The 113,738-nt window shown below is 63.4% G+C and carries 105 protein-coding genes and 1 tRNA gene (2 of these 106 cut by a window edge); 68 read left to right on the top strand and 38 right to left on the bottom strand.

The genetic code is table 11. The features are described 5' to 3' along the window. The 7 genes from M2281_RS04070 to M2281_RS04040 all read left to right on the top strand — a co-directional run. A protein-coding gene (locus M2281_RS04070; protein ID WP_280819817.1) for a bifunctional acetate--CoA ligase family protein/GNAT family N-acetyltransferase crosses the window boundary here: on the top strand, positions 1-1,925 show its 3' portion. The gene continues 754 nt to the left of window position 1, outside the view; the window shows 1,925 of its 2,679 coding nt (coding positions 755-2,679); the start codon falls outside the window, past its left edge; its stop codon occupies positions 1,923-1,925. A 275-nt stretch (positions 1,926-2,200) separates the two neighbouring features. Then, positions 2,201-3,394: a cell wall hydrolase gene (locus M2281_RS04065; RefSeq protein ID WP_280819816.1), complete on the top strand. Its 1,194-nt coding sequence runs from the start codon at positions 2,201-2,203 to the stop codon at positions 3,392-3,394. 242 nt (positions 3,395-3,636) lie between these two features. Beyond that, the gene (locus M2281_RS04060) at positions 3,637-4,044 is read left to right on the top strand and encodes an AtpZ/AtpI family protein (RefSeq protein WP_280819815.1); all 408 of its coding nucleotides are present in this window, start codon (positions 3,637-3,639) and stop codon (positions 4,042-4,044) included. Positions 4,045-4,086: 42 nt separating this feature from the next. Next, positions 4,087-4,836 (top strand): F0F1 ATP synthase subunit A, encoded by a 750-nt coding sequence (locus M2281_RS04055; protein ID WP_280819814.1) that lies wholly within the window; start codon positions 4,087-4,089, stop codon positions 4,834-4,836. Between the two features lie 73 nt (positions 4,837-4,909). Next, a complete protein-coding gene (locus M2281_RS04050) occupies positions 4,910-5,134 on the top strand; it encodes a F0F1 ATP synthase subunit C (protein ID WP_106723915.1) in 225 nt (74 codons plus the stop codon). 69 nt (positions 5,135-5,203) lie between these two features. Then, positions 5,204-5,773 (top strand): F0F1 ATP synthase subunit B, encoded by a 570-nt coding sequence (locus tag M2281_RS04045; protein WP_280819813.1) that lies wholly within the window; start codon positions 5,204-5,206, stop codon positions 5,771-5,773. A 9-nt stretch (positions 5,774-5,782) separates the two neighbouring features. Then, positions 5,783-6,262 carry a F0F1 ATP synthase subunit B gene (locus M2281_RS04040; protein ID WP_280819812.1) on the top strand — a complete coding sequence of 160 codons (480 nt, stop codon included), beginning with the start codon at positions 5,783-5,785 and terminating at the stop codon, positions 6,260-6,262. 196 nt (positions 6,263-6,458) lie between these two features. Here the strand turns inward: M2281_RS04040 and M2281_RS04035 are convergent, their stop codons facing one another. Both M2281_RS04035 and M2281_RS04030 read right to left on the bottom strand, forming a co-directional pair. Then, entirely contained in the window at positions 6,459-7,148 is a 690-nt protein-coding gene (locus M2281_RS04035; RefSeq protein ID WP_280819811.1) for a ribonuclease HII, read from the bottom strand. 152 nt (positions 7,149-7,300) lie between these two features. Then, positions 7,301-8,452, bottom strand: a complete 1,152-nt coding sequence (locus M2281_RS04030; RefSeq protein ID WP_280819810.1) for a PA0069 family radical SAM protein — start codon at positions 8,450-8,452, stop codon at positions 7,301-7,303. A gap of 593 nt (positions 8,453-9,045) precedes the next feature. Here M2281_RS04030 and M2281_RS04025 point away from each other — a divergent pair. Then, positions 9,046-9,552 (top strand): glycosyl transferase family 2, encoded by a 507-nt coding sequence (locus tag M2281_RS04025; RefSeq protein WP_280819809.1) that lies wholly within the window; start codon positions 9,046-9,048, stop codon positions 9,550-9,552. Between the two features lie 207 nt (positions 9,553-9,759). Here M2281_RS04025 and moaB read toward each other — a convergent pair whose 3' ends face one another. From moaB to M2281_RS03990, 7 genes are all read right to left on the bottom strand, one after another. Further along, the gene (gene moaB, locus M2281_RS04020; protein ID WP_280819808.1) at positions 9,760-10,308 is read right to left on the bottom strand and encodes a molybdenum cofactor biosynthesis protein B; all 549 of its coding nucleotides are present in this window, start codon (positions 10,306-10,308) and stop codon (positions 9,760-9,762) included. A 168-nt stretch (positions 10,309-10,476) separates the two neighbouring features. Continuing rightward, positions 10,477-11,328: a 4-(cytidine 5'-diphospho)-2-C-methyl-D-erythritol kinase gene (locus M2281_RS04015; protein ID WP_280819807.1), complete on the bottom strand. Its 852-nt coding sequence runs from the start codon at positions 11,326-11,328 to the stop codon at positions 10,477-10,479. A gap of 10 nt (positions 11,329-11,338) precedes the next feature. Then, entirely contained in the window at positions 11,339-11,524 is a 186-nt protein-coding gene (locus M2281_RS04010; RefSeq protein ID WP_280819806.1) for a hypothetical protein, read from the bottom strand. A gap of 87 nt (positions 11,525-11,611) precedes the next feature. After that, entirely contained in the window at positions 11,612-12,475 is an 864-nt protein-coding gene (locus M2281_RS04005; protein WP_280819805.1) for a S49 family peptidase, read from the bottom strand. A gap of 72 nt (positions 12,476-12,547) precedes the next feature. Then, positions 12,548-13,333 (bottom strand): tRNA1(Val) (adenine(37)-N6)-methyltransferase, encoded by a 786-nt coding sequence (locus tag M2281_RS04000; RefSeq protein WP_280819804.1) that lies wholly within the window; start codon positions 13,331-13,333, stop codon positions 12,548-12,550. Further along, positions 13,330-13,560 carry a DUF2007 domain-containing protein gene (locus tag M2281_RS03995; protein WP_280819803.1) on the bottom strand — a complete coding sequence of 77 codons (231 nt, stop codon included), beginning with the start codon at positions 13,558-13,560 and terminating at the stop codon, positions 13,330-13,332. The genes M2281_RS04000 and M2281_RS03995 overlap by 4 nt, the downstream gene beginning before the upstream one ends. A 64-nt stretch (positions 13,561-13,624) precedes the next feature. After that, positions 13,625-15,274 carry an alpha/beta hydrolase gene (locus M2281_RS03990; RefSeq protein WP_280819802.1) on the bottom strand — a complete coding sequence of 550 codons (1,650 nt, stop codon included), beginning with the start codon at positions 15,272-15,274 and terminating at the stop codon, positions 13,625-13,627. Between the two features lie 264 nt (positions 15,275-15,538). Here M2281_RS03990 and M2281_RS03985 point away from each other — a divergent pair, with 264 nt between their 5' ends. The 4 genes from M2281_RS03985 (at position 15,539) to glyS (ending at position 22,184) form a co-directional block, all read left to right on the top strand. Then, positions 15,539-16,555, top strand: coding sequence for a polyprenyl synthetase family protein (locus tag M2281_RS03985; RefSeq protein WP_280821105.1), 1,017 nt, complete (start codon positions 15,539-15,541; stop codon positions 16,553-16,555). Positions 16,556-16,700: 145 nt separating this feature from the next. Then, positions 16,701-18,704 (top strand): tetratricopeptide repeat protein, encoded by a 2,004-nt coding sequence (locus tag M2281_RS03980; protein WP_280819801.1) that lies wholly within the window; start codon positions 16,701-16,703, stop codon positions 18,702-18,704. Positions 18,705-18,926: 222 nt separating this feature from the next. Beyond that, a complete protein-coding gene (locus M2281_RS03975) occupies positions 18,927-19,856 on the top strand; it encodes a glycine--tRNA ligase subunit alpha (protein ID WP_425537702.1) in 930 nt (309 codons plus the stop codon). Next, entirely contained in the window at positions 19,857-22,184 is a 2,328-nt protein-coding gene (gene glyS / locus M2281_RS03970) for a glycine--tRNA ligase subunit beta (RefSeq protein WP_280819799.1), read from the top strand. Between the two features lie 80 nt (positions 22,185-22,264). Here the strand turns inward: glyS and M2281_RS03965 are convergent, their stop codons facing one another. Further along, positions 22,265-22,531, bottom strand: coding sequence for a hypothetical protein (locus M2281_RS03965; RefSeq protein ID WP_280819798.1), 267 nt, complete (start codon positions 22,529-22,531; stop codon positions 22,265-22,267). 195 nt (positions 22,532-22,726) lie between these two features. Between M2281_RS03965 and M2281_RS03960 the strand changes: the two genes are divergently transcribed. From M2281_RS03960 to M2281_RS03950, 3 genes are all read left to right on the top strand, one after another. Beyond that, positions 22,727-23,656 carry an L-threonylcarbamoyladenylate synthase gene (locus tag M2281_RS03960; RefSeq protein ID WP_425537701.1) on the top strand — a complete coding sequence of 310 codons (930 nt, stop codon included), beginning with the start codon at positions 22,727-22,729 and terminating at the stop codon, positions 23,654-23,656. A gap of 23 nt (positions 23,657-23,679) precedes the next feature. After that, positions 23,680-25,110: an FAD-binding oxidoreductase gene (locus tag M2281_RS03955; protein ID WP_280819796.1), complete on the top strand. Its 1,431-nt coding sequence runs from the start codon at positions 23,680-23,682 to the stop codon at positions 25,108-25,110. A 212-nt stretch (positions 25,111-25,322) separates the two neighbouring features. Further along, positions 25,323-25,889, top strand: coding sequence for a DUF6101 family protein (locus tag M2281_RS03950; RefSeq protein ID WP_280819795.1), 567 nt, complete (start codon positions 25,323-25,325; stop codon positions 25,887-25,889). 317 nt (positions 25,890-26,206) lie between these two features. Here M2281_RS03950 and ubiA read toward each other — a convergent pair whose 3' ends face one another. Next, on the bottom strand, positions 26,207-27,190 hold the full coding sequence (ubiA, locus tag M2281_RS03945; protein ID WP_280819794.1) for a 4-hydroxybenzoate octaprenyltransferase: 984 nt from the start codon (positions 27,188-27,190) through the stop codon (positions 26,207-26,209). Between the two features lie 132 nt (positions 27,191-27,322). Between ubiA and purD the strand changes: the two genes are divergently transcribed. Beyond that, positions 27,323-28,597, top strand: a complete 1,275-nt coding sequence (gene purD / locus M2281_RS03940) for a phosphoribosylamine--glycine ligase (protein ID WP_280819793.1) — start codon at positions 27,323-27,325, stop codon at positions 28,595-28,597. Then, positions 28,594-29,001: an arsenate reductase (glutaredoxin) gene (arsC, locus tag M2281_RS03935; protein ID WP_280819792.1), complete on the top strand. Its 408-nt coding sequence runs from the start codon at positions 28,594-28,596 to the stop codon at positions 28,999-29,001. Before purD ends, arsC begins: the two co-directional genes overlap by 4 nt. Here the strand turns inward: arsC and M2281_RS03930 are convergent, their stop codons facing one another. Beyond that, positions 29,002-30,150: a glycoside hydrolase family 25 protein gene (locus M2281_RS03930; protein ID WP_280819791.1), complete on the bottom strand. Its 1,149-nt coding sequence runs from the start codon at positions 30,148-30,150 to the stop codon at positions 29,002-29,004. It lies immediately after the preceding gene. A gap of 305 nt (positions 30,151-30,455) precedes the next feature. Here M2281_RS03930 and M2281_RS03925 point away from each other — a divergent pair, with 305 nt between their 5' ends. Both M2281_RS03925 and M2281_RS03920 read left to right on the top strand, forming a co-directional pair. Beyond that, positions 30,456-32,231, top strand: coding sequence for an acyl-CoA dehydrogenase family protein (locus tag M2281_RS03925; RefSeq protein ID WP_280819790.1), 1,776 nt, complete (start codon positions 30,456-30,458; stop codon positions 32,229-32,231). A 26-nt stretch (positions 32,232-32,257) separates the two neighbouring features. Further along, positions 32,258-33,019, top strand: a complete 762-nt coding sequence (locus tag M2281_RS03920) for a crotonase/enoyl-CoA hydratase family protein (RefSeq protein ID WP_425537663.1) — start codon at positions 32,258-32,260, stop codon at positions 33,017-33,019. A 61-nt stretch (positions 33,020-33,080) separates the two neighbouring features. On the opposite strand, the gene M2281_RS03915 is transcribed toward M2281_RS03920, so the two are convergent. Together M2281_RS03915 and pdxH are read right to left on the bottom strand one after the other, a co-directional pair. Continuing rightward, positions 33,081-33,572: a BA14K family protein gene (locus M2281_RS03915; RefSeq protein WP_280819789.1), complete on the bottom strand. Its 492-nt coding sequence runs from the start codon at positions 33,570-33,572 to the stop codon at positions 33,081-33,083. A gap of 115 nt (positions 33,573-33,687) precedes the next feature. Then, entirely contained in the window at positions 33,688-34,305 is a 618-nt protein-coding gene (gene pdxH / locus M2281_RS03910) for a pyridoxamine 5'-phosphate oxidase (protein WP_280819788.1), read from the bottom strand. A gap of 116 nt (positions 34,306-34,421) precedes the next feature. Here pdxH and M2281_RS03905 point away from each other — a divergent pair, with 116 nt between their 5' ends. The 4 genes from M2281_RS03905 to M2281_RS03890 all read left to right on the top strand — a co-directional run bounded on the left by M2281_RS03905 (position 34,422) and on the right by M2281_RS03890 (position 37,477). Next, positions 34,422-34,823 (top strand): RT0821/Lpp0805 family surface protein, encoded by a 402-nt coding sequence (locus tag M2281_RS03905; RefSeq protein WP_280819787.1) that lies wholly within the window; start codon positions 34,422-34,424, stop codon positions 34,821-34,823. Between the two features lie 140 nt (positions 34,824-34,963). Beyond that, entirely contained in the window at positions 34,964-35,896 is a 933-nt protein-coding gene (locus tag M2281_RS03900; protein ID WP_280819786.1) for a DnaJ C-terminal domain-containing protein, read from the top strand. Positions 35,897-36,021: 125 nt separating this feature from the next. Continuing rightward, on the top strand, positions 36,022-36,846 hold the full coding sequence (gene fabI, locus M2281_RS03895) for an enoyl-ACP reductase FabI (protein ID WP_280819785.1): 825 nt from the start codon (positions 36,022-36,024) through the stop codon (positions 36,844-36,846). 43 nt (positions 36,847-36,889) lie between these two features. Further along, positions 36,890-37,477 carry a histidine phosphatase family protein gene (locus M2281_RS03890; RefSeq protein WP_280819784.1) on the top strand — a complete coding sequence of 196 codons (588 nt, stop codon included), beginning with the start codon at positions 36,890-36,892 and terminating at the stop codon, positions 37,475-37,477. Positions 37,478-37,546: 69 nt separating this feature from the next. Here the strand turns inward: M2281_RS03890 and M2281_RS03885 are convergent, their stop codons facing one another. Further along, positions 37,547-37,795 (bottom strand): DUF1344 domain-containing protein, encoded by a 249-nt coding sequence (locus M2281_RS03885; protein WP_106723883.1) that lies wholly within the window; start codon positions 37,793-37,795, stop codon positions 37,547-37,549. 301 nt (positions 37,796-38,096) lie between these two features. Here M2281_RS03885 and aroC point away from each other — a divergent pair, with 301 nt between their 5' ends. From aroC to M2281_RS03835, 10 genes are all read left to right on the top strand, one after another. After that, complete coding sequence (gene aroC, locus M2281_RS03880) at positions 38,097-39,197, top strand: chorismate synthase (RefSeq protein WP_280819783.1); 1,101 nt, start codon at positions 38,097-38,099, stop codon at positions 39,195-39,197. Positions 39,198-39,227: 30 nt separating this feature from the next. Continuing rightward, a complete protein-coding gene (gene ribB, locus M2281_RS03875) occupies positions 39,228-40,325 on the top strand; it encodes a 3,4-dihydroxy-2-butanone-4-phosphate synthase (RefSeq protein ID WP_280819782.1) in 1,098 nt (365 codons plus the stop codon). A gap of 87 nt (positions 40,326-40,412) precedes the next feature. After that, on the top strand, positions 40,413-41,396 hold the full coding sequence (locus M2281_RS03870) for a hypothetical protein (RefSeq protein WP_280819781.1): 984 nt from the start codon (positions 40,413-40,415) through the stop codon (positions 41,394-41,396). A gap of 190 nt (positions 41,397-41,586) precedes the next feature. Further along, a complete protein-coding gene (locus M2281_RS03865; RefSeq protein ID WP_280819780.1) occupies positions 41,587-42,513 on the top strand; it encodes a histone deacetylase family protein in 927 nt (308 codons plus the stop codon). A gap of 3 nt (positions 42,514-42,516) precedes the next feature. After that, a complete protein-coding gene (locus tag M2281_RS03860; RefSeq protein ID WP_280819779.1) occupies positions 42,517-42,768 on the top strand; it encodes an exodeoxyribonuclease VII small subunit in 252 nt (83 codons plus the stop codon). Positions 42,769-42,874: 106 nt separating this feature from the next. Continuing rightward, complete coding sequence (locus tag M2281_RS03855; protein ID WP_280819778.1) at positions 42,875-43,795, top strand: pirin family protein; 921 nt, start codon at positions 42,875-42,877, stop codon at positions 43,793-43,795. A 113-nt stretch (positions 43,796-43,908) separates the two neighbouring features. Then, entirely contained in the window at positions 43,909-45,822 is a 1,914-nt protein-coding gene (dxs, locus tag M2281_RS03850; RefSeq protein ID WP_280819777.1) for a 1-deoxy-D-xylulose-5-phosphate synthase, read from the top strand. A 106-nt stretch (positions 45,823-45,928) separates the two neighbouring features. Further along, on the top strand, positions 45,929-46,225 hold the full coding sequence (locus tag M2281_RS03845) for a hypothetical protein (RefSeq protein WP_280819776.1): 297 nt from the start codon (positions 45,929-45,931) through the stop codon (positions 46,223-46,225). A 150-nt stretch (positions 46,226-46,375) separates the two neighbouring features. Beyond that, a complete protein-coding gene (locus M2281_RS03840; RefSeq protein ID WP_280819775.1) occupies positions 46,376-47,137 on the top strand; it encodes a TlyA family RNA methyltransferase in 762 nt (253 codons plus the stop codon). Then, positions 47,134-48,375 carry a class I SAM-dependent RNA methyltransferase gene (locus M2281_RS03835; protein WP_280819774.1) on the top strand — a complete coding sequence of 414 codons (1,242 nt, stop codon included), beginning with the start codon at positions 47,134-47,136 and terminating at the stop codon, positions 48,373-48,375. Before M2281_RS03840 ends, M2281_RS03835 begins: the two co-directional genes overlap by 4 nt. A 12-nt stretch (positions 48,376-48,387) precedes the next feature. On the opposite strand, the gene M2281_RS03830 is transcribed toward M2281_RS03835, so the two are convergent. The 3 genes from M2281_RS03830 to M2281_RS03820 form a co-directional block, all read right to left on the bottom strand. Then, positions 48,388-49,128, bottom strand: a complete 741-nt coding sequence (locus M2281_RS03830) for an NAD-dependent deacylase (protein ID WP_280819773.1) — start codon at positions 49,126-49,128, stop codon at positions 48,388-48,390. 2 nt (positions 49,129-49,130) lie between these two features. After that, positions 49,131-50,543: a metalloprotease TldD gene (gene tldD, locus M2281_RS03825; protein ID WP_280819772.1), complete on the bottom strand. Its 1,413-nt coding sequence runs from the start codon at positions 50,541-50,543 to the stop codon at positions 49,131-49,133. Positions 50,544-50,687: 144 nt separating this feature from the next. Then, positions 50,688-51,263, bottom strand: coding sequence for an invasion associated locus B family protein (locus M2281_RS03820; protein WP_280819770.1), 576 nt, complete (start codon positions 51,261-51,263; stop codon positions 50,688-50,690). A 380-nt stretch (positions 51,264-51,643) separates the two neighbouring features. On the opposite strand from M2281_RS03820, the gene coxB reads away from it, so the two are divergent. The 11 genes from coxB (at position 51,644) to rnhA (ending at position 60,747) form a co-directional block, all read left to right on the top strand. Next, entirely contained in the window at positions 51,644-52,510 is an 867-nt protein-coding gene (gene coxB / locus M2281_RS03815) for a cytochrome c oxidase subunit II (protein ID WP_280819769.1), read from the top strand. Positions 52,511-52,547: 37 nt separating this feature from the next. Then, positions 52,548-54,197 (top strand): cytochrome c oxidase subunit I, encoded by a 1,650-nt coding sequence (ctaD, locus tag M2281_RS03810; RefSeq protein ID WP_280819768.1) that lies wholly within the window; start codon positions 52,548-52,550, stop codon positions 54,195-54,197. A gap of 74 nt (positions 54,198-54,271) precedes the next feature. Beyond that, positions 54,272-55,216: a heme o synthase gene (locus M2281_RS03805; RefSeq protein WP_280819767.1), complete on the top strand. Its 945-nt coding sequence runs from the start codon at positions 54,272-54,274 to the stop codon at positions 55,214-55,216. 2 nt (positions 55,217-55,218) lie between these two features. After that, entirely contained in the window at positions 55,219-55,377 is a 159-nt protein-coding gene (locus tag M2281_RS03800) for a hypothetical protein (protein WP_280821181.1), read from the top strand. Between the two features lie 25 nt (positions 55,378-55,402). Beyond that, the gene (locus M2281_RS03795) at positions 55,403-56,017 is read left to right on the top strand and encodes a cytochrome c oxidase assembly protein (protein WP_425537662.1); all 615 of its coding nucleotides are present in this window, start codon (positions 55,403-55,405) and stop codon (positions 56,015-56,017) included. 1 nt (position 56,018) lies between these two features. Continuing rightward, positions 56,019-56,909, top strand: a complete 891-nt coding sequence (locus tag M2281_RS03790) for a cytochrome c oxidase subunit 3 (RefSeq protein WP_280819765.1) — start codon at positions 56,019-56,021, stop codon at positions 56,907-56,909. A gap of 95 nt (positions 56,910-57,004) precedes the next feature. Next, positions 57,005-57,403 (top strand): DUF983 domain-containing protein, encoded by a 399-nt coding sequence (locus tag M2281_RS03785; RefSeq protein WP_280819764.1) that lies wholly within the window; start codon positions 57,005-57,007, stop codon positions 57,401-57,403. Beyond that, a complete protein-coding gene (locus M2281_RS03780) occupies positions 57,400-58,158 on the top strand; it encodes an SURF1 family protein (RefSeq protein WP_280819763.1) in 759 nt (252 codons plus the stop codon). Before M2281_RS03785 ends, M2281_RS03780 begins: the two co-directional genes overlap by 4 nt. 176 nt (positions 58,159-58,334) lie before the next feature. Beyond that, the gene (gene ispH / locus M2281_RS03775) at positions 58,335-59,345 is read left to right on the top strand and encodes a 4-hydroxy-3-methylbut-2-enyl diphosphate reductase (RefSeq protein WP_280819762.1); all 1,011 of its coding nucleotides are present in this window, start codon (positions 58,335-58,337) and stop codon (positions 59,343-59,345) included. Beyond that, positions 59,345-60,307, top strand: coding sequence for a homoserine kinase (locus M2281_RS03770; protein WP_280819761.1), 963 nt, complete (start codon positions 59,345-59,347; stop codon positions 60,305-60,307). Before ispH ends, M2281_RS03770 begins: the two co-directional genes overlap by 1 nt. Continuing rightward, positions 60,304-60,747, top strand: coding sequence for a ribonuclease HI (gene rnhA / locus M2281_RS03765; RefSeq protein WP_280819760.1), 444 nt, complete (start codon positions 60,304-60,306; stop codon positions 60,745-60,747). Before M2281_RS03770 ends, rnhA begins: the two co-directional genes overlap by 4 nt. Positions 60,748-60,825: 78 nt before the next feature. Here rnhA and M2281_RS03760 read toward each other — a convergent pair whose 3' ends face one another. Continuing rightward, on the bottom strand, positions 60,826-61,311 hold the full coding sequence (locus M2281_RS03760; protein WP_280819759.1) for a peroxiredoxin: 486 nt from the start codon (positions 61,309-61,311) through the stop codon (positions 60,826-60,828). A gap of 101 nt (positions 61,312-61,412) precedes the next feature. After that, on the bottom strand, positions 61,413-62,213 hold the full coding sequence (locus M2281_RS03755; RefSeq protein ID WP_280819758.1) for a protein-disulfide reductase DsbD domain-containing protein: 801 nt from the start codon (positions 62,211-62,213) through the stop codon (positions 61,413-61,415). A gap of 147 nt (positions 62,214-62,360) precedes the next feature. On the opposite strand from M2281_RS03755, the gene M2281_RS03750 reads away from it, so the two are divergent. Beyond that, positions 62,361-62,969, top strand: coding sequence for a YqgE/AlgH family protein (locus M2281_RS03750; protein ID WP_280819757.1), 609 nt, complete (start codon positions 62,361-62,363; stop codon positions 62,967-62,969). 94 nt (positions 62,970-63,063) lie between these two features. On the opposite strand, the gene M2281_RS03745 is transcribed toward M2281_RS03750, so the two are convergent. Genes M2281_RS03745 through thrC form a run of 4 tightly spaced genes read right to left on the bottom strand, consistent with a single transcriptional unit; the run spans position 63,064 to position 69,264 of the window. After that, on the bottom strand, positions 63,064-65,952 hold the full coding sequence (locus M2281_RS03745) for an EAL domain-containing protein (protein WP_280819755.1): 2,889 nt from the start codon (positions 65,950-65,952) through the stop codon (positions 63,064-63,066). A gap of 2 nt (positions 65,953-65,954) precedes the next feature. After that, positions 65,955-66,551, bottom strand: coding sequence for a GNAT family N-acetyltransferase (locus M2281_RS03740; RefSeq protein WP_280819753.1), 597 nt, complete (start codon positions 66,549-66,551; stop codon positions 65,955-65,957). Positions 66,552-66,562: 11 nt separating this feature from the next. Then, entirely contained in the window at positions 66,563-67,855 is a 1,293-nt protein-coding gene (locus M2281_RS03735; RefSeq protein ID WP_280819752.1) for a M16 family metallopeptidase, read from the bottom strand. 14 nt (positions 67,856-67,869) lie between these two features. Continuing rightward, entirely contained in the window at positions 67,870-69,264 is a 1,395-nt protein-coding gene (gene thrC / locus M2281_RS03730; protein ID WP_280821103.1) for a threonine synthase, read from the bottom strand. 129 nt (positions 69,265-69,393) lie between these two features. Here thrC and M2281_RS03725 point away from each other — a divergent pair, with 129 nt between their 5' ends. Continuing rightward, positions 69,394-69,966: a hypothetical protein gene (locus M2281_RS03725; protein WP_280819751.1), complete on the top strand. Its 573-nt coding sequence runs from the start codon at positions 69,394-69,396 to the stop codon at positions 69,964-69,966. A 67-nt stretch (positions 69,967-70,033) separates the two neighbouring features. Here the strand turns inward: M2281_RS03725 and M2281_RS03720 are convergent, their stop codons facing one another. Continuing rightward, on the bottom strand, positions 70,034-70,723 hold the full coding sequence (locus tag M2281_RS03720; protein ID WP_280819750.1) for an HAD family hydrolase: 690 nt from the start codon (positions 70,721-70,723) through the stop codon (positions 70,034-70,036). Between the two features lie 195 nt (positions 70,724-70,918). On the opposite strand from M2281_RS03720, the gene M2281_RS03715 reads away from it, so the two are divergent. After that, entirely contained in the window at positions 70,919-72,052 is a 1,134-nt protein-coding gene (locus M2281_RS03715) for a site-specific DNA-methyltransferase (RefSeq protein WP_280819749.1), read from the top strand. 47 nt (positions 72,053-72,099) lie between these two features. Here the strand turns inward: M2281_RS03715 and M2281_RS03710 are convergent, their stop codons facing one another. Together M2281_RS03710 and mutY are read right to left on the bottom strand one after the other, a co-directional pair. After that, on the bottom strand, positions 72,100-72,711 hold the full coding sequence (locus M2281_RS03710; RefSeq protein ID WP_280819748.1) for an HAD family hydrolase: 612 nt from the start codon (positions 72,709-72,711) through the stop codon (positions 72,100-72,102). Then, positions 72,708-73,841, bottom strand: coding sequence for an A/G-specific adenine glycosylase (gene mutY, locus M2281_RS03705; protein WP_280819746.1), 1,134 nt, complete (start codon positions 73,839-73,841; stop codon positions 72,708-72,710). The genes M2281_RS03710 and mutY overlap by 4 nt, the downstream gene beginning before the upstream one ends. Positions 73,842-73,899: 58 nt before the next feature. Here mutY and M2281_RS03700 point away from each other — a divergent pair, with 58 nt between their 5' ends. The 3 genes from M2281_RS03700 (at position 73,900) to smc (ending at position 78,742) form a co-directional block, all read left to right on the top strand. Beyond that, positions 73,900-74,406, top strand: a complete 507-nt coding sequence (locus M2281_RS03700; protein ID WP_280819745.1) for a DUF721 domain-containing protein — start codon at positions 73,900-73,902, stop codon at positions 74,404-74,406. 136 nt (positions 74,407-74,542) lie between these two features. Beyond that, positions 74,543-75,223 carry a DsbA family protein gene (locus tag M2281_RS03695; protein ID WP_280821102.1) on the top strand — a complete coding sequence of 227 codons (681 nt, stop codon included), beginning with the start codon at positions 74,543-74,545 and terminating at the stop codon, positions 75,221-75,223. Between the two features lie 60 nt (positions 75,224-75,283). Continuing rightward, the gene (smc, locus tag M2281_RS03690) at positions 75,284-78,742 is read left to right on the top strand and encodes a chromosome segregation protein SMC (protein WP_280819744.1); all 3,459 of its coding nucleotides are present in this window, start codon (positions 75,284-75,286) and stop codon (positions 78,740-78,742) included. A gap of 83 nt (positions 78,743-78,825) precedes the next feature. On the opposite strand, the gene M2281_RS03685 is transcribed toward smc, so the two are convergent. After that, on the bottom strand, positions 78,826-79,818 hold the full coding sequence (locus tag M2281_RS03685) for a SphA family protein (RefSeq protein WP_280819743.1): 993 nt from the start codon (positions 79,816-79,818) through the stop codon (positions 78,826-78,828). A gap of 474 nt (positions 79,819-80,292) precedes the next feature. On the opposite strand from M2281_RS03685, the gene M2281_RS03680 reads away from it, so the two are divergent. Continuing rightward, positions 80,293-81,987, top strand: coding sequence for an arylsulfatase (locus M2281_RS03680; protein ID WP_280819742.1), 1,695 nt, complete (start codon positions 80,293-80,295; stop codon positions 81,985-81,987). Between the two features lie 77 nt (positions 81,988-82,064). Next, positions 82,065-83,036 (top strand): formylglycine-generating enzyme family protein, encoded by a 972-nt coding sequence (locus tag M2281_RS03675; protein WP_280819740.1) that lies wholly within the window; start codon positions 82,065-82,067, stop codon positions 83,034-83,036. 22 nt (positions 83,037-83,058) lie between these two features. Here M2281_RS03675 and M2281_RS03670 read toward each other — a convergent pair whose 3' ends face one another. Both M2281_RS03670 and M2281_RS03665 read right to left on the bottom strand, forming a co-directional pair. Next, positions 83,059-84,510: a DUF1254 domain-containing protein gene (locus M2281_RS03670; protein WP_280819739.1), complete on the bottom strand. Its 1,452-nt coding sequence runs from the start codon at positions 84,508-84,510 to the stop codon at positions 83,059-83,061. A gap of 377 nt (positions 84,511-84,887) precedes the next feature. After that, positions 84,888-86,348, bottom strand: a complete 1,461-nt coding sequence (locus tag M2281_RS03665) for a DUF1254 domain-containing protein (protein ID WP_280819738.1) — start codon at positions 86,346-86,348, stop codon at positions 84,888-84,890. Positions 86,349-86,613: 265 nt separating this feature from the next. Here M2281_RS03665 and M2281_RS03660 point away from each other — a divergent pair, with 265 nt between their 5' ends. From M2281_RS03660 to M2281_RS03625, 8 genes are all read left to right on the top strand, one after another. Then, on the top strand, positions 86,614-88,230 hold the full coding sequence (locus M2281_RS03660; protein WP_425537661.1) for an arylsulfatase: 1,617 nt from the start codon (positions 86,614-86,616) through the stop codon (positions 88,228-88,230). Positions 88,231-88,336: 106 nt separating this feature from the next. Then, entirely contained in the window at positions 88,337-90,868 is a 2,532-nt protein-coding gene (locus M2281_RS03655) for a fused MFS/spermidine synthase (RefSeq protein ID WP_280819737.1), read from the top strand. Then, positions 90,865-91,845: an AAA family ATPase gene (locus M2281_RS03650; protein ID WP_280819736.1), complete on the top strand. Its 981-nt coding sequence runs from the start codon at positions 90,865-90,867 to the stop codon at positions 91,843-91,845. The genes M2281_RS03655 and M2281_RS03650 overlap by 4 nt, the downstream gene beginning before the upstream one ends. 10 nt (positions 91,846-91,855) lie before the next feature. Beyond that, the gene (locus M2281_RS03645) at positions 91,856-92,857 is read left to right on the top strand and encodes a DUF58 domain-containing protein (protein WP_280819735.1); all 1,002 of its coding nucleotides are present in this window, start codon (positions 91,856-91,858) and stop codon (positions 92,855-92,857) included. Between the two features lie 2 nt (positions 92,858-92,859). After that, positions 92,860-93,381 (top strand): DUF4381 domain-containing protein, encoded by a 522-nt coding sequence (locus M2281_RS03640; protein WP_280819733.1) that lies wholly within the window; start codon positions 92,860-92,862, stop codon positions 93,379-93,381. Next, positions 93,368-94,369: a vWA domain-containing protein gene (locus tag M2281_RS03635; RefSeq protein ID WP_280819732.1), complete on the top strand. Its 1,002-nt coding sequence runs from the start codon at positions 93,368-93,370 to the stop codon at positions 94,367-94,369. The genes M2281_RS03640 and M2281_RS03635 overlap by 14 nt, the downstream gene beginning before the upstream one ends. Beyond that, entirely contained in the window at positions 94,366-95,925 is a 1,560-nt protein-coding gene (locus M2281_RS03630; protein WP_280819731.1) for a vWA domain-containing protein, read from the top strand. The genes M2281_RS03635 and M2281_RS03630 overlap by 4 nt, the downstream gene beginning before the upstream one ends. 68 nt (positions 95,926-95,993) lie before the next feature. Then, on the top strand, positions 95,994-97,259 hold the full coding sequence (locus M2281_RS03625; protein WP_280819730.1) for a hypothetical protein: 1,266 nt from the start codon (positions 95,994-95,996) through the stop codon (positions 97,257-97,259). Positions 97,260-97,287: 28 nt separating this feature from the next. Here M2281_RS03625 and M2281_RS03620 read toward each other — a convergent pair. Together M2281_RS03620 and M2281_RS03615 are read right to left on the bottom strand one after the other, a co-directional pair. After that, positions 97,288-97,362, bottom strand: a tRNA-Gln gene (locus M2281_RS03620). 137 nt (positions 97,363-97,499) lie between these two features. Next, positions 97,500-97,844 carry a VOC family protein gene (locus tag M2281_RS03615; RefSeq protein WP_280819729.1) on the bottom strand — a complete coding sequence of 115 codons (345 nt, stop codon included), beginning with the start codon at positions 97,842-97,844 and terminating at the stop codon, positions 97,500-97,502. Positions 97,845-98,045: 201 nt separating this feature from the next. Here M2281_RS03615 and ppdK point away from each other — a divergent pair, with 201 nt between their 5' ends. Together ppdK and M2281_RS03605 are read left to right on the top strand one after the other, a co-directional pair. Further along, positions 98,046-100,721 carry a pyruvate, phosphate dikinase gene (gene ppdK, locus M2281_RS03610; protein ID WP_280819728.1) on the top strand — a complete coding sequence of 892 codons (2,676 nt, stop codon included), beginning with the start codon at positions 98,046-98,048 and terminating at the stop codon, positions 100,719-100,721. Between the two features lie 84 nt (positions 100,722-100,805). Then, positions 100,806-101,552 carry a polysaccharide deacetylase family protein gene (locus tag M2281_RS03605; RefSeq protein WP_280819727.1) on the top strand — a complete coding sequence of 249 codons (747 nt, stop codon included), beginning with the start codon at positions 100,806-100,808 and terminating at the stop codon, positions 101,550-101,552. A gap of 12 nt (positions 101,553-101,564) precedes the next feature. Here M2281_RS03605 and M2281_RS03600 read toward each other — a convergent pair whose 3' ends face one another. Together M2281_RS03600 and M2281_RS03595 are read right to left on the bottom strand one after the other, a co-directional pair. After that, a complete protein-coding gene (locus tag M2281_RS03600) occupies positions 101,565-101,987 on the bottom strand; it encodes a DUF427 domain-containing protein (protein ID WP_280819726.1) in 423 nt (140 codons plus the stop codon). A 134-nt stretch (positions 101,988-102,121) separates the two neighbouring features. Beyond that, positions 102,122-102,478 carry a hypothetical protein gene (locus tag M2281_RS03595; protein ID WP_280819725.1) on the bottom strand — a complete coding sequence of 119 codons (357 nt, stop codon included), beginning with the start codon at positions 102,476-102,478 and terminating at the stop codon, positions 102,122-102,124. Between the two features lie 183 nt (positions 102,479-102,661). On the opposite strand from M2281_RS03595, the gene M2281_RS03590 reads away from it, so the two are divergent. Next, complete coding sequence (locus tag M2281_RS03590) at positions 102,662-104,323, top strand: long-chain-fatty-acid--CoA ligase (RefSeq protein WP_280819724.1); 1,662 nt, start codon at positions 102,662-102,664, stop codon at positions 104,321-104,323. 223 nt (positions 104,324-104,546) lie between these two features. Then, positions 104,547-105,344: a DUF1499 domain-containing protein gene (locus M2281_RS03585; RefSeq protein WP_280819723.1), complete on the top strand. Its 798-nt coding sequence runs from the start codon at positions 104,547-104,549 to the stop codon at positions 105,342-105,344. A gap of 15 nt (positions 105,345-105,359) precedes the next feature. Here the strand turns inward: M2281_RS03585 and M2281_RS03580 are convergent, their stop codons facing one another. Next, positions 105,360-106,268: an MBL fold metallo-hydrolase gene (locus tag M2281_RS03580; protein ID WP_280819722.1), complete on the bottom strand. Its 909-nt coding sequence runs from the start codon at positions 106,266-106,268 to the stop codon at positions 105,360-105,362. A 122-nt stretch (positions 106,269-106,390) separates the two neighbouring features. Here M2281_RS03580 and M2281_RS03575 point away from each other — a divergent pair, with 122 nt between their 5' ends. From M2281_RS03575 to cysQ, 4 genes are all read left to right on the top strand, one after another. Next, on the top strand, positions 106,391-106,981 hold the full coding sequence (locus M2281_RS03575; RefSeq protein WP_280819721.1) for a biotin transporter BioY: 591 nt from the start codon (positions 106,391-106,393) through the stop codon (positions 106,979-106,981). 298 nt (positions 106,982-107,279) lie between these two features. Then, on the top strand, positions 107,280-108,185 hold the full coding sequence (cysD, locus tag M2281_RS03570; RefSeq protein WP_280819720.1) for a sulfate adenylyltransferase subunit CysD: 906 nt from the start codon (positions 107,280-107,282) through the stop codon (positions 108,183-108,185). Between the two features lie 2 nt (positions 108,186-108,187). Continuing rightward, the gene (cysN, locus tag M2281_RS03565) at positions 108,188-110,125 is read left to right on the top strand and encodes a sulfate adenylyltransferase subunit CysN (RefSeq protein ID WP_280819719.1); all 1,938 of its coding nucleotides are present in this window, start codon (positions 108,188-108,190) and stop codon (positions 110,123-110,125) included. A 10-nt stretch (positions 110,126-110,135) separates the two neighbouring features. After that, on the top strand, positions 110,136-110,930 hold the full coding sequence (gene cysQ, locus M2281_RS03560) for a 3'(2'),5'-bisphosphate nucleotidase CysQ (protein WP_280821100.1): 795 nt from the start codon (positions 110,136-110,138) through the stop codon (positions 110,928-110,930). Positions 110,931-111,006: 76 nt separating this feature from the next. On the opposite strand, the gene M2281_RS03555 is transcribed toward cysQ, so the two are convergent. From M2281_RS03555 to M2281_RS03545, 3 genes are all read right to left on the bottom strand, one after another. Then, a complete protein-coding gene (locus M2281_RS03555; protein WP_280819718.1) occupies positions 111,007-112,146 on the bottom strand; it encodes a DegT/DnrJ/EryC1/StrS family aminotransferase in 1,140 nt (379 codons plus the stop codon). A 240-nt stretch (positions 112,147-112,386) separates the two neighbouring features. Further along, positions 112,387-113,310 carry a carbohydrate kinase family protein gene (locus M2281_RS03550; protein ID WP_280819717.1) on the bottom strand — a complete coding sequence of 308 codons (924 nt, stop codon included), beginning with the start codon at positions 113,308-113,310 and terminating at the stop codon, positions 112,387-112,389. A 94-nt stretch (positions 113,311-113,404) separates the two neighbouring features. After that, positions 113,405-113,738: the end of an ROK family transcriptional regulator gene (locus tag M2281_RS03545; RefSeq protein ID WP_280819716.1), read on the bottom strand. The gene runs 812 nt beyond the window's last position; only the last 334 of its 1,146 coding nucleotides appear in the window; the start codon falls outside the window, past its right edge; its stop codon occupies positions 113,405-113,407.

Raw genomic sequence — 113,738 nt, 5'->3', positions numbered from 1 at the left:
ATACCGGCGCATTGTCGGGGGCCGACCGCGTCGTCGAGGCAGCGCTAAATCGCGCGGGTGTGTTGCGGGTTCGCGGGCTTGCCGATCTCTTCGACGCGACCGAAACCATCGCCCGCTTCGCGCCGCTCGAGCGGGCGAGGGTAGGGATCGTCACCAATGGCGGCGGGGCCGGCGTACTTGCGGTGGATCAGCTCATGGATTCCAAGGCCGACCTGGCCGAGCTTTCGCTCGACACCATCGCGCGGCTCGACAAGGTGCTGCCGCCAACCTGGTCGCGCGCAAATCCGGCCGACATCATCGGCGACGCCTCGCCTGAGCGCTACACGGCCGCCATCGAGGCGGTCGCGGCAGACCCGCAGGTGGATGCGCTGCTGGTGATGAACTGCCCGACCGGGCTTGCTTCGCCGGCCGAAGCGGCGCAGGCGGTCGCTTCGCTCGCGGCGCGGGGAATGATCGGCGGCAAGCCGGTGCTGACCTCCTGGCTTGGCGAGCACACCGCACGCGCCGGCCGCGCCATCCTGGAAGGAGCAGGCATCGCCACCTACGAAACCCCGAGCGACGCGGCCAGGGCCGTTTCCTATCTCAGCGATTGGTCGCGCGCTCAGCGGGCACTGATGCGCGTGCCGTCGACCCGCAGCGAGGACATCGCCGGCGACCGCGACGAGGTGCTCTCGATCTTTCGCAAGGTTGCTTCAGAGGGACGGAGCCTGCTGACCGAGCCGGAGGCCAAGGCGGTGATTGCCGCCTACGGCATTCCCGTTCCCGAAACGGTGGTCGCCCATTCGCCTCAAGAGGCGGAAGCAGCCGCAGAGCGCATGCTGCGTCAAACGCCCAAGGTCGTGGTGAAACTGCTTTCCCGTAGCGTTACTCACAAGTCCGATGTCGGGGGCGTGGTGCTCGGCATCGAAACGGCCGAAGCCGCCCGCAACGCCGCCGAAACGATCCAGGAGCGCGTCGCAAGGCGTGGGCTGGACGACGCCATCGACGGTTTCTCCGTGCAGCCGATGATCGAGCGCAGTCATGCACAGGAGCTGATCCTGGGTGTAAGCCAGGATGCGATCTTCGGACCGGTGGTGCTTTTCGGCGCGGGCGGCACGGCCGTCGAGGTCATCGACGACACGGCGATCGCCCTGCCGCCGCTCGATGACGTGCTCGCCTCGGATCTGATCGAGCGCACGCGGATTGGGCGGCTACTGGCGGGATATCGCGACCGCAAGCCGGCCGACCGCCACGCCATCAGCCTGGCGATCAACGCCCTTTCGCAGCTTGTCGTCGATTTTCCCTGCATCTTCTCAATGGACATCAATCCGTTGCTGGCCGACGACGAAGGCGTGCTTGCGCTGGATGCGCGGGTGGAAATCGAGCCTTCCGATATCGACAGCCTCGGCCCGAACCCCGCATTGGCCATCCGGCCCTATCCCGACAGCTGGCAAAAGAGCGTTTCCCTGAAAGGGGAAGACTATTTCATAAGGCCGATCAAACCCGCCGATATCGCGCTTTATCCGGATTTCTTCGCCCGGATTTCACCCGAAGACATTCGCCTGCGGTTCCTGGCGCCTCGCAAGCAGTTTTCAGACAAAACGCTGCTTCGGCTGACGCAGCTCGACTATGATCGCGAAATGGCTTTCCTAGCGCTGGAGCCCAATGGCGATGTCGCCGGCATCGTTCGAATTTACGCCGATCCGGACCATGAAACCGGCGAATACGCCATTCTCGTCCGGAGCGATCTGCATGGGCACGGGGTCGGCTGGGCCTTGCTCCAGCATCTGATCGACTATGCGACGGCCGACGGGCTGAAGCGGATCGAAGGGATCATTCTCGCCGAGAACACCAAGATGCTGGAAATGTGCCGCGAGATGGGTTTCACCGTCAGGCTGCATCCGACTGAGCACGGGGTGGTCATTGCGGCGCGCAAGCTCAATTGATTGCGCCATAGAATTCTTGGCGGCGTGACAAGACGCTGAACCAGCCCTGATGTTTCATACCTGCGGGAGCATTACCCTTCCGCAGGCAACCTCCCTCCGCTCCTTCTGCACCTCAACCCTCCAGATTAAGTGCCCGTTAACCATGCCTTCTTATGGTTAACGAGTGTTTCGGAGAGGGTTCAGAGCATGGCCCTGGACGCGCCATGCCGCGCGTCAGGCGGGCCGAAGCTCTGTTTTCCCTCTCCAGAGGTGCTGTTGCGTTCTGGAGAGTTTCTGTGCATCGACGTTCATCGACACCGCAACTGGCCGCCGCCAGCCAGAGGAAGCGTTCGCCTCTTCCTCCTCTCGTCATCGGGCTAGGTATCTGGATCGGCTTTCCCACGGTGGCCGCCTATCAGGACATGCGCAGCCTTATCTCGGGTGCGGAAGCGGCTGGCGCGCGCTGGAACTCTTTCGTGCAGAGTTCGGTGGCCGGATCGATCCATGAGGTCGAGTTTCCATTCGCCGACGGCGACATCATCACCGGTTCGATGTCCGGAGGTGGCGTGAATGTGCCGGGCGTCGGCACGGTCGCCTTTCGCGGCAAGTCTGTCGCAGCCAACGAAGTGCCGGATGAAGAGCGCGTCAACCGCCGGGACAAGCGCAGCCGCATCATGAATGTGGCGCCAGTGGCGCCGCCCAAGGCGTTCAATGCCGGCTCGGTACTTGGCCGCACAAGTTCGCTGATGCAGCCGACCTTCGACGGCAACCTCAAGATGGCTTTCGCCAAGCCGCAGATCAAAGGGAAGGAAGTGGCGATCGCCACTGCCTTCCATCCCAAGGAAGAGAAGAAGCCGAAGAAGACGCCCGGCGTGCCGGCGATTCTGGCGAACCTCGTCAACGACAACCCACCGGACATACTGGCCACCGCCTATGCGCCGGCCCAGCCAGACTACGCCAAGACGTCGCCCTTCGAGAGCCTGCTCAAAGACCAGAGCCCGACTGCCGGGCGCTTCCTTCCGCCCATGACGGACGGCGATCACGACTGGATGCGCAATCCCTTGCCTGCCAGCGTCTTCTCCAAGCCCGAGCAGAAATGCCTCGCAACCGCGATCTACTTCGAAGCGCAAAGCGAAAGCCTGAAGGGGCAGGCGGCCGTGGCCCAGGTGATCCTGAACCGCGTTCGCAATCCCACCTATCCCAACACGATCTGCGGTGTCGTCTACCAGAACGACGACTGGCTCAATCGCTGCCAGTTCTCCTTCGCCTGCGACGGTCGCAAGAAGGTCGTCACCAGCCAACGGCACTACAAGATCGCCGAGGAGATTGCGATGGCCGTCACCGCCGGCAAGATATTCATACCGGAAGTCGCCTCCTCGACGCATTACTACGCCGCCTATGTGCGCCCCAACTGGGCTAGCACTATGGAGAAAATGAAGAGAATCGGCCTGCACATCTTCTACCGCACCTATGGTGGCGGCTGGATCTGACTTCCCTGTCGAAGGCCCGCTTGAAGCGATGGGCCGGCCCGGATTCCGCCCGGATTCGGGTGTAGCTGGCCCCTTGCCGCGTCGGGCAGGATGTCGCACTTTGCCAAGATGCTGATATCATTGCAAAAAATACATCGGGAGTGCGGCCATTCCGTGGCTTGACGCGAATAGGCTCCCTAACTATGTTGCCCGCGACTTTAAAGCGGAAGAACGGCGACGTTTTATCGGGCCAGGAGGTTTGGATGACCACGAAAAAGGGGTCAGGCAAAACCAGCAAGACCGAGCCTGAAACGAATGACAAGCCTGCCTTCCGTGACGACGACCTCGAGCGCCGCCGGCGCCAGCTTGACGCAGAAATTGCGGCGAGACGGCAGGGTGGAAGTGAAGGGGAACGAGGCGCCAAGTCGGGCGGGACGACCGGATACGGTCAGGCAGTGAAGCTGTCCAGCGAGTTCATCGCGGGGGTGGCGGTAGGTGCCGGACTGGGATGGACGGTTGACCGTTGGGCTGGAACGTCGCCATGGGGCTTGATCGTCTTGCTGCTCCTTGGCTTCGCTGCCGGCGTTCTCAATGTCATGCGTTCCGCGGGTGTCGTCGCCCAGCCGGGCCAGAAGGCGCCAGATAAGCGCCCCAAGGGTTCGGACGACTGAATCAACTGTGCTTGCGGGCACAAATTTTACCAAGGGGGCCACGTGTCCAACGATCCGATCCATCAGTTTCACATCACGAAGTTGATTCCGATCGAAATCGGCGGATACGACTTGTCCTTTACCAACTCGTCGGCCTTCATGGTTGCCACGGTCGTGGCCGCCAGCGCCTTCCTGTTCCTGACGACTTCGAGCCGCGGCCTGATCCCGAGCCGCCTACAGTCGATCTCGGAAATGTCCTACGAGTTCGTGGCCTCGATGCTGAGAGATGCGGCAGGGTCGCACGGGATGAAATTCTTCCCGTTCGTCTTCTCGCTGTTCACCTTCGTGCTGGTCGCCAACCTGCTCGGGCTGTTCCCGTATTTCTTCACCGTCACCAGCCAGATCATCGTCACCTTCGCGCTGGCGCTGTTGGTGATCGGCACCGTGATCGTCTATGGCTTCATGAAGAACGGTATCGGCTTCCTGAAGCTGTTCGTGCCAAGCGGCGTGCCGGGCATTCTGGTGCCGCTGGTCGTGCTCATCGAAATCATCTCGTTCCTTTCGCGTCCGATCAGCCTCTCCGTCCGTCTTTTCGCGAACATGCTGGCCGGTCACATCACGCTTAAGGTTTTCGCGGGCTTCGTCGCTTCGCTGAGCGCTTTCGGCGCGATTGGTGTCGCCGGCTCGATCCTGCCGCTCGCCATGACGGTTGCGATCACCGCCCTCGAGGTTCTGGTGGCCTTCCTGCAGGCTTACGTCTTTGCGGTTCTGACCTGCATGTACCTCAACGACGCCCTGCATCCGGGCCACTAATACAAGTCGCCGGCGGGCCTCCTCCCGCCAAGTGTAAGCATTGAACTGAATTTCGATCCACAAGGAGTTGGACATGGAAGTAGCAGCAGCAAAGGCAATCGGTGCGGGCATCGCCTGCCTCGGCATGGGCGGTGCAGGCATCGGCCTGGGCACCATCTTCGGTAACTACCTGGCGGGCGCGCTGCGCAACCCGTCGGCTGCCGATGGCCAGTTCGGCCGTCTGATTTTCGGCTTCGCCGTTACCGAAGCTCTCGGCATCTTCTCGCTCCTCGTCGCCCTGCTGCTCCTCTTCACGTAAGAGTTGCTGGACCAGAGCGATATCTCCGGCCGCGCTGTTGCGGCCGGATAGGGTGAACAGGGGAAGCAAATGTTCGTGACACCGGCATTCGCGCAGGAGCAGGCTCCGGCGACGAATGAAACCCATTCGTTGGAGCATGCGGAGAGCGAGGCGAAGTTTCCTCCGTTCGATCCGTCGTTCTATCCGTCACAGATCCTGTGGCTCGCGATCACGTTTGGCCTGTTCTACATCTTTCTGAAGAGAGTGGTTCTGCCGCGCGTGGGTGGTATCCTGGAAGTCCGTCGCGATCGCATCGCGCAGGATCTCGATCAGGCCGCTCTCATGAAGAGCGAGGCGGATGCCGCGGTTGCTGCCTACGAGCAGGAACTTGCCGAGGCCAAGGCCAAGGCCAATGTGATCGGTCAGCAGGCCCGCGATGGTGCCAAGGCCGATGCCGATGCCGAGCGCAAGAAGGTAGAAGCCGGACTCGAGCAGAAGCTCGCCGAGGCTGAAGGCCGCATCGCTGCCATCAAGACTGCCGCGATGAAGGAAGTCGGCACGATCGCGGAAGACACCACTGCCGCAATCGTACAGGAACTGGTCGGCGGCAAGGCCGACAAGGCTGCCGTTGCTGCCGCCGTCAAGGCTGCGCAGGAGTAGGAGCGGGCCATGGATGCTACATTCTGGGCCTTAGTCGCCCTCATCATTTTCGTCGCCGTCGTCATCTACATGAAGGTGCCGGGGATGATCTCCAAGTCGCTCGACGCGCGTGCGGACCGCATTCGCAACGAGCTCGAGGAAGCCCGCAAGCTGCGCGAAGAAGCGCAGCAGCTGCTCGCCGAATTCCAGCGCAAGCGCAAGGAAGCCGAGAAGGAAGCCGCCGACATCGTCGAGGCTGCCAAGCACGAGGCTGAACTTCTGGTCACCGAGGCCAAGACGAAGACCGAAGAGTACGTCGCACGCCGCGCCGCTCTCGCCGAGCAGAAGATCAGCCAGGCTGAGCGCGACGCCATTAACGAAGTGCGCTCGACCGCGGTTGATCTCGCCGTCGAGGCTGCCCGCACGCTGCTGGCCAGCAAGGTCGACAGCAAGGCTGACGCGGACCTCTTCAAGGCTTCGCTGCAGCAGGTTAAGTCGAAGCTCAACTGACGCTTCCGTCAGGGACATTTTGAAAGCCGCCGGTTTCCGGCGGCTTTTTTATTGCGTGGATTTCAGTGGGGCGGTTCAGTCGGCGGTCCCAGCAGCGAATACGTTTGGCGACTCGCATATGTGCATGGGCGATTACGGGCCGAGCAAGCCCGCTTAGCGGTCCGTCTGTCCGCGGCCAGCAGCGCTAGATGAACTTTCAGAGAAGTTCGTCGTCGGTGGGGATTGCTTCCTCGCCGTCCAGCCGGAATGGCGAGAACGACATGCGGTGCCAGCGCGTGACCGCGCCGTGAGCTGTGATGGCCGCGCGGTGGCGGGCGGTGGCGTAGCCCATGTGGATCTCGAAGCCATAGCGCGCATCGGTCTGGCCGCAGCCCGTCATCATGCGGTCGCGCATGACCTTGGCGACGATGGAGGCCGCAGCGATTGATTGCGAACGCTGGTCGCCCTTCACCAGCGCTTCGCCGGGGCAGGGCAGGCCAGGCGGCACATCTCTGCCGTCGGCAAGCGCAAGCTTGGGCGCCAGGGGCAGGCCGACGAGCGCGCGGCGCATAGCCTCCAGGCTTGCCTTGCGGATGTCGCTGCTGTCGATGCCTTCGGCGCAGACCGACGCCATGGCGACACCTAGGGCAGTGCCGAGGATCTCCACAAAAAGGTCCTCGCGTTGGGCAAAGGTGAGGCGCTTGGAATCGTCAAGGCCGGCAGGGATGCGCTTGGGGTTGAGCACGACGGCGGCAGCGACCACAGGGCCGGCAAGCGGCCCACGCCCGGCTTCGTCCAGGCCGGCGACCGGCCACTGCCCGCGTTTGATCGCGCGCTTTTCGACGGAGAAATCGGGACGTTCGACGATTTCGAAGAGGGACGGAGAATCGGGACGCTGACGAGCCATGGCGCGGCAATGCTCGCATCAGGCCCGATTCTCCGCAAGTCCTTCCGGGCCCAATGGGGCGGAGGCCGGGAAGGGCACCGTCGGCATTTTTGGGGAAAGGCCGGACGGGATGCTCATTCGCCGCGGGCCGGCCAGCGGCCCGGGTCAGTTCGTCAAAGCAGCATCAGCTGCTCGTGCCGCTTCTCGGCGGCCACGAACAAGTCGGTGCGGAGCGGATGCTTTACGTTCATGCCGAGCTTGCGTGCGGTGATCTCGAAGCGGCGGCCGATCTGCCAGGCATAGGGACCGGCGCCCTTCATGCGCTTGCCCCATTCCGAATCGTAGTCCTTGCCGTCGCGCATCGAACGCACCAGCGACATCACGTGCCGATAGCGATCAGGGTAATGACGCAGCAGCCAGTCCTTGAAGATCGGGCTGACTTCGAGCGGCAGTCGCAGGATGACGTAACCCGCCTCGGTGGCGCCCGCGGCTTGTGCCGAATCGAGGATGCGCTCGATCTCGGAATCGGTCAGCCCGGGAATGATCGGCGCCACCATGACCCCGACCGGAATGCCGGCGTTGCTCAGCTGCCGCATAGCCTCGAGGCGGCGGGTAGGGGTAGCCGCTCGCGGCTCCATCGTGCGGGCGATCACGCGGTCCATCGTCGTCACTGAAAGCGCGACCTTGGCCAGCCCCTGCTCGGCCATGCGCGAGAGGATGTCGATGTCGCGCACCACCAGCGCCGACTTGGTGACGATGCCAACGGGGTGTTTCCTGGCCTCCAGTACCTCGAGGATCTCGCGCATGATGCGCCACTGCTTCTCGATGGGCTGGTAGGGGTCGGTGTTGGTGCCGATGGCGATGGTGCGCGGCTGGTAGCCTTCCTTGGAAAGCTCCTTGTCGAGCAGCTTGGCCGCGTCGGGCTTGGCGAACAGCCTGGACTCGAAATCGAGCCCCGGTGACATGCCCATGTAGCTGTGGGTCGGCCGCGCGAAGCAATAGACGCAGCCGTGCTCGCAGCCGCGATAGGGGTTGATCGACCGGTCGAAGGATATATCGGGTGAGCTGTTGCGGGTGATGATGGTGCGCGGCCGCTCGGTCTGCACTTCGGTCTTGAATGGCGGCAGCTCTTCGAATGTGCTCCATCCGTCGTCGAAGACGTGCCGCGTGACCGGCTCGAACCGGCCTGTCGGATTGATGCCGGCCCCGCGGCCCCGGCGACGCTCGCTGTCGATCCGGACGCCGCTATCGTCGATGATTGCATTGGCCATGGCGGAACCCCCGTTTCGGAAAGCCGCCACATCCGCGCGTGCTAGCGGTTCCATTCCCTTGTCTCCAGGCTGGTTTCGAAGGCCGGCGAGTCGTGCCGTTCATGAAACTATTCCTATTTCGACGGTGGGAACAAAGCAAGAACTTTCTGTTCACGTTATGTTACGGGGCGCGCGTTCCATCGCCGCCACGCCCGGCTTTGCCGTCTGGCCTTTTGGAAGGAAATTGGGAAGACGGGCGATCGTCGGACACGCTCGTTTAGATAAATCTTGCGGCCCTTCGCCCGCCCGTTCGATGCTCTTGCCCCGCTCAGTCGCCTCCACATTCGCGTGGCCAGCCGCCGCAAAGGCCCGGACTTGGGGGTTCATCACCCAGCAGCGCCACCGTTAGCGCCACCAGCCCGGACACCGTCGCCCTCCACGCTCATCCGGTTCATGACCCGTGTTCCCGGTGAGGCCGATGCCACGGATTATGCAAGCTTAGGTAAGATGGGGGAGAAAAGACGCGGCGATTTTCTTTCGGGATGAACAATTTCAATGGCTTGGTTCTGAGCGACCGCTGAATTCATCCACACTGTCAAGATCAGTGGCCCGTTGGTCCGTTTCAAATCTCAATGGCGTTTCGCGGCAGATTGCTTTAGGCGAGGGTGATGCTTTCGGTCCTGATCGAAACCCGCAACAATGAGGAAGCGCTGGCGCGGACGCTGTCGTCGCTGGTGAGTGCGGCCGTTTCGGGCGTCGTGCGCGAGGTCATCGTCTGCGACCGCGGACCATCGGCCGAGGCGCACCAGATCGCAGACGAAACAGGATGCCATTATCTCGCTGACGGGGGCATTGCGGCTGCCGTGCAGCAGGCCAGGTCCGACTGGCTGCTGATGCTCGAACCCGGCGCGCGACTGGTGGACGGCTGGACCGAGGCCGTCGAGCACCATGTCGAGACGATGACGATGCCTGCCCGGTTTTCGCGCTCGCGGGTAGACAAGATGCCCTGGTTCACGCGCCTGTTTGCGCCTACCCGCGCTCTGATCGACGGGCTTCTGATACGAAAGACGCAAGCGCTGCCACTGTCGCGCCACGCAGCCGATGCCGAGGCGGTCGCGCGCGGGCTGGCGACCAAGCGTCTGCCGGCGGAGATCCGGATAGCCAAGCCTGAATAGTTGGCTGCGCGTTTGGTGCGTCCTTCGAGGCTCACCCTTCGGGCTCGCACCTCAGGATGAGGGAGGTTGGCGTCACCTCTGGATGAGGGAGGTTGGCGCCGATGGTCGCTGTATTGAGAGGCCTGCGCTAACGCCCCTCATCCTGAGGTGCGACCCTGAGCTTGCGAAGGGGAGCCTCGAAGGACGCACCCCCGTAGGCATAACCACTCAGGCGGGTTTGCCGCCGCGCCGCAGGTGCTCGTCCAGCCGGGGCATGATCTCCACGAAATTGCAGGGCGTGTGGCGATAGTCGAGCTGCGCCTTCAATATGCCGTCCCAGGCGTCCTTGCAGGCGCCGGGAGAGCCGGGAAGCACGAAGACGAAGGTGAAGTTGACGACGCCGCCAGTGGCGCGGGACTGCACCGTGGAGGTGCCGATCTTGTCGTAGGAAATGCGGTGGAACACTTCCGAAAAGCCGTCCATGCGCTTTTCGAAGATCGGCTCCAGCGCCTCGGGCGTGACGTCGCGGCCGGTGAAGCCGGTGCCACCTGTGGTGATGACCACGTCGATGTTCTTGTCCTGCGACCAGCCCAGCACGCGCTTGCGGATCTTTTCCTTGTCGTCGGTGACGATGTCGCGCGCGGCCAGCACATGGCCGGCCTCGGTGATGCGATCGGCCAGCGTCTGCCCGGATTTGTCGTCGGCCAGCGTGCGGCTGTCCGAAACCGTCAGCACCGCGATGCGAACCGGAATGAAGGAGCGTGTCTCGTCGGCCATGGCATTTCCCGCTAGAGCATTTTGCAGCCAAGCGGAATCGCTTGGCGTCGCACAAATGCGGCTAAAAATGAGATGGAGCGAGTGGGCATCCATCAGGATGACCACCGCGCCATCTTTGCTGAGCCGATCTGTGCCCAACGGGAGTGCGGCGTCAACGAAAGAAAACGGCTAGGCCGTGATGGTGGCTGCGACGAACCAGCCGGGTTTGCCGGCGCGGATGGAGGCGGCTGCAGCATCTGCCGCGGCACGGCTTTCGAACAGGCCAAAGCAGGTCGCGCCCGAACCAGACATACGGGTGAACATAGCACCCGAGCGGTCGAGCGCATCGAGCGCTTCGCCGATGATCGGCGCCAGCGCTCTCGCCGGCGCTTCAAGGTCGTTGCGCGTGGTGAGCAGCCAGTCCAGTACGGAAGCAGCATCGAGCGTTGCGGGGAGGGACGGCAGCGCCGGGTTGTCGCGGCTTGCTAGTGCGCGGAAAACCTCGGGCGTCGAGACGGCAACGCCGGGATTGACCAGAACCAGCGAAAGGGGCGGAAGCGAAACCGGTTCCAGCATCTCGCCGATGCCGCGCGCAATCAGAGACCGCGCGGAGAGGCACATGGGCACGTCGGCGCCGAGTTTTATGCTGAGGGCGGCGAGATCGGCATCGATGCGCCAATGGCGTGAGAGGGCGCGCAAGGCCGCTGCCGCGTCGCTGGAGCCGCCGCCGATGCCGGAAGCGATGGGCAGGTTCTTTTCGAGTGTGATGGCTGCGGGTGTCGCAGCAGACGCGTCGAGGGCGCGTAGCGCGTCGCGGGCGCGGATGACGAGATTACCGGCGTCGACCGGCACATGCGCCGCAAACGGGCCGGTCACGGCAAAACCATCTTCCGCCGCAGGGGCAACGGTCAGGCGGTCGCCGAATTCGGTGAAGACGGCCAGGCTTTCGAGCAGGTGATAGCCATCGGCGCGCCGGCCGGTGACATGCAGTGCGAGATTTATCTTCGCCGGCGCATGTTCGGCGGACGCGGGGGCATGCACGGAGCTTCGCTCAGTCCTTGGCCAGGTGGTAAATACCGGTCTTGGGATCTTTCACGAGCGTGCCCATGGTGCCGTTGGCAGCCTGTCGCTCCGTACGGCGGATTTTCGCGGTTACCCGTTCAGCCTCCCGGATGAAGGAGCGGTAGCCCCAATAGGCGACCAGGCCGACGAGCGCGAAGAAGATTAGCTGTGGCATCTTTCCTGTTCTCCCCTTGTCGATGGGGCTGCCCGGCGGCCCTTCGGGCTCGCCTGAGAGGTATCATAGGCACGTTGCCGGCAAATTTTAAAGCCCAAACCGCGACCAAAGCGCGCGCTCTTCTGCCGCATCGATCAGGCCGTTGGCTGCGGCGGCCGCGATGTCGGTGGCCGAGAAGCTGGAGCCGAACACGCCGAGCCTGCGCCCGAACAGGCCGCGCGACGGCGTGATGAGGCGCAGCTGTGTCTTGGGGCCGAAGCGGTCCTTCAGCACCGTGCGCATGTCGCCGAGATTGTCGATGAGGCCGAGTTCGATGCCGCGCTTGCCGGACCAGAACAGGCCGGTGAAGAGGTCCGGATCGTCCTTCAGCTTGGCGCCGCGGCGCTCCTTGACCATGTCGATGAAGGTGCCGTGGACGTCGAGCTGCAGCGTCTTCAGCCGTTCGACGTCTTCCTTCTTCTCGGGCTTGAACGGGTCTAGCACGGCCTTGTTCTCGCCGGCCGTGTAGACGCGGCGCTCGACGCCGATCTTCTTCATGAGCTCGGGAAAGCCGAAGGAAGCGGAGATCACGCCGATCGAGCCGACGATTGAGGAGGGGTCGGCGATGATCTCGTCGCCCGCCACCGCGATCATGTAGCCGCCGGAGGCCGCGATGTCCTCGACGAAGACCAGCACCTTCTTCTTCTTTTCGGCGGCAAGGTCGCGGATGCGCTTGTAGATCAGGCGCGACTGCACGGGCGAGCCGCCGGGCGAATTGATCGAGATGGCAACTGCCGGTGCGTCGGTGAAGGCAAAGGCCTTTTCGATCACGCCTGCGGTCGTCGCCAGCGACAGGGTCGGCCGGAACTGGCCGCCGCCCGACATGATGGCGCCATGGAGACGGACCACCGGTATCGTCACCACCTCCGAGCGCATGGATTTCGGCAGCAGGCGGTTCAGCAGTCTTCTCACTTAAGTCGATCTCCGGTCGATGTTTTTTCGCATGTAGGCATTCGCGCCCGAACGGCAATGCTGTACCGGCTTTCAATCACCGAAAAGCGATCCTCGGCCGTTGCTGACATCGTCGGCGCGGGGCGAGAGCTTGTGGCCGTGCTCATGAAGGATCAGCGGCGGGCAAAGCGCAAGGGCACCGCGCGCGCCCTTGCGGGCGCGCAGCACGATGCGGATGGCGGCGGCGTCAGAGCGCGGATGTATCGGCACGATCTCGGCCGAGCCGAACCGCCCGGCAAGTGCTGCAAGGATCTGCGGCAGCGACTGGGGACGGGCGATCAGCGCCAGCCCGCCGCGCGGGCGCACCACGGCTGCGGCGCTGCGCAGCCAGCTTTCGAACAGCCCGTCCTCCATCACATGCGCCTGGCGGCGCAACTCGTCGGGCGTCGAGCGGTCGCGGGCGGTGTTGAAGGGCGGGTTCATGATGACGAAGTCGAACGCATTCTGGGTAAGCCCCGCCTCGCTCCGCGCCTTGCCGGTCAGCGTCACGTCGGCGACCAGCAGCGAGACGCGGGAGCCAAGATGCGTGTTGCCTTCATGCTGCAGCGTGCGTGACGCGAAATCTGCCATCTCTGGCGACTGCTCGACGAGCGTCACGCTGGCCTCCGGGCAGCGCGAGGCGACCGCCAGCCCGGCCGCGCCGGCGCCGGCGCCGAAATCGGCCAAGTGGCCGCGAAAGTCGGAGGGCACGGCGGCGGCAAGCATCAGCGCGTCCATACCGGCGCGGTGGCCGGCGTCACGCGGCTGAACCAGCCAGAAATTTCCCCGATGAAAAGCGTCCGTCGTGTGGGCGGCAGGCTCGCGCTCGGCAATCGTCATGGACGGTCCCGGCGGATTTCCTTGGCAAAGCCGGCATCGGTCAAAAGGCGCCGCGCCGCGTCGACATCGTCCTTGGCCACCATGATGCGCCGGGGCAGTACGCCGATCGAGCCATCCAGAACGCTCATGTTCTGGTCGGCGATGAAGAAGTCGATGCCGGCGTCGCGCAGCAGCGATTCGATGAAGGAGATGACGACGGCGTCGTTGGTACGGACAAGCTCTATCATGGGTGCCAGACTCGCAATTTGCACCGGCGAAGTAAACAGCCGCCGGCTGAGGGAAAACTGGCGGTCAGGATTCGCGCTTTCTGAAAAACTCCTTCAGTCGCTCGATCTCCTGAGAACTCCACTTTATGTCCATCACCGCCACCCACGCATCAATATAGTGCTCCGGCGCGTAAACGTGGCCGTAGCCCATTGGCGTGGTAGTTGCCATGGCCATGTCGAGCCCCAACTGCAGGAAGGTCACGATCGGGAACCATCGCAATTGCGGCGACACGTCCGGCCCGCGCGGCGCATGCATCCACTGCGGTTCGCGATAGGCCGAAGCGTATTCGAAGAAGGTGATCGGATCGCTCGCATATTGCAGGAAGACGACCCGCAACGGCCCCCAATGCGCGCCCGGAATGTCGAGCGCGTTCTTCTGCGCGGTGAAGCGGACATAGGAGCCATCGCGGAAGGCCGGCAGCCATGCGGGCGAGCCGGGATTACGATTGTCGGTGATGGTGCGCCACAGGCCTGTGGAAAAAGGCGGCCCGCTCCACAGCGCGCCGTCATAGGGGTCGCCAAGAACCTCGAACAGTTCGGATGACTGGGTGGAGCTCAAGGCACCGAGGCTGAGGCCGTAGAGATAGAGTTTCGGGCGATGATCCCTAGGCAGCGTCGTCCAGTAGCCGTAGACCTCGAGAAAGAGCGCGCGCGAGGTCTCGGTGCCATAGTCCGGCTCGACCAGCAGCGCGAGCCAGCTGGCAAGGTAGGAATACTGGACCGCCACCGAGGCGATGTCGCCGCCGTGCAGATATTCGAGCGGGTCGGCCGCTTCCGGATCGACCCAACCGGTGCCGGTCGGCGTGACGACGACGAGCGCCGAGCGTTCGAAGGCGCCAACCCGTTTCATCTCCTCAAGCGCCAGCTTGGCCCGAGCCTGCGCCGTGTCGGCGGAGCGTAGGCCGACATAGACGCGGATCGGCTCCATCGCGTCTCGCTTCAGGAATGATTCGATGTTCTGCTTGCTGGGCCCCCTGGCGATGTAGCTGCGCCCCATCCGGCCGAGTTCGTCCCAATGCAGCAGCGAAGCCCGGCTGCCGGTCTTTTGGGGATCGCTCGGCGGCTGGACATCGTCCTCGATCAGCGCGTCGAGCTGCTTGTAGGAGGAATCGGCGACATGCAGCGCAAAGCGGAAGATCACGCCGTTCGCGACGCTGGCGAAGAGGACGGTGGCGATGGCAAAGCCGATGACTTTGGAGATGCGCCGCGGCACGAAGCGGTTGGTGTAGGCTTGCGCGCGGCGATAGATCCACTGGAACAGGCGCGCGAGTGCGGTCAGCACGACGAAGGTGACGAGCCCGATCAGGCCGACCTTGCTCGGATGGGCGCTTTCGACGGGCTCGAGCTGCATCAGTACCCGAATGGAATTCTGCCATTCGGTCGTTCGCCACAGGAAAAGGAAGACGATGCCTGTGCAGATCGCTGCCGCCGCGATCTTGATGGCCCTTGCGGTGCGCGACTTGGGCTGCGGCAGCTCCATATAGTTCCACAAAATCAGGCAAAGCAGGCCAACGCCATAGCCTGCGGCCATGCAGGCGCCTGAAAGCACGCCCTGGGTGATGAATGTCCGCGGCAGCAGCGACGGCGTCAGCGAGGCGGCGAAGAACAGGGTGCCCATCAAAAGGCCGACCGCAGAATAGGACCGCCAGAGCCCGACGAGCCATCGTTGCAGCATGGCGCGTATCCCCCAATTCGAATTGACGGCGGGCGCAGCGTTACGCCCGCGAGAAAAATCATTCTCGCGAAAGTAGCCGAGGCGACCGATAGGGCAACCCGTTCTTTCCGGGAGGTGATTTATGCAGGTAGTTTCCCCCGGCTAAGGGAAGGGTATTGCTTTTGGCGTCGTCCGCGCCAATTCGCCTCTTGCTCATGTACGCCTTGACGACCTAAATCAGGACACAGTCTTGAGGGGCTCGGCTCAAAGCTTGGAGAGTTTATGGTGGGTGTCGTTCTCAACATCGGCGAGGGGAAGCGCGAGGCGGCGTCCATTAGGGAACTGATGGACTTGACCGCGGCCGACATGGGGCGCGTCAACAAACTAATCCTGTCCAAGGCGGGATCGGACGTCGAAATGATTCCCGAGGTGGCGAACCACCTGATCTCCTCCGGCGGCAAGCGACTGCGGCCCATGCTGACATTGGCCGCTGCGCAAATGTTCGGCTATTCGGGCGAAGGCCACGTCAAGCTCGCCACCAGCGTCGAGTTCATGCACACGGCGACGCTGCTGCACGACGACGTCGTCGATGAAAGCGATTTGCGGCGCGGCAAGAAGACGGCACGCATGATCTGGGGCAACCAGGCCAGCGTGCTGGTGGGCGACTTCCTGCTCGGCCAGGCGTTCCGCCTGATGGTCGAGGTCGGCTCGCTCGAAGCGCTCGACATTCTCTCCAGCGCCGCATCGATCATCGCCGAAGGCGAGGTCATGCAGCTGGCGGCGGCCAAGAATCTCGAAACCACCGAGGACGAGCATTTCGCGGTCATCAAGGCAAAGACCGCGGCACTGTTCTCTGCTGCCGCCGAAGTCGGCCCGGTGATTGCCGGCGCTTCAAAGCCGGCGCGCGCGGCGCTGCGTTCCTACGGCATGAATCTCGGCCTTGCCTTCCAGCTCATCGACGACGCGCTGGATTATGGCGGCGACAGCAAGGATCTCGGCAAGAATGTCGGCGACGACTTCCGCGAGGGCAAGGTGACGCTCCCCGTCATCCTGGCCTATCGCCGCGGAACGGCGGCCGAGCGCGAGTTCTGGAAGGCGGCGATCGAGGAGAACCATACCGACGATGCCGCGTTGGAAAAGGCGATCGGCCTGATGACGCGCCACAACGCCATTGCCGACACGATCGGCCGCGCGCGCCATTTCGGCGAGATCGCCCGCGATGCGCTGGCGGGGCTTGATGCGACGCCGCAGAAGGACGCGCTGATCGACGTCATCGATTTCTGCATTAGCCGCGTGGTATAACGCGCGGCGGTGCACCGATCCGGTCTTGTGACCGGATTATGAACGAGAGCCGATTGAACCGCGACCGCAAAAAGGCCATCCTTTTGCGAACTATCGCGCGAACGAGTCATGCCGCCACTGGGGGTGGCATGAGGGAAGGACGAATATGCGGCGAATGAGCATAGGCTGGCTGGCAAGCGTTTCCGCGCTGGCGGGGCTGATGGTGATAGGTCAGCCTGTTTTGGCCAAGCAGAACGAGGAGCCGGTCAAGACCAGCTCGCTCTCCGGGGCCTATCTCGCGGCGCGGGTGGCCGAGGTCGACAACGATCTCGACAGCGCCATCACCTACTACAAGCGCGCGCTCGCCTTCGACACCGACAATGTCGACATCCAGCAGAGCCTGATGCTGGCCTTGCTGGCGCAGGGCCGCTTCGACGAATCGCTTCCTTATGCGGAAAAGCTCAAGGCCGTGCCGGACGTCGAGCGCTTCTCGCGTCTTGCCCTGGCGATCGATGCCATCCGCAAGAAGGACTACAAGGCTTCCGACTACCTGCTCAAGCTGACGGTCGAATCCGATCTCGACCGGCTCATCACCAGCGTCATGACCGCGTGGTCCAAGGCCGGTGCGGGCGATACCAAGGAGGCGATGAGCTACCTTGAAAAGCTGCAGGGACCGGACTGGTACGCGCTCTTCACCACTTTTCATCGCGCGCTGATCGCCGATGTGTCCGGCAAGACGCAGGACGCGGACAAGATCTACCAGTCGCTGATCGGCGATGTCGGCTCCGGCGGCGCCGCACCCGAAACCTGGCTGCGCGCAGCCGAGGCCTATGCGACCTCGCTTGCCCACCGCGGCGAGAAGAAGAAGGCGCTGGCCGTACTCGACAAGGCCGACGAATTCGCCAATGGCCGCCTGGCGCTGGTGTCGCTGCGCGCCAAGATCGAGAAGGGCGAGGCTGTTTCGCCCCTGATCGCTTCGCCTGCCGACGGCGCAAGCGAAATCCTGGTCGATCTCGCCACCGCGCTCAATCGCGGCGGCGGCGAGCCCTTCGTGCGGCTCTATCTGCAATATGCGCTGGCGCTGAAGCATGACAGCGACGTGGCCCTGCTGCAGTTGGCCGCGCTGGCCGAACAGCAGGACAAGCCGGAAGAGGCGATCGCGCTGTACCACCGCGTACCGGCCGATTCGCCGCTGAAGCGCGCTTCCGAACTGCAGCTCGGCCTCAACCTTGCCGATCTCAAGCGTTCCGACGAGGCCATTACCCATCTCAAGAGGCTGCTCGAAGAGGCGCCGGACGACATGCGCGCCTATCTGGCGCTCGGCGGCGTCTATGCTTCGGTCGAAAAATACCGCGACGCGGCCGATGTCTACGACAAGGCCGTCGAGAAGCTGAAGACGCCGGACAAGAACGACTGGAATATCTTCTACCAGCGCGGCATCGCCTATGAGCGGCTGAAGGAATGGCCGAAGGCCGAGCCGAACTTCCGCGAAGCGTTGAAGCTGATGCCCGATCAGCCGCAGGTGCTGAACTATCTCGGCTATTCCTGGGTCGACATGAACATGAACCTGGACGAAGGCCTTGAGATGATCCGCAAGGCCGTCGACCTCAGACCGAGCGATGGCTACATCGTCGATTCGCTGGGCTGGGCCTACTACCGGCTCGGCCGCTACGACGAGGCGGTGAAGGAACTCGAGCGCTCGGTTTCGCTGAAGCCCGACGATCCGGTGCTGAACGACCATCTCGGCGATGCCTACTGGCGCGTCGGTCGCAAGCTGGAGGCCAAATTCCAGTGGAGCCATGCGCGGGACATGAAGCCCGAGCCCGACATTCTGGCCTCGGTGCTCAAGAAGCTTACCGATGGCCTGCCGCCGCTCGAAGGCAAGGCTTCCGCGCAGGCGCCAGCAGACAAGCCGGACGAGCCCGAGGCCAAGCCGGAGACGCCGACCGAGCCGCAGTCCGACCAGAAGGGCGAGCACGAGCTTGCGCCCGTGCAGAAGATTTCCGCCACGCCGGCCTCCTACAAGGTGCTGCCCGGCCAGTCGCTGTGGTCGATCGCCACCGATGTGCTCGGCGACGGTCATCGCTTTCAGGAGATTCTAAATCTCAACCCGCAGCTGCACGGCGATCCCGGCCGCATCGTTCCCGGACAGGAACTGGTTATGCCCTGACGCATAACCCCAAAAATCGGAATCGATTTTTGGAAAGGATTATGCGTGGATTCAAAGTGCTACAGCGTCCTTTGCGCGCCAGATCGGGCGCGCGGCGCTGTAGTTGGGCAACTGATCTCTTTACGTCAAAACTTGACGCTTCCGGCGTGCCGGAATAGGACGGGCCGACTTTCGGCCCGTCTTTTTTGAGGCTCTCCCGTGACCGTGATCCTGCCCGACCACATGCATCCCAGCCGCTCTTTCCAGGGGCTGATCCTGACGCTGCACGATTATTGGGCGCGATACGGTTGCGTCATCCTGCAGCCCTACGACATGGAGGTCGGTGCCGGCACCTTCCATCCGGCCACGACGTTGCGCTCGCTGGGCCCCAAGCCCTGGAATGCGGCTTACGTGCAGCCCTCGCGCCGGCCCAAGGACGGACGCTACGGCGAGAACCCGAACCGGCTCCAGCACTACTACCAGTACCAGGTGATCCTGAAGCCGAGCCCGCCCAACCTGCAGGAGCTCTATCTGGGCTCGCTGAAGGCGATTGGCATCGATCCGCTGCTGCACGACATCCGCTTCGTCGAGGACGACTGGGAAAGCCCGACGCTGGGCGCCTGGGGCCTCGGTTGGGAATGCTGGTGCGACGGCATGGAAGTGTCGCAGTTCACCTATTTCCAGCAGGTCTGCGGTATCGAGTGCGCGCCGGTGGCGGGCGAGTTGACCTACGGGCTTGAGCGCCTGGCGATGTATGTCCAGGGCGTGGACAATGTCTACGACCTCAACTTCAACGGCCGCGAGGGCGCCGAGAAGGTGACCTATGGCGAGGTCTTCCTGCAGGCCGAGCAAGAGTATTCCCGCTTCAATTTCGAGCACGCCAATACGGCCGTGCTGCTGAGGCACTTCGAGGAAGCCGAGGCCGAGTGCGAGGCGCTGCTGAAGGCCGGTGCCGAACGCGGCGACGGCAAGCCGCACCAGCTGGTGTTCCCGGCCTACGACCAGTGCATCAAGGCCAGCCACGTCTTCAATCTGCTCGATGCACGCGGCGTGATCTCGGTCACCGAGCGCCAGAGCTACATCCTGCGCGTCCGCAACCTCTCGCGCCAGTGCGGAGAGGCGTTCCTCCAAACCGAGGCCGGTGGCTTCGCGATGACCGGCGAGGCTGCATAAATGCCCGATCTTCTGCTTGAACTTCGCTCCGAGGAAATCCCGGCCCGCATGCAGCGCAAGGCTGCGGGCGACCTCAAAAAGATGATCACCGACGGCCTGGTGGAAGCCGGCCTGACCTATGAGGCGGCGCGCGAATACTGGACGCCGCGCCGGCTGACGCTGGACATTCGCGGTATGACCCCGCGCTCCAAGGACGTGCACGAGGAGAAGAAGGGCCCGAGCACCAAGGCGCCGCAGCAGGCCATCGACGGCTTCCTGCGCTCGGCCGGGCTGACCGACATCTCCCAGGCGCATGTGCACACGGATCCGAAGAAGGGCGATTTCTACGTCGCCCATATCTCGAAGCCCGGCCGCGCGGCAGAAGAGATCATCGCCGAGCTGGTGCCGAACGTCATCCGCGCCTTCCCCTGGCCGAAGTCGATGCGCTGGGGCGCGGCGTCGGGTCCGAAGGGCATCAATTACGGCGGCATCGAAGGCCGCGGCGGTGAAACGCTGCGCTGGGTGCGTCCGCTCCAGTCCATCGTCTGCACCTTCGGTCCTGAGACCGAGGAGCCGGTGGTGGTCGATTTCGAGATCGACGGCATCCGCTCCGGCAATGTCACCTACGGCCACCGCTTCCATGCGCCGGGCGCCATCACCGTGCGCCGCTTCGACGACTATGTCGCCAAGCTCGAGGCGGCCAAGGTGGTGCTGGACGCCGACCGCCGCAAGGAAATGATCCTTGCCGACGCAAAGAACCTGGCTTTCGCCAACGGCCTCGACCTGGTCGAGGACGAGGGGCTGCTGGAAGAGGTGTCGGGCCTGGTGGAATGGCCCGTCGTGCTGATGGGCGAGTTCGAGCAGGACTTTTTGGCCATCCCGGCCGAGGTCATCCGCCTCACCATCCGCGCCAACCAGAAGTGCTTTGTCACGCGGCCGCATGGCGAGGCCGAGGCGCTTTCCAACCGCTTCATCCTCATCTCCAATATCGAGGCGAAGGATGGCGGCAAGGAGATCGCCCACGGCAACGGCAAGGTGGTGCGCGCCCGTCTTTCCGACGCGCTCTATTTCTGGACGACCGACCAGCACGACCTGCCTGACCTCAATCAGCTCGCGGATTCGGCGGCGAAGTTTGGCCTTGATTTAAAGAAGCCGCTCGACCAGCGCATGGCCCGTCTCGACCATCTCGGCGTGACCTTCCATGCCAAGCTCGGCACGCAAGGGCAGCGCGTGGATCGCATCCGCCGCCTGGCACGCGAGATTGCGCCGATCGTCGGCGCCGATCCGGCACTGGCCGAACGCGCCGCGCTGCTCGCCAAGGCCGATCTGCAGACCGAAGTTGTCGGCGAGTTCCCCGAGGTGCAGGGCGCCATGGGGCACAAGTATGCCCTGCTGCAGGGCGAGCACCCGTCGGTCGCCGCCGCGCTCGAGGAGCATTACAAGCCGCAGGGCCCGTCCGACCGCGTGCCCACCGACCCGGTTTCGGTGGCCGTGGCGCTGGCCGACAAGCTCGACACGCTGGTGGGCTTCTGGGCCATCGACGAAAAGCCCACGGGCTCCAAGGACCCTTACGCACTGCGCCGCGCCGCACTCGGCGCCATCCGCCTCGTGCTGTCGAAGGAATGGACGGTCGAGCTTTCGAAGCTCATCGCGTCGGCATTCGCCGGTCATGACGAGCCGCGCATCCAGAAGATGCTCGACGAATACGAAGCCAAGCTTGCGGGCCAGAAGTCGGGCGATGTCGATGGTCAGGAAGACCTCGACAACGCGATCTCCGGCTTTGAGAAGCGCATCCGCGAGGAAGCTGCCGAGAAGGCCAAGCCGCTTGGCGCGGACCTGCTGGCATTCTTCCACGAGCGGCTGAAGGTCCATCTGCGCGATCTCGGCGCCCGCTACGACCTGATCGATGCGGTGGTGACGCCGGAAGCCGACAACCTGCTGCTGCTGACCCGCCGGGTCGAGGCTTTGGTGGTGTTCCTCAACACCGAGGACGGCAAGAACCTGCTGGCCGGCACCAAGCGCGCCGCCAACATTCTGGCCGCCGAGGAGAAGAAGGGCACCCGCGTCGGCGATGGCGTCGAGCAGGCGCTGCTGCGCGAAGAGGCCGAGCACAAGCTTTTCGCGGCGGTGAATCACGCCGAGAAGGAAGCCGCGCAAGCCATTCGGGGCACTGACTTTTCCGGCGCGATGCTGGCGCTCAGCGTGCTGCGCGAGCCGGTCGATACGTTCTTCGACAAGGTGCTCGTCAATGACGAGGATCTCGACGTGCGCGCCAACCGTCTGGCGCTCCTGTCGCGCATCCGCGCTGCGACGGGCGAGGTTGCCGACTTCTCCAAGATCGCCGGCTGAGGCGATCTGGAACGCTAAAAGCGAAAATGCCTCGGACTCCTGTGAGTCCGAGGCATTTTTATTTTTTGGAAGTCGGGAGCTTACTTCGCGCTGGCCGTAGTCCCGCCGCGTATAACCGTAAGCTGCGGCTCGAATTTCCGGGGCGTCTGTTGCGCGCCGATCGAAGCGACCTGCTCCAAGCTCACGGCGGGCTCGCCGAGCACGATCATGGACGGGTGGCTCGTCTGCGCGCTCAACACGATCATCGAAGGGCTCGGAAAAGCGGCGGCGGGAAACGCCTCAATCGAACCGGCCTCAGCGGCCGAAGCCGTCAGCGTTGCTACGACAAGGATAGTTGCGATGCGCATGGTCCATTCCCCCATTTGCCTGCCAAGCTCATAGCGCACCGTGCCTTGACGGAGGCTTGAGGCGACATTCGGCATTTTAGCGACCGGCAAATTTGCTGGGCTGGCACTTGTCGCGACGGGCCTGCGGTTATAGGCATGCGACGACCAACGAAGAGATCGTCGCAAGTGGCGGAAATCCTTAAGGGCAATCAGGCGATGGAACGGGCGCTGGCGCTGCTGGCGGCCGGCGAGGTCGTCGCCATTCCCACCGAGACCGTCTATGGCCTGGCGGGCGACGCCACCAATGGCGAAGCCGTGGCACGCATCTTCGAAGCCAAGGGCCGGCCGCACTTCAACCCGCTGATCGCCCATGTCGCCTCAATGGCGATGGCCGAGACGATCGCCGAATTCGATCCGCTGTCGCGCCGACTGGCCGAGGCCTTCTGGCCGGGCCCGCTGACGCTGGTGCTGCCGCACCGCGCGGGCAGCAACATCCACCCGCTGGTTACGGCCGGGCTGGACACGATCGCACTGCGCATGCCGCGCGGATTCGGTTCCGAGCTCATCGCCGCACTGGGAAGGCCGCTGGCGGCGCCGAGCGCGAACACGTCGGGCAAGATCAGCGGCACCACCGCCGAGGCCGTCGAGGCCGATCTGGGCGGGCGGATCGAGCTGGTGGTTGATGGCGGGGCAACGCAGGTCGGCCTGGAATCGACCATCGTAAAGGTCGAGGACGGGGCGCTGCGCCTACTGAGGCCCGGCGGCATTTCGGCCGAGGAACTCGAGGCGGTCGCGGGGACAAAACTGCTCCGCAATAATAGCGCCGGCATCGAGGCGCCAGGCATGATGCTGTCGCATTATGCGCCGGGGGCGGCGATGCGGCTGAATGTTTCCGCGGTCGAGCCGGGCGAGGCGCTGCTTGGTTTTGGGCCGACGCGGGTGGCGGAGGCTCAAAAGGCCGTGGCCTTCCTGAACCTTTCCGAGAGCGGCGATCTGCGCGAAGCGGCCAGCAACCTGTTTTCGCACATGCAGGCGCTGGATCGCTTTGGCGCCCGGACCATTGCCGTCGAGCCGGTGCCGCATGCGGGGCTGGGCGAGGCGATCAACGACCGGCTCGCGCGCGCCGCGGCTCCGCGCGACAGTTGAGATTTCTAACCTAAGTAGTGGTCATGACTCACAATTCGACGCCCCTTGATCCCGCCTTGCTCGACCGCTTCGCGGCAATCGTCGGCGAGCGCCATGCGCTGCGCGAGGCGGCGGACATCGAGCCCTTTGTCACCGAACGGCGCGGACGCTATCCGGGCGTCACGCCGCTGGTGCTGCGCCCCGGCAGCGTGGACGAGGTGAGCCGCATCATGAAGCTTGCCAGCGAAACGGGAACGCCGGTCGTGCCGCAGGGCGGAAATACCGGGCTGGTCGGCGCGCAGGTGCCGGACCGGTCGGGCACGCAAATCGTGCTCTCGCTGTCGCGACTCAACCGCATCCGCGAGATCGACACGCTGTCGAACACGGCAACGGTCGAGGCCGGGGTGATCCTGGAAAAGCTGCACGAGGCGGTAGACGCCGCCGGCCGGCTGTTTCCGCTGTCGCTCGGCTCGCAGGGCTCCTGCGAGATCGGCGGTAATCTTTCCTCCAACGCCGGCGGCACCGGCGTGCTGGCCTATGGCAATGCGCGCGAACTCTGCCTGGGCGTCGAGGTGGTGCTGCCCACCGGCGAGGTGTTCGACGATTTGCGCAAGCTGAAGAAGGACAACACCGGCTACGACCTCAAGGACCTGTTCGTCGGGGCCGAAGGCACGCTCGGCGTCATCACCGCGGCGGTGCTAAAACTGTTTCCGAAGCCGAAGGGCAGGGAGGTGGCCTGGGTCGGGCTGTCTTCGCCCGAGGCCGCGCTGGAGCTGTTCAGCCGCGCGACCGACCAGGCCGGCAGCGGCCTGACCGCCTTCGAACTCATCTCCGACATGGTGCTGGGCTTTGCCGTGCGCAATGTGTCCGACACCACGCGGCCGCTGCAGAGCGATTGGCCCTGGCATGTGCTGATCGAGATTTCGTCCGGCCGCTCGGCGGAAGATGCGCGGCAGCTGATGGAGGAGGTGCTGACCTCCGGCTTCGAGGCGGAGCTGGTGGGCGATGCGGTGATCGCCGCAAATCTTGCCCAGGCCGTCGCCTTCTGGCGGCTGCGCGAAAGCCTGTCGGACGCGCAGCGCCCGGAGGGCGGCTCGATCAAGCATGACATTTCCGTGCCTGTGGTTTCGATCCCCGCCTTCATCGAGCGGGCGAGCCATGCGGTGGTTTCCATCTGCCCCGAGGCGCGCATCGCCTGCTTCGGCCACATGGGCGACGGCAATCTGCACTACAACATCTCGCAGCCGGCGGGCGGCGATACGGCCGCGTTCCTCGATCTCTATCCGGTCATGAACAAGGCAGTGCATGACATCGTGCGCGACATGAACGGCTCGATTTCGGCCGAGCACGGCATCGGCCAGATGAAGCGCGAGGAGCTGATCGCCACCTCCCAGCCGATCGCCATCGACCTCATGCACCGCGTGAAGAAGGCATTCGATCCGGCGGGGATCATGAACCCGGGTAAAGTTATCTGAAGGGTTTCTTCACCCCTTCTTCAGACAGGTTTACAACATCTTGTAGCTGGTCGGAATCCGATAACCATCTGGTAGATCAGCAAAATTTAACCGACTTTCTTAAGCGGAGCGGTAACAACCCCGCGCTAGTGTCCTTCCCATAACGAGACCGGGAAAACCGGTTCGGAGAGACCGGAACACCGGCTCTCAGGAGTAACAGGAAGGCACACATAATGAGCACCGGACTGAAGCCAGTCTGGGCGGGACGCACCATGCGCCTCGACCCATTCCGCTTGCCCCAAATGGTCAGCTTCGCCACGAGCGACGAATTCGGCGACGTCGTCTTCAGTATCGATCAGCGCGGCGCGACGGTGCGGCGTATGCTGAAGAATAGCGGCCTGCCCGCCACCGTTGCGCTGCCGGCAACGGCTTTCCGCGGCGTTGCGGCCCGGGCGATCGAGGACAATCTGCTGAACGTCACGGTCACGCTCGAACTGCTGCACAACGACCCGCAGCTTTCGGTGCCGCTGCTGGTGGCCGACAATCTCGAGGATGTGGCTGCCGACTGGCGCGCCTGGGCGGAAGCCTATCGCCTGCCGATGCTGCTGATCGAGGCCGACGGTGTGGCCCGCACGCTGGAAGAGTCGCTAGGCGCAGCGATCAAGACCATGCCGACACAGGAGCGCCGCAAGGGTCGCCCGACGGCCATGCGCCGCTCGCGCTTCCAGGCGCGCCGCAAGTCCGGCAATCTCGGCCTCCGGCTGGTTATCGGCGGCGAGGAAATCATCGCGCGGCACTAGGCGACAGAAATTATTGGGTCTTTGCCGTCCGCGGGTCATGCTCGTGGGCGGCGAAGGCTGTTGGCGTTGCAGAAACTTTTGAAGAGCTCTTTCGAATTCCCTCTTAGATATGGAATTCGACCCCCACTCCGGTTTGCTTCGCAAACCACCTCTCCCCCGATCGACGGGGGAGAGGAATCGCCGTCCGCACGGCTCGCACCCTTCCTCTCCCCTTTTGAGGGGGAGAGGTGCCGAGCGAAGCGAGGCGGAGTGGGGGTAAGTCGTGCCGTAGACGAGTGCCTGCCTACAAGCATGCGGAGCAGATGGGAGCCTGGTTGTTAAACCAGCGGCTTGAGCGAGATCCACAGGGCCCCGCCGATCAGGCCGAGGAAGATCAGCCAGCCGACAGTTCCGTTCGACTTGAAGAGTTTCAGGCACTGGTCCGGATCGTCGATGTTGAGCACGCGGATCTGGCGCGCCATATGCGCGCCCGCGGCCACCAGGCCGGCCAGCGCCGGCATCGGCACCTCGGCGGCGGCAAAGGCGAGCGCAAAGCAGGCCAGCGCGCCGCCATAGAGCCCCACCAGCCACATCTTGGTGTTTTCGCCGAACAGGCGCGCGGTGGAGCGCACGCCTACCAGCGCATCATCTTCCTTATCCTGATGGGCGTAGATGGTGTCGTAGCCGATCACCCACATGATCGAGCCGATGTAGAGCAGTATGGGTGCTGCTTCGAGGTCGGCGAACTCCGACGCCCAGCCCATCAGCGCGCCCCAGGAAAAGGCAAGCCCCAGAACGAATTGCGGCCAGTCGGTGATTCTCTTCATGAAGGGGTAGGCAGCAATGATCACCAGCGAGCAGAGCCCGAGCAGGATGGAAAAGCTGTTGAATTGCAGCAATACCACCAGGCCGACCAGCGCCTGGGCGATCAGGAACGCCCAGGCCTGCTTGCGGCTGACCTGGCCCGACGGCAGCGGGCGCGAGCGGGTGCGCTCGACCTCGGCATCGATCTTTTCGTCGACGATATCGTTGTAGGTGCAGCCGGCGCCGCGCATGGCGATCGCGCCGACCAGGAACAGGAAGAGGAACCAGGGATTTGGCAGCAGCGTCAGCAGCGGGTCTTCCGGCCGCCCGAAGGCGACGGCGCCAAGCGCTGCCGACCACCAGCACGGCCACAAGAGCAGTATCCAGCCGATCGGGCGATCCCAGCGCGCAAGCTGCGCGTAGGGCCACACCCTGCGGGGCAGAACCCGATAGACCCAATGACCGCTTGGCGCATCGGCAACGCGGCCTTGCGCCTCTTTCGACTGAATGTTTTCCATCTGCTTGAGGTGACAGCAGTGGCAACGCTCGTCAAGACGATGATTTATCCTTGATAACCGGCCTTGACGGTTGACCGCGCCGCGCGCGCGCCATACCGGAAGCCGCAACGACCTAGCAGGGAGCGCGATGGCATGAATGTTCTTCTGATTGGTTCGGGCGGCCGCGAACATGCACTGGCATGGAAGCTGGCGGCCTCGCCGATGCTGACCAAGCTCTATGCCGCGCCGGGCAATCCGGGCATCGCCCGCGAGGCGGAGATCGTGGCGCTCGACGTCAACGATCATGCGGCGGTTGCCACCTTCTGCAAGGACAAGGCCATCGATCTGGTTGTGGTCGGGCCCGAAGCGCCTCTCGTTGTCGGCCTCGGCGACGACCTGCGGGCCGCCGGCATCCGCGTGTTCGGCCCCTCGGAAAAGGCAGCACAGCTCGAGGGCTCGAAGGGTTTCACCAAGGACCTCTGCCGGAAATACAACATTCCCACCGCCGCCTACGGGCGCTTCGGCAATGCGGCTGACGCCAAGGCCTATGTCGAGAAGATGGGCGCGCCGATCGTGGTCAAGGCCGACGGGCTCGCCGCCGGCAAGGGCGTGACCGTGGCCATGACGCTTGATGAAGCTCTGGCAGCCCTGGACGCCTGCTTCGAGGGCGGCTTTGGCGCCGCCGGCGCGGAAGTGGTGGTCGAGGAATTCTTGACCGGCGAGGAGGCGAGCTTCTTCTGCCTCTGCGACGGCAAGACCGCGCTGCCCTTCGGCACCGCACAGGACCACAAGCGCGTGGGCGACGGCGACACCGGCCCCAACACTGGCGGCATGGGCGCCTATTCGCCCGCACCGGTGATGACGCCGGAGCTGATCGAGCTCACCATGCGCGAGATCATCGAGCCAACCATGCGCGGCATGGCCGAGATGGGCATGCCGTTTTCCGGCGTGCTGTTCGCAGGCCTGATGATCAACGAAAAGGGCCCGCAGCTCATCGAATACAATGTCCGCTTCGGGGACCCCGAATGCCAGGTGCTGATGATGCGCCTGAAGGACGATCTTCTGGTGCTCCTGAGCGCGGTGGCCGATGGCCAGCTTTCGCACATGTCGGCGCGCTGGCGCGACGAGGCCGCACTCACCGTGGTGATGGCGGCGAAGGGCTATCCGGGTACGCCGATGAAGGGCACGATCATCCGCGGCCTCGACAAGGCGCCCGAGGGCGTCGAAATCTTCCATGCCGGCACGGCCGAGGAAGATGGCGAGATCGTCGCCGCCGGCGGCCGCGTGCTGAACGTGACCGCCACCGGAAAGACGGTGACGGAAGCGCAGCGCAAGGCCTATGAGGCGGTGGATGTCATCGACTGGCCGGAAGGCTTTTGCCGCCGCGATATCGGCTGGCGCGCCGTCGAACGGGAGCAGGCGAAATGACCGTTACGATCTACCACAATCCGAAATGCGGCACCTCGCGCAACACGCTGGCCATGATCCGCGCCTCGGGCGAGGAGCCGGAGATCATCGAATATCTGCAGAACCCGCCGTCGCGCGAGCGCCTGGTGGAGCTGCTCGGCCTGATGCAGATGAAGCCGCGCGACCTGTTGCGCCGCAAGGGCCCTCCCTATGACGAACTCGGCCTTGCCGATCCGAAATGGAGTGATGACGAGCTGATCGACTTCATGGTCGCGCATCCGATCCTGATCGAGCGGCCCATTGTCGTGTCGGAAAAGGGCGCGGTGCTGGCGCGCCCTTCGGAGAAGGTGTTGGATGTGCTGCCCAATCCCGATATCGGCACCTTCACCAAGGAGGACGGCGAGGTCGTCGGCCGGAAGGTCTAACTAGAGCCTGTCCGCCTTGGCCGGCGTTCCTCCCGACACGGTCGGGTCGAGGCCCGGAGGCAGCTCCTGGCCGCCCAGCGACCACTCGACCATGCGGTCCCGGAGCGAGGACACGTAAGTGCCGAACCGGGAGAGGAGGCTGCCTTCGGGCAATGCCAGCAGGTCCGGAAGCGGGACCTCAGCTTCCTTCTTGCCGGGCTTGGCCGAATGCTTGCCGCTCAGCGCGTTTTCAAGCGCGGCGAGCGGGCCGCTCTGCGGAGCCGAGGCATAGGCCAGGGTCGTGTCGCCATTGACCGCGACCTCCGGGCCGTTCGGCGCCTTCGCGATCAGATCTTCCCTGACGTCGAGCAGCTTGCCGAAGGGCCAGGCGCTGCGCAGCTCGTCGGGGTTCATCGAGGCGACGTTCACGTCGATGTCGGTCGGCGTTCCCGGCACGCGGTAGGGACAGCTCTTGGCGTTGCAGTTGGCGCGCGCGGCGAACTGCCAGAGCGTGTAGGTCTGCCAGTTGCCCTTCGGGAAATGAGGGCCGATCTCCTGCTTGTAGCGGGCATACCAGAGCGGCAGGCGCGACAGCAGCGGATATTTATCGCGGTTTTCGGCGATGAACTGGGCCGTGCTGCCATTGGTGTAGAGGATCGGGTAGCGGCCCGTGCGGCTCTGGATATGGCGCACGAACTGCTCTGCGTCCTGAAGCGACATCCAGTTCTTGGGATCGTTCTCCTCGATGTCGAGGGCCATCAGGTCATCGGGACCGGGCTGGGCGAAGTCGAGGAAATTGTTGGCCTGGTCGATCGGGTTGCCGGGGCGGGCGAGGTGATAGGCACCCCATTTCAGCCCCAGCGCCTTGGCCATCGCACGGCGCGTCTGGTAGAGCTCGCGCGTGACGGCGTGGCGCCGCCACAGCGCCTTGCAGAGCCTCACCTGGGTTTCATCGCCCTTGCACGAATAGGCCGGTGCAAGGCCATCCGAGGCCTTGTTGATGAAGCCGACGATGCGCTTGTCCGTTACGAGCTTGTCCCAGTCGATGGGATTGTACTCGTAGGCGTCGATGATCAGCGCGCGGTCGGGGTTCTTCCACGGCTGCGAAAAATCAGACGCGCTGGCAGGCATCAAATGCAGCGCAAGCGCTGCGGTCAGCGCTGCCAGCATGCGTCGACAGTGTCGTAGACGTATTGGGTTCAATGCAGGTTTTCCCGCGGAGTAAGCAGTGGTTCCGCTCTCTTATAGTTAACGAAGTGCTGAAATTGTGACTTCAACGGCCGAACGTCAGTTCGAACGGATCCTGGGCCGGTTTTGTCGGCAAGGTTTCCTTCAGCTTTACCCAAACGTAGGAGTGCGCGACCCCTGGTACAACACCTGCGTCAAATTTGACGTTTACGTCAAAAGCAAGTGGCGCTTCGGGGCCATTTCCGTTTAATCTGCGGGTACCTCAAATCCCTGTTCAGGAGGACCAGATGTACCGTGCACCCGTCGAGGAAATCTCGTTCACGCTCAAGCATGTGGCCGGACTGAAGTCGGCGATCGAGGAGGGTGTGTTGGGCGACCTCAGCGAGGACCTTGCCGACGCGATCCTGCATGAGGCCGGGCGCTTCTCCACCGAAGAGGTGGCGCCGCTGCGCGAGATCGGCGACCGGCATGGCGCGGTGCTGAAGGACGCGGCCGTGACCACGCCGCCGGGCTGGAAGGAGCTTTATGCGCGCTGGCGCGAGGGCGGCTGGAATGCGCTGCAGGCGCCGGAAGAATATGGCGGGCAGGCTCTGCCGGCCATGCTGGGTGTTGCGGCGCTGGAGATGTGGAACTCGGCTTCCATGGCCTTCGGCATCGGCCCGACGCTGACCATGGGCGCGGTCGAGGCGCTGGACAAGCATGCCTCGGACGAACTCAAGCGCGTCTATCTGGAAAAGCTCGTCTCGGGCGAGTGGATGGGCACCATGAACCTCACCGAGCCGCAGGCCGGCTCGGATCTCGCCGCGCTGCGCACCCGCGCCGAGCGCGCCGCCGATGGCACCTATCGCATCTTCGGCCAGAAGATATTCATCACCTATGGCGAGCACGATTTCACCGACAACATCGTGCATCTGGTGCTGGCGCGGCTGCCCAATGAGCCGGCCGGCACGCGCGGCATCTCACTGTTCCTGGTGCCGAAATTTTTGGTCAACGAGGACGGCTCGCTCGGCGCGCGCAACGACGCGTTCTGCTCGGGCCTCGAACACAAGCTCGGCATCCATGCCTCGCCCACCTGCACGATGATCTTCGGTGACGGCTTTGCGAGGGATCGCGAGCCGGGCGCCATTGGCTGGCTGATCGGCGAGGAGAACCGGGGCCTCGCCTGCATGTTCACCATGATGAACAATGCGCGCCTTGCCGTCGGCATCCAGGGTGTGGCGGTGGCCGAGGCGGCCTTCCAGAAGGCGCTGGCCTATGCCAACGAGCGCCGTCAGGGCAAGGCGTCCGGCTATCAGGGCGATGGCATGGCGCCCATCGTCTACCATCCCGACGTGCAGCGGAACCTGTTGTCGATGAAGGCGCTGACGCAGGCTGCCCGCGCCATCTGCTATTCCTGCGCACATGCGGCGGATCGCGCCCGCGCCGGTGGCGACGACGCCCAGCACTGGCAGGAGCGTGCCAATCTGTTGACGCCTATCGCCAAGGCTTTTTCGACGGATGTCGGCGTCGATGTCGCCTCGCTCGGCGTGCAGGTGCATGGCGGCATGGGCTTCATCGAGGAGACGGGTGCGGCGCAGCTGCTGCGCGACGCGCGCATCGCCCCGATTTACGAAGGCACCAATGGCATCCAGGCGATCGACCTGGTCACGCGAAAACTGCCGCAAAGCGGCGGCGAGCACATCTTCGGCTATATCGCCGAGCTGGGCGAGATCGTCGGCAATGTCCGCTCGTCCAATCTGGCGGATTTCGGCCGCACCGCAAATGAGCTGGACGATGCGCTCGACGATTTTTCCAGCGCCACGCGCTACCTGCAAAAACTCCTGGCGGACGGCAGAATGGACGAGGCGCTGGCGGGTGCCACGCCTTATCTCAGGCTGTTCGCGCTCGCTGCCGGCGGTGCTTATTTGGCGCAGGCGGCGCTTGCGGATGGGAGCGAGGAGCGCCAGCTGCTCTGCCGCTTCTTTGCGGAGAACTTTCTCGGCGAAACGCAGCCGTTGAAGGAAAGCATCATCGAGGGTTCTGCGAGCGTCGGCGCTGCCGGCAAGATGCTGATCGCAGGCTGATCTGGGACGAGGGGAGGAGGAATTTCATGGCGGAGATGGCCGACGGTCACGTCATCATCGAGCGGCGCGGGGCGGTGCAGACGATCCGGATGAACCGCCCGGACAAGAAGAACGCCATCACCCGGGCCATGTACGCGGCGATGGCATCTGCGCTGCAGTCCGGCGATGCCGATCCCGAAATCCGCGTGCATGTCTTCTTCGGCGTGCCGGGCGCCTTCTCGGCCGGCAACGACCTTGCCGACTTCATGGCGGTCGCCATGGGGGGCGAGGGCGGTGCGGAAGTCTGGGACTTCCTGCTGGCGCTCGCGCAGAGCGAAAAGCCGATGCTTTCGGGCGTCGACGGCATTGCGGTGGGTATTGGCACGACGCTGAACCTGCACTGCGACCTGACCTTTGCCACGCCGCGCACCGTCTTCAAGACGCCCTTCGTCGATCTCGGCCTGGTGCCAGAGGCAGGATCGAGCCTTCTCGTGCCGGCCATCCTCGGCCGCCAGCAGGCTTTTGCCATGCTGGGGCTGGGCGAGGGCTTTTCGGCCGAGCGCGCCAAGGCAGCGGGCCTGATCTATGACGTGGTGGCGGACGATGCGCTCGAGGCGACCGTGCTGACGGCTGCCGAGGCTGTCGCCGCGAAGCCGCCGCAGGCGCTCAAGATCGCGCGCGACCTGATGCGCGCGCCGCAGGAGGCCGTGGTTGCCCGCATCCGTGAAGAGGGCGAGCATTTTCGCGCGCGGTTGAAGTCCGACGAGGCAAAACAGGCCTTCGCCGCCTTCATGAACCGCAAGAAATAATTCTCAAAATCAAAGACCCCGCCGAAGCGGGGTCCTTCATTTAACAGGCTAGCTTGAAGCGTCAGCGCATATAGGGCGAGACGCATACCTGGCGCGGGCCGTAATTGGGCTGGAACGTATTGTCCGAGGCCCGGTAGGACCGATAGCGGTCATAGCACCAGCGCAGATGGTCGTTGCGGCCCGGCCGGTATTCCGGGGCCGGCCGATAGGCAGGAGCCGGCTGGCTGGCGATCGCGCCGCCAATGATGGCGCCCGTGATGAAGGCCGCCGGCGGGAACCACCAACCATTGTGCTGGCGCCAGCCCGGCCGGTGATGCCGGTAGCCGCGGTGGCCATTGTAGTAATAGTCATTGCCGCGGCGATAGTCGTTGCCGTGGCGATAGGAATGGCCGTGGCGATAGTAACGCGGCCCGTCCCGGACCTCCTGAACGTCGGTCGACCCGGCTTCGAGCTTCGGGAACATGACCGGCGCGGCGTTTGCTTCCACCATGCTCGAGGCAATGGCGGTCACGGCCATGGCGGCTGCGCAAACGGTTAGCAAAAGCTTTTTCATAAGTACCTCATTCAATTCTCCAAGCCCCGTGCTGCCAATCTGGCAGCCGAAACATGAACCTTAACTGAATGATTTCATTAAATTTCCGTAATGGTCGGGCGCTGGGGCCGACCGCTTACGGGTAAAGCCGATCCTTTTCCCAGCCGCCGTCGGCGGTGCTACGGAACACGATGCGGTCGTGCAGGCGGAAGGGGCGGTCGTGCCAGAACTCGATGGTCTGCGGCACGATGCGGAAACCCGACCAATAGGGCGGACGCGGTATCTCGCCGATCGCGTAGCGCGCGGTGTATTCGGCTACAGCCTTCTCGAGCGCAAAGCGGCTTTCCAGCGAGCGCGACTGCTTGGACGCCCAGGCGCCGATGCGGCTGCCGCGAGGGCGCGAGGCGAAATAGGCGTCGGCCTCCGCATCGCTGACCACCTCGACCCGTCCGCGGACACGCACCTGCCGGCGCAGCGACTTCCAGTGGAAGCACATCGCCGCCTTCATCGTGGCAAGGATTTCCTGGCCCTTGGCGCTCTGGAAATTCGTGTAGAAGACAAAGCCCTGCTCGTCGAAACCCTTGAGCAGGACCATGCGTACGTCCGGCAGGCCATCGGTGTCGACGGTGGCGAGTGCCACGGCGCTGGGGTCGTTCGGCTCGCTATTGCTTGCGTCTTCGAGCCACGTCGCAAAAAGTCGAAACGGCTCGGCACTTTCGGTAAAGTCACCAGATGTTAATGCTGACTCGTCCATAGATTCCACTCGAAGTGATGTCGCTGGCTGGAGATTGCCTATTGTCGCGCATAGCGCAAGCGTGGAGAGACGGTTTGATATGCCTTTTCCGGTCCGGCTGCCCGCGGGCGGCCACCTTGCTGGCTGCTGCCATCTCGCTTTCCGCTTGCGGCATCGGCGGCTTCAGCCTTGAGAAGGCCGAGGTCGACCGCTCGCTGCTTACCGGCGCTGTGTCCTCCGGAACGCGTGCGCCGAGCGACTCGGAGCGGGTTTCTGACGAGGCCACCATCCGCAATGCCGTCTCGGCCGCCGATGTCACGACCCTCGACGGTACCGCACTCGCCTGGGCCAATGCCGATACCGGCTCGCGCGGCGCCATTAATAATCTGAGCGAAAGCCGCGACAACGGCGCGCTATGCCGCAAGTTCACTGCCTCGCGCGAGAGCTATGACGGGGTTGGGCTTTATCATGGCGAGGTCTGCACGGCAGGCTCCGGCATCTGGCGCATGATGAATTTCCAGCCGGCATCTGGCGCATGATGAATTTCCAGCCGGCGCTCTGAGCGTTCGGCAGCGCTCTTACTCCACAACTTCTCCGTTGTTGCCGCACTGGAATTTCTTCCTAGCGAGGAGCATATAGGGACCAAGTCCCAATTCCAGAATCCGGCAGGCAAGAAGGCATGCGTGATCCTTATGAAGTGCTGGGCGTTGCCAAGAGCGCGTCAGCCAAGGAGATAAAGTCGGCGTACCGCAAACTCGCCAAGAAGCATCATCCGGACCAGAATCCGAATGATCCCAAGGCGAAGGACCGGTTTGCCGCCGCGAACCAGGCATACGAGATCCTCGGCGACGAGAAAAGCCGTGGCGCCTATGACCGCGGCGAGATCGACGGCGAAGGCAAGCCGAAGTTCCAGGGCTTCCAGGGGCATCAGGGTGGCGACCCGTTCGCCGGTTTCCGGCGGCAGGCCCAAGGCCAGGGGCAGGGCGGGGCGCATTTCGAATTTCGCAGCGGCGGCCCCGGCGACGAGCAGTTCAGCGACAGCGATATCTTCAGCGAGCTGTTCGGCCAGGCCTTCCGGCAGCGTGCCGGCGCGGGTGGATCCGCGCAGCGTGCGCCTCGCGGCGCCGACCTCAACGCCACGCTCGAAGTCACCATCGAGGAGGTTGCCGGCGCCGAAAAGGTCACGGCGATTTTTCCCGATGGCCGCAAGCTTGCGGTCAAGCTGCCGCATTATGTCGAGGACGGCCAGACCATCCGGCTCAAGGGGCAGGGCGAGACCGGTCTCGGCGGTCCGGGCGACGCGCTGATCAAGATCCAGTTCAAGAACCATCCGCGCTACCGCGTGGAAGGGCGCGACCTGCATGTCGACCTGCCGGTGCAACTGCGCGATGCCGTGCTGGGCGCCAAGCTGCCGGTGGAGACGCCGGGAGGCCGGCTTGCGGTCAACCTGCCGGCTTGGTCCAGTTCGGATAAGGTTCTGCGCCTCAAGGGGCGGGGCCTGCCGCAGAAGGGCACCGGCCATGCCGACCTCTACGCCCATGTCCGCGTCATGCTCCCCGAAGGCGGCGACGACGAACTGGAAGCGTTGATGAGAAAGCGCCAGAGCATTTAAAACGCTTTAGCTTGGGGTTTTGGCTGCCTTTGGCCGACGACTTCCATGCGCTGGGCGCTTGAAGGTGTCCTGTGCCTGTGCGATAGGGCTCTTCAGGTTGAAGAGAATGTGCGGAGAGTGATCAGATGGCGGTTGGACAGGGCCTCATGGCCGGAAAGCGCGGGCTTATTCTTGGCGTGGCCAACAACCGGTCGATCGCCTGGGGTATTGCGAAGGCCTGCGCCGATCAGGGGGCCGAGCTGGCTCTGACCTATCAGGGCGACGCCTTCAGGAAGCGCGTTGAGCCGCTGGTTGCCGAGCTCGGCGATCGCGCTCACATTGCCGGCCACTGCGACGTGACCGATCCGGAGAGCCTGGATGCGGTGTTCGACGGCGTTGCCAAGAAGTGGGGCAAGCTCGATTTCGTGGTCCACGCCATCGCCTTCTCCGACAAGGAGGAGCTGGACGGCCGCTATGTCGAAACCACGCGCGACAATTTCCTGCGCACCATGGACATCTCGGTGTTTTCCTTCACGACCATCGCCAAGCGCGCCGAGCCGCTGATGACCGATGGCGGCTCGCTGCTGACGCTGACCTATTACGGCGCCGAGAAGGTGATGCCGCACTACAACGTCATGGGCGTCGCCAAGGCCGCGCTCGAGGCGAGCGTGCGCTACCTGGCCGTCGACCTCGGCGGCAAGGGCATCCGCGTCAACGCGATCTCGGCCGGCCCGATCAAGACGCTGGCCGCTTCGGGCATCGGCGATTTCCGCTACATCCTGAAGTGGAACGAGTACAACGCGCCGCTGAAGCGCACCGTGACCCCGGAGGAAGTCGGCGATTCAGGCCTCTACTTCCTGTCGGACCTGTCGCGCGGCGTCACCGGCGAGGTGCACCATGTCGATTCGGGCTATCACGTCGTCGGTATGAAGGCCGTGGACGCCCCGGATATTTCCACCGTCAAGGACTGAGCAGGCTCAGTCCTCCAAGTTTTCAGGAGGCGCGCGGGGCGTCATGTTTCCGCTTGTCTATTTCGTGCGCCATGGCCAGACGGCCTGGAATGCCGAGGAGCGTCTGCAAGGGCAGGCCGACACGGATATCACCGAGGTCGGCCGCACCCAGGCCGACCGCAACGGCCAGCGCCTGGCCGAGCTGATTGCCGATCCGCACGAATTCGATTTCGTCGCGAGCCCGATGCGGCGCACGCGCGAGACCATGGAGCGCGCACGCGCAGCCATGGGGCTAGCCTCGAGCGACTACCGCACCGATCCGCGGCTGGTCGAGGTGAATTTCGGCGATTGGCAGGGCTTTACTTTTCCCGAGCTGGAACAGCGCTACCCGGGCTGCAAGGCGGAGCGTACGAGCGACAAATGGGGCTTTGTTCCGCCAGGAGCGGACGCCGAGAGCTATGAGATGCTGCTCGGCCGGATACGGCCCTGGTTCGAAGAGCTGAAGCGCCCCACGGTCTGCGTGACCCATGGCGGCGTGCTGCGCGTCATCTTCAGGCTGGCGCAGTCGGTGCCGACCCATCTGGCCGCAGCGCTGGAAATCCCGCAGGACCGCGTGCTGCGGTTCGAAAACGGTCAGCTCGACTGGCTCTGAGTTTTTGCGGGAGCGCTTTCGCGCCGACGGCGGCCTTAGCGTCAGGCCGCCGGGAGAGGCGGAAAAAACCTATTCGGGCAGTTCCATATCGGTGATGGTGTTGACGCCGTTGATCTGGTCGTAGGCCAGAAGCACGTCCATGCCCTCCTTGAGGGCGTCCACGTCGAACTCGCCGGGCAGCTTGTAGGACTTGCCGTTGTCGAGCGTGATTGTCAGCTTGTCGCGGTCGATCGCCTTGATCTTGCCTTCCGCCTCGGCGGCGTAGGCGGCGCTGGAGATCATCATGACAGCGGCGAGAGCGCCGATCAGGCTACGCATGGTCCATCCTCATTTATTTATTCTTGGCGTCGACAGGCGACGGCCCGCTTTGCAATCATGAAGAAATCACTAACACGACGAATGTGTCAAAACTAAAACGTACTGTCTATCCACTTATTTTCGTTGCATTATCTGTCGCGGAAGCGAATCCCTGTTCAAGATGCGACGTTCCGTTTTCGGGTGCCGTCGCGCCTGGGGTTCCGCTTGGGAGCCAAAAGTCGGTTGACATCGTTTGACCCTCGCTGAAAACGCCAATAGAACGCACCCCAGAGCCGGCGCGGCCGGGCAGGGCTGATTATCTATGTCGCACAACACTTTCGGACATATGTTCCGTGTCACCACCTGGGGCGAAAGCCATGGCGCGGCCTTGGGCTGCGTGGTCGATGGCTGTCCGCCGGGCATCCGCTTCACACGCGCCGAGATCCAACATGAGCTCGACCGCCGCCGCCCGGGCAAGTCGCGCTTCGTGACCCAGCGGCGCGAGCCGGACGAGGTGCAGGTGCTGTCGGGATTCGTGCTCGACGAGGACGGCGAGACGATGATCACCACCGGCACGCCGGTGTCGATGATGATCGAGAACGTCGACCAGCGCTCGAAGGATTACGGCGACATCGCCCGCCAGTATCGGCCGGGCCATGCCGACTACACCTATCATGTCAAATACGGCCTGCGCGACCATCGCGGCGGCGGCCGCTCCTCGGCGCGCGAGACTGCGGCGCGCGTTGCGGCCGGTGCGCTGGCGCGCAAGGTGGTGCCGGGCATGGTGGTGCGCGGCGCGCTGATCTCAATCGGCGTCAAGGACATCGACCGCAGCCGCTGGAACTGGAATTTCGTCGACGATCCGGAAAACCCCTTCTTCACGCCCGACCCGGAGTCGGTGCAGGTCTTCGCCGACTATCTCGACGGCATCCGCAAGTCCGGCTCCTCGGTGGGCGCGGTTGTGGAGATCGTGGCCGAGGGCGTGCCCGCCGGTCTCGGCGCGCCGATCTATGCCAAGCTCGACCAGGACATCGCCTCCAACCTCATGTCCATCAATGCGGTGAAGGGGGTGGAGATCGGCAACGGTTTTGAGGCCGCGCGCATCACCGGCGAGGAAAACGCCGACGAGATGCGGATCGGCAATGACGGCAAGCCGGTGTTCCTGTCGAACAATGCTGGCGGTATACTTGGTGGAATTTCGACCGGCCAGGCGGTCGTGGCGCGTTTTGCGGTCAAGCCGACGTCGTCGATCCTGACGCCGCGCAAGTCGATCGACATCGACGGCAACGACGTCGAGGTGATGACCAAGGGCCGCCACGATCCATGCGTGGGCATCCGCGCCGTCCCCATCGGCGAGGCTATGGTTGCCTGCGCGATCGCCGATCACTACCTGCGCCATCGCGGCCAGACGGGCCGCATCTGACCACGAGAAACTGAACGGAATCCGGACAAGATGGGCTACGACCAGAAGAAAGTCGTGGAGGCGCTTCGGGCCTTCGAACGTGGCGAGATCGTCGTCGTGATGGACGATGACGGACGTGAGAACGAGGGCGACCTGATCGTCGCGGCGGTGCATTGCACGGCCGAGAAGATGGCCTTCATCGTGCGCCACACCTCCGGCATCGTCTGCGCGCCGATGACGCGCGAGGACGCCCGCCGGCTGAACCTTGCGCCGATGGTTGCCGAAAACGACTCGGCCCACACCACCGCCTTCACCGTCAGCGTCGACTTCAAGCATGGCACCACCACCGGCATCTCGGCTGATGACCGCACGCTGACCGTGCGCAACCTGGCCAATGACAATGTCGGCGGTGCCGATTTCGTGCGCCCCGGCCACATCTTCCCGCTGGTGGCGCGCGAGGGCGGCGTGTTGATGCGCTCGGGTCATACCGAGGCGGCCGTGGACCTCTGCAAGCTGGCCGGCCTGCCGCCGGTGGGCGTGATTTCGGAACTGGTCAACGACGACGGCACGGTGATGCGTGGGCCGCAGGTGGCTGCCTTCGCCGAGGCGAACGGGCTGAAGCAGGTGTCGGTCGCCGACCTGATCGCCTACCGCCAGCGGCAGGAAACGCTCGTCCAGCGCGTGGATACTTTCGACATCGAAACGCCGGGCGGCAAGGCCAAGGCCTTCATCTACACGCTGCCATGGGACGTGATGCACCATCTGGCCATCGTGTATGGCGACATTCGCGACGGCGTCGAGGTGCCGGTGCGGCTTCAGACGGAAGACGTCGTGACCGACGTTTTCGGCACCGGCTGCCGGCTGGACGAGGTCATGAAGAAGTTGGGCGAGCGCCAGCGCGGCGTTATCGTCTATCTGCGCGAGGGATCGGTCGGTGTTGCAGACCAAGGGCGCAACCGGCCGCAGCGCGACGATGAGGGCCATGCGGAGGCCCGCCAGCGCGAGGAAGAATGGCGTCAGATCGGGCTGGGCGCGCAGATCCTGCGTGACCTCGGCATTTCCTCGATCAACCTGATCGCCTCGCGCGAGCGCCACTATGTCGGCCTCGAAGGTTTCGGCATCAAGATCGCCAAAACTGAAATTCTCTAGCGAGAAACGTCGCCGCCGCGCGGCAGACGCTTGACAATATTTCCCCTCGGGACATGCTAAATTAGCCTGTCTTGGGGGGATTGTTGCATGTGGGACTTCGATATCGGCAAGACGCTGTCGCTGATGATGAAGACTTGGCCCTTCATCATCTTTCGCGTGATCGTGTTTTTCGCAATCACCGCAGCATATGTTCTGGCGACTGGTGCCGGCGCGGGCGTCGGCTATGGCGTTGGCCACATCCTCGGTGGCGAGGGCGGCCCGGCCACCTTCTCGGTGTGGGGCGGCATACTCGGCTTCGGCGCAGTGTCGCTGATTGTCTACTGGATCCGCGAATACATTCTCTACATCGTCAAGGCAGGCCACATCGCAGTCATGGTTCGGCTGCTTGACGGGCATGCGGTGCCCGGCGACCGTGGACAGATCTCCTATGCCCGCGAAGTCGTGACGGCGCGTTTTGCCGAGGCGAATGTGCTCTTCGTGCTCCACCAACTCGTCAAGGCCGTGATCGCTGCGATCACCGGCCTGATCGGCGGCATCGCCGCCTTCCTGCCTATTCCGGGGCTCGACGGGTTGGTAAAATTCGTCAACACGGTCATCCGTCTTTCGCTGACCTATGTCGACGAGATCATCCTCGCCTACAATATCCGGATCGACAGCCACAGCCCCTATGAGACCGCGCGCCAGGGCGTCGTCCTCTATGCGCAGAACGCCAGGATGATGATCAAAAACGCCATCTGGCTGGCGATCATCATGTGGGGGCTGACCTTCGTCATCTTCCTGATGATGCTGACGCCGGCTGCCGCCATCCTCTATGTCATGCCCGGACAGATGGCGGGCTGGGCATTCGTGCTGGCAATTGTGTTTGCCTGGGCGATCAAGGCGGCACTGATCGAGCCTTTTGCTCTTGCCTCGTTGATGCAGGTCTATTTCAAGGCGATCGAAGGCCAGACGCCCGATCCCGATTGGGACCGCCGACTGGCCGAAGTGTCGGGCAAGTTCCGCGCTCTGAAGGACAAGGCGCTGGGCTCGGCCAGTGAGCCTGCTTTGCAGCCCATCAAGCAGGTTGGCTGAGCAGCGTCAGGATTGCCGGGGCAGGGGTAGCTGCCACTTGGCCCGGCAGTTTCCCTGCGCGAGCGACGAGAGATGGATCGCGCAATGGCTGGCGGTCTATACGATACGAGTTCTGGAGAAAGGATAATTTTCCCCAGCCTTCGGCGGGTAGTGCGTGGCGATGGCCGCCATTGCTGATAAACTGCCAGGGATGACCACGCGCCTTTACTCGCATCCAATCTATCTCGAGCACCTGACGCCTTCGGGGCACCCGGAGCGGCCGGACCGCCTGCGCGCCATTACGCGCGTGCTGGACGACGAACCATTTGCCGATCTCGTCCGCGTCGAGGCGCCGGCAGGCGACGAGACGACGCTGCTCTTCGTCCATCCCGAGGATTTCGTCGACCGGATCAGAGCCGCGATTCCCGAAGAGGGCATGCGCGCGATCGACGGCGACACGATTCTGAGCCCGAAGAGCTGGCAAGCGGCGTTGACCGCCGTGGGTGCGGCCAATGCGGCGGTGGATGATGTCTTCACCGGCAAGGCCGACAATGTGTTCGTGGCTGCGCGCCCGCCCGGACACCACGCCGAGAAGGCCACGGCCATGGGCTTTTGCCTGTTCAACAATGCGGCGGTCGCGGCCCGCTATGCTCAGCGCAAATACGGCGCCGAGCGTGTGGCCATCGTCGATTGGGACGTGCACCACGGCAATGGCACGCAGGACATTTTTTGGAACGATCCGAACGTGCTGTTCTGCTCCACGCACCAGATGCCGCTGTTTCCGGGCACCGGCGCCAAGGACGAGACTGGCGTCGGCAACATCGTCAACGCGCCGCTTTCGCCGCAAAGCGGCAGCGACCTGTTTCGCGAGGCGTTCCGGGCACGCGTGCTGCCGGCGCTGGACAACTTCAAGCCCGATCTGATCATCATCTCGGCCGGCTTCGACGCGCATCATCGCGACCCGCTGGCGGAGATCAATCTCACCGAAGAGGATTTCGACTGGGCAACCGGCCAGGTTCTGGATCGCGCGGCGCGCCACGCGAACAACCGCATCGTCAGCCTGCTGGAGGGCGGCTATGACCTGCAGGGCCTGGCATTCTCGGTCGCGGCGCATATGAAGCGCCTGATGAAGGGATAATTTATGGATACCGAAGTCAATAACGACATCAAGACGATGAGCTTCGAGCAGGCGCTGGAGGCGCTGGAGCGCATCGTCGACGATCTGGAGCGCGGCGACGTGCCGCTCGACCAGTCGATCCGCATCTATGAGCGCGGCGAGGCGCTGAAGGCCCATTGCGACCGCCTGCTCAAGGCAGCCGAGGACAAGGTGGAAAAGATCCGCCTGTCGCGCGACGGCAAGCCGGTAGGAACCGAGCCGCTCGACGGCGAGTAGGACAGCTGTGAACGATCCGTCTCGGTTGCGCGGTCTTTCGGTCGCCGCAGCCGGGGACTAGCTTCTGCGGGCAAGATTGGACGGCTGCCACCGACTGGAGGTTACCATGAGCTTCTTTCCCGCACGCGATCCCGAGCCGGGCGACGCATTTTCCTGCGACGCCATCGAACTGATGGTCGTCCCCAACGCCAAGGACATCGGCGGCTTCGAGGTGCGGCGGGCGCTGCCCACGGCGCGGCGCCGGCTGGTTGGTCCCTTCATCTTCTTCGACCGCATGGGCCCCGCGATCCTGCGGCCGGGCACGGCGCTGGACGTGGGCCCGCATCCGCATATCGGGCTCTCCACCGTCACCTATCTGTTTGACGGCATGATCCGGCATCGCGATTCGCTCGGCACCGAGATGGTGATCTCGCCCGGCGACGTGAACCTGATGACGGCCGGGCGCGGCATCGTCCATTCCGAGCGCACGCCTGAGGAAATCCGCAGCGCGCCGAGCTCGATCTCCGGCCTGCAGACCTGGATCGCGCTGCCCGACAACAAGGAAGAGATGGCGCCGGGCTTCGAAAACACGGCCAATACCGCGCTGCCCGAATTCAAGGACGACGGCGCCAAGGTGCGCGTGGTGATGGGCGATTTCGAGGGCCATCGGGCGCCGGTGACCACCTTCCAGGACACGCTCTATGTCGATGTCCGGCTCGATCCGGGCGCGCGCATACGCATCCCTGCCGACGCGGAAGAGCGGGCCATCTATGTGCTGGAAGGCGATGTCGTGATTTCCGGAGACCGTTTCCCGTCCGATCGGCTTTTGGTGTTCCGTCCGGGCGACGAGATCGTGGTTTCGGCCGAACGCGGCGCACATTTCATGCTGTTCGGCGGTTCCTCGCTGGGCTCGAAGCGCTACATATGGTGGAATTTCGTTTCGTCCTCCAAGGAGCGCATCGAACAGGCCAAGGAAGAATGGAAGACCCGCCGTTTCGACATCGTGCCGGGCGACGAGGAGGAATTCATTCCCCTGCCGGAGGGCTGATTTCCGTGCGGGATAGAGGGTAAAAGGGTCGCGCGGCAGCGCCGCGCATTTACATTCAGGGGCCGACACTCTATCTCCCAAGCGGTATTGATCGATTGAATAGGCCATATGACGTGACTTTGCCGCCCAAGACGCCGCTGCTCGACAAGGTGCGCATTCCCGCCGATATGAAGGCGTTGCCCGAAAGCGACCTGCCGCAACTGGCCGCCGAGTTGCGCGCCGAACTGATCGACACGGTCTCGCATACGGGCGGCCATCTCGGCGCCGGGCTGGGCGTCGTCGAACTTACGGTTGCACTGCATTACGTCTTCGATACGCCCGCTGACCGCCTCATCTGGGACGTCGGCCACCAGTCCTATCCGCACAAAATCCTCACCGGCCGGCGCGACCGCATTCGCACGCTGCGTCAGGAGGGCGGGCTCTCCGGCTTCACCAAGCGCACCGAGAGCGAATACGATCCTTTCGGCACCGCCCATTCCTCAACGTCGATTTCGGCCGGCCTCGGCATGGCCGTGGCGCGCGACCTGAAGGGCGGCAAGAACAACGTCATCGCTGTGATCGGCGACGGCGCCATGTCTGCGGGCATGGCCTATGAGGCGATGAACAATGCCGGCGCGCTGAATTCGCGGCTCATCGTCATCCTCAACGACAACGACATGTCGATCGCGCCGCCGACCGGAGCGATGAGCGCCTATCTGGCGCGCCTCGGTTCGGGCCGCACCTATCAGGGCATCCGCGACCTCGGCAAGAAGCTCACCTCGCATCTCGGTCCTCGCGTCGACCGCGCCATCACGCGCGCGGTGGAGCATGCGCGCGGCTATGTCACCGGCGGCACGCTGTTCGAGGAGCTCGGCTTCTTCCACATCGGCCCCATCGACGGGCACAATCTGGAGCACCTGATCCCGGTGCTGAAGAATGTGCGCGACAATGGCGACGGGCCCGTGCTCATCCATGTCGTGACGCAGAAGGGCAAGGGCTATGCCCCGGCCGAGGCCGCTGCCGACAAGTATCACGGCGTCAACAAGTTCGACGTCATCACCGGCGCGCAGGCCAAGGCGCCTGCGAACGCGCCGAGCTACACCAAGGTATTCGCCCAGAGCCTGATCCAGGAAGCGCGCGAGGACGACAGGATCGTCGCCATCACCGCCGCCATGCCTTCCGGCACCGGCCTCGACCTGTTCGGCGAAGTCTTCCCCGAACGCACCTTCGATGTCGGCATTGCCGAACAGCACGCCGTCACCTTCGCGGCTGGCCTCGCCACCGAGGGGTTGAAGCCGTTCGCGGCGATCTATTCGACCTTCCTCCAGCGCGCCTACGACCAGGTCGTGCATGACGTGGCGATCCAGAATCTGCCGGTGCGCTTCCCTGTCGACCGTGCCGGCTTCGTCGGCGCCGACGGGCCGACCCATTGCGGCGCCTTCGATACCGCCTATCTCGCCTCGCTGCCGCACTTCGTGGTGATGGCTGCCGCCGACGAGGCGGAGTTGCGCCACATGGTGCGCACGGCTGCTGCCTATGATGAAGGCCCGATCGCTTTCCGCTATCCGCGCGGCAATGGCGTGGGCGTGGAAATGCCCGAGCGCGGCTCGGTGCTGGAAATCGGCAAGGGCCGCATCCTGCGCGAAGGCACCAAGGTCGCGCTGCTTTCCTTCGGCACGCGCTTGCAGGACTGCCTGCTGGCCGCCGAGGAACTGACTGCGGCAGGGCTTTCGACCACAGTGGCCGACGCCCGTTTTGCCAAGCCGCTGGACGAAGATCTGGTGCGCCGGCTTGCCACCTCGCATGAGGTGCTGCTGACGGTGGAAGAAGGTTCGGTCGGCGGCTTTGCCAGCCATGTGCTGCACTTCCTCGCCAAGGAAGGTCTGCTCGATTCCGGCCTCAAGGTTCGCCCGCTGGTGCTGCCGGACGAGTTCACCGATCACGCAAAGCCCGAGAAGATGTATGTCGACGCCGGGCTCGACGCGACCGGCATCGTGCGTACTGTCTTTGCCGCGCTGGGGCGATCGGTTCGTTCGGCTACTGCCTAACCATCTGTTTACGCTGACTTTTGGGTCTTTACTTACCCTTTCTCTTGGCCGTTTCTTAGCGCGCCGGGCCTAGAACTCTCCCCAACAAGACAGGGGAGAGTCAGCAATGAGAACAATCCTGGCAGGCGCGATGCTGCTTGCCGCGCTGGCGGTGCCGGCAGCGGCCGAGACACGCTACGACGTGAAGCTGGAGAAGGCGGTGATGGATATCGTCGCCGGCAAGATGGGCGATCTCAGGGGCACCATTTCCTACAGGCGCAAGCTGGAATCGGTGATCCTGCAGGGTCCTGTCCCTCAAAATCGGGCCACTCCGGAAACGCGACGGGCCGAAGTCGAATTCTCCGGCGGTGACTTGCCGCTGGACGGCGGACGTGCGGCTCCTAGGATCGTCGCCACCTTTTGATGGCTAGAGCGGCGGTCATCCTGACGGATGCTGCTGCGCCGCTCTATCTCATTGTCCTAGTCGCATTTGTGCGACGCCAAGCGATTCCGCTTGGCTGCAAAATGCTCTGTCACGCTTGCCTTCCGCGCCGGCTTTCGCCAAGGAAGGCCGATGAAAGCCGACAACAAACAGGACAGTCGCCGGCGCCTCGACGAGGTGCTGGTCAGCCGCGGGCTCTTCGCGAGCCGCTCGCGGGCGCGGGACGCTGTTGAGCGCGGCACCGTCAGCGTCGACGGCGTTGTCGTGTCCAAGCCGGGGCAGGGGGTGCTGGACACGGTCGTCATCACGGTGGCCGATCCCGCGCAAGCTTACGTCTCGCGCGCGGCGCTAAAACTGATTGCCGGGCTCGACCATTTCGGCATCGACCCGAGCGGCTGCAATGCGCTCGACATCGGCGCCTCGACCGGCGGCTTCACGCAGGTGCTGCTGGAGCGCGGCGCGGCCCATGTCACCGCAATCGATGTCGGCCACGGCCAGATGCATGACAGCCTGCGCGGCGATCCACGCGTGGCCTGTATGGAGGGTCTGAACGCCCGCGATCTGACTGCCGAGGTGCTGGAAGGGCGCTCGCTCGACCTGATCGTCTCCGATGTTAGCTTCATCTCGCTGAAGCTTGCCTTGCCGCCGGCGCTTGCGCTGGCAAGGCCGGGGGCGCATGGAGTATTTCTGGTAAAGCCGCAGTTCGAGGCCGGTCGCGAGGCGATCGGCAAGGGCGGCATTTTGAAGAACCCGGCTGATGGGCCTGTCGTGGCCGAGGCGCTTGCCGAATGGCTGGGCAGCCAGGCCGGATGGAAGGCGCTGGGCCTTTGCCCATCGCCGATCGAAGGCGGCGACGGCAACCGCGAATTCCTGCTGGCCGGAGTGAAGGCATGAGCACACGTTTCCAGATCTCCCGCCTCGGCGCCCAGGGCGACGGCGTTGCCGACACGCCCGAGGGCCCGGTATTCATTCAATTCACCCTTGCGGGCGAGACGGTGACGGCCGCGCGCGAAAAGGATCGCGGCACGCTGATGGCCGTGCTTGAGCCTTCGCCGCTGCGCGTCGAGCCGACCTGCCGGCACTTTACCGAATGCGGCGGCTGCGCGCTGCAGCATCTGGAGCGGCAGGCCTATCTGGACTGGAAGCGCGAGAAGGTCGTGCAGGCGCTGAAGAGCCGCGGCTTCGAGGCCGATGTCGCGGCCACCGTGCCCTGCGCGCCGCATTCGCGCCGCCGCGCGACCTTTTCGGTGCGCCGCACCGAAGCCGGCATGCTCCTGGGCTACAACCGCGCCCATTCGCACCACATCATCGACATCGAGGAATGCCCGATCGTCGAGCCGCAGATCGAGGCAGCACTTCCCATGCTGCGGCGGCTGGCCGCCCTGATCTGCCACACGCCGCAGGCGTTCCACCTGACCGTCACCCATACCGATTCGGGCCTCGACATTGCCGCGCAGGATGCCGGCAAGCTGGAGGACAAGGCGCGCATGGCGATCTCGACCTTCGCGATTCGCGAGGGCCTGGCGCGTGTCTCGGTGGATGGCGAGACGATCGTGGAGCCAAAGAAGCCGGTGGTGACCTTTGGCGGGGTGTCGGTCGCGCCGCCCTCGGGAGGTTTCTTGCAGGCGGTGGCCTCGGCGGAAGGCGCCATGGCCGATCTGGTCTGCGAGCATCTGAAGAAGGCGAAGAAAGTCGCCGACCTGTTTGCCGGGGCAGGGGCCTTTGCGCTGCGGCTCGCGGCGAAGTCGGAGGTTCACGCCGTCGAGGGCGAGGCGGCGGCTCTTGCCGCGCTCGACCGGGGCTTTCGCTTCGGGACGGGCCTGAAGCGGGTCGTCATCGAAAAGCGCGACCTGTTCCGCCGGCCACTGACCTTCAAGGAACTCGCCGCCTATGACGGACTGGTGTTCGATCCGCCGCGCGCCGGGGCCGAAGACCAGTGCAAGCAGATCGCGAAATCGGACGTTCCCTTCGTGGCGGCCGTGTCCTGCAATCCGGCAACGCTGGCGCGGGACCTGCGCATTCTGGTCGATGGCGGCTATGCGCTGAAGAGCGTGACGCCAGTGGACCAGTTCCTCTGGTCGCCGCATGTCGAGGCGGTGGCGCTCTTGGAGAAACCGCGCAAACGGCGGTGATACCGAACCGGGCTAGGGAAGTGGGACGATCCGCTCGAAGGCGGCATCCACTTCCGCCGCAAGCAGCCGGCTAACGAAAGCGGGTACGACCTCGGTCGCGCGTCCGTAGAGCGCTTCTTCGAAGCTGGAACAGCCTTCGGACGGCTCGAGATTGAGCTCGACCGTATGGGCGCCGGCGAGCCTTGCCTGCTCGACGAAGCCGGCAGCCGGATAGACATTGCCGCTTGTGCCGATGGAAACGAACAGGTCGCAGGTGGCGAGCGCGGCTTCGATGCGGTCCATGTGATAGGGCATCTCGCCGAACCACACGACGTCGACGCGCATGCGGCCGGTGGTCTGGCAGTGCGGGCACTGCGAATTGATCGACATGTCGCCCGACCAGCGGGAGCGCGCGCCGCAGGCCTCGCAAAACGCCGAGTTCACCTCGCCATGCATATGGACCGGCCGGCGCGAGCCGGCGCTTTCATGCAGATCGTCGATGTTCTGGGTGACCAGAAGGTAGGAGCCGCCATAGGCGGCCTCCAGCCGCGCCAGAGCCTCATGCGCCGCATTGGGCCGTATGCCGAGCAGACGCCGGCGCCTTTCATTGTAGAAGCCGTGCACCTTCCGCGGATTGCGGGCAAAGCCTTCCGGCGTCGCCACGTCACGATAGTCGACCTTCGACCAGATGCCGTTCCGGTCACGAAACGTGTCGACGCCCGATTCGGCCGAGATGCCCGCTCCGGTGAGGATGACGATCCGATCGAAGGACAAGATCAGGCCCGCGTGCCGCCGACGGTCATCTGGTTCATGCGCAGGTGCGGCTGGCCCACACCCACCGGCACGCCCTGTCCGGCCTTGCCGCACATGCCGATGCCGGGATCGAGCTTCATGTCGTTGCCGACCATGGAGATGCGGTGCATGGCATCGGGGCCGTTGCCGATCAGCATGGCGCCCTTGATCGGCTGGGTCACCTTGCCGTCCTCGATCATGTAGGCCTCGGTGCAGCCGAACACGAACTTGCCGGAGGTGATGTCGACCTGGCCGCCGCCGAAGGACACGGCGTAGATGCCGTTCTTGACCGAGGCGATGATCTCTTCAGGGGGCATGTCGCCGCCGGTCATGTAGGTGTTGGTCATGCGCGGCATGGGCTCATGCGCATAGGATTCGCGCCTTCCGTTGCCGGTGGCGGCAACGCCCATCAGGCGGGCATTCTGCCGGTCCTGCATGTAACCGACGAGCTTGCCGTCCTCGATCAGCACGTTGCGGGCGCTGGGCGTGCCTTCGTCGTCGACGGTCAGCGAGCCGCGACGCTCGGCAATGGTGCCGTCATCGACGACGGTGACGCCCTTTGCGGCCACCTGCTGGCCCATCAGGCCGGCAAAGGCCGAGGTTTTCTTGCGGTTGAAGTCGCCTTCCAGCCCATGGCCGACCGCTTCATGCAGCATGACGCCCGGCCAGCCGCTGGACAGCACGATGTCGAAGGTGCCGGCCGGCGCCGGAACCGCCTCGAGATTGACGAGCGCCTGGCGCAACGCCTCCTCGGCGGTGAACTTCCAGCTCTCCTCGGTCAGGAACTCGCCGAACCCTTTGCGGCCGCCCATGCCGTAGGAGCCGGTTTCCTGCCGGTCGCCATCGCCGACAACGACGGCGACGTTGATGCGCACCAGCGGGCGCACGTCACGCACCATATGGCCGTCGGCGCGCATGATCTCGACGTGCTGCCAGGATGAGACGAGCGAGGCGGTGACCTGCCGCACGCGCGGGTCCTTGTCGCGCAGCCAGCCGTCGATCTCCTGCAGCAGCTTGGCTTTGACCTCGAAGCTGGGCGAGGGGATCGGGTTCTCTTCGCCGTAGAGATGGCGATTGGTGCGCGAGGGCGCGGCCGCCAGCGTGCCGGAATATCCGCCCTTCACGGCCGACACCGCATCGGCGGCGCGGCGCAGCGAGGCTTCGGAGAGTTCGCTGGAATGGGCATAGCCGGTGGCTTCGCCCGCGACTGCGCGCAGGCCAAAACCCTGGTCGGTGTTGAAGTTGGCCGTCTTCAGGCGGCCGTTGTCGAACATCAGCGACTCGCTCTCGCGATATTCGAGGAAGAGTTCGCCGTCATCCGCACCGGTGATCGTATCGGTGACGACACGACGGATCTGGTCTTCGGAAATGTCGAATTGGCCGAGAAGGCTGTTCATGGCGGGGTCGCCTCGTTTGAAAAGAGTGTCGACCCCCGATGTAGGCGCGCCAAGGCCATTCGGCAATGCGCCAATGATCGGCAATGGCGTAAGGCCGGAAAGCCCAAAGCTCGCTTCGGGCTCGTCGCGCCTGCGCCGTGGCGATCAGGGGAGGGCGGCAAAGCCGTCCGCGAACCCCTTGAGGTCGACCGGGATGCCGATGCCTTCCTCCGGCGTCTGGAAGACGATGAAGGTGGCCGAGGTGCCGGTCTTCAGCGTGTCGAGCAGCGGCTTTTCGAGGATGACCTCGGCATAGCAGCCGTCGCCGAAGCAGCGGACGAAATAGGCGCGGCCGATGTCCTTGCCGTCGACATTGAGGCCGAGGCCGTTGGGCAGGAGCACGCCGAGCGGCGCCAGCACGCGCAGGATCTCCGCCTTGTTGTCGGCGGTGCGCAGCACGACGACCGAAAGGCCGATCTCCGGCCGGTCCTCGGCAATGACGTTCTGCATCATCACGCACTGCTCGGCGGTGGCCCCGGCGGGCGTGTCGCAAATGATCGACCAGGCGCCGTGAGTCGAGCGCACCGTGCCGCCCTGCGGCTTGGGAGCCTGGGCCTGCGGCTGGGCAGCCTGCTGCGATTGCGGGGCCGGTTGCTCCTGCGCACCGGCTGGAACGATCGAACCAGCCAACGCGGCGAGGAAGACGACCTTCGCCAAGGTTCCCGAAAGTCGAGAGGTCATGATGGCTCCATTGCGAATCACGGCGAGACTATCCGTGACAATTGAAACTATAAGGCAAGAAGATGGCCGCACTAGCCAATAGCGCCGTGCGTCCGGATTTTCCAAGAAATTTCGCCGGAAATGCGACGTAAGTGACCTTTATAGCGGTGGAATGCGCGTTCGGGCACTGGCTCATATCGGCCTTAAACAATAAAGAAAGCGCCTAGGCGTGGCTCAGGCTGCCTTGCGCGCAAAAATGCCGCACGGGTTCTCGTGCTCCTTCCTTGCGGTTGGAAAGAGAGTATGGTTTGAACCAGCGCTAGGGTCACCGGGATTCCCGTCCCGGTGCGATTTATCATTCGTGCGATCTGGACGCACGAAATTGGGAGACAAAGAGGGCGATGAGAAAAATCCTTGCTAGTGCTGGCGCTGCGGCAGCCTATTTCGCCAGCGCCGCAGCATATGCGGCACAGCCGACGCCGTGGCAGACCGCGTTCCAGCCTGCTGCTACGGGCATCATGGAGCAGATTACCTGGTTCGAGCACTACACCCTGTGGTTCCTGATTCCGATCACGATCCTGGTTCTGTTGCTGCTGGGCTACTGCGTTCTGCGCTTCCGCTCCTCCGCGAACCCGGTTCCGTCGCGGACCAGCCACAACACGCTGATCGAAGTCATCTGGACGGTCGGACCGGTCGTCGTCCTGCTGTTCCTCGCCGTTCCTTCCTTCCAGCTTCTCACCGCGCAGTATTCGCCGCCGGAAGATGCCAAGGTCACCGTCAAGGCGACCGCCAACCAGTGGAACTGGGACTACGAATACCAGGTTGCCGAGCCCTTCTCCTTCAACTCGGCTATTCTCGAAGAGGCTGATCGCGCCGCTGCCGGCAAGGAAAATCGCGCTGAATATCCGCGGCTCCTGGCCGTCGATCACGAGGTCGTCGTTCCGGTCAACACGGTCGTTCGCGTCCTCATCACTGCCAGCGACGTGATCCACTCGTTCGCCGTGCCGGCCTTCGGTATCAAGATGGACGCCGTGCCGGGCCGCACCAACGAGACTTGGTTCAAGGCCAACAAGGAAGGCCTGTACTACGGCCAGTGCTCGCAGCTCTGCGGCAAGGACCACGCCTACATGCCGATCGCCGTTCGCGTCGTGAGCGAGCAGCAGTATGAGACCTGGGCCGCTTCGGCCAAGTCCAACCTGGATGGCGCCAACAAGGCGCTGATGGCTGAAATTGAAACCACCAATAAGGTGGCGGTCGCCGGCAACTGATGCCGCGACCGAAACGAATTTAGGAATGGAGCGGAACATGGCAGGCGCTGCAGTTCACGACGACCACGATCACAAGCCGCGCGGCTTGGTTCGTTGGTTGTTTTCGACCAACCATAAAGATATCGGCACGCTGTATCTGATCTTCGCGATCATTGCGGGCCTCATCGGCGGCTTCCTGTCCGTCATGATCCGCTGGGAGCTCGCCGAGCCGGGCATCCAGATTTTCAGCGGCCTGGCCGAAATGGTCTACGGCGTTGGCGGCGATGCTTCCATCGACGCCGGCAAGAGCATGTACAATGCCTTTAGTACCGCTCACGGCCTGGTCATGATCTTCTTCATGGTCATGCCGGCGCTCATCGGCGGCTTCGCCAACTGGATGGTGCCGCTCATGATCGGTGCGCCGGACATGGCGTTCCCGCGCATGAACAACATCTCCTTCTGGCTGCTTCCGCCGGCTCTCATCCTGCTGATCATGTCGATGTTCATGCCGAGCGCTCCGGGCGCCCATGGCGTTGGCGGCGGCTGGACGATGTATCCGCCGCTGGCTGTCTCCGGCCAGCCTGGACCGGCTGTCGACCTGGCGATCCTGTCGCTGCACATCGCCGGCGCTTCGTCGATCCTCGGCGCGATCAACTTTATCACCACGATCTTCAACATGCGCGCTCCGGGCATGACGCTACACAAGATGCCGCTGTTTGCCTGGTCGGTGCTGATCACCGCCTTCCTGCTGCTGCTTTCGCTGCCGGTTCTGGCTGGTGGCATCACCATGCTTCTGACCGACCGCAACTTCGGCACGACCTTCTTCGCGCCTGAAGGCGGCGGCGACCCGATCCTGTTCCAGCACCTGTTCTGGTTCTTCGGTCACCCGGAAGTGTACATCCTGATCCTGCCGGGCTTCGGCATCGTCAGCCACATCGTCTCGACCTTCTCGCGCAAGCCGATCTTCGGTTACCTCGGCATGGCCTACGCCATGGTCGCCATCGGCGCCGTCGGCTTCGTCGTGTGGGCTCACCACATGTACACCACCGGCCTGTCGCTCGACACGCAGCGCTACTTCGTGTTCGCCACGATGGTCATCGCTGTTCCGACCGGCGTGAAGATCTTCTCGTGGATCGCCACGATGTGGGGTGGCTCGATCAGCTTCAAGACCCCGATGATCTGGGCGATTGGCTTCATCTTCCTGTTCACCATCGGCGGCGTCACGGGCGTCCAGCTGGCCAATGCCGGTCTCGACCGCTCGCTGCACGACACCTACTACGTGATCGCCCACTTCCATTACGTGCTGTCGCTGGGTGCGGTGTTCGCGATCTTCGCGGCCTGGTACTACTGGTTCCCGAAGATGACCGGCTACATGTATTCGCCGGTGATCGCCAACACCCACTTCTGGATCATGTTCATCGGCGTGAACCTGATCTTCTTCCCGCAGCACTTCCTGGGTCTGGCAGGCATGCCGCGCCGCTACATCGACTACCCCGATGCGTTCGCCGGCTGGAACTACGTCTCGTCGATCGGCTCGTACATCTCGGCCGTCAGCGTGCTGATCTTCCTGTTCGGCGTCTTCGAGGCCTTCTCGAAGAAGCGCGTTGCCGGTGCGAATCCGTGGGGTGAAGGTGCGACGACGCTGGAATGGCAGCTGCCTTCGCCGCCGCCGTTCCACCAGTGGGAACAGCTCCCGCGCATCAAGTAACGGCGCACTGACAAACATCGAAACCGCCGCCCGTCGGCGGTTTCGGCCAAATCGGAAGAGTGGACTGCGTAGGCATGGCCCTGGTTGAAAAGAACACAATGGACGAAGGGGGTTTCCGCATGTCGGAAGCGACCGCTGGTGACTACATCGCGCTGCTGAAGCCGCGGGTGATGTCGCTCGTCGTGTTCACGGCCTTTGTCGGCCTCGCAGCCGCCCCGGTATCGCTCAATCCCTTCATCGCCGTCGTTGCCATTCTGTCGATCGCCATCGGGGCAGGTGCCTCGGGCGCGCTGAACATGTGGTACGACGCCGATATCGACGCGGTGATGACCCGCACGGCCAATCGGCCGGTGCCGTCCGGCCGCGTTCAGCCCGGCGAAGCGCTCGTCTTCGGCCTGATCCTTTCCGTGCTGTCGGTCATGACGCTCGGCGTGATCGTCAACTGGCTTTCGGCAGCACTGCTGGCCTTCACCATCTTCTTCTATGCCGTGATCTACACGATGTGGCTGAAGCGCTCGACGCCTCAGAACATCGTCATCGGCGGCGCTGCCGGCGCCTTCCCGCCAATGGTTGGCTGGGCTGCCGCCACGGGCAGCATCAGCCTGGAAAGCGTCATCCTTTTCCTGATCATCTTCCTGTGGACGCCGCCGCACTTCTGGGCGCTGGCTCTGTTCAAGTCCGGAGACTACGAGCGCGCGGGCATCCCGATGATGCCGAACGTCGCTGGCGAGGCCTCCACGCGCAGGCAGATTTTCGCCTACGCCCTGTTGGTGGCGCCGGTCGGCGTGCTGCCCTGGGTGCTGGGCTTCACCACCGTCTTCTATGGCGCGGTTTCGATCGCGCTGGGCGTCGGCTTCGTCTGGTATGCCTGGAAGGTCCTGCGCATGCCCGACAGCGACCGCGCCATGAAGCCTGCCAAGGCGCTGTTCGGTTATTCGCTGCTCTACCTGTTCGCCATTTTCGCGGTGTATCTGGCCGACAGCGTCGCCGAGCGCCTGCTTGCGGTATCAGGAGTATGACCATGCAAAATCTCGAGATGGTGACCCTCACCGAAAGCCAGAAGAAGGCGCGCCGCAGCCGGTCTATCGCGATCGGCCTCGGCCTTGCCCTGCTGGTCGTCATTTTCTACGTCGCGACGATCATCAAGTTCGCGCCGTCCGTCTTCCACATTGCGGGCTGATAGTCGCATGAGTGGTGAACCCCCAATGACAAGCACCAAGTCCCAGCGGACCAACAAGGTCATCGCCGGCGTTTGCGTGGCTTTCGTCGGCGGCATGGTCGGCATGGCCTATGCGGCGGTGCCGCTCTACGCGATGTTCTGCAAGGTGACGGGCTATGGTGGCACCACGCAGCGTGTCGACCAGTATTCCGACCGCGTGCTCGACCAGAAGGTAACGATCCGCTTCAACGCAAACACGTCGGGCGGCCTGCCGTGGGATTTCAAGCCGGTGGCGCGCGACGTCACGATCAAGATCGGCGAGACCACGCAGGCGCACTACACGGCGACCAACCATTTCGACAAGCCGACCTACGGCCGGGCGACGTTCAACGTCACGCCGGAACTGGCCGGCGCCTATTTCAACAAGGTGGAGTGTTTCTGCTTCACCGACACGACCTTGAAGCCGGGCGAAACGCTCGACATGCCGGTGGTCTTCTATGTCGACCCCGACATCGTCAACGTTCCGGAACTGAAGGACGTGAAGACGATTACGCTTTCTTACACTTTCTTCCCGATTGAGGGGGCAAAGCCGGTGGCCAACGCGCCACAGGCCGGAGACCTCAAGACTAACGAAAACACCGACGGAAACCTCGGGGGCTGATATGGCTGACGCGCATACGAAACCAAAACACGACTATCACATCATAGACCCAAGCCCCTGGCCCATTCTGGCTTCGCTCGGCGCTCTCGTCATGGCGATCGGCGGCGTGGCCTGGATGCAGTATATGAAGCAGGGCAATTTCCCCTTCTTCGGCCTCAACCTGGCCAATGCTCACTACTTCATCTTCGCCATCGGCACGCTGATCGTGCTTTACACGATGTATGCCTGGTGGTCGGACACCATCAAGGAAGCCCATGAGGGTCACCACACGCGCGTCGTGTCGCTGCACCTGCGCTACGGCATGATCATGTTCATCGCCTCCGAAGTGATGTTCTTCGTTGCCTGGTTCTGGGCCTTCTTCGACGCAAGCCTGTTCCCGGGCGAAGTGCAGCAGTATGCCCGCACCGCCTTCACCGGTGGCGTATGGCCGCCGAAGGGCATCGAGGTCCTGAGCCCCTGGCACCTGCCGCTCTACAACACCGTCATCCTGCTGCTGTCGGGCACCACGATCACCTGGGCGCACCACGCGATCCTGCACAATGACCGCAAGGGTCTGATCAACGGCCTGGCGCTGACGGTCGGCCTTGGCGTCCTGTTCAGCTTCGTGCAGGCCTTCGAGTACATGCACGCTCCGTTCGGCTTCAAGGACTCGATCTACGGCGCGACCTTCTTCATGGCGACCGGCTTCCACGGCTTCCACGTCATCATCGGCACGATCTTCCTGCTCGTCTGCCTGATCCGTGCGATGAAGGGCGACTTCACGCCGAAGCAGCACTTCGGTCTCGAGGCTGCGGCCTGGTACTGGCACTTCGTCGACGTGGTGTGGCTGTTCCTCTTCGCCAGCATCTACGTCTGGGCATCGTTCGGTGCGACGATTGCTGGCGCCGACTGACCCGCAATGATCTGCTAGAAATGAAAGCGGCCGTGGCGACACGGCCGCTTTGTCTTTTTCGGAACCAGACAAATTGCCGAGATGGAGAAACAGGCATGACCCAGCCCGCACATGAAGACCAGGCGATCTGGCCGCCGGTTGATCCGATCTCCGCTGGGCTTCGCGGCCGCTGCCCGCGCTGCGGCGAGGGGCGGCTGTTCTCCAGCTTCCTGACGGTGGCGCCCCGCTGCGGCAGCTGCAGGCTCGATTACTCGTTCGCCGATGCGGGCGACGGGCCGGCGGTCTTCGTGATTCTCATCATCGGCTTCATCGTCGTTGGCCTCGCGCTGTGGATGGAGGTGACGCTGAACCCGCCGCTGTGGGTTCACTTCCTGCTCTGGATCCCGCTGACCGTGGCGCTGAGCCTGACGGCGTTGCGCCTCATCAAGGGCGTGCTGATCACGCTGCAGTATCGCAACAAGGCCGCCGAAGGCAGGTTGGACCGTCCGCAATGAGCGACAATACGCAAACCTCGGAGAAAGCCAGCGGCAAGGCGCGCTTGCTGGCACTGGTGCTCGGCCTGATAGGCTTTGTCGTTCTGCTCGGTCTCGGCACCTGGCAGGTGCAGCGCCTGCAATGGAAAGAGGCGCTGATCGCCACCATCGAGCAGCGCGTCCATGCCGCGCCGGAACCGCTTGCCGATATGGAGAAGAGGTTCGCGCAGAGCGGTGACGTCGACTACTGGCCGGTGACAGCGACGGGCAGCTTCCTGCATTCGGGCGAACGCCACTTCTTCGCAACTTACGAAGGCGAGGCGGGGTATTTCATCTACACGCCGCTGCGGCTTGCGGACGGCCGTTTCGTGCTCGTCAATCGCGGCTTCGTGCCCGACCATCTAAAGGACCCGGCCAAGCGGCCGCAGGGCCAGGTCGAGGGCGAGGTGACCGTAAACGGGCTTGCTCGCAATCCGCTGACGGAAAAGCCTTCCTCGCTGGTTCCCGACAACGAGCCGGCAAAGAACATCTTCTTCTGGAAGGATCGGGACGTGATGGCGGCCACCGCCGGCCTGCCGGCGGGCGCGGTTGTGCTGCCCTTCTTCATCGACGCGGACAAGACACCAAATCCCGGCGGATTGCCGGTCGGCGGCGTTACCATCATCGATCAGCCGAACAACCATCTGCAATATGCCTTGACCTGGTACGGGTTGGCGGCAGCGCTGGCGGGTGTGCTCGGTTCCTGGCTGTGGCGCTCGCGCCGCGGCCCGAATTGAGCTAGCGCATAACCCCAAAAATCGGATACGATTTTTGGAAAGGATTATGCGCAGATTCAAAGTGTTACAGCGTCCTTTGCGCGCCCAGTCGGGCGCGCGGCGCTGTATGCCGCCGGCACCCTTGACAGGAGAGGGGCGCAGGCATCATTTCGGCACGACAATGAAGACCGGACATCATGCCTGACACTCCATCCAAGCCGCCTTTGACGCTTCGGCTCTGCCAGCCGCGTGGGTTCTGCGCCGGCGTCGACCGCGCCATCCAGATCGTGGTGCTGGCGCTGAAGAAATACGGTGCGCCGGTCTACGTGCGCCACGAGATCGTGCACAATCGCTACGTGGTCGAGGGGCTGCAGAATCTGGGCGCGGTTTTCATCGAGGAACTCAACGAGATTCCCGACGAGCACCACCATAGCCCGGTCGTCTTCTCCGCCCATGGCGTGCCGAAATCGGTGCCGGCGGATGCCCAGGCGCGCAGCCTCTTCTATCTCGACGCGACCTGCCCGCTGGTGTCCAAGGTGCACAAGCAGGCGATGCGCCACCAGCGTCTTGGCCGCCACGTGCTATTGATCGGCCATGCCGGCCACCCTGAGGTGATCGGCACGATGGGCCAACTGCCCGAAGGGGCCGTGACGCTGATCGAGACCGAGGCGGATGTCGCCGCCTTCCAGCCGCAGGACGCCGAAGCGCTGGGCTTCGTCACCCAGACCACGCTGTCGGTCGAGGATACGGCGGGGCTGATCCGCGCGCTGCAGGCGCGCTTCCCAGCCATCACGGCGCCGTCGGCCGAATCGATCTGCTACGCCACCACCAACCGCCAGGAGGCGGTGAAGGAAACGGCTGCGGGTGCGGACCTGTTCCTGGTCGTCGGCGCACCCAATTCGTCCAATTCCAAGCGTCTCGTGGAAGTCGCCGAACGGGCCGGCGCGAAAATGTCGCTTCTCGTGCAGCGCGCCTCCGAGATTCCATGGGATGACATCGGCCAAATTTCGACGCTTGGTCTTTCGGCAGGGGCATCCGCGCCGGAGATCATCGTCGACGAGATTATCGACGCCTTTCGCGCGCGCTTCGACGTGACGGTCGATCTCGCTGTGACGGCAACGGAAACGGAGAATTTCCCGGTCATGAGCGCGCTGCGCGACGTAGAACTGACGCCGTCGGACATGGCATTCGTGAACGGGACCGTGTGATGGCGGTCTATACGGACGTTTCAGAGAGCCAGCTCGGTGCCTTTCTGCAGGAATATTCGATCGGCGAGCTTCTGTCCTACAAGGGCATCGCCGAAGGTTCAGAGAATTCCAACTTCCTGCTGCACACAACCACCGGCTCCTACATCCTGACGCTTTACGAAAAGCGGGTCGACAAGAGCGACCTGCCATTCTTCCTCGGGCTGATGGAGCATCTGGCCAAGAAGGGCATTTCCTGCCCGCTGCCGGTGCACCGGCGCGACGGCAACGTGACCGGCCCATTGGCCGACCGCACGGCGGCGATCATCACCTTCCTGGAAGGCATGTGGATGCGCAAACCGACCGCCATCCATTGCCGCGAAGTGGGCAAGTCGCTGGCGGCGCTGCATCTTGCCGGCGCGGACTTTCCGATGTCGCGCACAAACTCGCTAGACATCACCGGCTGGCGCAAGCTCTGGGACGGTTCGCGCGACCGCGCCGACGAGGTCGAGCCGGGGCTGGCGGCGGAGGTCGATGCCGATTTTGCCGAATTCGAGCACAGCTGGCCGAAGGACCTGCCGTCGGGCATCATCCACGCCGACCTTTTTCCCGACAATGTCTTCTTCCTCGGCAACGAGCTGTCGGGGCTGATCGACTTCTACTTCGCCTGCGATGACCTCTACGCCTACGATCTGGCGACCTGCCTGAACGCCTGGTGCTTCGAGAAGGACAACTCCTTCAACCTCACCAAGGGCACGGCGCTGCTCGATGCATATCAGTCGGTGCGGCCGCTCAGCGAGGCCGAGAAGCAGGCAATGCCTATCCTGGCGCGCGGCTCGGCCCTGCGCTTCATGCTGACGCGGCTTTACGACTGGCTGACCATTCCCGATGGGGCATTGGTTCAGAAGCGCGACCCGATGGAGTTCATCCGCCGCGTGCGCTTCCACAGGCAGATCAAATCTGCGTCCGAATACGGTCTGAAATGAATAAAGCTGTAGAGATTTTTACTGACGGCGCCTGCTCGGGCAATCCCGGTCCGGGCGGCTGGGGCGCGATCCTGCGCTTCAACGGCGTCACCAAGGAGCTTTCCGGCGGCGAGGCGGCGACCACCAACAATCGCATGGAACTGCTGGCGGCGATTTCGGCGCTGAACGCGCTGAAGGAGCCTTGCGCGGTGGAGCTTCACACCGACAGCAAGTATGTGATGGACGGCATCTCCAAGTGGATCCACGGCTGGAAGCGGAACGGCTGGAAGACCGCCGACAAGAAACCGGTGAAGAACGGTGAGCTGTGGCAGGCGCTGGACGAGGCCAACCGGCGCCACAAGGTCAACTGGCACTGGGTGAAGGGCCATGCCGGCCACCCGGAGAACGAACGCGCCGACGAACTCGCGCGCATGGGCATGGAGCCGTTCAAGAAAAGATAGCTTGCCTGATCTCAGGGGCAGAAACAAAAAGGCGCGCGTCCGGATAGAGACGCGCGCCTTTTTCGTAGGTGTCTCTTCTTAGAGCTGTTCGAGCAGCTTGGCCGCACCCGATTCCACGGCCTGGCCGGGTGCGTCTTCAATGTTGAGCGCCGTGACCTTGCCGTCTTCGACGATCATCGAAAAACGCTTGGAGCGGGTGCCTAGACCACCGGCGCTGAGATCGAGGTCCAGTCCGGCCGCACGCACGAAGTCGCCATTGCCATCGGCGAGAAAGAGAATCTTGCCGTTGGCGCCGGTGGCCTGGGCCCAGGCGTTCATGACGAAGTGGTCGTTGACGGCCACCACCGCGATTGCGTCGACGCCGCGCGCGGCAATCGCGTCGTGGTTTTCGAGGTAGCCCGGCAGGTGATTGTTGCTGCAGGTCGGAGTGAAGGCGCCCGGCACGCCGAACAGAACCACCTTCTTGCCGGCGAAGACATCGGCCGTGCTGAGGGTCTTGCCGCCTTCGGCGGTCATGGTCTTGAAGGTGGCCTCGGGCAGCTTGTCGCCAACGGAGATTGTCATTGCAGGTCCTCGCGCAGTTGCAGTTGTTGCCGCAGCGGTAGCGGCTTATCGCGGGCTGGGCAATCCTCCAGTCGACGTTGCGGCTTGTTTCAGACGCAAACTCACAGATAGGGCAGAACGCCGCTGACCGCTCCTTTGTCCGTCACAAGCGTGTAGTGCAGGCCACTGTCTGCCGGCTTTGCCGTGGGGCGGTCGAGCACTTCGACGGAAAACAGCGTCTTGCCGTCCTTTTGCTCCAGCTTTGGCGTGGTGAAGGAATAGCCCTCGCCGCCGGCAAGGAAGAACTCGGCCTTCGCTGTGTCGCCGGGCGATTTTGCTTCGAACACAATCGCCTTGTCGTCCTGGCTGACGATCGTCACGCCGAAGTTCGGGCTTGCTGCCATAGGCAGCGCATCGAAGGCGGCCGCGACGCTTGAGGCATCTGCCGCATCAGTCGGCGCACTGGTGGGATCCAGCGACAGCTTGGTGTGGACCGGAATGCAGATCGTCTCGCAAATGCCGAGGAAGACGTCGGCATTGATCAGCACAGGTTTGCCCTGCGCGCCGACATGGAAGATGATCGGCAACGCGACCGAGCTGTTGTATCCGGCCCAGACCGAATAGCCGTCGTCATGGCGCTGGGGGGCAGGGAAATTGAGCTCGGCGGCGGTGACGTTGGTGCTGGTCGACGTGTCGAGCTGGGGCGGAACCCCGGCTTCGCCAGGGTCACGCCAATAGGTCTTCCAGCCCTTGTCGAGGTGGATGTCGAGCATGCCTTTGAGCCGGCCCTCTGCATCCGGCTCGCCGGTGGTGACGAGGCGCACGCGGCCGCCCTGTGCCTCGAACCATTGCGTCGAGGACGCAAATGCGTTTCCGGTGGTTGCGACGAGAAACCCGAGGACTGCGACTGTGGTTTTCTTCATAGGCGCGATTTGACGCCAAAGGCACGGTTTCGCAACCGAAGGATCGTGTTGGTTCGCATCATTTTTGCGTGAGACCGGCGAGTCTGGCTCAGCAAATCGTCCGGCGCGCATCTTTCAAGCCCACCCAAAACGAGCTACCCTTTGGGCATGGAAATTCTGCACCAGAAGAAGACAACCGTTAATCGCGGCTTCCTCGACGACCAGTTCCTGATCGCCATGCCCGGCATGAAGGACGAACGGTTCGCGCGCTCGGTTATCTATATCTGCGCCCACAGCGAAGAGGGCGCGATGGGGCTGATCATCAATCAGAGCCAGCAGCTTCTGTTCCCCGATCTTTTGGTGCAGCTCGGCATCCTCGACGAGGATGAGGCGATCCGCCTACCGCCGCCGGCACGCGATTTCATCATCCGCAATGGCGGCCCGGTCGACCGCAGCCGCGGCTTCGTGCTGCACACCGACGACTACAAGGTCGAGTCCTCGCTGGTGATCTCCGACACGATCTGCCTGACGGCGACCATTGATATTCTGCGCGCCATTTCGGCGGGCAAGGGGCCGCGCCAGGCGCTGATGGCGCTGGGCTATGCCGGCTGGGGCGCCGGTCAGCTGGAATACGAGATCGCCGAAAACGGCTGGTTGACTTGCCCCGCGCGGCCGGAACTTCTGTTCGACACCGATATCGAACGGCAGTACGACCACATCCTCGCTTCGATCGGCATCGATCTCGCCCATCTCAGCCAGGATTCCGGGCACGCCTGAGCCCGGAATGGCAATCTTCGATCATTGCTGAACTTTTTGGCCGCTTGGCAGACGCCTGGCGGAATTGGTGCGCGCTGCCCGCGAGCAGAGGCCGTCAGGCCTCCGCCAGCGGATATTGCTCCTTCAGGAGCTTGACCACGGCATCGGCCGAAGCCGGTGTTCCGAACATAAAGCTCTGCACATATTCGCAGCCCATCTGGCGCAGCTGCAGCGCGTCGCTCTCGTCGGAAATGCCTTCGGCCACCACCGACATGCCGAGCTCATGCGCCATGTTGACCATGGAGCGCAGCAACACGTCGCGCTTTGACGAGGAGTCGTCGAGGAAGCTCTTGTCGATCTTGATCGTGTCGAAGGGGAAACGCGTCAGATAGGACAGCGACGAATAGCCGGTGCCGAAATCGTCGAGCGACAGGCCGATGCCAAGCTGCTTGAGACGGCTCAGCACATGGCTGCTCTGCTCGGGATTGTCCATCACCAGCGATTCGGTCAGCTCCAGGCGGAAGCAGCGCGGCTTGAGGTTGGCGCGCACGATGATCGAGCGCACATCGCTGACGAGGTCGCGGCGGATGAGCTGGCGGCTGGAGAGATTGACCGAAACCGACAGCGGTGCGTCGCCGATCAGCTTCTGCCAGCTCGCCAAATCTTCGGCCGCGCGCTCCATGGCGAAGAGGCCGAGCTGGACGATGAGGCCGCAGCTTTCCGCGACGGGAATGAAGTCGGAAGGCGGAATGAGGCCGCGGCGCGGGTGATCCCAGCGCAGCAGCGCCTCGAAGCCGGCGATGCTGCGGTCTTCCAGCCGCACGATGGGCTGGTAGGCAAGGCTGAATTCCCCGCGCTCGATGGCCCTGCGCAAGTCCGATTCGATCTGCAGCCGGTCGGTGCCGACCGAGCGGAAGGCGGGGCGGAACGGCTCGATGCGGTCGCCGCCGAAGCGCTTGGCCTGGTGCATGGCCAGCTCGGCGTCCTTGACCATGTCGTCGGCCGAAATCTGCGCCGGCGTCCAGGTGATGAGACCCACCGAAGCGGTCAGCACGATCTCGCGCTTGGCGAAGGTGATCGGCGCGCCGATGGCCTGCTTCAGCGCGTCAGCGACGGCTGCGATGCGGGCCGGGTCCTGTTCGGAAAGCAGCATCAGCGCGAACTGGTCGCCGGCAAAGCGCGACAGCGAATCCTTGGGCTTCAGCAGGCGATGCAGGCGCCGCGCGATGGTCAGCAGGATGGTGTCGCCGGCCGAGATGCCGAGGCTGTCATTGACTTGCTTGAAACGGTCGATGTCGATGACGAAGACGGTGGGGCGGATGTTCTCTTCGGTCTTGGCGATCGAGAGCACGGCCTCGAGCCGGTTCATGAACAGCTCACGATTCGGCAGTCCGGTGAGGTTGTCGTGCACCGCGTCGTGCAGCAGACGTTCCTCGGACTTTTTCTGCTCGGTCACGTCGATCAGCGTGCCGACGCAGCGGATGACCTCGCCGTCGGAGCCGACGACGGGGCGGGCGCGCAGCAGGAACCAGTGATAGTGGCCGTCGGCACCGCGCAGGCGGAAATTCTGCGCCACGCGGCCGCGCCGGTGCTCGAGAACGACGTCAAGCGTGGTGCGGAACGTGTCGCGGTCGTCGACATGCAGCACCGGCAGCCAGTTGCGGGCCGGCCCGCCGAGCGCGTTGGGCTCGAGGCCGAGCTGCAGGCTGACATCGGGGCGGGTCACCACGCGGTCGCGCAGAACGTCCCAGTCCCAGACGATATCGCCGGAGCCGGAAACGGCCAGCGCCTGGCGTTCGAGGTCGCTGAACAGGCCTTGATGCAGCGCACCGCCGGCAAAGGCGTGCTGCATGACGGTGAAGCCGATGAGCAGGATGATGAGGATCAGGCCGCCGCCGAGTGCGGGCTGGACAATGTCGTTGGCCAAGACGCCGGTGATCGCCATCCACGATCCGCAAAGCCAAAGCAGCACCATCACCCAGCTGGGGATGAGCATGATGGCGCGGTCGTAACCGCGAATGCCGAGAAGGACGATCAGGCCGATGCCGCTGATGGCCGTGGCGGCGAAGGAAAGGCGCGCAATGCCCGAAGCGACGGCCGGGTCGATGACCGCAACGCCTGCGATCAGCACCAGGCCGAGGATCCAGGCGAGCGCGCCGTAGCTGAAATGCCCGTGCCATCGGTTGAGGTTGAGATAGGCGAACAGGAACACCACGAAGGTGGCGGCAAGGCCGACCTCTGTGCCCGCTCGCCATATCTGCTCATTGCCGGGCGAGATCTCGATCACCTTGTTGAGGAAGCCGAAATCGACGCAGATGTAGGCAAGAACTGCCCAGGATAGTGCGGCCGTGGCGGGGAACATCGAGGTGCCCTTGACCACGAAGAGAATGGTCAGGAACAGCGCCAGAAGCCCGGCGATGCCGATGACGATGCCGCGGAACAGCGTGTAGGAGTTCACCGAGTCCTTATAGGCCTCCGGCTCCCACAGATAGACCTGCGGCAGCCTCGGCGAGGACAGTTCGGCGATGAAAGTGACGACCGAGCCGGGGTTGAGCGTGACCAGGAACACGTCGGCGTCGGGACTCGCCTGCCGGTCGAGCGCAAAGCCCTCGCTGGGCGTGATCGCGGAAATGCGGGTGGAGCCGAGGTCGGGCCAGAACAGGCCCGAATTCACCAGGCGGAAATGCGGCGCCACGATCAGGCGGTCGATCTGCTGCTCGGTGGTGTTGGCAAGGGCAAAGACGGCCCAGTCGCCGCTCGAGCGCTTGTCGTTGGCCTCCACCTCGATGCGCCGCACGATTCCGTCGGGGCCGGGGGCGGTGGAGACCTGAAAATTCTCGCCCTGATTCCGGTAGATCTCGACCGCGCCCGAAAGGTCCAGCGCGACGTCGTCGCGGGAGATTTTTATGGGCTCGATGGCGAAGGCGGACGAGGCCGTGGAAAGGCTTATGATCGCCGCGAAAAAAAAGGCCAGCAGGCGTCCGATCCGCAGAAAATTCACCAAAATCAGCCCTTTGTCGTGAACCCACGCCGATCGTCAGCGATCAAGGCGTAGAGGTAGTGATCCTGCCAGTTCCCATTGATCCTGAGATAGGATCGCAACAGTCCTTCACGCTGAAATCCGGCTTTTTCAAGCACACGAACCGAGCGCTTGTTTCCGGGAATACAGGCCGCCTCGATCCGGTGCAACCTTAGCGTATCGAAGCCGAAATCGGTCAACAAAAGCAATGCTTCAAACATCAGGCCCTGGCCGGCATAGCGCTGCCCCATCCAGTAGCCGATCTGCCCGGACTGGGCGACGCCGTGACGGATATTGCCGAGCGTGATGCCGCCGACGAGCCGATTCGTCGCGCTCTCGAAAATGAAAAACGCCGCCGCATTTCCGTTGGCGAAATCTTCGCGGTAGCGACCCAGCCGCTGGCGCCAGGCCGAGCGGTCGAGCTCGTCGGGAGCCCAGCGGGGCTCCCACGGCTCCAGGAATGCGCGGCTTTCGCCGCGCAGAGCCGCCCATTCGTAGAAGTCGCCCGCTTCAGGGACGCGCAGATAGACGCGCTCGCCCTTCAGCGCCGGTGCATCTCGGCGGAAGAAGGAGAGCGCGAACATGGCTCCTGTCCCTAGACAGCCAGCTTGTGCAAGCCGCCATTGCCCTTCGGCAGCGCGTCGCAGATCGACTCATAGGTGGCAAGCGTGCCGATGGGGCCGACTGCGGTGACCGTCGGCTTGGTTGAAAACAGACGGGAGGAGAGGTCTGCCAGACGGTCGACGGTGAGCGCGCCCAGCCGTTCCATCAACTCCTCCTTGGCGATCGGACGACCGAAGAGCAGGAGCTGCCGCGCGATCTGCGAGGCCCGGCTCGAAGCGCTCTCGGCCGACATGATGAGGCCGGCGCGGTATTGGGCCCTCGCCCTGTCCAGTTCCTCCTGCGAAATCTTCTCGCCGCTCTTTTCCAGCTCGGAGATGATGACCGGGACCAGCTTCGAGATATCGGCCTGACCTGTCGCGGCATGGACGCCGAACAGGCCGGTGTCGGAAAAGCCCCAGTGGAAGGCATAGACCGAGTAGCAGAGGCCGCGCTTTTCGCGCACTTCCTGGAACAGGCGCGAGGACATGCCGCCGCCCAGGATCATCGACAGGATCTGCGAGGCGTAGAAGTCGCGCACATGGTAGGCGCGGCCTTCGAAGCCAAGCACGATCTGCGCGTCCATAAGGTCGCGGTGCTCGCGGAAATCGCCGCCGACATACTGCGCATATTGCGGCATGAAGCCTTCGGCCTTGGGACGGAAGCTGCCCAGCCGCCGCTCCACGTCGCGCACAAACACATCGTGCTTCACGTCGCCGGCGGCGACCACGACCATCTGCTCGGCGCCGTACTGGCGTTCCATGAAGGAATGCAGCTGCTTGGACGTAAACGACTTGACCGTTTCCGGCGTGCCCAGGATCGAGCGGCCGATGGTCTGGTGGCGATAGGCCGTCTCGGTGAAACGGTCGAAAACCACGTCGTCGGGCGTGTCATGCGCAGCGCCGATCTCCTGGAGGATGACGTGCTGCTCGCGCTCCAGTTCGGAAGGATCGAACTTGGACTCGGTCAGGATGTCGGACAGAAGGTCGAGGCCGAGCGGTACATCGTCGGCCAGGACGCGGGCGTAGAAGGAGGTGGTTTCCACGCTGGTGGCGGCGTTGATTTCGCCGCCGACATTTTCGATTTCGGAAGCGATCTGGAAGGCGCTTCGCTTGTTGGTTCCCTTGAACGCCATGTGTTCAAGGAGGTGGGCCATCCCATGCTCGTCGTCGCGCTCGTTGCGGGCCCCAGACTTGACCCACACCCCCATTGCGACGGATTCGATACTTGGAAGGGTCTCTGTGGCTACCGTCAGGCCGTTCGACAGACGGCTTACCTCAACACCCATAAAATTCTTACTCCCTAACGCGCCGCCCGCGCATGGCGGCTTATATAATCTTCCACCGATTTAAGCGTGGAAGGTACTATCGTGAACCTTTCCTCGCGTTCCATCAACCCCTCCAACCATGCCGGAAGCGCGGGATTTACTCCGCAGGCTTCCTCCACAGCGGCCGGGAACTTGGCCGGGTGGGCGGTCGATAGCACGATCATCGGCACATCACCTGCATGCTGGCGGGCGACATGCATGGCGGTGGCAGTGTGGGGGTCGAGCAGGTAGGAACTTGCCTTCAGCGTCTCGCGGATCGTCTCGGCCGTTTCCGCCATGCTGGCGCGGCCGGCGTCGAACTCGGCGCGGATCTTTTCCAGCGCCGGAGCGTCGATGGTGAAGGCGCCCGACTGCTTGAGCCCCGCCATGTAGCGGCGCACGGCACCGGCATCACGGCCGGTGGCCTCGAACAACAGCCGCTCGAAGTTAGATGACACCTGGATGTCCATCGACGGCGAGGTGGTCGCGACCACGCCCGTGGTGCGGTATTCGCCGGTGGCCAGCGTGCGGGCGAGGATGTCGTTGTCGTTGGTGGCGATGATCAGTCGCTCGATAGGCAGGCCCATACGCTTGGCGGCGTAGCCCGCGAAGATGTCGCCGAAATTGCCGGTGGGCACCGTGAAGGAAACCGGACGGTCCGGCGCGCCGAGCGAGAGCGCGGAGGAGAAGTAGTAGACGATCTGGGCCATGATGCGGGCCCAGTTGATCGAGTTCACGCCTGACAGCGCGACGCGATCACGGAAGGCATGGTCGTTGAACATGTCCTTCACCAGGCCCTGGCAGTCGTCGAAATTGCCTTCGATCGCAAGCGCATGGACGTTGCTGGCGGTATGCGTCGTCATCTGGCGCTGCTGCACCGGCGAGACACGGCCATGCGGGAAGAGCACGAAGATATCGGTGCGGTCGCGGCCGGCAAAGGCGTCGATGGCAGCACCGCCGGTGTCGCCGGAGGTTGCGGCAGTGATGGTGGCGCGCTGTCCGCGCTCGGCCAGCACATGGTCCATCAGCCGCGCCAGCATCTGCATGGCGACATCCTTGAAGGCCAGTGTCGGGCCGTGGAACAGCTCAAGCACGAAGGTGTTGGAGCCGGTCTGGATGACCGGGCAGACGGCCTCGTGGCGGAAGGTGGCATAGGCCTCGCGCACGATGCGCTCGAAGGCCGGAGCCGAAATCTCGCCGCCGAGGAAGGGCGTCAGCAGGCGGATGGCGAGGTCGGGGTAGGGCAGTCCGCGCATGGCGCGGAGTTCCGCTGCGCTGAACTGCGGCCATTCGCTGGGAATGTAGAGACCGCCGTCGCGCGCCAATCCGGTTAGAACCGCGTCGGAAAAGCCGAGTGCGGGCGCATCCCCGCGAGTGCTGACATAGTTCATCGTCATCCGTCTGTCCTGGCGCGACCTGCCTCGTCAAAAGCTGGTCGTTGAAAACTCCGTCCCGTCAGTCGCATTTTTGCCGCGCGATTGCTATACCAGCCGCAACTTTGCGAGAGGGAAGTTCGGCATATGAAATTTAGGTCGATCGATAGTCGTGTTCTGGCGGGTCTTGCTGTTTCGAGCTTTATGATTGTCGTCGCGGGCTGCCAGTCCGGCGACAGCGGAGGCACTGCAGCCCAGCCAAAGGTATCCGCAACTGAGCTGAGGGCATACTGCCCGACCGTTTCCCTGCGCGAAGGCACCGCCTTTTTGAATTCCTACGCCAAGGGCGGCCAGGACGATCCGGCAAAGCTGCTCTATCAGGCGTCCATCAGCGACGTCACCCGCAGTTGCAGCCGCGCCGACGGCATGCTGACGCTGAACGTCGCGGTTGCCGGCAAGGTGGTGTCGGGCCCGGCCGGCGGCCCGGGCAAGGTGACCCTGCCGGTTCGCGTCGTGGTGGTGCGTGGCCAGGAAGTGCTCTATTCGAAGCTTCAGCCGCATGAGATCACCGTCGCCGATCCGGCGGCCGCGACCCAGTTCGTCGTCAACGACCAGAACGTGACCTTCCCGATCCCCGAAGAGGGCAGCGTCCAGGTCTTCGCCGGTTTCGACGAAGGCGCGCCGGTCAAGGCCAAGGGTAAAGGCAAGGGCAAGAAGTAAGCTCTCTCCCCAAAACGCCCTGCCGGTCGGATGACGCAGACAGGGCGGTCTAACGCGAAGACGCGGATTACGCGTCTTCCGACCATTCCGACAAAGCGGCGACAACGCCCGAAAAATCCGCCCAGCGGCGGATGACGGTTTCCGCACCGGCCTCGGTCAGCGCGTCTGCGTGGCCGGGGTAGCTGTGCGATGCGCCGGTGAAGCCGATGGCGCGCATGCCGGCCGCGCGAGCGCCGGTGACGCCATGTACTGAATCCTCGACAACGAAAGTGCGCGCCGGATCGGCGCCGAGCGTCTTGGCCGCATGCAGGAATACGTCCGGGGCCGGCTTCGGTTTCTTCGTCGGCGTGTCGAGCGCGGAGAAGATGCGTCCCGAAAAGAACGGCAACAGGCGCGTCTTGCCGAGCGTCATGTCCAGCCTTTCGGCGCTGGAGTTCGAGCAGATGCAAAAGGGCACCGCAACGGCGGCCACAGCTTCGTGCGCGCCTTCGATGGCTCGGACCTCTGCCTGCAGCCGGCGGTCGACCTGCTTTTCAGCCTGCTCGATGAGCGAGGCCTGGAACGGAATCTGCGATTGCTCCTCGATGCGCAGCATGATGTCCTTGAACGTCAGGCCGGCATAGACCTCGGCCAGTTCCTCGGCCGAAATCGGGAAGCCGGCGGCAGTCAGAAGGTCTGCCTCGACGCGGGCGGCGATGATTTCTGAATCGACGAGAACGCCGTCGCAATCGAAAATGACAAGGTCTGGCTGTGTCATGGCAATCCGGGAAATTGGGGAGGAAATGGCCGCAAGCGGCTTATGTAGGTTCGCCGGGCGGCATACACCATGGGCACCCAATCCGCAAACCTGACAACCTGTGGTCGGCAATTTCGGAGCCGGCTTCACTAAATGTTTACGCTAATCGGTAACCATAACAGGGTGTAAACAGTAACTTGTAACCCGGGTGCTTGAATGTCCGCCGTGCGTCTCTCCGCCGACCTTTCTCCCTCGCAGCATAAAGCCGAGTGGCTGGATACGATCCTGAAAGGGGATTGCGTCGCCGCGCTGAACAAGCTGCCCGAAAAGTCGGTCGACGTGATCTTCGCCGACCCGCCCTACAATCTGCAGCTCAACGGCGATCTGCACCGCCCCGACCAGTCCAAGGTCGATGCCGTGGACGATCACTGGGACCAGTTCGACAGCTTTGCCGCTTACGACGCCTTCACCCGTGCCTGGCTGCTGGCGGCGCGCCGCGTTCTTAAGCCGAACGGCACCATCTGGGTGATCGGCTCCTATCACAACATCTTCCGCGTCGGCGCCTCGATGCAGGATCTCGGCTACTGGATCCTCAACGACATCGTCTGGCGCAAGACCAACCCGATGCCGAATTTCCGCGGGCGCCGCTTCCAGAACGCGCATGAGACGATGATCTGGGCCTCGCGTGACGCGAATTCCAAGAGCTACACCTTCAACTACGACTCGCTGAAGGCGGCCAATGACGATGTGCAGATGCGCTCGGACTGGCTGTTCCCGATCTGCACCGGCAATGAGCGACTGAAGGACGACAACGGCGACAAGCTGCATCCGACGCAGAAGCCCGAGGCGCTGCTGGCCCGCATCATGCTGGCGTCGACCAAGCCGGGTGACGTGGTGCTCGATCCCTTCTTCGGCTCCGGCACGACGGGCGCGGTGGCCAAGCGCCTCGGCCGCCACTTCGTCGGCATCGAGCGCGAGCAGGAATATATCGACGCCGCAAGGGCGCGCATCGATGCGGTGAAGCCGCTGGAAAGCACCACGCTGACGGTGCTGTCGGGCAAGCGCGCAGAGCCGCGCGTGGCCTTCGTGTCGCTGATCGATTCCGGCATGATCAAGCCGGGCACGACGCTCTACGACGCCAAGAAGCGCTGGGCCGCCACGGTGCGCGCCGACGGCACGCTGGCGGTGGGCGATCAGGCCGGCTCCATCCATCGCATCGGCGCGGCCGTGCAGGGCTTCGATGCCTGCAACGGCTGGACCTTCTGGCACTATGAACGCAATGGCGGGCTGACCCAGATCGACGAGCTTCGGCGCATCGCGCGCCTCGGCATGGAGCGTGCGGGCGCGTAACCTGCCGCGCCCGAAGCTCAAGTGCTATAGATGGGCCGGGGTTCCAGTCACCGGCTGATCCCGAAGCGCTCGAGGTCCTCCTCGAGCGTTTTGGCGTCGCGGAACAGCACCGCCTGCCAGCCCGCAGCCTTTGCGCCGTCGACATTCTTCTGGCTGTCGTCGATGAAGATCGTGGCGGCGGGCTCCAGCCCGAAGGTTGCCGCGTGGAGGTCGTAGATGGCGCGGTCAGGCTTGATCATGCCGATCTCGCCCGACACGGTGATGCCGCGCGGCCTTTCGAGGAACGGGAAACGACCACGCGCCTCCACAAAAGTATCCTTTGCCCAATTGGACAGGATGGTCACGTCGTGACCCTTGTCGATCAGCGCTTGCATGAGTTCGACGCTGTCGTCATAGGCGTGCGGCACCATTTCGTGCCAATGGCGGCGGAAGTTGCGGATGTTGTCTTCGTGGTCGGGAAACTCTGCGATGAGCAACGCCTCGGCTTCCTCCCAGCTTCGCCCGCGATCCTGCTCGATGTTCCAGTCGTTGGTGCAGACCGTCTCGAAGAACCTCTTGCGTTCGGCCTCGTCCGGGATCAACCGGCTGAACGGCAGGTTCGGATCGTAATGGATCAGCACCTTGCCGACGTCGAACACGATGTGGCGGATTTCGGTCATCTGGGCCTCTTCTGGCTGTTGGAATGGGGCTTGCGAGTCGCGCCGGGTATCGCAGCTTCGATTGCCTTTTTCATGACAGTGGGCAGCGCCTCGCCGTGGAGCGCGTCGGCGGTCGCCCAGAAATGCCCGGATGGGACCGCGTCGGCGGAAACCGTTGCAAGAAAGATTTGTAACTCAAGCGAAAAATGCGTGAAGACGTGGCTGATGCTGCCGGCCTTCTGCCAGTCGGCGGGGAAGGGAGCCGCGTCGACCGTGGTGAGCCCGTCGACACGGGCGGTCCAGTTGGTCGTGGGCACTTCGGTCATGCCGCCCAGCAGGCCTTTTTCCGGCCGCTTGCGCAAAAGGACCGCGCCGTCATCGCGAACCGCGACGAAGGCCGCACCGCGTCGCGACGGTTTTTCGGCCTTGGGCGCGCGCACCGGATAAAACTCCGGATCGGCCTTGCCGAGAACCTGGCATTCCTCACGCAGCGGGCAGAGCATGCAGCGCGGCCTGCGCGGGGTGCAGATGGTGGCGCCGAGGTCCATCATCGCCTGGGCAAAATCGCCGGGGCGCTCATTCGGCACCAGCGTTTCCAGAAGGCTGCGGATTTCCGGCTTGGCCTCGGGCAGGGGCGTATCGATCATGTAAAGGCGCGACATCACGCGCTCGACATTGCCATCCATGACCGCTGCCGGCCGGTCGAAGGCGATCGCCGAAATCGCAGCGGCCGTGTAGGGGCCAATGCCGGGCAGGGCGCGCAGGCCCGCTTCCGTATCGGGAAAGGCGCCGCCGGCGGCCGCCACGGCATTGGCACAAGCCTTGAGATTGCGGGCGCGAGAATAATAGCCGAGCCCGGCCCAGGCCTTCATCACCTCCTCGTTCTCGGCGGAAGCGAGAGCCTCGACCGTCGGCCATTTTTCGAGGAAGGCGCGGAAATAGGGTTTTACGGCCTCGACGGTCGTCTGCTGCAGCATGATTTCCGACAGCCAGACGCGGTAGGGATCGGGCCGCACGCCTGCCGCAAGGTCGCGCGGGGCCGTGCGCCAGGGCAGTTCGCGGTGGTTGTCGTCGTACCAGGCAAGCAGGTGCTGCGCGATCGTTGGGAGCTTCGCGTCGTCGCTCTTGCGGGATGTGCCTGCTGATGCCATTGATCGCCGGAACGCTATGCGCCTGCCGCGCGGGCGCGGATTAATCTGGAGAACGCACATGGCAGGGAAAGTGCCGCTCGGCAATCCCGTTCCGGTGAGCGATCTCGCCACCGAAATTCTCGACCCGGTGCTGCGCAAGCGCGCGGGCATATCCGTCGGGCTGGTTCAATCTTGGGAAGAGATCGTCGGCCCGCGTCTTGCGCTCAAGACGCGGCCCGAAAAGATCCAGTGGCCGCGCAGGATGCATGAGGACGATCCCTTCGAGCCGGCGACGCTGATCGTGGCTTGCGAAGGCATGGCTGCGCTGCACCTGCAGCATGAGACGGGCGAGGTGATCGGCCGCGTCAACTCTTTCCTGGGTTTTAACGCCATCGGCCGCTTGCGCATCGTGCAGAAACCGGTCGCCAACAACACCGCAGCACCCAGGCCGCGGCCGCGCCAGCTGACCGATGTCGAACGCAAAAAACTCTCGGGAACGGTGGGCGTGATCGAGGATGAAGGTCTGCGCGCCTCACTGGAACGGCTGGGGGCCACCATCATCGGCACAAGACAAAGAAAATCCTGACATTTTTCTCGCGGATTCGTGATTGGCTGCGAAAAATTTGGTAATTGGATTGACGTACTGGATGCCTTAATTCGTGCCAACTCTGGCTTTTGGTTGCTTCGGCATCGCACACTCTAACGGCAGGCAGGTGATTCGCATGACCCGTTCCATTTCACGCAGGACTGTTCTTTCTTCCCTGGCCGCCGTTCCGGCTGTCGCGTTGCTTGCTGCTTGCAGCGACAATACGGGCGCGGTCACCCCGGCCAATGCCGCCGAGGCGCCGCAGCCGCAGGGCACGGTTGACATGGCCAAGCTGCTCCAGCCCGGCGCGCTGCCAGACGAGGTGATGGGCAAGGCCGACGCGCCGGTGACCATGGTCGAATATGCCTCGATGACCTGTACCCACTGCGCGCACTTCGCCAACACGACCTTCCCCGAGCTGAAGGCCAAGTATATCGACACCGGCAAGGTGCGTTACATCCTGCGCGAGTTCCCCTTCGACCCGCGCGCGGAAGCCGCCTTCATGCTTGCCCGCTGCTCGAAGGACAACTATTTCCCGATGGTCGAAGTGCTGTTCAAGCAGCAGGAAAACTGGGCGCCGGTGCAGGATGCCAAGACCGCGCTCCTTCAAATCGCCAAACTGGCCGGTTTTTCACAGGAGTCCTTCGAGGCCTGCTTGACTGACCAGAAACTTCTGGACGATGTCAGAGCAGTACAGAAGCGTGGTGCGGATGAATTTGGCGTGGACTCCACCCCAAGCTTCTTCATCAATGGGAAAATGTACAAAGGGGCTATGTCGATTGAGGATATGTCGGCGATTATCGACGGCATGCTCTAAGGGCTCGGCTAGGCCGGGGCGCCTGCGCTCCGGCACGCCTGCGGTCGCGGGACCGCGCGCATGAAATTTTCCCGCCTGCGCCTTCTCGGTTTCAAATCCTTCGTCGAACCGGGCGAGTTCGTGATCGAACGCGGCCTGACGGGCATCGTCGGGCCGAATGGCTGCGGCAAGTCCAATCTGGTCGAGGCGCTGCGCTGGGTGATGGGCGAAAGCTCATACAAGAACATGCGCGCCTCGGGCATGGACGACGTGATCTTCTCGGGCTCCAACACGCGCCCGGCCCGCAACACGGCTGAAGTCACGCTTTTCCTCGACAATACCGACCGCACCGCCCCTCCGGCCTTCAACGAGGCCGACGAACTGCAGGTGTCGCGCCGCATCGAGCGCGAGGCGGGTTCGGTCTATCGCATCAACGGTAAGGAAGCACGCGCCAAGGACGTGCAGCTTCTGTTCGCCGACCAGTCGACCGGCGCGCGCTCGCCCTCCATGGTGGGGCAGGGGCGCATTGGCGAGTTGATCCAGGCAAAGCCGCAGGCGCGCCGTGCGCTTCTCGAAGAAGCCGCCGGCATTTCGGGCCTGCATACCCGCCGCCACGAGGCGGAACTGCGCCTCCGCGCCGCCGAACAAAACCTCGAGCGCCTCGACGACGTGGTGGGCGAGCTCGAAGGCCAGATCGAAAGCCTGAAGCGTCAGGCACGGCAGGCCGCGCGCTTCAAGAACCTGTCGGCGGACATCCGCAAGGCGGAGGCCACGTTGCTGCATCTGCGCTGGGTGCAGGCCAAGACCCAGGAGGGCGAGGCGCGTTCGGCGCTCGCCACCGCAACCTCGCTCGTTGGCGATCGCGCCGCCGCCCAGATGACGGCCGCCAAGGAGCAGGCCATCGGCGCGCACCGCCTGCCCGAACTGCGCGAGGCCGAGGCTGCGGCCGCCGCGATCTTCCAGCGGCTCACCATCGCCCGCACGCAGATCGAGGAGGAGGCAAACCGCGTCAAGGCGCGGCAGGTCGAACTCGAACGCCGCCTGCAACAGCTCGACGCCGACATTGCCCGCGAGGAACAGCTCGTCAGCGACAATGCCGACATCCTCTCGCGCCTTGCCGAGGAAGAGGAAACGCTGAAGGCCGAAAACGATGGCGCCGAAGAACGCGAGATCGCGACAAGCGCTGCCTTCGAGGATGCGACCGCCACGCTTCAGCAGAGCGAAGCGGCACTTTCCAGGCTGACGGCCGAGCGGGCAGAGGCAGCGGCCTCGCGCACCCAATTCGAACGCGCATTGCGCGAGACGGCCGAGCGGCGCGACCGCTTCGCGCGGCAACTGGCCGAAGTCGACCGGGAGGTTTCGGAGATCGCGTCGCGTATCGCGGGCCTTGCCGATCCGGCCGAGAAGAAGTTTTTGGCGGACGAAGCCGCCGCTGCTCTTGAAGAAGCGGAGCTGGGCGCCGGCGAAGCCGAGCGGATGGTGGCCGAGGCGCGTGCCACTGAGGCCGCCGCCCGCCCACCGCTGCAGCAGGCGCGCGCAGCGCTGGCCGAGATCGAAACCGAAGCGCGCACGCTGGCCAAGATCCTGAGCGCCACAAGTGGCGATCTTTTCCCGGCGGTGCTCGAGCAGATCAGCGTCGATCGTGGTTTCGAGATGGCGCTTGGTGCAGCCCTTGGCGAAGACCTCGACGTGCCTCTCGACCAAAGCGCGCCGGTGCATTGGGGTGATGCGCAAGCAGCACCTAGCGATCCGACCCTGCCGGAAGGCGTGCGGAGCCTGGCGACGGTGGTCCGTGCGCCAAAACAGCTGGCGCGGCGTCTGGCGCAGATCGGCATCGTGGAGCCGGGCGAGGGGCAGCGCCTTCAGGCGCGGCTGGCGCCGGGGCAGCGGCTGGTCAGCCGCGACGGCGCGCTGTGGCGCTGGGACGGTTTCACCGCAAGTGCCGATGCGCCGACCGCTGCCGCGCAGCGACTTGCCCAGAAGAACCGGCTAGCAGAACTCGACGCCGAAGCCATCGAGGCTGGCGCGAAGGTGCGCGCGGCCGAGCAGGCGTTGGCTGACGCTGAGGCTGACGTCCGCCGGCTCATCGAAGAAGAGCGCCAGTCGCGTCAGGCCTGGCGCGACGCGCAGCATGCCCTCGACCAGGCGCGCGATGCGCTGGCGAAAGCGGAGAAGGCAGCCGGCGAACTTTCCAGCCGCCGCGCCGCGCTCGACGAGGCGCGCGCCCGCATCGAGGCGGATCACGAGGAAGCCGCCGCTGCATATATCGAAGCCGAGGAAACGCTGGCGGACGCGCCGGACCTTAGCGACCTGCAGTCGCGGCTCGACCAGGCCGGCGCACAAGTCGCGCGTGACCGTGCCGCGGTGGCCGACGCCCGCGCCATCCATGACGGGCTGACGCGCGAGGCCGAGGCGCGCACGCGCCGGCTCGATGCCATCGTGGTCGAGCGCCGCAACTGGATGCTGCGCGCCGAAAACGCCGCTGGCCACATCGCCTCGCTGCATGAGCGGCAGGCCGAGGCGGCCGAGGAGCGCGAGAGGCTGATCGACGCGCCCGATGAGATCGACGAGCGCCGGCGCAGCCTGCTTACGCAGCTGTCGAAGGCGGAGGCCGAGCGCAAGGAAGTCGCCGACCGGCTACAGGAAGCTGAAAACCGGCAATCGGTTCTGGACAGGGCCGCGACCGAAGCCATTCAAGGGCTGTCGGAAGCGCGCGAGGCCCGCGGCCGTGCCGAGGAGCGGCTGACCGCGGCTGATGATCGCCGCAAGGAGATCGAGGGGCGCATTCATGAAGCGCTGAACGCCGCGCCGCATCTCGTCATCCGCCACACCGGCCTCGAAGCCGACGATCCGCTGCCCGACGCAGGCGAGGTCGAACGGCGGCTGGAGCGCCTCAAGATCGAGCGCGAGCGGCTGGGTGCGGTCAATTTGCGCGCGGAGGAAGAGCAGCGCGAGCTTTCCGAGCGCCACGATGCAATCGTTTCGGAGCGCGACGACGTCATCGAGGCGATCCGCAAGCTGCGCCAGGCGATCCAGAGCCTCAATCGCGAGGGCCGCGAGCGCCTGCTTGCCGCCTTCGACAAGGTCAATGTCGAGTTCAAGCGGCTGTTCACGCATCTCTTCGGCGGTGGCACCGCTGAGTTGCAACTGATCGAGTCGGACGATCCGCTGGAAGCGGGGCTCGAAATCCTCGCTCGCCCGCCCGGCAAGAAGCCTCAGACCATGACGCTGCTTTCGGGTGGCGAGCAGGCGCTGACGGCCATGGCGCTGATCTTCGCCGTGTTCCTCACCAATCCCGCGCCGATCTGCGTGCTGGACGAGGTGGACGCGCCGCTCGACGACCACAATGTCGAGCGCTTCTGCAACCTGATGGACGAGATGGCGCGTACCACCGAGACGCGCTTCGTCATCATCACGCATAACCCCATCACCATGGCGCGCATGAACCGCCTGTTCGGCGTCACCATGGCCGAGCAGGGGGTCAGTACGTTGGTTTCGGTGGATCTGCAGACCGCGGAGCGCATCCGCGAGGCGAGCTAAGGGCGCGCGGAAGCGGTTATCGACTGGTGAAGGGGGGACCCGTCAACTTGTCCAAGACGACGAGCCTGTCTTAGGCGAGGAACTCAGCCTCCTTCAGTGTCGCTGGTGCTCTTTTTCTTTGGTGCCGGCGAAAACGATAGGGTCAGCCAGAGATTCCATCCATCGGGACGGTTTTTCGCGCCGAACTCGTAGTAGCCCTTGAGATTCACATATCCCGCGGTCTTGTCGTTGACGTCGAACTTGTAGCCGATCTGCGGGCCGATGCCGAAGACCCTCGACTCGAAGGAACCAAGCACGGCGCCCTGGCCGCTGTCGCCAGAAAGTTGCTGGTACGCGTAGCCTACCACGCCGAGATGCAGGTGCTCATTCAGGAACTGCGAGGCCGCCCAGTCTATGTGGCCGTCCACGCCGTTCTTGTAGTTCGTGTCGGGATTTTCGAAATTGTAGGTCAGGCCGCCGACGATCGAGAACTCGCGGCCGCTTTTCGTGTCGAGATAGGTGTAGCCGGCCCCAGCGTCGATCGCTCCATGGCCGAGGCCGAGATTGACAAGCCGATCCGGATTGTAGTTGCCGACAGGGATGTCCCCCGTGAGGTAGGTCATGAAGTTATTGACGCCCTTGTTCCACCTCAGCGTGAATTCCGGAATGACGTCGCCAAATGACGTCAGGGCCTCGCTTCTATGTCCCGAGATCGTGTTGCCCCGTGGCCCAGTCAAAGTTGCATCGACGGCCGCCTGATTGCGCCCCCCAGCACCCAGGACACTGATTGCTGCCTGACCGCCCCATAAGGGATCGTGGAATGTGTAAGTGGGGCCGAAGAAAACCAGGTCTCCGCGTCCGCTTAACCCCACATCGACCACGCCTCGGCCGCCGCGCGTGAACTCGGCATCCGCGCCCGCGCTGACCGAAGTGTGGTAGTAGATGGTCGCGAACGACCAGCCGGGTTCGCCGGGCACTGCTGAGAAGCTTCCGTAGAGGCCCGGGAGCCAGAAGCTGACGCCGCCTTCGTCAGCCTGGGCTGTCGAGCCGAGCGCCAAGATTACTGCCGAAATTCCGAGGAGTTTCTTCGTCAACATCCTTGCCCTTCCACAGAGACAACGCAGCCAACTCAGTATTCAGTTTCGTTGTTACATAGCATTCAGGGTTTCGCACCTCAGAAAATCGGCAGTGCAAAATCCCCGATGCGAGTGCGACCTCTTCGACACATCTGCTTTCGATCCGGTGCTCGGCCGCGCGAGAGGCTGGAGTACGTTCTCGAAGGGAAAGATCACGGGTGTGCGTTAGCCAAATGAATTAGGTCGGCAGAGCGGTGGCCTCCATTTCCCTTGGTAGGAACCGCCCTAACTAATCGCTGCTATTACCGAAAAAACCAGCCGTGTCTGTGAATAGCTGACGATAGTCAGTGAAGCAGTCTTGGGTGCACTGAGCAGTCAAAGAGGAGCTTGGCTAAGCAAAGCAATCGATCGCGCATTTCGATCGAAATATGGGTGCCCAGGAGAGGGAGCAAGCCTGCCAACCCAAAGTGGTGATCACTATCGATGGAGCATGCGATGTCCAGCAAGCAGGAAGAAGATCGTCGTCCAGAGGCAACCGACCCCGTAGTTAGTCGGCGTAGCGTCTTGCTCGGCGGCACGGCGCTCGCAGCGGCGTCGGCAATCGGAACCGGAGGTTCGGTCCAGGTCGCCCAGGCGCAGGAGACAGCCCCCGACACTTCGACCAACCGGCCGCCCAACATCATTTGCATCATGGGCGACGATATCGGCTGGTTCAATCTCGGTGCCTATCACCGGGGCATCATGGCCGGCAGGACGCCAAACCTGGACAAAATGGCCAACGAAGGCATGCTGTTTACTGACTACTATGCCGAGGCAAGCTGCACGGCCGGCCGCGCCAACTTCATAACCGGGGAATTGCCGGTTCGCACCGGCCTCACCACAGTTGGCCAGGCAGGCGCCAAGCTCGGCATACCGCCGCAAGCTGTGACCATCGCGACCGCCCTCAAGTCGATGGGCTACAATACCGGCCAGTTCGGCAAGAACCATCTTGGCGATCTCAACGAATTCCTGCCCACCGTCCACGGCTTCGACGAGTTCTTCGGCTATCTCTATCACCTCGATGCCATGGAAGATCCGGCGCATCCCAATTATCCGCCCGAACTCCGTGACACGGTCGGTCCCCGCAACATGATCCACTCCTGGGCGACCTCAACCGACGACCCGACGGAGCAGCCGCGCTGGGGAAGGATCGGCAAGCAACGCATCGAGGACGCCGGGCCGCTCTATCCCAAGCGGATGGAAACCGTGGACGACGAGATCTTGAAGTTCACGCTCGCCTTCATTGATCAGGCGAAGCAGCAGAACAGGCCGTTCTTCGTCTGGCTGAACCCGACGCGCATGCATGTCGTGACCCATCTTTCCGAAAAATACGAGAAGATGCGCACGCCCGAAAACGGCTGGAGCATGGAAGAGGCGGGCATGGCACAGCTCGACGACATCGTCGGCTCGGTCATGCAGAAGCTGAAGGACGACGGCCTGGACGACAACACGATCGTCGTCTTCACGACAGACAACGGTGCGGAGAATTTCACCTGGCCCGATGGCGGCCAGACCCCGTTTGCCGGCGGCAAGGGAACGGGATTGGAAGGCGGCTTTCGCGTGCCTTGCCTCATCCGCTGGCCCGGCCATGTGCCGGCCGGCAAAATCGAGAACGGGATCGTCTCAGGGCTCGACTGGTTTCCGACTTTCGTGGCCGCAGCAGGAAACCCAAACATCGCGGAGGAGCTCAAGGCCGGCAAACAGCTGGGCGAGATGAACTACAAGGTTCATCTCGACGGCTACAATCAGATGGATCTGATTACCGGGAAGGGCCCTTCGGCTCGCCACGAACTCTTCTACTTCACCGAAAGCACGCTCAGCGCGGTGCGGATAGACGATTTCAAATACCGCTTCACCGACCAGCCAACCGGCTGGCTTGGCGGCACCGTCAAGCTTGATTGGCCAGCTTTGACCAATCTGCGTCTCGATCCCTTCGAACGCACGGGCTTGCCGAGCGGAGACAAGGGCTCATTGGCCTTCTACAACTACTTCGTCTACCAGTTCTGGCGGTTCCAGTTCGCGCAACAGCAGGTGGCAAGGCTCGCTCAAACTGCGCTCGAATTTCCTCCCATGCAAAGAGGCGCGAGCTTCAATCTGGAGGCCGTCAAGGCGCAGATAGAGAAGGCAATGAAGTCGCATGCCGGCGAATGACGTTTGCCGCAAGGGGCCGTCGGCAGCGTCTGCTGCCGACGGCCCTTGGCATTGCATGCGTCCATGGAGAGGTGGCGATGAACGAAAGCACAAAGCTCATCAATCCCAGTGCCACTGAGGCGCCGTTTCCCGACATGGTCTGGATTCCCGGTGGCGAATTCCTGATGGGGTCGGAGCTCCACTATCCCGAGGAAGCTCCGGCCCATAGGGTTCGCGTCGACGGTTTCTGGATGGACAGGTTCACCGTGACCAACCGCGAGTTTTCGCGCTTCGTCGAAGAAACTGGCTATGTCACGCTGGCCGAAAGGCCGGCCAATCCAGACGACTATCCCGGTGCGCTTCCGGGAATGCTCGCGCCGTCGTCGACCATCTTCGTAAAGCCTTCAGGCCCGGTCGACATGCACAATCACTACAACTGGTGGGTCTATGTGAAGGGCGCGAATTGGCGTCACCCACGGGGGCCGGCAAGCTCGATCAAGAAGCTGGTGGACCATCCCGTCGTGCATGTCGCGTGGGAGGACGTCGAGGCTTACGCGAAGTGGATCGGCAAGGAGTTGCCCACCGAGGCCGAGTGGGAGTTTGCGGCGCGAGGCGGCCTGGAGGGCGCCGAATTCGTCTGGGGCGATGAACTTACGCCCGGCGGCAAGCAGATGGCCAATACCTGGCAGGGCGAGTTTCCCTATCGCAACACGCTGGAAGACGGTTTTGAATACACCGCCCCGGTCGGCTCGTTTCCGCCCAACGGCTATGGCCTCTTCGATATGGCCGGCAATGTCTGGCAATGGACGGCCGATTGGTACCAGGAGCATGGTCGGATCGACAGTCCGTGCTGCACGGCTCTCAACCCGCGCGGCGCAAGCAGGGAGGCGAGTGTCGATCCACGGCAGCCCGGCGCACAGATACCGCGCAAGGTGACCAAGGGAGGCTCGCATCTCTGCGCACCGAACTATTGCCGCCGCTATCGACCGGCCGCGCGCATGGCCCAGCCGGTCGACACCTCGATCTCGCATCTTGGCTTCAGGTGCATTGCACGAGAAGCCAAGGGGTAGGGTGCGCTGAGCGCGCTCCGGACTATTGGCCGCCCATATTCGCCGGCCGTTCCAAGTTGACCGGCGGCGGCGCCCATTTGCCGGTCAAAGCGTCGGGTCGCGGCGCGTAGAGCCTCATGGTCAGGTTGAATGGACCTTTCGGCGCCGGCAGCCAGTTGGCCTCCTTGTCCTTGCCGGGGCTTTCATTCTGGAAATAGAGATCCAAGGATCCATCGGCATTATAGGTGAAGGGCATCCAGCTGCTGACGGCGAAGCGGTTCAGCGGGTTTGCAACCTGGTAGCCCTCGCTGTCGTAACTCGTGATGGACCAGAAGGCATCAACTGGTGGCAGCGTCGCCTTATCGAAATGGATCGCATATTTGTTGGCACCGTCGAGCGGCTTGCCGGTATCGTCGGCAAGGTTCAGGGGATAGATCGCATCCTCCGGCACGTTCGCGCCGAGGCCGAGTTGAGCCACGATGGCCCGCTTCAGATAGAAGTTACCGTAGACGCCCATGGTGTCGGTGTTCAACGACCAGCCGTTGGCGACCCGCGCCAGCGTCGGCACCTTCCATGCCATCAGCCGCTGCGCTTCCTTCGGCGCATTCTCCAATGCCTTGCGAGCGACGGGATCGACCTTCGACAGATCGAAATCCTTACCGGTCTCGATCCCTATCCGCTTCATCTGCGCGATGATCGGCTGGTCGGTGACGTGAGGGGGGATCGTCTTCAGTAGTTCAGCCGCGTTGGCGAAGTATGTTCCGGCCGGCATGGTGTCGACCTGGATCTTGGGAGGCGTCTTCATGTCGATCTTCGGATCGACCTTTCCGACCACCGGTGCGTCTGTCTTGTTCCACTCAGACAACGGGGTGATCGTGAAGCCCGCCTGTATCTTGTGGACGGCGTCATAGTCCTGAGGCCCGTCCGTCTTCGTTCGGCCGATGATCCAGACGATCGGCGTAGGCGCATCGATGCGCTGGATGTTCTTGGGGAGCTTGAACTCGTCGATGACCTCGCGCAGGTCGGGTCTCCAACCGGACGGCGCAACCAAGAAATCGCCCGCCTGGGTGCCGGTGGTCCGCCAGCCCGGCGAGGCAAATACGTCGGACCACATGTCGAGCATCGGCATCAGATAGTAGCGTCCGCCGGTATCGGGCACGGAAACGATCAAAGGCTCTTTGGTCAGGTCGAGCCACGCGACGGAATAGAGGGTGTCGAAGTTGGGCCGCACGACCATCCGCATATCTGCGGGCGGATAAGCCGGTACGTTCGAGAAGGCGTTCATCGGTGCTTTGCCGGCTTCCGTTGCCTTTTCGACATTGGTGGACTGCCGCCGCGTCAGATCCATGGTGATCAATGGGTAGAAGTAGAGATAGGCATCGACGGCGATGGCATTCGCCTCGTCTTGTGAGATGCCCTCCTTGGCACCAGCCGACGCGGCCGGCAGCAACAACGAGAATGTGAGGGCCAAGCCAGCAAAAGCAGTACGCCTCATGGTGAGACTCCTTAATTAGTTGGCATTCTGGTCACGGTTCTGAAATGGCGCCCGTCCACGGCAGGTCAATGGAAGAAATCGGCGCAGCTTTCTGATTTGATCGGGGTGCATTGCTTGTCGAGATTGCACCGGCATAAGAAAAGCCCGCTGTCTCGGGTGAGACAGCGGGCTCGATAATCCTCGCCACCCAAGCGCCCCTTTCGGAAAACCTATGGGGCAGGTGGCTTGGTTTTCTTGATTGAAGTAGAATTAAGTAGAGATAACCCACCCGATGAACAGGGTGGGATGAGAACCCTTCGATAAAAATTCAATTAACTACAAGGTAAGGCTAGCCCCGGCCTCGCAGCTCGTCACGTCAGGGAAAACGGCAGGGTTACCTATTTCACCTCTTCGAAGTCGCTCGGCTTCCAGCTGCCGTCGAAGGCGGGTGCCTCCGGGCCGTAGATGCGCATATAGGCGAACCAGCCTCGGCCCGGGACGGTCTTGATCCACCGGCCTTCCTGTCCAGCGGGGGCTTTGGGACCGAAATAGAGTTCGACCGGGTCGTCCATATTGACGTCCTTGAGTTCGAACAGCGACCTGAGTGCGGCCTTGTCCTGGTCCGTCTGCACTTCGGAGCGGGTCTGTGCGTCATAGGCCGTGACGGACCAGAAGAGCTTGCCGGGCACAGGTTGCGGGATGGAGAGCTTGTAGGTCTTGCCGCCGTCGAGATAGGCGCCGGTCGCATCGCGAACGCCGAGCCAGTAAAGCGATCCCGCGCCGGGTGTGCGCCGGAACATGGCAGGCGAGGTTACGATCGCCTGGGCAAACCAGCGGTCGCGCGCCTCGAGGTCAACGCCGGATGGCGTTTCGAACTGCGCGGCCCCGGGCACCAGGCCGACCCATTCCCATTGCCGGTCTGGCCAGGCCAAGCGGTCGGGGCGATTGCTGGCAAAGGCCGAGACGAGCATCTGGTCGCGACCGTCGTTGGCCGCCTGCGTGAGGATCGCCTGCATGCGCGCGTCAGGCGCAAACGGCTTGCCCTTCTCGATGCCGAGCGTTGCGAGCAGGCCGTACATGGGTTTGAACTGCTCGACGATCGGTTCTTCCTGGATGACGCGGTCGAGGACCTGCCAGAATTTCATATTGTCCTCCCAGCGAAGCGACGTGTTGTCCAACTCCCGTCCGGTCGTGTCGATGACCTCCATCTGCTTTGGATCACCGGTTGCGGAAAGCGGATGGACCTTGATCGCCTTCAGCGCATTCAACGCGGCTTGCTGATCGCCGCCGACAGGCAGCGCACGCACGGCCATGAGGACCTTGTTGGTGGGGGAAAGTCCGACATGATAGCCGTCGGGAATCTTGCCCTCATATCCGGGGCCGAGCAGCAGGTACTTGCCGCCCTTGCCGCCATCCGGGCCGGGAAGCCCCATGTCGAGGACCCAGCTTTGATTGTGGTCGTCGATAAGGCCGATATAGGGCCCTTCGGGCAGGTCGATGACCATCGGCCCCTTGGAAAGATCGAGTGTCGCAGCGCCGTAGGACGTGTCGGAGTTGAGCGTGAAGCCAAGCTGTTTCGGCCCGGCGGCCATGGCGCCCATGGCCTCATTGTCCTTGAGGCCAGCCTCGCGATTGCCGTTGAAAATGCCTTCCACCGAAACGGTCGGATACCAGAAGCGATAGGCAACGATGGCCCGCTGCAGGTCGGCATCCTGATAGGCCTTGGCGCTGGTTTCCGGGGTCGGATAGCCCTTGTCAAATGTGTAGGACGGTTTTTGGGTTTCCTGTGCGTAGGCAGCCGAAGCCAACGACGACACAAGAAGCCCTATCGCAAATGATGCTTTTCTTGCCTGCAGCATGAGAACAACTCCTCGCTGATGGACCGCTCACTAGATTTGGTCGCATGCCGCAGGCCGGCAAGGCTTTGTTCCGGTAACATTATTCTTCGGCTTTGCCGGCTACCCTTCAATTTGCACCTCACGTTGTGAGGCTGACCCAGCAAGCTTTCGAGCAAAAAGAACTTCCCCAAATCTGCGCTGGCACTAGTTACGCCGTCTGGGACCGGTTTTGGATTAGTGACCGGTTGGCTGGGACGTAATGCAGGCTTTGTTCAGGAGGCTTGAAATGCTCAGCAGATTGAGAATGGGGACGATGGTGTTTGCCGCCGCCACGTCGCTGACCGCAGGCGCGGCATTCGCACCCTCTTCAGGCATGGGTGTCGCTCATGCGCAGGAAGCGGCAAAGCCGAACATCCTCGTCATTTTCGGGGACGATGTTGGGCAGACCAATATCAGCGCCTATTCGCGCGGGCTGGTGGGCTACCAGACGCCGAATATCGACCGCATTGCCAATGACGGCATGCTTTTCACCGACTATTATGCGGAGAATAGCTGCACGGCCGGTCGCGCGACCTTCATCACCGGCCAGACGGCGTGGCGAACCGGCCTTTCCAAGGTTGGCATGCCAGGGGCTTCTGTCGGCATCCAGGACCGTGACGTCACCATTGCACAGGCGCTCAAGCCGCTCGGCTACGCCACCGGTCAGTTCGGCAAGAACCATCTCGGTGACAAGGACGAATTCCTTCCGACAAAGCATGGCTTCGACGAGTTTTTCGGTAATCTCTACCATCTGAATGCGGAGGAAGAACCGGAGCGTCCATACTGGCCTTCGAATGACCTGGCATTCATGAAAATCTACAATCCGCGCGGCGTGTTGAAGGCGACAGCGGATGGCAAGGTTGAGGACACCGGGCCGCTTACGACCAAGCGCATGGAGACGGTCGACGATGAAACGACCGGTGCGGCCATCGATTTCATGAAACGTCAGACCGATGCCAAGAAGCCGTTCTTCACCTGGATGAATTTCACGCGCATGCACATCTTCACCCACGTCCGTCCCGATTACGTAGGCAAGGCGGGGCTGGGCAAGGGCTATTTCTATGCCGACGGCATGTGGGAAATGGACCAGAATGTCGGCAAGCTGCTCAAGACGCTGGATGACCTGAAGATCGCAGACAACACCATCGTCATCTTCACCACCGACAACGGGCCGAATGCCTTTACCTGGCCGGATGCCGCGGTAACGCCGTTCCGCAGCGAGAAGGATTCGAACTGGGAAGGCGCGTTCCGTGTGCCCGCGATGATCCGCTGGCCCGGCCATATCAAGCCGAACTCGGTTGGCAACGACATCGTCTCAGGTCTCGACTGGTTCCCGACGCTGCTGGCCGCGGCCGGGGATTCCGATATCAAGGAACGCCTGCTGAAGGGCACCGATGTCGGTGGAAAGACCTTCAAGGTGCATCTCGATGGCTACAACCAGTTGCCATATCTGACCGGTCAGGACCCCAAGGGCGCGCGTCACGAATTCTATTACTTCAATGACGACGCCGAACTTGTGGCCATGCGGATGGACAATTGGAAATTCGTGTTCTGCGAACAGAGGCAGCCGGGCCAGATGGATATCTGGGCAAACCCGTTCACCTGCCTTCGGTTGCCCAAAATGTACAATCTTCGCATGGACCCCTACGAGCACGCCGACATATCCGGTAGCGGCTATGATCAGTGGCGTGCGGAAAATGCATATTTGACGGCGCAAGCCGTTTCTAGAGCGGCAGCGTTCCTGCAGACCTTCGTCGAATATCCGCCCAGCCAGACGCCGGCGACTTTCTCGATCGACCAGATCGTGGCCGATGTGAAGGCCAAGCTTGCGGCCAAGGCGCGAGTTGATGCACCGGCGAAATAAGCGCCGCTGCTGACAGCGCATCTTCCCACCGGCATCTTTTTCGATGCCGGTGGGTCAATCAGAAAATCGTCCGGGAATCCGAAAGCCCTGCTGGCAGAGCATGGATATGAGCACGACACAGGCCCAGCGGACAAAGCTGACGCAACCAAGCCTCGACCGTCTCGCGGTCAAGGCTTCTGTTGCGTCGACCTTGTTCATATTCGCATCGGGCTTTTCCGCGCTCGTCTTCCAGATTCTCTGGATCAAGCAGCTCACGCTGATTGTTGGCGTCGACGTCTATGCGGTCACCGTTGGCGTCAGTGCCTTCTTCGGTGGCCTCGCAATCGGCGGGCTGGTTGGAGGACGCCTGGCGGACCGAGCAACGCGCCCGCTGGCGATCTACGCCGGGCTTGAGGCGGGTATCGCACTGCTAGGTATCTCGTCGACCCTGCTGCTTGCGCAAGCTGCCGCACCTTTCGCAACGATAGAACGGGAAGCGGCTCCGCTTGCCTGGATAATGGTCTGTGCCTTGGTAGCGATCCCCGCCTGTCTCATGGGCGGCACGCTGCCCGTCATGGTTCGCGCGGTCTCACCAAATGCGAACGGTATCGGAGCCCGCGGCGGCGGCTTGTATGCGGCCAATACGACCGGCGCGGTCTTGGGTTCCCTGCTTGCCTCCTTTCTGCTCATCCCCGTTCTAGGCATCAAAGGTTCTGCGTTCGCCGCTGCATCGGTGAACCTGCTGGTCGCGCTTGCTGCCGCAGGCCTGTTCCGGTCGGCGGCTTTGCCAGCGCCCAAACAACCGGTGAAGGGAACCTTCAATGCCAAGACGAAACTAGCCATCGCCATTTATGCGGTCGCAGGCGGCATCGCGCTTGGCTATGAAGTCGTCTGGTCGCAATCGATCGCGCAATTCATGAGCACGCGCGCCTTCGCCTTCTCGGTCATGCTCGCCACTTACCTTTTCGGCCTTGCACTCGGGGCGGCTGTTTTTGCCCGCTTTGCCGATCGTGTCCGCGATCCCTGGAGCGCCTTCGGCCTGCTCATCGCCAGCGCAGGGGTGGTAGCGCTCCTCCAGATCGGATTTCTGGGGCACTGGATCGTAACCGTCCAGTCGTTCGCGGAATACTGGGCGCTGCGCATCACCGGCAGCGAGTTCGTCGGCATGTGCGCGCGCTTCCAGGTCGCCGCCCTTGCGATGGTCTTCCTGCCTACACTCCTTCTGGGGGCAGCCTTTCCCGCCGTCCTCAGACTTGCCGTACCGACGGAGCATGTGGGGGCAGGCGTTGGCATAGTAACTGCCATCAACACGATCGGCGGCATAGCCGGCTCGATAGCAACCGGGTTTCTCCTGGTCCCTGGGCTCGGTCTGGTTCGCACGCTGGGTGTGCTTGCGGTAGCCGCCGCCGCGACTGGCGCTGTCGCCGCATTCGCGAGCCAGGCCCCAAACAGCTGGGGCCGAAGAGCTTCCGCTGCGCTCGCGACTGCCGCGCTGGTCGCAGCCGTACTGATCCCCGCGAGCCGCCTCGCCACGCTGCTTCCCGGCGCACGCGCGGGGCATCTGGTGTTCTATGAGGAAGGGCTTGGCGCCACAGTTGCGGTCGTTGAGCAGGGCGAAGAGGCGAGGAAGTTCCGTCGCCTTTATATCCAAGGAGTGTCCAACACGGGGGATTCGCTGCCTTCGCTGCGCTACATGCGCCTGCAGGCACTACTTCCGTTGATCATCCACAATGGCGAGCCGCGGTCGGCGCTTGTCGTCGGTCTCGGCACCGGCATCACCGCCGGCGCGCTACTGGATTACGCCGGCCTCGAACGGCGAGTTGCCGCCGAACTGCTGCCGGCCGTCGTAGAGGCCACCTCGCTTTTTGCGGGGAACAACGATGCGAGCCGGGACACACGGCTCGACGTTCGTCTGCGTGACGGGCGCCGGGAATTGCTGACCAGCACGGATCGCTACGACCTCATCACGCTCGAGCCGCCGCCACCGTCTGCCGCAGGCGTCGCGAACTTATATTCGACGGATTTCTACAAGCTCGCGGCAGCTCGGCTACAGCCCGGCGGGATTGTTGCGCAATGGTTGCCCTTGCCCACGCAGAATTTCGAGGACACGCAGTCGTTGGTGCGCAGCTTCATCGACGTCTTCCCGCATGTCTCGCTGTGGACGACCGAACTCCACGAGATGCTGTTGATCGGGTCGCGCGACCCAATCAGGCTTGACCTTGCAAAGCTGACGCCGCGTTTCAACGAGCCGGACGTCAAGGCCGCGCTGGCGGAGGTCGGGATCGCTTCGCCCGCGGCCCTGCTTTCCCTCTGGGTCACCGACCGCGATGGGTTGGTCAGGTTCGCCGGGGATGCTCCGTCAGTCACCGACGATCGCCCGCGTATCGAATACGCCCCTTGGGTAAAGCGAGACGCCTACGTCGAGACGCTGGTTGCACTGTTTGCCCTTCGGCAGGACGTGCCCGTCGAAAATGCCAGCGCCGACTTCTGGGCGCAGTTCCATGGCGAGCGCGATCTGCTGGATAAGTTCTATCAGGCAGGCATCTACGCCTACATCGGGGACCGCGCCGGGTGGCAAGCCGAAATGACCAAGGTGCAGGCGGCCGGGCCAGACAATCCATACTACCGATGGGTTTTCGGAGAGAGGAGGGGCGGATGACCGCTCGCGACGACATCGTTGCGCTTGGCCAGCGCATCAACCAGTCCATCATCGGCCAGGAAGGCATGGTCGAGCGGATGCTGCTTGGCTTGCTGAGCAACGGGCATATTCTGGTCGAGGGCCTGCCGGGCCTGGCCAAGACGAGGGCGATCAAGACGCTGTCGAAGAACCTTGATGCGAAGCTTTCGCGCGTGCAGTTCACGCCGGACCTTTTGCCTTCCGATATCACCGGTTCCGAAATCTATTTCACGGAAGGCGGCAAGGGCACGTTCAAGTTCCAGGCCGGCCCGGTATTCGCCAATCTCGTGCTCGCCGACGAGATCAACCGCGCGCCTGCCAAGGTGCAGTCGGCATTGCTCGAAGCCATGGAGGAGCGCCAGGTGACGGTGGGTGGCGAAAGCCGTGCGCTCCCGCAATTGTTCCTCGTCATGGCGACGCAAAATCCCATCGAGCAGGAAGGGACCTATCCGCTGCCCGAGGCGCAGCTCGACCGCTTCCTGTTGCATGTGCAGGTCGGCTACCCGGACCAGCAGGCGGAAGGCGACATCATGCGGCTGGTGCGCAGCGAAGAGGTCGGAAACGGCGCCGGCAAGAAGGCGTCCGAGAACGACATGTTGCTGGCGCAGCAGGCGATCTTCGACGCGCGTGGGGAAATCAACGCGGTCACGGTCTCCGAGCCGGTGGAGAACTACATTGTCTCGCTGGTCTATGGCACGCGCACGCCGGACAAATACGATGCCGACCTTGCGAAATGGATCCAGGTCGGCGTCAGTCCCCGCGGATCCATCGCGCTCGACAAGGTCTCGCGCTCCTATGCCTGGTTCCAGGGCAGGGACTATGTCACCCCCGACGACGTCAGGGCGATCGTGCATGACGTTTTCCGCCACCGGCTGATCCTGTCCTACGAAGCGCATGCCGGTGGCATGACTGCGGACCAGGTGGTCGACCGCCTGGTGGAGCGTGTCGCGGTGGCGTGAGGATGCGGCGATGCCATTTTCACTCTCGGCACTTGGACGTTCCAAGGGAGTTGCCCGCCCCCACCGCGACGTGGAAGGCGAGCCGGGCGTCTATGCTTCGGTTGCTGACCTCGTGACCCTGGAGGCGGCGGTTCGCGGGCCTGGCATGTGGGCGCGGCGGCCGGGGCACCAGATGCTGGTGGGGCGGCACCAGTCGCGAATGCGGGGGCGGGGATTAGCCTTCGAGGAACTGCGCGAATACATCCCCGGCGACGATATCCGCACCATGGACTGGCGGGTGACTGCGCGCGCGGGAAAACCGTTCGTCCGGGTCTACACCGAGGAGAAAGACCGTCCGGCGCTGATCGTCGTCGACCAGCGCCTGAACATGTTCTTCGGCAGCCGCCGCGCCATGAAATCGGTATCCGCGGCGGAGGCTGCGGCCCTTTGTGCCTGGCGCGTGCTTGTGATGGGCGATCGGGTCGGGGGCGTCGTCTTCAACGACACAAAGGTAACCGAGGTGCGACCGCATCGGAGCCGCGCTGCGGTGATCGATTTCCTCAATCCTATCGTCGAGCAGAACTCGGCACTGCACGCAAAATCCGAGGATTCGAAGGGGCAGGGCCAGCTCAATGCCGCCCTGCGGGCGGTGGCAGCCCAGGCCGCGCATGACCATCTGATCATCGTTATCAGCGATTTCGACGGCCACGACAACGACACCCGCGACATGCTCCTGGGCCTGACGATGAGCAATGATGTGCTGGCGATACTGGTCTACGACCCGTTCCTGCTCGAGCTTCCGGAGAAGGGGGAGATGGTCGTGAGCGAAGGCTCGCTTCAGGCCGTTCTCCCTTTCGGACATGGCAATACCCGCAGCCGCATCGGCGACTACGCCAGAGCTCGGGGCAATGAAATCCTGGGCTGGCAGCAGCAGCTTGGAATGCCGATGATGCTTCTTTCGGCCGCCGAGGAAACCGTGCCGCAGATGCGCCAGATGATGCGCAAGCTTTCGTGGCGCAACCAGAGGCGCTAGCGATGGCTGAGACGCCTCCAATCGACGACAAGACCCGTGCTGCGCTGGACAAGCTGGCCGACATCGCGCAGCCGCAGCCCGTTTCCTGGTGGCCGCAGACCTGGGGTTGGGCGCTGCTGTTTGCGATCCTTCTGGCCGCGATGATCTTCGGCCTTTGGCGCTGGCTCGCTTGGCGGCACGCCAACCGCTATCGCCGCGAGGCATTGGCCGAACTCGATGCCCTGGAAAGGGATGCGGGCCATCCTGATGGCCTCCTCGCGGAGGCGCTCGCCATACCCGAATTGCTGAAAAGGGTGGCTCTCTCAGTCTGGCCGCGAGCATCGGTTGCCCCGCTCAGCGGCGCGCAGTGGGTGGAGTTTCTCGGCGCCCACTACGACAGGCCGATCGCCCCGGAACTGGCGCGATTGTTGCAGGATGAGGAATACCAGAAAGCCGGAACTCTTGGCGCCCTCCCGGACGATCAAGCTCGCGCAGTGTTTGCGGGCGCACGCGCATGGATCGAGGGGCATCGTGTATCAGCTTGAGTATCCCTGGCTGCTTGCCCTTCTTCCCCTGCCACTGCTGGTCTGGTGGCTGCTGCCGCCCTATCGGCAGGAAACGGCCTCCGTGCGCATCGCTTTCTTCGGCGAGGTCACGCAGGCCGCCGGCATTTCGCCGACGCGAGGGGCGATCGTGAGGCGGATGAACTGGGCCCAGCGAATTCTTGCGCCGATCTGCTGGGGACTGGTCGTGCTGGCGCTGGCGCGGCCGCAATTCGTGGAACCGCCCATCGAAAAGGTCGAACCCCAGCGCGACCTGATGCTTGCGCTCGACCTGTCGCAGTCCATGGAGACCAAGGATTTTCGCGAACCTTCCGGCCAACTCGGCGGGCGGGTCGATGCGGTGCGCGAAGTCGTTTCCGAGTTCGTGAAGCGCCGCACCGGCGACCGCATGGGGCTGATCGCCTTTGGCGACGCGCCTTATCCGCTCGCGCCGTTCACGCAGGACCACCAAACGCTGCAGGCTTTGATTTCCGGCCTGCTGCCCGGCATGGCCGGCCCGCGCACTTCATTGGGCGATGCGATCGGCCTTGCGATCAAGATGTTCCAGAACAGCCCGGCGCCGGAAAAAGTGCTGATCGTGCTGACCGACGGCAACGACACGGCAAGCAGGATGCAGCCCAACCAGGCGGCAGAGATCGCCAAGCAGAACGGCATCGTCGTGCATACGGTGGGCATAGGCGACCCCAACGCGACCGGCGAGGACAAGCTCGATATCGCGACTTTGCAGAAGATCGCGGCGACGACGGGTGGGCAATATTACTTCGGTCAGGACCAGAGTCAGCTCGAGCAGATCTACCAGACGCTCGATCGGATAACACCCGCCAACCAGAAGACACTGTCCTGGCGGCCGAGGATCGAACTGTTCTATTACCCTCTGGGCGCTGCGCTGCTCTTGCTCATCGCATACCATTTCCTGGCCTGGATCATCACTGGTCTGCTCAACCGTCGTGGGAGGCAGGCGGCGGCATGATCGCGAACTTCCATTTTCTGCGACCGTGGTGGCTTCTGGCGATCCTCGCCGCGCTGGCCCTCATCTGGCTGGTCTCGCATCGCCAGGATGTGCGCACGCGCTGGCGCGGCGTCATTGCCGCCAATCTGCTCGATCATCTCGTGGTCGACGGGAGCACGGCAAGTCGTTTCCGGCCGGTTCACCTTGTGAGCTTTGCGATCATTCTCGGGGCCTTGGCGGCCGCGGGCCCGACCTTCCAGCATGAACGGCCGCCCTTCGTGGAGGACAAGGCTGCGCTCGCCATTGTCATGGACCTGTCCCAGACGATGGATGCGACCGACATATCGCCGACCCGGCTGGAGCGCGCCAAGCTGAAAGTCCAGGATCTGCTGAAGCGCCGGCAGGGTGCGCGCACCGCAATCTTTGCCTATGCGGGTTCGGCCCACATGGTGCTGCCGCTGACCGACGATGCCTCCCTGATCCAGACCTATGTGAACTCGCTCTCGACCCGTCTCATGCCCGTCCCCGGCAAGGATACGGCTGCGGCCTTGCGGGAGGTGCGATCGTCGCTCGCGTCCGAAAGCGCGCCGGGAACGATATTGCTCATGACGGACGGGGTGGAGCAGGCGGCGTTCCCCGAGTTCAAGAATTCCGGCAATTTCGAGATAATGGTGCTGGCCATCGGCACGCCCGAGGGCGGGCCGGTCAAGACGGCAGAGGGCCAATACCTCACCGACGCTGGCGGCGGTCGCGTCATTCCGAAACTGAACGCTGACCAGCTCAAGGCGCTTCAACGGGAAACCAGCGTTCAGCTTGCCACCGTGACGCTGGACGACAGCGACGTGAACTGGATCGAGAGGCGTATCCGTACCCATCTCGAACAGCAGCAGGCGGCAGGCGAGACCCGCTGGCGGGACCTTGGCTGGTGGCTGACGATCCCGACCGCGATCGTGGGAGCCCTCTGGTTCAGGCGAGGCTGGTCGGTCCATTGGGCCGGTGCGATCCTGCTTGCGCTCGCCCTATTTTCACCCGGCCAGTCGCAGGCGTCTTCCTTCATGGACATGTGGCTCACGCACGACCAGCAGGGGCGTCGCGCTTTCGAGCAGGGCGACTATGCGAAGGCGGCCGCGGTATTTGATGATCCGATGTGGCGTGGCGTCGCCTTCTACCGCGCTGGCGATTTCGCCAAGGCAGCGGACGCGTTCGCCCAAGTGGAAAGCCCGGAAAGCTATTTTAACCAGGGCAACGCGCTGGCGCATCTCAACAAACTGCCCGAGGCAGTCGCAAGCTATCAGCAGGCATTGAAGCTGCGGCCCGGTTGGAAAGAGGCCGAGACCAACCTTGCCATCATCCAGAAGTTGATCGCTGAGCGCACGAAGGACGAGCAGGAACAGGCCGACGAACCCAAGGAGACGCCCGACCAGATCCAGTTCGACGAGCGGGGCAAACAGGGCAAGGAGGGCAGGATCGATCTGGCCGAGCAGACCGCAGAAATCTGGATGCGGAACATCCAGGTCACGCCTGCCGATCTTCTGGCGCGCAAATTTGCCATCGAGGCTGCGGGGAAACCCAAATGACCAAGTGGCCAGACTGCGTCAGCGCATTCATCGCTGGTCTTCTATGGCTGCTGTCTTGCGCATCAGCTTTGGCGGCGGAGCCGCTGGTCCGCGTACAGGTAATGACACCGCCCCCGATCGTCGTCGGCCAGCAGGTGGAAATCGCCGTCGATGTGCTCGCCCCGAACTACTTCATGTCGCCGCCGAAATTCCCGCAGATCGATTTCCCCAACGCCATCGTGACGCTTCAGGACGGTGCGCAGAACCTAGTCGAGACGATAGGCGATACCACCTATGCAGGCATTCGCCGCTCCTACCTGGTGACGCCCCAGGTCGCCGGCGAGTTTGCGCTGCCTGAAACCCGGATCACCTTCACCTATGCCGCAGTGCCGGGGCAGGGCACCAACGGTTCGGTGACATTGCCACGGACAAAATTCACGGTGACTGGACCGCCCGGCACTTCGTCCGGGTCGATTGCGGCGGTCGCGACCAAACTCACAGTGAGCCAGACGCTCGACCGCGATCCCAAAGGACTAAAGGCCGGCGACACGCTCGTGCGCACGATCACTATTACGGCCGCCGGCATGCAGGCGATGATGATCCCGGAGGCCGACTTCGCCGCTCCGGAAGGCATCAGGATTTATCCGCAGGACCCGGTGCTTTCGAATGCGACGAGTGGTCTGGGCGACGTGGAAGGCAAGCGCATCGACCGGGCTACCTATGCGTTTGAAAAAGCAGGCGATTATGCTCTGCCGTCGGTGGAAATCTCCTGGTACGACCCTGCGACCCGAAAGCGGGAAACGGCGACTGCGCCGGCGATCGATGTCACGGTTTCCGAGCAGACGGCATTCCAATCGCCGATCGCGCCGCCTCAACCGGCGCCACCCGTTTCAGCCGATCCCTCCCGATGGAAGCTCGCGCTACTGCGGACGATTGGCGCACTGCTTGCTCTTGCGCTTCTTGCCTGGGCTTGTCGGGCCGTCTGGCCAAGGGTCAGAGCCTGGTGGACGCGTTGGCAAGACGAGCGCGAACATTCGGAGTCGGCTTATTTCGGAAAATTCGAGGCGGCGTGCCGTTCAGGCAACCGGCTTGTGATCTACGCCGCCCTGGACGCCTGGTCCCGCCGAGCTGACATCTCGCGGCTGGACGTCTGGCTGCGGGAGTTCGGTGTCGAGGGTGCGGACCGGGAACTTGAGCGGTTCGAGCGCGCGACTTTCGGCCCGCTCGACGACCAGGCCGGTTGGCAGCCGCGTGGCTTGCTCAACGCCACCTCTGAGGCAAGGCGCAACTGGCTCAGGAAGCGCAGAGGAGCGACTGGAAAGCAGGTGGCTGCTTTGCCCGCTCTGAATCCTTGATGGGGAAAGGTCGAATTGAAGGGAGGCGTGGCTGGGGCGCCAGGATTCGAACCTGGGAATGTCGGTACCAAAAACCGATGCCTTACCGCTTGGCGACGCCCCAAAACGCGACTGATCCGAGTCAGGTCGGTCGCGGCCTTATATTCAGTGTCGGCGAAAAGCACAATCGCGCGCAGGCTAATTTTGTTGCCCGGCAAGCGAGGTGCACTGAGAGCAGAGGTCGAAAGTCGACCAGCTCTTCTATTGCCCCCACACAGCCAGTTCGTTGCCGGCCGGGTCGGTGAAGTGAAAACGGCGACCGCCGGGGAAGGAAAAGATCGGCCGGACGATCCTGCCGCCGGCATCTTCCACCGCCGCAAGGGTCTGCTCCAGATTTTCCGAATAGAGAACCGGCAGCGGTTTTGCCACGGCCCCTGAGGCATCGGCATCGAAGCCACCCTCCAGCCCTTCGTTGTATGCCGAATAGGTTGGGCCGTAGTCGGTGAACGACCACGAAAAGGCGGCGCTGTAAAATGCCTTGACGCTGTCGAGCGTGCCGCCGGTCGCCGGCATTTCGAGATAATCGAGCTTTCCCGTCTGTTTCATGATGACCCTCATTGTTCCCTTTATGTTCTATATTGGATCGAGCCGTTGAACAAGTCTTGTTTCCGTTCGTTTTCTTAATCGATTGTAGGCCGGATAGGGGTGACGCGGCGGTTGCCTTTCGCAGCGCAGCAATTTATCGCTTCGCATCAGAGGGTTGCCACCGGCCTTTCCGGCGGCCTCTGAGACTGGCGAGGAGCAAGCATGGCCAAGTGGGTCTACACCTTTGGGGATGGTGCCGCCGAAGGGCGTGCCGGCGACAAGAATCTTCTCGGCGGCAAAGGTGCCAACCTTGCCGAGATGTGCAGCCTGGGGCTGCCCGTGCCGCCCGGTTTTACGATCACCACCGAGGTCTGCAACGCCTTCTATGCCAACGGCCGCACCTATCCCGGCGGGCTCGAGGCCGAGATCAGCGAGGCGCTGAACCATATCGGCCGGCTGACCGACCGCAATTTCGGCGATCCGGAAAAGCTGCTGCTGGTTTCGGTGCGTTCTGGCGCCCGCGCCTCGATGCCGGGCATGATGGACACTGTGCTCAATCTCGGCCTCAACGACGTCACGGTCGAGGCGCTGGCCGCCGATTCGGGCGATGCGCGCTTTGCCTATGACAGCTACCGCCGCTTCATCCAGATGTATTCGGATGTCGTCATGGGGCTCGAACACGAGGTGTTCGAGGAAATCCTGCAGGACGAGAAGGCACGCCTTGGCCACGAGCTCGACACCGAGCTGTCGGCCGCGGAATGGCAGGAAGTGATCGCGCTCTACAAGGCTAAAGTCGAGGAGGAACTCGGCAAGCCGTTCCCGCAGGACCCGAAGGAGCAGCTCTGGGGCGCCATCGGCGCCGTGTTCTCCAGCTGGATGAACCACCGCGCCATCACCTATCGCCGCCTGCACGACATTCCCGAAAGCTGGGGCACGGCGGTCAACGTTCAGGCCATGGTGTTCGGCAATATGGGCGACACATCGGCCACCGGCGTTGCCTTCACGCGCAATCCGTCGACTGGCGAGAAGGCGCTTTATGGCGAGTTCCTTGTGAATGCGCAGGGCGAGGACGTGGTGGCGGGCATTCGCACCCCGCAGAACATCACCGAGGTTGCACGTGTTGCTGCCGGTTCCGACAAGCCTTCGCTGCAGAAGCTGATGCCCGATGCGTTCGCGTCCTTCACGAAGATCTCGGAGCAGTTGGAAAAGCACTACCGCGATATGCAGGACCTCGAATTCACCATCGAGCGTGGCAAGCTGTGGATGCTGCAGACCCGCTCGGGCAAGCGGACCGCCAAGGCAGCGTTGAAGATCGCGGTCGACATGGCCGCCGAGGGGCTGATCACCACGGACGAGGCGGTGGCCCGCATCGATCCGGCCTCGCTCGACCAGCTGCTGCACCCGACCATCGATCCGAAGGCCGAGCGCCATGTCATCGCAATGGGCCTGCCGGCTTCGCCAGGGGCTGCTACCGGCGAGATCGTGTTCTCCTCCAACGAAGCCGAGGAGATGCGCGCCATCGGCAAGAAGGTCATCCTGGTTCGCATCGAGACGAGCCCGGAAGACATCCATGGCATGCATGCCGCCGAAGGCATCTTGACCACGCGCGGCGGCATGACCAGCCACGCGGCCGTTGTGGCGCGTGGCATGGGCAAGCCTTGCGTTTCGGGCGCGGGCTCGCTGCGGGTCGACTATAAGGCCGGCACGCTGACCACGATGGGCGTGACCTTCCACAAGGGCGACATCATCACCATCGATGGCGCCAATGGCCAGGTGCTGAAGGGCGCTGTGCCCATGCTGCAGCCTGAGCTTTCGGGCGATTTCGCCTCGATCATGGAATGGGCCGACAAGATCCGCCGCATGAAGGTGCGTGCCAATGCCGAAACCCCGGCGGATGCGCGCATGGCGCGGTCCTTCGGCGCCGAAGGCATCGGCCTTTGCCGCACCGAGCACATGTTCTTCGAGGATGACCGCATCCTGGCGATGCGCGAGATGATCCTGGCCGATTCCGAAAACGGTCGCCGTGCAGCACTTGCCAAGCTGCTGCCCATGCAGCGTTCGGACTTTGTCGAGCTGTTCGAGATCATGGCCGGCCTGCCGGTCACCATCCGCCTACTCGATCCGCCGCTGCACGAATTCCTGCCCAAGACCGATCACGAGATCGCCGAGGTCGCGGCGTCTATGGGCGTCTCGCCCGACAAGCTGCGGCAGCGCACCGATCTGCTGCACGAGTTCAACCCGATGCTGGGGCATCGCGGCTGCCGGCTGGCTGTGTCCTATCCGGAAATCGCCGAGATGCAGGCGCGCGCCATCTTCGAGGCGGCGGTGGAGGCCGGCAAGCAGACCGGCAACCCGGTCGTTCCCGAAATCATGGTGCCGCTGGTGGGTCTGGTGAAGGAACTCGACTATGTGAAGGCCCGCATCGATGCCGTGGCCAAGAGCGTCATGGAAGAGACCGGCGTGAAGGTGGAATACCTCACCGGCACCATGATCGAGCTGCCGCGCGCGGCGATCCGGGCGCATGTGATTGCCGAGACGGCGGAGTTCTTCTCCTTCGGCACCAACGACCTGACGCAGACCACGTTTGGCATTTCGCGTGACGACGCGGCATCCTTCCTGGAAACCTATCGTCAGAAAGGCATCATCGATCAGGATCCTTTCGTGTCGCTCGACGTTGAAGGTGTTGGCGAACTGGTGCGCATCGGCGCCGAAAAGGGCAGGTCGACGCGGCCATCCCTGAAGCTCGGCATCTGTGGCGAGCATGGCGGCGATCCGGCGTCGATCCATTTCTGCGAGGAAGTGGGCCTCGACTACGTCTCCTGCTCACCCTTCCGGGTACCGATCGCGAGACTGGCGGCGGCGCAGGCCGCGGTCAAAACGTCGCGCAAGGGCGCATAGTTCGAAAACAGGCGGGGCCTATCCCGATTTTCGCCTTGATGGCGGACTTTGGGACGGGCCGTAAAACGCCTGGAACTGACTGTCATGCGCCTGCTACTGAAATCCATGATTGCCGCCGGACTCCTGGTCTCGGCGGTTCCCGCCGGTCACGCCGTACCTCTCCTGGAGCCTACGCTTCGCCTCAAACCCCACGAGGATGCCGCCACGCCACCACGCGTGGCGCTGACGCTTGATGCCTGCGGTGGCAAGACCGACAACCGCATCCTCTCCGCGCTGGTCGAGAACCGCATTCCGGCGACGATCTTCGTCACCGGCATTTGGCTCAAGCGCAACGCCGAGGCGCTCGAGATCATGAAGGCGCACCCCGACCTGTTCGAGCTCGAGAACCATGGCGGCCATCACGTTCCGGCCGTCGATACGCCGCGCAAGATCTATGGCATCAGCACAGCCGGCAGCCCGGACGCAGTGGCGGCCGAGGTCGAGGACGGTGCAGCGGCACTTGCCAAGAACGGCCAGCCGGCTCCGAAATGGTTTCGCGGCGCCACCGCGCTGTACAGCCCTTCGGCTATCGCGCTGATCCGCAAGCTCGGCTTCAAGATCGCGGGCTACTCGATCAATGGTGACGGCGGTTCGCTGCTGAGCGCCAAGGAGACCGCACGGCGCGTCGCTGCTGCGAAGGACGGCGACGTCATCATCGCCCACATCAACCAGCCGACCCATGCGGCCGGCGAGGGCCTGGCGAAGGGGCTGATGGAGCTCAAGGCCAAGGGCGTCAATTTCGTGCGGCTCGACGATGCCGACGGCGAGGGAACCGACGACACCACTGATTGAGCGGGTATACCGCTATTCGGGCCAGTGGGAATCGAGGTTCTTCGAAACAGCAGGCGTCACGGCTATCGAGACTTTCTGCGGGTAGAAGGCGCCGTAGTTTCGGATGAGCCTCATTTCCTCATAAGGCTCCTCATATGCCCACATGACGTCCTTCTCGGCATCCCCGGACGCCGTCACGTTCCAGTGGGATGCGTCGCCCTTGTAGGGGCAATGCGTGCGTGTATCGCTGCGCGTCAGGAACTCGAAATAGATATCCTCGAAGGGCACGTAATAGACGGGCTCGTGGCCCTCCTCGCGCACCACCCGGGCTGCGGTCGTGGAGGCCAGGACCGCGTCGGCGAAGGTGACGACGACGGTGCCGCTAAAGCGCCTGGCGGTGAGATGATATTGCGGGTTGCGCCGAAAACCGGGCGAGGAAAGGACTTCTGTTGCCATGCGAAGCTCCTACGGATCGCTGAAAACGTCCATGCCCGAGCTTACGTTCCTGGCTTCGTTTCCACAAATCCGTGAAGGCGCTCCGCCTCGTCGCTGAGGAAGCGTGCGCTTATGCCGATCCGATGAAGCGCCTGTCAGGCGGCGGTCGAAAAAGCGTCCGCGAGATGGGCGTAGGCAGCCGCGATGCCGGCAATGGGGCTCTTGCTCTTGGCCGTGGTTTCCACACTGAGATGGCCGCCGGCGATCGGCATGGTCAGGATCAGGAACTGGCGGCTTTCGCCCTGGCCGACGAAGGCCGCTGCCGCGTGGTGCGGCTCCTTTGCCTGGTCGACCCGCATCTTGAACAGAAGCGTGCCGCCTACGGCGCCCAATGCCCCGCTCACGACCTCTTCGAAAGCCTGGTCGGAAACCGGCTCGCCATTGGTAGGCAGCTCGACGGTGTTTTCGGAGGCAACTTCGGCTTCGCCGTTCTCGACGGGTTTCTCGCTCATGTCGAACCCCTGTCCCTTGTCTATACGCCCGCCCGGCTGGAACATTGGCAGCGACAGTGGCCGCAATATGGCGGCAGCCCGGGCTTTTCTAACCAATTAGGCTAAGCGCTGGGGTAGTGCTGGACAATCCGTCCTTTCGTTCCAACAATGCCGAAAACAACATACGACAAAGGGAGGAACGGAATGCTCGGATTGATGCAGGAATGGCCGCTGCTCTGTCACAAGATACTCGACCACGCCGGAACCCAGCACCCGCATCGTGAGATCGTCTCGCGTTCCGTCGAGGGGCCGATCGTTCGCACGACCTATGGCGAATTGCGCGGCCGCGCGCTGAAGGTGGCGCAGCGCCTGGAAAGGGAGGGCTACGAGCGCGGCGACCGCATCGCCACGCTGGCCTGGAACACCGCGCGCCACATCGAGGCCTGGTATGGCATCATGGGCATGGGCGCGGTCTACCACACGCTCAATCCGCGCCTGTTTCCCGAGCAGATCGTCTGGATCATGAACCATGCCGAGGACAGGGCGCTGTTCGTCGACCTGACCTTCCTGCCGTTGGTGGAAAAGATCGCAGCATCGGTTCCGACGCTTTGGCAGGTCATCGTCATGACGGATGCGGCGCATATGCCGCTAACCTCGCTGTCCAATGCGGTGCCCTATGAGGAGTGGCTGGGTGAAGCCGATGGCGACTTCCGCTGGGTGGCGCTCGATGAAAACGCGGCGGCCGGCATGTGCTACACCTCGGGAACCACCGGGGAGCCGAAGGGCGTCGTCTACAGTCACCGCTCGAACGTGCTGCACGCGATGATGGCTTGCATGCCCGATGCGATGGGCATTTCCACGCGGGACGTCGTCCTGCCGGTCGTGCCGATGTTCCATGCCAATGCCTGGGGCCTGGCCCAGAGCGCGCCGATGATCGGCGCCAAGCTGGTGATGCCGGGCGGGCGCATGGATGGCGCCTCGATCTATGAACTCCTTGATACCGAGAAAGTCAGCTTCACGGCCGCCGTGCCGACCGTATGGCTGATGCTGCTGCAGCATCTGGAGGAGACCGGCAAGAAGCTGCCCTATCTCAAGAAGGTCGTCATCGGCGGTTCCGCCTGCCCGCGCATAATGGCAAAGAAATTCCAGGACAATTACGACGTGGAGGTCGTCCATGCCTGGGGCATGACCGAGATGTCGCCGCTCGGCAGCCTCTGCACGATGAAGCCGGAATATGCCCGGCTCGAAGGCGAGACGCGGCTCGACATCGAGGAGAAGCAGGGCCATGCGCCCTTCGGCGTCGAGATGATCGTCACCGACGACAACGACCGGCCGCAGCCTTGGGACGGCAAGACGTTCGGCCGACTGAAGGTGAGGGGGCCTGCGGTGGCGCGCGCCTACTACGGCGGAGCGGGCAAGGAGCAGTTCGACGAGGAAGGCTGGTTCGACACGGGTGACGTCGCCCATATCGACCCGAACGGCTACATGCAGATCACCGACCGGGCCAAGGACGTGATCAAATCGGGCGGCGAGTGGATCTCCACCATCGAGCTCGAAAACCTCGCGGTCGGCCATCCGGATGTCGCCGAGGCTGCCGTCATCGGCGTGCGGCACTCCAAATGGGACGAGCGGCCGTTGCTGGTGGTGGTGCGCAAGCAGGGCCGGGAGCCGGGCAAGGCGGATATCCTTGGCTTCATGAAGGACAAGGTCCCCAAGTGGTGGCTGCCTGACGACGTGGCTTTCGTCGACGAAATACCGCATACGGCGACCGGCAAGATCCAGAAGAGCACTTTGCGCAAGCAGTTCAGCGACTATCGGCTTCCGACCGATGAGGCGGAGAGGCTGCCGGACAGGGAGACGCTCTAGCCGAGGAGAAGAAGGTCGCCCCAACATCCGAAATTTCCTCTTCCCCGTCGGGGAGAGGTCGTCCGAGCGAAGCGGGGGACGGATGTGGAGGACGGACGACCACCTTCGGACGACATCACGGTCTATCTACTTGATTGTACCGCCTTTGTGCGAGGTCAGGTGATACCACCTCGCGCCAAAATGCTCTAAGTAGTCGGGGATTGCGGAACCGACGGTAGGCGACATGGTGGCATATCTGGAGGAACGGACGTCGAAGAGCGCGATTTGGTCGTGGCGTCTGGCGTCCTTTTCAGCGGTGCTGTTCATCGTAGCCGGGCTCGGCCACCGCTATGCTTTCCTTGAGACGGTGCCCTTTCTCTGGGTGCTCGCGATAGTTGCTGTGCTTGCGGCCATCGCTCTGCTGCTGGCGGCCTTCGCCTTTCCTTCGGTGTGGAACGACGGCTATCTCGGCGGCAACGACATGACCCGTGGCGCGATCGTCGCCGTGCTCGTGCTGGTGCCGTTCCTGTTGTCGGGCTATCGCGCCTACAGTCACCCCGAACTGAACGATATTTCCACGGACCTCGACGATCCGCCTGAACTGACGATGGCGTTGAAGATGCGCACCCCAAGCATGAACCCGGTGGAAGCCCCGTCGCCGGCGCAGCGCAAGCTGCAGCAGGAGAAATATCCGGACGTTACCGGCAGGCGATACGACCTCTCGCTCGACCGTACGCTGGCGGCGGTCGAAGCCGTCCTGTCCCACACCGACTGGAAGCTTTTCGGCCCGACCCATCATCCCGAAGAGGAAGTGATAACCATCGACGCGCTGGCCTACACCACCTTGCTGGACTTTCCGGTGGACGTGGCGATACGGATCGTCGATGAGGGCGACACGACCTATGTCGACATGCGCTCGGCCTCTCGCTACGGCCGGCACGACCTTGGCGACAATGCCGCCCGCATCGCGCAGTTCATGAACGACCTCGATGCGGAGGTCGGCAGCGAGACGGGTCAGAAGCCGCTGCCCGACGCCGAGTGAGCTGACTAACCCAGTCTAGTGGGCGGGAGAAAAACGGCCGTCGATGGAAACCTCGCCGTCTGTGGTGACCGCCCCGCGGCCGACGAGGTCTTCGAGATGGGCGAGAACTGAAAGGCCGGCAGCGCCATGCAGGCGCGGATCGGTGTCGCGGTAGATTGCGGCGACCATTTCGCGGACCGTCCGGTCACCCGTCTTCACCCTTTCCAAGATGGCGCGCTCGCGCATCTTCCTGTGGGCCTTGAGGCCGCGCAGGAATGAGCGCGGCTTGGTCACGGCTCCGCCATGGCCGGGCAGGAACAGCCTGTCGTCCCGCTCCAGAAGCCGGTCTAGCGAATCCATATAGTCGCTCATGGCGCCGTCCGGCGGAGCGACGATGGATGTTGCCCAGGCCATGACGTGATCGGCCGAGAACAGGATGCCCGTGCCCTCGAGCCCGAAGGCCGCATGGTTGGCGGCGTGGCCGGGCGTCAGAACGGTGCTGATGCGCCAGCCGTCGCCTTCGACGACATCGCCATCCTTCAATGCAAGATCGGGTTTGAAATCCATGTCGGCGCTGGCGTCGAGCGGGTTGATCTCGCCGATCCGCAATGGGCGGGCCGGACGGTGTGGCCCTTCCGCAGCGACGATGGCGCCGGTTTCCTGCGCGAGTCGGGCGGCAAGGGGAGAGTGGTCTCTATGCGTATGGCTGACGAAGATGTGGCTGACGGGGCGCCCTGCGATTGCCTTGACCAGCGCCTGGAATTGCGCCTCGTCCTCGGGGCCGGGATCGATTACCGCCAGTGTGTCCCGCCCGACGATGTAGCTGTTGGTGCCGTGGAAGGTGAAGGCGCTCGGATTGTTCACCGTCAGCCGGGCAATGCCCTTTGCCACGGGGACGGATTCGCCATAGGCGGGCTCGAACTTCGTGTCGAATTCAATGGACATCGTCGAAACTGCCTAGCCTTCGGTGCGAAACCGCTAAAATTGTTTGCCGCTTAGCATGACAGCCAATATAGGCAAACCCGGCCGGCGATGATCGGCCAACCTCGATTGAAATGGGGACCACCATGGCAAATTCAATTTCCGCCCGCCCGCTCGTTTCGCTGGCGCTGCCCGAGAGCGGCACCGCGCGGCTGGCCACGCAAATTTTCCTCGCCGTTTCCGGCACTCTACTGCTCACGCTGTCCGCCAAGACCAAGGTCGTGCTCGGACCGGTCGACATGTCGCTGCAGACGCTGGCGATCTTCATGATCTCGGCCGCCTTCGGCATGCGCCTGGCAGTGGCGACGCTGCTTCTTTACATGGCGCAGGGCGCGATGGGCTTCCCGGTGTTCCAGAGCACGCCCGAGAAGGGCATCGGCATCGCCTATATGCTCGGCTCGACCGGCGGCTACCTGGCCGGCTTCGTCGCTATGGCCGCAATCGTCGGCTGGGCGGCTGACCGCGGCTGGGACCGCAGCCCGGTCAAGATGTTCGGCGCCGTGCTGACCGCCGAAGTCGTCATGATGGCCATGGGCTTTGCCTGGCTCGCCGCACTGATCGGCGTCGAGAAGTCGTGGCAGTTCGGCGTCGTGCCCTTCATCGTTCCCGACCTGATCAAGGTTGCGCTGGCCTCGACGCTGGCCCCGGCCATCTGGGCGCTGCTGCCCAAGCGCTGATCGGAAGCCATTCCGAAAGACAAGCCGCGAACCTCGGTTCGCGGCTTTTTTGTTTTTGGGGAGGAGGCTTCGGAAGAGCCGGCTCAAGCTCCCATGAGCACGCGGATCGCAGCCCGGAAAATCGAGTGCTGCCTATCGGCGAAACAAGTTTCCAAAGAAGTGCCCGGCAGCGCACGCTGCGATCGGCAATCCCGGCAAAATTGGTAGCGGGCTCCTTGAGAGGAAGGCCCCTGGCGACGAAAATCGCAGAAACTCAAGACGTTGCCGTCGTCACTTTCCGTTTCTCCGAAGGCGTTCCATGCTTGCCAGGCTGTCCCATCTCGACCGGCTCGAAGCCGAGGCAATACATATTTTTCGTGAGGTGGCAGCGACCTTCAGCAAACCGGTGATGCTCTATTCGGTCGGCAAGGATTCGTCCGTACTGCTGCATCTTGCGATGAAGGCCTTTTATCCGGCCAAGCCACCGTTTCCGTTCCTGCACGTCGATACGACATGGAAGTTCCGCGAGATGATCGAGTTTCGCGACGCCATGGCCGAACGGCTGGGCTTCGACCTTCTGGTACATATCAATGAAGACGGCGTGCGCGAGGGCATCAACCCCTTCGACCACGGCTCGAACACGCACACCCACATCATGAAGACGGTGGGCCTGCGGCAGGCGCTCGACAAATACGGTTTTGATGCGGCTTTCGGCGGTGCGCGCCGCGACGAAGAAAAGTCGCGCGCCAAGGAGCGCATCTTCTCCTTCCGCAATTCGAGCCACGCCTGGGACCCGAAGAACCAGCGGCCGGAGATGTGGAAGATCTTCAACACGCGCGTGGCGCCGGGCGAGTCGATCCGCGTCTTCCCGCTCTCCAATTGGACCGAACTCGATATCTGGCAGTACATCCTGCAGGAAGATATCCCCATCGTGCCGCTCTATTTCGCCAAGGAGCGCCCGGTGGTCGAGCGCGACGGCATGCTCATCCTGCGCGATGACGATCGCATGAAGCTCAAGCCCGGCGAGGTGGTGGAAAACCGGCTGGTGCGCTTCAGGACGCTGGGCTGCTACCCGCTGACGGGCGCCATCGAATCCGACGCCACCGACCTGCAGGGCATCGTCAGCGAGATGCTGATTGCGCGCACCTCCGAGCGGCAGGGCCGCCTGATCGACCGCGACGAAGCGGGCTCCATGGAAAAGAAGAAGCGCGAGGGATATTTCTGATCATGCGTCCCCTCCTTGCAGAAGACCTCGCGGTCGTCGAAACCGTTGAAGACTATCTCGCCGCGCAGGAGCAGAAGTCGCTGCTGCGCTTTCTGACCTGCGGTTCGGTGGATGACGGCAAGTCGACCCTGATCGGCCGGCTGCTTTCCGACGCCAAGCAGATCTTCGAGGATCAGCTTGCCGCGCTCGAGCGGGATTCGCGCAAGCATGGCACCACGGGCGACGACATCGACTTCGCGCTTCTGGTCGACGGGCTGGAGGCCGAGCGCGAGCAGGGCATTACCATCGATGTCGCCTACCGCTTTTTCGCTACGTCCAAGCGCAAGTTCATCGTCGCCGACACGCCGGGCCATGAGCAATACACGCGCAATATGGCGACCGGCGCCTCCACGGCAGACCTTGCCATCGTGCTGATCGACGCGCGCCAGGGCGTGCTGCGCCAGACCCGCCGCCACTCCATCATCGCCTCGCTGCTCGGCATCCGCCACATTGTGCTTGCGGTGAACAAGATCGATCTCATTGGCTTCGACCGCACGGTTTATGAGCGCATCGTTGTCGACTACGCGGCCTTCTCGAAGGACCTCGGCTTTGCCTCGGTCGTCGCGATCCCGATGTCGGCGCGCTATGGCGACAATGTCATGCGCAAGTCGGAGAAGACCGCATGGTATTCCGGGCCGACCCTGATCGAGCATCTCGAAACGGTCGATGTCGAACAGGATGCAACGGAAAAACCGTTCCGCTTCCCGGTCCAATATGTGAACCGGCCCAATCTCGACTTCCGCGGCTTTGCCGGAACCGTTGCGTCGGGCTCCATCGCCCAGGGCGACGAGGTGGTGGTTGCCAAGTCGGGCAAGGCGTCAAAGGTCAAGCGTATCGTCGCCCATGGCGGCGACTTGCAGCAGGCTGCCGAGGGACAGGCGGTCACGCTGGTGCTGGAAGACGAGGTCGAGGTGTCGCGCGGCAACCTGCTGGTCTCGCCCAAGGCGCGACCGCACGTCACCGACCAGTTCGAGGCCAACATCGTCTGGTTCGATGACAAGCCGTTGCTGCCCGGCCGTTCCTATATTCTGCGCACCGAGACGGACCAGGCCAGCGCCACCGTTACCGAACTCAAATATCGACTCGACATCAACGACTTCGGCCACGCGGCTGCGAAATCGCTTGAGATGAATGAAGTCGGCTTCTGCACGATTTCCACGCAATCGCCGCTGGCTTTCGATCCCTTCGCCGACAACCGCGCCACCGGCGCCTTCATTCTCATCGACCGCCTGACCAATGCGACGGTCGGCGCCGGCATGATCCAGCACGCGCTGCGCCGGGCCGACAACATCCACTGGCAATCGCTGGACGTGACCAAGGAAGCGCGCGCCACCGCCAAGCAGCAGAAGCCGGCCGTGCTGTGGTTCACCGGCCTTTCGGGCTCGGGCAAGTCGACCATCGCCAATCTTCTGGAAAAGAAGCTGCATGCCAGCGGTCGCCACACCTATATTCTGGATGGCGACAACATCCGCCACGGGCTGAACCGGGACCTCGGCTTCTCCGAGGCCGACCGGGTTGAGAACATCCGCCGCGTGGCGGAAGTGGCGCGGCTGATGGCCGATGCGGGGCTGATCGTACTGGTGTCGTTCATCTCGCCCTTCCGGGCCGAGCGCCGGATGGCGCGCGAGCTGATGGGGCCGGGCGAGTTCGTCGAAGTGTTCGTCGATACGTCCTTCGAGGAATGCGCTGCCCGCGATCCCAAGGGGCTTTACGCACGTGCCCTCAAGGGCGAGATCAAGAACTTCACCGGCGTGGATTCACCCTATGAGGCACCGGAAAACCCTGAATTGCACCTTCAAACGCTCGGCAGGACGCCTGAAGAGATGGTAGAGGTTCTCGAAGGCTGGTTACGTGAGCGCGACATTGCAGATCAACAATACGACGACGGCGGCGGTATCTGACGACGAGGGGATGCTCGCCGTCTTCGAGCAACTTGCGCTCGAGGCCGGCCGGGTGATCATGGAAATCTTCCATTGCAAGGTTTCGGTGGAGCACAAGGCCGACCTCTCGCCGGTGACGGAGGCCGACCGTGCAAGCGAGAGGCTGATCCTGGAAGGGCTGCGCGCGGCCTTCCCGGGCATTCCCTGCGTGGCCGAGGAGGAAACGGCAGCCGGCATCGAAGCCCCGGCGCTAGGACAAAAATTCTTCCTCGTCGATCCGCTGGACGGCACCAAGGAATTCGTGGGCGGCAAGAGCGATTTCACCGTCAACATTGCTCTGATACGCGATGGCGTGCCCGAGGTCGGCGTCGTCTATGCGCCCTGTAGCGGGCGGTTCTTCTCCGCGCGGCCCGGCCACGCCGAGGCGATCGCGCTCGACGACAAGCTGAACATTGTCGGTCGGCATCGGATATCGGTGCGGGAAGGGCAGGTGCCGCTTACGATCGTCGCCAGCCGTTCGCACCGCACGCCGGAGACGGACGCCTATATCCGGCAGATCGAAGCCGCCGAAATCGTCTCGGTCGGATCATCGCTGAAATTTTGTCTGGTCGCCGAGGGCTCAGCGGATGTCTATCCGCGTTTCGGGCGCACGATGGAATGGGACACGGCGGCGGGTGACGCGGTGCTGCGCGCTGCCGGCGGCAGCACCACGACGATCGATGGCAAGCCGCTTGTCTATGGCAAGCGAAACCAGCCGGATGACGCAGACTTCGCCAATCCGTCATTCGTCGCGACGGGCCGGGTTTCCGGCGCGCCCAGGTTTTAGGCAACTCTTCAGGGCAAACAAAAATCGCGCACCGTTTCCAGCGCGCGGTTCTTTTTGATGGATCGGCGCGAAGCCCTTATTCGGCGGCCTGGGCCGTCTTCGAGGCAAGAAAATCGCTGATCGCGTTGACGATGCGATCCTGGTCCTCGGCCGTCAGATAGGCATGCATCGGCAGGCACAGGATGCGCTCGGGCAGGCCCTCCGAAACCGGCAGACCCTTGGGCGTGCGCGGATAGCTGTTGTAGGCGACCTGCTGGTGCAGCGGCTTCACGTAGTAGATCACCGACGGAATGCCGAGCGACTGCAGGTGAGCCTTGAGCTCGTCGCGATGGGGCGTCTCGATGGCATACTGCGCCCAGGCAGAACGGTGGCCTTCCGGCACATGCGCAACCTTGACGACATTGTGCAGGCCGTCGCGATAGCGCTGCGCCACCTTCTGGCGCGCGATCATCTCGTCCTCGAGGATCGCCAGCTTTTCGATCAGGATCGCCGCCTGCAGCGTGTCGAGGCGCGAGTTCAGGCCGACATGGACGTTGTCGTACTGGGTCTCGCCCTTGCCGTGGAAGGCGAAGGAGCGCAGGCGCGCGGCCAGCTCGTCGTCATTGGTGAACATCGCGCCGCCGTCGCCGTAGCAGCCGAGCGGCTTGGCCGGGTAGAAGCTGGTCGAGGCGACGTGCCCGTAAGCGCCGCACATCTTGCCGTGAGCCTTGCCGCCGATCGCCTGAGCGGCGTCTTCGATGACAAGCAGGTTTTCGCGGGCGGCGATTTCGGCAATGGCGTCGTAGTCGGCGGAGAGGCCGAACAGGTCGACCGGGATGATCGCGCGCGGCTTCAGCCGTCCCTCGGCCTTGATCATGGCGATCGCGGCTTCGAGGCTGTCGATGTCGATATTGTAGGTTTCGGGATCGACGTCGACGAAAACCGGCTCGGCCTTGGCCAGCGCCACCACTTCGGCGGTGGCGGCAAAGGTGAAGCTCGGCACGAACACGGCGTCACCCTGCCCAATGCCGGAAGCCATGAGCGGCAGCAGCAGCGCGTCGGTGCCGTTGGCGCAGGCCACGACATGCTTGACGCCGACATAGGCAGCCAGCTGCTTTTCGAATTCGGCGACGTCGGGGCCGAGGATGTACTTGCCTTCATTGACGACGCGGTCGATCGCCGCGCTCAGCTTGTCCCGGATTCTCTCGCGCTGCGCGCCCAGATCGATGAACTGCATCTCTGCTCCAAAGCCTTCATTTTCGCGGATATTGCGGAGGCTGATAGCAGAGTTGAACCGCACCCGAAAGATTTCTGGGCAGGCGCGGCCAGGTGTCGCGTTACCGAAAGTGATACAATCTGCGCGCGCAGTCGCACGATTTCCGCCATTTCAGCGCTCATCCGGTGATCGCTTCCAGAGGGCGCTCGCGCCTCAGAAATATAAAGTGATCGGCAAAATGCTGTGGAGAGCCGCGATGCCTCAGGCGATTTCGCGCCGCCAGGGCGGATTGGCGCCCGCGCGCGAGACCGTAATCGCCGCCGCGCGGTTGCCCAATGTCAGCGCCGCGTGGATCTGCGTTTCGGACAGCGCATCCAATCCCGCTTTGGTCAGCACGCCCTGATCATGCAGTGACGCGAGCAGGCCGGCGTTGAAGGTGTCACCGGCGCCGACTGTGTCGACCACCGTCACGCGCTGTGGCGTCGCCGAAACAGTGTGCCGCCCGGTATAGCCCGTGGCGCCCTCGGCGCCGCGCGTGACCACGACAAGCTTGGGGCCGGCATCGAGCCAGCTCCGAACGAAGCTTTCCTGATCGCCCGCGTGTCCGAACCAGGCAAGATCCTCGTCCGACAGCTTTACGATGTCGGCCATTGCGATCATGCGCTCGATGCGCGCGCGATGCTTGTCCTTGTCCTGAATGAAGCCGGGGCGGATGTTGGGATCGAGCATGGTGACGCGGCGGCCGTGCTCGCGCCGCATCAACGCCTCGTAAGCCGAACCCGAAGGCTCGGGGATCAGGCTGATGGCGCCGAACAGCATGGCCTCGATGTCGTCGCCAAGCGCTGGCAGGTCGGCCTCGCTCAGCATCCGGCCGGCGGTGTTCTCGTCGTAGAAGGTGTAGGTGGCGTGGCCGTTGGTCAGGCGCACGAAGGCGAGCGTGGTTGGCCGTTCGGAAACGCTGGCGTAGCGCGAGCCGACATTGCTGGAAGCCAATACATCGCGGATCTGCTGGCCGAACAAGTCGGAGGACAGGCCGGAGAAAAATTCGACCGGAACGCCAAGACGGCCAAGCGCGATAGCCGAGTTGAACACCGCGCCGCCGGCATAGGGCGCAAAGGCCGGCTCGCCCGCCGTGCTCTCGCGCGGCAGCATGTCGATAAGGGCTTCGCCGCAACACAGGATCATTTCTGTCGCTCGCTGATGGTCCGAGGCTTCGGATGGGGTTGGCTCGAATTCGAATAGTGCGGCAGCAAAGCTGTCGCAAGAAGTCGGGACATGCTCAGGCTCCCATCGGCAGGGCCGAGGCGATCAAAAAACGTTCTGAAAGCGGCAGGCTCGCGCCGCCAAGCGAACGCGCATCGATGCCGACCGTGCCCTCGCGGACTTCGGGCACCTGGATGCCGGCGACGTTGATGCGCGTGAGCGCAGTCGCAACGGCTTTGACTAGGCGCGCGCGCACCCCGGCCGGCATCCAGCCGTCGATCACCGCCGCTTCGAAATCGATCAGCGCCGAGGCGGAGACGATCGCGTAGCCAAGCGCCTCGGCGGAGGCGTCGATCCAGGCATCGAGGTCGGGGCCTATCTCGGCCCATTCCGTCGGCGAGTCCCACAGA

Source organism: Pseudaminobacter soli (ex Li et al. 2025) (assembly GCF_029892515.1).
In the GTDB taxonomy this organism is placed as follows: domain Bacteria; phylum Pseudomonadota; class Alphaproteobacteria; order Rhizobiales; family Rhizobiaceae; genus Pseudaminobacter; species Pseudaminobacter soli_A.
This window is presented reverse-complemented; position numbering and strand designations above follow the sequence as displayed.

Bases quoted from the DNA above. Each gene is read 5' to 3' on its own strand.
- M2281_RS04060 (WP_280819815.1), top strand. From the start codon at position 3,637: ATGACCACGAAAAAGGGGTCAGGCAAAACCAGCAAGACCGAGCCTGAA.
- M2281_RS04050 (WP_106723915.1), top strand. From the start codon at position 4,910: ATGGAAGTAGCAGCAGCAAAGGCAATCGGTGCGGGCATCGCCTGCCTC.
- M2281_RS04045 (WP_280819813.1), top strand. From the start codon at position 5,204: ATGTTCGTGACACCGGCATTCGCGCAGGAGCAGGCTCCGGCGACGAAT.
- M2281_RS04040 (WP_280819812.1), top strand. From the start codon at position 5,783: ATGGATGCTACATTCTGGGCCTTAGTCGCCCTCATCATTTTCGTCGCC.
- M2281_RS04035 (WP_280819811.1), bottom strand. From the start codon at position 7,148: ATGGCTCGTCAGCGTCCCGATTCTCCGTCCCTCTTCGAAATCGTCGAA.
- M2281_RS04030 (WP_280819810.1), bottom strand. From the start codon at position 8,452: ATGGAACCGCTAGCACGCGCGGATGTGGCGGCTTTCCGAAACGGGGGT.
- M2281_RS04025 (WP_280819809.1), top strand. From the start codon at position 9,046: ATGCTTTCGGTCCTGATCGAAACCCGCAACAATGAGGAAGCGCTGGCG.
- moaB (WP_280819808.1), bottom strand. From the start codon at position 10,308: ATGGCCGACGAGACACGCTCCTTCATTCCGGTTCGCATCGCGGTGCTG.
- M2281_RS04010 (WP_280819806.1), bottom strand. From the start codon at position 11,524: ATGCCACAGCTAATCTTCTTCGCGCTCGTCGGCCTGGTCGCCTATTGG.
- M2281_RS04000 (WP_280819804.1), bottom strand. From the start codon at position 13,333: ATGACGATTGCCGAGCGCGAGCCTGCCGCCCACACGACGGACGCTTTT.
- M2281_RS03995 (WP_280819803.1), bottom strand. From the start codon at position 13,560: ATGATAGAGCTTGTCCGTACCAACGACGCCGTCGTCATCTCCTTCATC.
- M2281_RS03990 (WP_280819802.1), bottom strand. From the start codon at position 15,274: ATGCTGCAACGATGGCTCGTCGGGCTCTGGCGGTCCTATTCTGCGGTC.
- M2281_RS03980 (WP_280819801.1), top strand. From the start codon at position 16,701: ATGCGGCGAATGAGCATAGGCTGGCTGGCAAGCGTTTCCGCGCTGGCG.
- M2281_RS03975 (WP_425537702.1), top strand. From the start codon at position 18,927: ATGCATCCCAGCCGCTCTTTCCAGGGGCTGATCCTGACGCTGCACGAT.
- glyS (WP_280819799.1), top strand. From the start codon at position 19,857: ATGCCCGATCTTCTGCTTGAACTTCGCTCCGAGGAAATCCCGGCCCGC.
- M2281_RS03965 (WP_280819798.1), bottom strand. From the start codon at position 22,531: ATGCGCATCGCAACTATCCTTGTCGTAGCAACGCTGACGGCTTCGGCC.
- M2281_RS03960 (WP_425537701.1), top strand. From the start codon at position 22,727: ATGGAACGGGCGCTGGCGCTGCTGGCGGCCGGCGAGGTCGTCGCCATT.
- M2281_RS03955 (WP_280819796.1), top strand. From the start codon at position 23,680: ATGACTCACAATTCGACGCCCCTTGATCCCGCCTTGCTCGACCGCTTC.
- M2281_RS03950 (WP_280819795.1), top strand. From the start codon at position 25,323: ATGAGCACCGGACTGAAGCCAGTCTGGGCGGGACGCACCATGCGCCTC.
- ubiA (WP_280819794.1), bottom strand. From the start codon at position 27,190: ATGGAAAACATTCAGTCGAAAGAGGCGCAAGGCCGCGTTGCCGATGCG.
- purD (WP_280819793.1), top strand. From the start codon at position 27,323: ATGAATGTTCTTCTGATTGGTTCGGGCGGCCGCGAACATGCACTGGCA.
- arsC (WP_280819792.1), top strand. From the start codon at position 28,594: ATGACCGTTACGATCTACCACAATCCGAAATGCGGCACCTCGCGCAAC.
- M2281_RS03930 (WP_280819791.1), bottom strand. From the start codon at position 30,150: ATGCTGGCAGCGCTGACCGCAGCGCTTGCGCTGCATTTGATGCCTGCC.
- M2281_RS03925 (WP_280819790.1), top strand. From the start codon at position 30,456: ATGTACCGTGCACCCGTCGAGGAAATCTCGTTCACGCTCAAGCATGTG.
- M2281_RS03920 (WP_425537663.1), top strand. From the start codon at position 32,258: ATGGCGGAGATGGCCGACGGTCACGTCATCATCGAGCGGCGCGGGGCG.
- M2281_RS03915 (WP_280819789.1), bottom strand. From the start codon at position 33,572: ATGAAAAAGCTTTTGCTAACCGTTTGCGCAGCCGCCATGGCCGTGACC.
- pdxH (WP_280819788.1), bottom strand. From the start codon at position 34,305: ATGGACGAGTCAGCATTAACATCTGGTGACTTTACCGAAAGTGCCGAG.
- M2281_RS03900 (WP_280819786.1), top strand. From the start codon at position 34,964: ATGCGTGATCCTTATGAAGTGCTGGGCGTTGCCAAGAGCGCGTCAGCC.
- fabI (WP_280819785.1), top strand. From the start codon at position 36,022: ATGGCGGTTGGACAGGGCCTCATGGCCGGAAAGCGCGGGCTTATTCTT.
- M2281_RS03890 (WP_280819784.1), top strand. From the start codon at position 36,890: ATGTTTCCGCTTGTCTATTTCGTGCGCCATGGCCAGACGGCCTGGAAT.
- M2281_RS03885 (WP_106723883.1), bottom strand. From the start codon at position 37,795: ATGCGTAGCCTGATCGGCGCTCTCGCCGCTGTCATGATGATCTCCAGC.
- aroC (WP_280819783.1), top strand. From the start codon at position 38,097: ATGTCGCACAACACTTTCGGACATATGTTCCGTGTCACCACCTGGGGC.
- ribB (WP_280819782.1), top strand. From the start codon at position 39,228: ATGGGCTACGACCAGAAGAAAGTCGTGGAGGCGCTTCGGGCCTTCGAA.
- M2281_RS03870 (WP_280819781.1), top strand. From the start codon at position 40,413: ATGTGGGACTTCGATATCGGCAAGACGCTGTCGCTGATGATGAAGACT.
- M2281_RS03865 (WP_280819780.1), top strand. From the start codon at position 41,587: ATGACCACGCGCCTTTACTCGCATCCAATCTATCTCGAGCACCTGACG.
- M2281_RS03860 (WP_280819779.1), top strand. From the start codon at position 42,517: ATGGATACCGAAGTCAATAACGACATCAAGACGATGAGCTTCGAGCAG.
- M2281_RS03855 (WP_280819778.1), top strand. From the start codon at position 42,875: ATGAGCTTCTTTCCCGCACGCGATCCCGAGCCGGGCGACGCATTTTCC.
- M2281_RS03845 (WP_280819776.1), top strand. From the start codon at position 45,929: ATGAGAACAATCCTGGCAGGCGCGATGCTGCTTGCCGCGCTGGCGGTG.
- M2281_RS03840 (WP_280819775.1), top strand. From the start codon at position 46,376: ATGAAAGCCGACAACAAACAGGACAGTCGCCGGCGCCTCGACGAGGTG.
- M2281_RS03835 (WP_280819774.1), top strand. From the start codon at position 47,134: ATGAGCACACGTTTCCAGATCTCCCGCCTCGGCGCCCAGGGCGACGGC.
- tldD (WP_280819772.1), bottom strand. From the start codon at position 50,543: ATGAACAGCCTTCTCGGCCAATTCGACATTTCCGAAGACCAGATCCGT.
- M2281_RS03820 (WP_280819770.1), bottom strand. From the start codon at position 51,263: ATGACCTCTCGACTTTCGGGAACCTTGGCGAAGGTCGTCTTCCTCGCC.
- coxB (WP_280819769.1), top strand. From the start codon at position 51,644: ATGAGAAAAATCCTTGCTAGTGCTGGCGCTGCGGCAGCCTATTTCGCC.
- ctaD (WP_280819768.1), top strand. From the start codon at position 52,548: ATGGCAGGCGCTGCAGTTCACGACGACCACGATCACAAGCCGCGCGGC.
- M2281_RS03805 (WP_280819767.1), top strand. From the start codon at position 54,272: ATGGCCCTGGTTGAAAAGAACACAATGGACGAAGGGGGTTTCCGCATG.
- M2281_RS03800 (WP_280821181.1), top strand. From the start codon at position 55,219: ATGCAAAATCTCGAGATGGTGACCCTCACCGAAAGCCAGAAGAAGGCG.
- M2281_RS03795 (WP_425537662.1), top strand. From the start codon at position 55,403: ATGACAAGCACCAAGTCCCAGCGGACCAACAAGGTCATCGCCGGCGTT.
- M2281_RS03790 (WP_280819765.1), top strand. From the start codon at position 56,019: ATGGCTGACGCGCATACGAAACCAAAACACGACTATCACATCATAGAC.
- M2281_RS03785 (WP_280819764.1), top strand. From the start codon at position 57,005: ATGACCCAGCCCGCACATGAAGACCAGGCGATCTGGCCGCCGGTTGAT.
- M2281_RS03780 (WP_280819763.1), top strand. From the start codon at position 57,400: ATGAGCGACAATACGCAAACCTCGGAGAAAGCCAGCGGCAAGGCGCGC.
- ispH (WP_280819762.1), top strand. From the start codon at position 58,335: ATGCCTGACACTCCATCCAAGCCGCCTTTGACGCTTCGGCTCTGCCAG.
- M2281_RS03770 (WP_280819761.1), top strand. From the start codon at position 59,345: ATGGCGGTCTATACGGACGTTTCAGAGAGCCAGCTCGGTGCCTTTCTG.
- rnhA (WP_280819760.1), top strand. From the start codon at position 60,304: ATGAATAAAGCTGTAGAGATTTTTACTGACGGCGCCTGCTCGGGCAAT.
- M2281_RS03760 (WP_280819759.1), bottom strand. From the start codon at position 61,311: ATGACAATCTCCGTTGGCGACAAGCTGCCCGAGGCCACCTTCAAGACC.
- M2281_RS03755 (WP_280819758.1), bottom strand. From the start codon at position 62,213: ATGAAGAAAACCACAGTCGCAGTCCTCGGGTTTCTCGTCGCAACCACC.
- M2281_RS03750 (WP_280819757.1), top strand. From the start codon at position 62,361: ATGGAAATTCTGCACCAGAAGAAGACAACCGTTAATCGCGGCTTCCTC.
- M2281_RS03740 (WP_280819753.1), bottom strand. From the start codon at position 66,551: ATGTTCGCGCTCTCCTTCTTCCGCCGAGATGCACCGGCGCTGAAGGGC.
- M2281_RS03735 (WP_280819752.1), bottom strand. From the start codon at position 67,855: ATGGGTGTTGAGGTAAGCCGTCTGTCGAACGGCCTGACGGTAGCCACA.
- thrC (WP_280821103.1), bottom strand. From the start codon at position 69,264: ATGAACTATGTCAGCACTCGCGGGGATGCGCCCGCACTCGGCTTTTCC.
- M2281_RS03725 (WP_280819751.1), top strand. From the start codon at position 69,394: ATGAAATTTAGGTCGATCGATAGTCGTGTTCTGGCGGGTCTTGCTGTT.
- M2281_RS03720 (WP_280819750.1), bottom strand. From the start codon at position 70,723: ATGACACAGCCAGACCTTGTCATTTTCGATTGCGACGGCGTTCTCGTC.
- M2281_RS03715 (WP_280819749.1), top strand. From the start codon at position 70,919: ATGTCCGCCGTGCGTCTCTCCGCCGACCTTTCTCCCTCGCAGCATAAA.
- M2281_RS03710 (WP_280819748.1), bottom strand. From the start codon at position 72,711: ATGACCGAAATCCGCCACATCGTGTTCGACGTCGGCAAGGTGCTGATC.
- mutY (WP_280819746.1), bottom strand. From the start codon at position 73,841: ATGGCATCAGCAGGCACATCCCGCAAGAGCGACGACGCGAAGCTCCCA.
- M2281_RS03700 (WP_280819745.1), top strand. From the start codon at position 73,900: ATGGCAGGGAAAGTGCCGCTCGGCAATCCCGTTCCGGTGAGCGATCTC.
- M2281_RS03695 (WP_280821102.1), top strand. From the start codon at position 74,543: ATGACCCGTTCCATTTCACGCAGGACTGTTCTTTCTTCCCTGGCCGCC.
- smc (WP_280819744.1), top strand. From the start codon at position 75,284: ATGAAATTTTCCCGCCTGCGCCTTCTCGGTTTCAAATCCTTCGTCGAA.
- M2281_RS03685 (WP_280819743.1), bottom strand. From the start codon at position 79,818: ATGTTGACGAAGAAACTCCTCGGAATTTCGGCAGTAATCTTGGCGCTC.
- M2281_RS03680 (WP_280819742.1), top strand. From the start codon at position 80,293: ATGTCCAGCAAGCAGGAAGAAGATCGTCGTCCAGAGGCAACCGACCCC.
- M2281_RS03675 (WP_280819740.1), top strand. From the start codon at position 82,065: ATGAACGAAAGCACAAAGCTCATCAATCCCAGTGCCACTGAGGCGCCG.
- M2281_RS03670 (WP_280819739.1), bottom strand. From the start codon at position 84,510: ATGAGGCGTACTGCTTTTGCTGGCTTGGCCCTCACATTCTCGTTGTTG.
- M2281_RS03665 (WP_280819738.1), bottom strand. From the start codon at position 86,348: ATGCTGCAGGCAAGAAAAGCATCATTTGCGATAGGGCTTCTTGTGTCG.
- M2281_RS03660 (WP_425537661.1), top strand. From the start codon at position 86,614: ATGCTCAGCAGATTGAGAATGGGGACGATGGTGTTTGCCGCCGCCACG.
- M2281_RS03655 (WP_280819737.1), top strand. From the start codon at position 88,337: ATGAGCACGACACAGGCCCAGCGGACAAAGCTGACGCAACCAAGCCTC.
- M2281_RS03650 (WP_280819736.1), top strand. From the start codon at position 90,865: ATGACCGCTCGCGACGACATCGTTGCGCTTGGCCAGCGCATCAACCAG.
- M2281_RS03645 (WP_280819735.1), top strand. From the start codon at position 91,856: ATGCCATTTTCACTCTCGGCACTTGGACGTTCCAAGGGAGTTGCCCGC.
- M2281_RS03640 (WP_280819733.1), top strand. From the start codon at position 92,860: ATGGCTGAGACGCCTCCAATCGACGACAAGACCCGTGCTGCGCTGGAC.
- M2281_RS03630 (WP_280819731.1), top strand. From the start codon at position 94,366: ATGATCGCGAACTTCCATTTTCTGCGACCGTGGTGGCTTCTGGCGATC.
- M2281_RS03615 (WP_280819729.1), bottom strand. From the start codon at position 97,844: ATGAAACAGACGGGAAAGCTCGATTATCTCGAAATGCCGGCGACCGGC.
- ppdK (WP_280819728.1), top strand. From the start codon at position 98,046: ATGGCCAAGTGGGTCTACACCTTTGGGGATGGTGCCGCCGAAGGGCGT.
- M2281_RS03605 (WP_280819727.1), top strand. From the start codon at position 100,806: ATGCGCCTGCTACTGAAATCCATGATTGCCGCCGGACTCCTGGTCTCG.
- M2281_RS03600 (WP_280819726.1), bottom strand. From the start codon at position 101,987: ATGGCAACAGAAGTCCTTTCCTCGCCCGGTTTTCGGCGCAACCCGCAA.
- M2281_RS03595 (WP_280819725.1), bottom strand. From the start codon at position 102,478: ATGAGCGAGAAACCCGTCGAGAACGGCGAAGCCGAAGTTGCCTCCGAA.
- M2281_RS03590 (WP_280819724.1), top strand. From the start codon at position 102,662: ATGCTCGGATTGATGCAGGAATGGCCGCTGCTCTGTCACAAGATACTC.
- M2281_RS03585 (WP_280819723.1), top strand. From the start codon at position 104,547: ATGGTGGCATATCTGGAGGAACGGACGTCGAAGAGCGCGATTTGGTCG.
- M2281_RS03580 (WP_280819722.1), bottom strand. From the start codon at position 106,268: ATGTCCATTGAATTCGACACGAAGTTCGAGCCCGCCTATGGCGAATCC.
- M2281_RS03575 (WP_280819721.1), top strand. From the start codon at position 106,391: ATGGCAAATTCAATTTCCGCCCGCCCGCTCGTTTCGCTGGCGCTGCCC.
- cysD (WP_280819720.1), top strand. From the start codon at position 107,280: ATGCTTGCCAGGCTGTCCCATCTCGACCGGCTCGAAGCCGAGGCAATA.
- cysN (WP_280819719.1), top strand. From the start codon at position 108,188: ATGCGTCCCCTCCTTGCAGAAGACCTCGCGGTCGTCGAAACCGTTGAA.
- cysQ (WP_280821100.1), top strand. From the start codon at position 110,136: ATGCTCGCCGTCTTCGAGCAACTTGCGCTCGAGGCCGGCCGGGTGATC.
- M2281_RS03555 (WP_280819718.1), bottom strand. From the start codon at position 112,146: ATGCAGTTCATCGATCTGGGCGCGCAGCGCGAGAGAATCCGGGACAAG.
- M2281_RS03550 (WP_280819717.1), bottom strand. From the start codon at position 113,310: ATGATCCTGTGTTGCGGCGAAGCCCTTATCGACATGCTGCCGCGCGAG.